Here is a 113,849-nt window from a genome sequence, read left to right on the forward strand (position 1 = left end):
CCACCACCGTGTGCGACACCCCGGGGGTGTTGTCCACGAAGTTGGTGATCAACCAGTTCAGGTTCTGTGCCGCCTGGCTCATCGAACTCAACTAACGCTCCTGCTGGTAAGTGGGGTCGATGTGGTAACTGCCGGTCGCCTGGCTGTTGTTGCCAGCCTGACGGCCCTGCTGGATACCGCGTCGGAGGTTGGTCAGACGGCCGCGGACGTCGTCCGGCGCCCGGGAGACCTGCGGACCCGCCTGCGCCTCGGACTGCTGCTGCGCGGTGCCGGCCACGAGGTTCGCCCGCGGGACCCGGCGGGGCAGCCCCGAGGTCGTGATTCCGCCGGCGGCGGGCTGGCGCACGCGCTCGGCCTGCCGCATCAGCTCGTCGTTCGGCGAGGACTTCCAGCTGACGGTCGGCATGGCGCCGGTCGCCGTCTGGGAGGACTCGGCCGCCTGCTCCTGGCCGCGCTGCGGCAGCTGCTGCTGCGGGGCAGGGGCCGACGGAGCGGACTGCTGCGGCTGCTGGGGTACGGCCGGGACCTGCGCGGGGGGCTGCTGCCCCTCCTCGCGGAACCAGTTCGACTCCAGCGTGTCGAAGATCGGGCTGCGGGCGTCGCCGGCGCTCTGGGCCGGGGGCAGTGCCTCCGGCCGGTGCGCCTGCGGCAGCCGCGGGGCCTCGGACCGCGCGGGCGGTACGGGTGCGTACTCGCCGCCCTGCGGGGCCTGCGGCTGCTGCGGGGCCTGCGGCTGGCGGGCGAACCCGCCGACACCGGGGCCGCCCGGCCGCTGGGGCTGGTAGCCCGGGCGCTCGAACTGGCCGGTGGAGGACGGGTCGATGGGGCCCCGTACGTCCGGACGCTCGAACTGCCCGGTGGTGCTGCCCATGCCGTCGCCCTGGGGCATCGGCGCGTTGAAGTCCGGGCGCGCGAACTCGGCCGTCGAGCCGGGGCCCGAGAGCTCGTCGTGGCCGCGGGCCTGGTCGGAACCCCAGCTGGTGGTCTGCGGGCCGGGCAGCTCCGGACGGGCGCCGGCGGCGCCGCCGCGCGGCGGCAGCTGCTGCCGCGGACCGCCCGGGGCCGCAGCCCCGGGACCGGACTGCTGCTGGGCCTGCTGCGGCTGGGCCTGCTGCTGGGGCTGCTGCGGACGCTCGAAGCCGCTGCCCTGCTGGAAGCCGGAGGCACCGGAGGACGCCGGACGGGCCTGGGGTCCGCCGCCGAAGCCGACGCTGGGCACCGGGCCGCGGGTCGGCAGCGGAGCGCCGGAGCCGAAGGCACCCTGGCCCTGGCCGGCGGTGGTCGGACCGCCCTGCTGGGGACGGGCACCGGGAGCACCGGGACCGCCCTGCGGACCGCCCTGCGGCCGTCCGCCCTGCGGACGCTGGCCGGCACCGTCACGGCCGGGGAGCGCGGCACGCTGACCGCCGCCGACCTGACCGCGCTGCGGGCTCTGGCCCACGGAGGGACGTGCGCCCGGACCGGGCACGGAGGCCTGGGCACCGGGGCCGCCCTGGGCGCCGCCCTGGCCCGGCGTCGGACCCGGCTTCTTGCCGCCCTGGGCGACGTCCACCGGGAGCATGACGAGGGCCGTCGTACCGCCCGAGTCGGAGGGGCGCAGCTGGATGCGGATGCCGTGTCGCAGGGACAGGCGGCCGACCACGAACAGACCCATGCGCCGGGAGACGGAGACGTCCACGGTGGGCGGCGACGCCAGGCGCTCGTTGATCGCGGCGAGGTCCTCCGGGGAGAGACCGATACCGGTGTCGTGGATCTCGACGAGCACGCGGCCGTCGGGCAGTGCGTGACCGGTGACCTTGACCTTGGTCTGCGGGGAGGAGAACGAGGTGGCGTTCTCCAGCAGCTCCGCGAGCACGTGCACGAGGTCGTTGACGACGCGGCCGGCGACGTCGGTGCCGGGCACCGAGGCCAGCTCGACGCGCTCGTACTGCTCCACCTCGGACGCGGCGGCGCGGAGCACGTCGACCAGCGGGACGGGGCGGGTCCACCGGCGGCCCGGCTCCTCGCCCGCGAGGACGAGGAGGTTTTCGCCGTTACGGCGCATGCGGGTCGCGAGGTGGTCGAGCTTGAAGAGGGAGGACAGCTGGTCCGGGTCGGCTTCGCGCGACTCCAGTTCGGAGATGAGCGAGAGCTGACGCTGGATGAGGCCCTGCGAGCGGCGCGAGAGGTTGGTGAACATCGCGTTGACGTTGCCCCGCAGGAGGGCCTGCTCGGCTGCGAGGCGGACGGCCTCACGGTGCACGTCGTCGAAGGCCGCGGCCACCTGGCCGATCTCGTCGCGGGTGTGCAGACCGACCGACTCCACGGACGTGTCCACGTCCTGCGGGTCGGACTCGGACAGCTGCTTGACGAGCTCGGGCAGACGGTCCTGGGCGACGCGCGTCGCGGTGTCCTGCAGGCGGCGCAGCGAGCGGATCATCGAGCGGGCCATGACGAATGCGCCGACGAGGGAGACACCGAGGACGAGGAGGATCAGGGCACCGTTGATGATGGCGTCCTGCTGGGCCTCGTTCTTCAGCTCACGGGCCTTCTGCTCCATCTCCTCAAGCAGGGTCAGCTCGATGACCTTCATCGCCTGGAGCTTGGTGCCGTCCGCGTCGTACCAGTCCAGCCAGGACCGGTTCTTCTCGCGGAGGAAGGCGTCCTGGCTGGCCAGCACGCGGCGTGCGTAGTGGTCGGCGCTGGAGATCTCGGAGTTGCTGTCGCCCAGACCCGCGAGGAGCTCCTCGGTGCGGCCCTGGTAGACGAGCTCGAAGGTGGTCTTCGACTGCTGCTCGCCCTTCTGCGCGGAGAGGGCGTAGAGGCGGTCGTTCTCCTCCAGCTTGCCCTGCTTCTCGTTGGTGTCGGGAAGCGAGGCGGCGATGATCGCGCGCTGGATGGAGGCGTATTCCTTGGCGGCGGAGAATGCGGCCAGGGCACGCGTACGCTTGATCATCTCCGGGTTGGAGGTGGCCTGCGCCATGTCCTGGGAGAGCGAGAGCAGCGAGACGATCATCGCGTTGTACTCGCTGACGGTCTGCTGTGCGCCGTTGACGTACGCCTTGTCGCGGACCGTCTGGATGTTCGCGATCTGACGGCCGATCTGCAGCACGTTGTTGCGGATCGACTTGAGGGTGTCGTCCTTCGCGCCGGTGCTGTCGACCTTGTCGGTCGCGGCGGTGAAGGCCAAGGCGGCGGTGTCGGTCTGCGCGCGGGCACCGTCGACGCTGCTGTTGGTCTTGCCCTTGGAGAGCGTGAGCGGACCCGCGGAGAGGTCGCGCTCCTCCTGGAGCATGGCGGCCAGGTTGGTGGCCTGCCGCGTCATCGTCGTCAGCAGCTGCATGTGCTCGAGCTGCGCGATGTCGTTGAGCGAGTCGTTGATACGGAAGCCACCGAGCGTGGTGGCGGCGACGACCGGCAGGGTCAGCAGCGACACGAGTCGCGTGCTGATGCGCCAGTTCTGCATGGCGAGGCGGGAGCCGGGCCCACTGGGGGCCTTCGGTATCGCCGCGTCCTGCTCAGCCGGCCCGGCCTTGTCCTTGGACTTGGCCTTCAGGCTCTTCACGCGGCCCTTCGCCTTCACCGCTGCGGAAGCGTCGGGGCTCACGCCTTCGACAGCCGGCCCGCGGTTCTGGGCGTGCTGGGGCGAGGAGCCACGGTCGGTCCCGCCGCGCGGCTCCTGCTCCGCCGCAGCGCTGCCATCCCTCTTGAATCGTCCCTGCACTAGCGTCGCAACCTCTGGACCAGGCGCCCCGCCGGATGAGCGGCGGAACGGTGTCGAGTCGTGGGGCACTTTCGGCCCCATGGTGGTCGTCGGTGACCGGCGCGTCTCCCTTTCTCTCCGCCGCTCGGCGCTGAGTCGCGCCACCTGCGCGCCGGACTGAGTCCCGCGGCGGTCCCGCGAATTCCAGCACAGTGGCGGATCTCCAACAAGGTGCGCGTGTCGGCCCGGAGAGTCGGTCACGGCTCGTGACAGATGCACTACACGATGTGCGACCGCATTCGGTTGAAATCGGACTTACGTCATCCAAACAGCGCGGTCGGCAGGGTGTCCCAGTCGAGATGATCAGGAGCGGAATGGCGCATTCAGTGGCGCAATGTCCGTTTCGGTCGGTGTGATCGACTGTCCATTATGGAAGTAATGTCCGGTCGCTGGTGAGCAAACTCACATAGCCGTGGCCATTACTTCCCGGTTCGCCAGGGGATTCGGATGTTTAGCCTTGCCCCTTGAAGGGTTGGGCCAGGGCTGGTGCCCGCGCCGGCCGACATCCGCAGAGCGAACCGAGGACCCCGAACTCCGATGAAGACGACGACGATGTTCCGCAACATAGCCAACCCCCGCCGCACCACCCTCGCGCACCTCAAGGACGCCGAGGAGCTGCAGGCGGCACCGGCCACCCCGGAACACGCCGTCGAGCTGCCGACGCAGACCGCCAACCCCCGGCGCACGGTCCTGATGGACGCGCCGGTCGCCGCCGCGCAGTAAGCCGCCCCGCACGGAACGTGAAGCGCCGCTGCCCGCCGCGTTAGCCTGGGGTCCGCAGACTCCAGCCAGCGGACATACAGAGGGGCAGACGCAACACGTGCGCATCGCCAGGTTCTCGATCGACGGCAATGTCGCGTTCGGCGCGGTCGAGGGCGACGCCGCCCCCGGCAACGAAGCGTCGCTCGTGCTCGACATCATCAAGGGCATCCCGTTCGCGGACTTCGAGCTCTCGGGCACGAAGGTCCCGCTGAGCAAGGTCCGCCTGCTGCCGCCCGTGCTCCCGAACAAGGTCGTGGCCATCGGCCGCAACTACGCGGAGCACGCGGCGGAGCTCGGCCACGCCATCTTCGACGATCAAGGCCGTCCCGACGCCCCCATCACCTTCTTCAAGCCGTCCACCTCCGTGGTCGGCCCGGGCGACCCGATCACCTACCCCTCCTTCTCCCAGGACCTCCATCACGAGGCAGAGCTCGCCGTGGTCATCGGCCGCATGTGCCGCGAGGTTCCCAGGGAGCGCGTCAAGGACGTCATCCTCGGCTACACCTGCGCCAACGACGTCACGGCGCGCGACGTGCAGCAGCGTGAGAAGCAGTGGGCCCGCGCCAAGGGCTTCGACAGCTCCTGCCCCCTCGGCCCCTGGATCGAGACCGACCTGGACCCGGGCGACCTGACCATCCAGTGCACCGTCAACGGCCAGCAGCGCCAGCTGGGCCGCACCAGTGACATGGTCCGCTCCATCGAGGACCTGGTCGTCCACATCACCGAGGCCATGACGCTGCTCCCCGGCGACGTCATCCTCACGGGGACCCCGGCCGGAGTCGGCCCCCTCAACGTCGGCGACGAGGTCGCCGTCACCATCGAAGGCATCGGCACTCTCACCAACAAGGTGATCAAGCGTGGTTAACGGACCTGTCCGCGTACGTTTCTGTCCCTCCCCGACCGGCAACCCCCACGTGGGTCTGGTCCGCACCGCCCTGTTCAACTGGGCGTTCGCGCGCCACCACGGCGGCACGTTCGTCTTCCGTATCGAGGACACCGACGCGGCCCGCGACTCCGAGGAGTCCTACGGCCAGCTGCTCGACTCGCTGCGGTGGCTCGGCTTCACCTGGGACGAGGGCCCCGAGGTCGGCGGTCCGCACGCGCCGTACCGTCAGTCCGAGCGCATGGACATCTACGCGGACGTCGCGAAGAAGCTGCTCGACGGCGGCTACGCGTACCACTGCTACTGCTCCACCGAGGAACTCGACGCCCGCCGCGCGGCCGCCCGCGCCGCCGGCAAGCCCTCCGGCTACGACGGTCACTGCCGCGAGCTCACCCCCGTGCAGATCGAGGCGTACCAGGGCGAGCACCGCCCCGCGATCGTCCGCTTCCGGATGCCCGACGAGCCCATCACCTTCACCGACCTGGTGCGCGGCGAGCTGACCTTCACCCCGGACAACGTGCCGGACTTCGGCATCGTGCGGGCCAACGGCGCTCCGCTCTACACCCTGGTCAACCCGGTGGACGACGCGCTGATGGAGATCACGCACGTCCTGCGCGGCGAGGACCTGCTCTCCTCCACCCCCCGCCAGATCGCCCTCTACAAGGCGCTGACCGAGCTGGGCGTCGCCAAGAGCACCCCCGCCTTCGGCCACCTGCCGTACGTGATGGGCGAAGGCAACAAGAAGCTCTCCAAGCGCGACCCCGAGGCCTCGCTCAACCTGTACCGCGAGCGCGGCTTCCTCCCCGAGGGCCTGCTGAACTACCTCTCGCTCCTCGGCTGGTCCTTCTCCAAGGACCAGGACGTCTTCTCCATCGAGCAGATGGTCGAGAAGTTCGACATCGACGGCGTGAACGCCAACCCGGCGCGCTTCGACCTGAAGAAGGCCGAGTCGATCAACGGCGACCACATCCGCCTGCTCGACCCGAAGGTGTTCGCGGACCGCTGCGCCCCGTGGCTGCAGGCCCCGCACGCCAACTGGGAGCCGGAGGACTTCGACGCCGAGGCCTGGGAGCGCATCGCGCCGTACGCCCAGACGCGCGTGGGCGTACTGTCGGAGATCACCGCCAACGTGGACTTCCTGTTCCGCAAGGAGCCCGTCGAGGACCAGGCCTCCTGGGACAAGGCGATGAAGGGCGAGCCGGCGGCCCTGCTGACCACCGCCCGCGAGAAGCTGGCCGACGCCGACTGGTCGGACCCCGAGTCCCTCAAGCAGGCCGTCCTGACCGCCGGCGAGGCGCACGGCCTCAAGCTCGGCAAGGCCCAGGCGCCGGTCCGCGTGGCCGTCACCGGCCGCACGGTCGGCCTGCCGCTCTTCGAGTCCCTGGAGATCCTGGGCAAGGAGCGCTCGCTGTCCCGCATCGACGCGGCCCTGGCCAAGCTGGCCGGCTGACCCGCGGCAGCACCGTCACGTCCCGCAGGGGGCGGCGCCCGAACCCGGGCCGCCGCCCCCTGCGGCGTTCCCGCCGGCGGGAACGCCGCGACGTACGCCCGTGTCGCCGTCTTCCGTGGCGGACTTCCCTGTCGTGCCCACCCCGGAGGTGCCCGCGGCGTAGGCTCGGGCACATGCCGATCCGCGCCGTGCTGTGGGACATCGACGACACCCTCTTCGACTACACGGGGGCCGACGCGGCCGGGCTCGCGGCGCAGCTGGAGGCCGTCCGGCTCGCGGAGCGGTACGGGACCCCCGGGCAGGCGCTCGCGCGCTGGAGGGAGATCACCGACCGGCACTGGGCGCGCTTCGCCGCCGGGGTGGGCACCTTCCAGGGGCAGCGCCAGGAGCGGGTGCGGGAGTTCCTCGACGAGCCCGGCATGACCGCCGCCGAGGCCGACGCCTGGTTCGACCAGTACGTGGAGCACTACAAGGCCGCCTGGACCCTCTTCCCCGACGTCGTGCCGGCCCTCGACGCCCTCGCCGCCGACTACCGCCACGGCGTGCTCTCCAACTCCTCCACGGCCAACCAGGACCCCAAGCTGCGCCGGCTCGGGCTGCGCGAGCGCTTCGAGGTGCTGGTCTGCGCCGTCGAGCTCGGCGTCAGCAAGCCCGAGGCGGAGGCCTTCCTCGCCGCGTGCGAGGCGCTCGGGCTGCCGCCGCAGGACGTGGCGTACGTGGGGGACCAGCCCGAGATCGACGCGCGTGGGGCCCGCGACGCCGGGCTGCTGGCCGTCTGGATCGACCGGGACGGCCGCAGAGGCCCCGGCCCCGAGGGGGCGCACCGGATCGAAGGCCTTGACCGGCTGCCTGAGCTGCTGGCACGGGATACCCGTTTTGGAGCACGGTCAGGCATCCGGTAATGTTCTTTCTGCGCCGCCGGAGCGGGCCGAAAGGCCGGACGGAGGCGCCACTCGAAAGAAAATCCCCCCAAGGGGTTGACTTTCGGTGGGGTATAGTGTAATTGGCAACACGAGGGTTTCTGGTTCCCTTATTCTAGGTTCGAGTCCTGGTACCCCAGCGCAGTGCAGCAGTAACGCAGTGCTTAGCCCCCGTTGTGTAGCGGCCTAGCACGCCGCCCTCTCAAGGCGGTAGCGCCGGTTCGAATCCGGTCGGGGGTACAGATCCTTCCCGCAAGATCTCCTATGGGTAGCTCCCGGACGTCTTGATGCAGGATCGCTAGGGCCCCCGTTGTGTAGCGGCCTAGCACGCCGCCCTCTCAAGGCGGTAGCGCCGGTTCGAATCCGGTCGGGGGTACTGGTCTGGTATAGACCACATTGGGCTATGGTGTAATTGGCAACACGAAGGTTTCTGGTTCCTTTGTTCTAGGTTCGAGTCCTGGTAGCCCAGCGCAGTACAAGCAAGCCCCCGTTGTGTAGCGGCCTAGCACGCCGCCCTCTCAAGGCGGTAGCGCCGGTTCGAATCCGGTCGGGGGTACGCACAGAAGAGGCCCTCCGCGTTCATCGCGGAGGGCCTCTTCGCCGTTGCCCCGCCCCTGCCGACGCAGGCACCCGCGGACAACGATGACGCAGGCACAAGTGCGGGCCCGGAGGCGCGTGTTCGGACGTGTGCGGCGTCGAACGCGCCCCCGGGCCCGGGGGTGAACAGGTGGGATCGGGGCGTCAGCCGGAGCGGCGCAGCGCCTCCGTGAGGCGGGCGGCCGCGTCGATGACGGCCTGGGCGTGCATCCGGCCCGGGTGGCGGGTCAGGCGCTCGATCGGCCCGGAGACCGATACGGAGGCCACCACCCGGTTCGACGGCCCGCGCACCGGCGCCGAGACGGACGCCACGCCGGGCTCCCGCTCGCCGATCGACTGAGCCCAGCCGCGCCGCCGTACGCCCGAGAGCGCCGTCGCCGTGAAACGCGCGCCCTGCAGGCCCCGGTGGAGCCGCTCGGGCTCCTCCCAGGCCATCAGGATCTGCGCGGCCGAGCCGGCCTTCATCGGCAGGGTCGAGCCCACCGGGACGGTGTCCCGCAGGCCCGACAGCCGTTCCGCCGCCGCCACACAGATGCGCATGTCTCCCTGACGCCGGTAGAGCTGCGCGCTCTCACCCGTCACGTCACGGAGGTGGGTGAGTACCGGTCCCGCCGTGGCCAGCAGGCGGTCCTCGCCGGCCGCGGCGGCGAGCTCCGCCAGCCGCGGTCCGAGGATGAACCGGCCCTGCATGTCCCTCGCCACCATCCGGTGGTGTTCCAGTGCCACGGCAAGGCGATGTGCCGTGGGTCGTGCGAGCCCTGTCGCCGCGACCAGCCCGGCGAGGGTGGCCGGACCGGACTCCAGTGCGCTCAATACCAGAGCTGCCTTGTCGAGAACGCCGACGCCGCTAGAGTTGTCCATGAAACGATATTCGCGTCTCACACTGTGAAACGCAAGTTCAATTTTTCCAAGAACCAGCGAGTCTGTATGTGCGGGTCCACGAACCACTGGGTCCGAGCCGTCGTCCGGGACGTGGGGTACGGGCGTCTGGCGCACGAATCTCTATGAAGCGCCGGCACAACCCGCCGGCCGGAGGGAAAGCGATGGGTAGGACACTCGCGGAGAAGGTCTGGGACGACCATGTCGTCCGGCGCGCCGAAGGCGAGCCCGACCTCCTCTTCATCGATCTGCACCTGCTGCACGAGGTGACCAGCCCGCAGGCCTTCGACGGCCTGCGCCAGGCCGGCCGCAAGGTCCGACGCCTTGACCTCACCATCGCGACCGAGGACCACAACACCCCCACCCTCGACATCGACAAGCCGATCGCGGACCCGGTCTCCCGGGCCCAGCTGGAGACGCTGCGCGCGAACTGCGCCGAGTTCGGTGTCCGCCTGCACTCGCTGGGCGACGTGGAGCAGGGTGTGGTCCACGTCGTGGGACCGCAGCTGGGACTGACCCAGCCCGGCACCACCGTGGTCTGCGGTGACTCGCACACCTCGACGCACGGCGCCTTCGGCGCGCTGGCCTTCGGCATCGGCACGAGCCAGGTCGAGCACGTACTGGCCACCCAGACGCTGCCGCTGGCCCGCCCGAAGACGATGGCGATCACCGTCACCGGCGCGCTGGCCGAAGGCGTCACCGCCAAGGACCTGATCCTGGCGATCATCGCCAAGATCGGCACCGGCGGCGGCCAGGGCTACATCCTGGAGTACCGCGGCGAGGCCATCGAGCGGCTCTCGATGGAAGCCCGCATGACCATCTGCAACATGTCGATCGAGGCCGGCGCCCGCGCGGGCATGATCGCCCCCGACCAGACCACCTTCGACTACCTGCAGGGCCGCGACCACGCCCCCGTGGGCGAGGACTGGGATGCGGCCGTCGCGTACTGGAAGACCCTGCGCACCGACGAGGACGCGGTCTTCGACGCGGAGGTCGTCATCGACGGCGCCGCGCTCTCCCCCTTCGTCACCTGGGGCACCAACCCGGGCCAGGGCGCGCCGCTGTCGGCCGAGGTCCCCGACCCGGCTTCGTACGAGGACGCTTCGGAGCGCCTCGCGGCCGAAAAGGCCCTGGAGTACATGGGGTTGACCGCCGGGCAGCCGCTGCGGGACATCAAGGTCGACACCGTCTTCGTAGGTTCCTGCACCAACGGCCGCATCGAGGACCTGCGCGCCGTCGCCGGGATCATCGAGGGCCGCAAAGTCGCCGACGGTGTACGGATGCTGGTCGTACCGGGCTCGGTCCGCGTCGCCCTCCAGGCCGTGGAAGAGGGCCTGGACAAGGTCTTCAAGGAGGCCGGCGCCGAGTGGCGGCACGCGGGCTGTTCGATGTGCCTGGGCATGAACCCGGACCAACTGGCGCCCGGTGAACGCTCCGCGTCCACCTCCAACCGCAACTTCGAGGGCCGGCAGGGCAAGGGCGGGCGTACGCACCTGGTCTCCCCGCAGGTGGCCGCCGCCACCGCCGTGCTGGGCCATCTGGCCTCGCCCGCCGACCTGTCCGCCGCCGACGCGACCGCCGGAGTCTGAACCATGGAAGCCTTCACCGTCCACACCGGCCGGGCCGTCCCGCTGCGCCGCAGCAACGTCGACACCGACCAGATCATCCCGGCCCACTGGCTCAAGAAGATCACCCGCGACGGCTTCGAGGACGGGCTCTTCGAGGCCTGGCGCAAGGACCCGGAGTTCGTCACGAACCGCCCGGAGCGCGCCGGAGCGACCGTGCTCGTCGCAGGCCCCGACTTCGGTACCGGCTCCTCGCGCGAGCACGCCGTCTGGGCCCTGCAGAACTTCGGCTTCAAGACGGTCATCTCCTCCCGCTTCGCCGACATCTTCCGCGGGAACTCGCTGAAGAACGGCCTGCTGACCGTCGTGCTCCCGCAGGAGACGGTCGACCGGCTGTGGGCGCTGACGGAGGCCGACCCCACCGCCGAGATCACGGTCGACCTGGTCGACCGCCAGGTACGCGCGGAAGGCATCGTGGCCGAGTTCGAACTTGACGACAACGCCCGCTGGCGTCTGCTGGAAGGCCTGGACGACATCTCGCTCACCCTTCAGAACGAAGCGGACATCGCCACCTACGAAAGCGGCCGGCCGGCCTTCAAGCCGCGCACCATTCAGGCCTGATTCCTGCCTGATCAGCGGTTATTCACCCCCGGGTGATCACAACGACAACACTGTGCCCCCCGCCCTCCGGCGGGGGGCACAGCCGTTTGTTGAGGCCCCGTGAGGCGACAACTCGCCCCAGATGGCACAATCTGTGCATGGAACGCGACAGTCAACTCGAGCTCTACGAACTCGTCGCGGACCGGCTGAAAGAAGCACACACACGGGTGCGCTCACTGCAAGTCCCGGAGGGCGTAAGGATGGCGCTGTCCCGGAAGCTGTTGGTCGTCACGGCCGCGGCGAAGCATGATCTCGCCGATGCGGCAAGGCGCCTGGACAGGTTGATGAAGGACCTCGACGAGGGTCGATTCCCTGAAGGCGACTGATGCGAAGGAACTCCGTAACCGCCTCCGGCGTTGCGGCACTAGGGTGATTAGCCCGTTTCGTGTTTGATTTGCGGTATATATCCGCCTAACGTGCGAAATAAGCTTGAACACATTCGTTCTGGCGAAGTCTCCGAAGGGGAAGACGTGAACAAGGCGCAGCTCGTAGAAGCGATTGCCGACAAGCTGGGCGGCCGCCAGCAGGCCGCGGACGCTGTCGACGCGGTACTGGACGCCATCGTCCGCGCTACCGTCGCGGGCGACCGGGTCTCGGTCACGGGCTTCGGCTCGTTCGAGAAGGTCGACCGTCCGGCCCGTTACGCCCGCAACCCGCAGACGGGTGAGCGCGTCCGGGTCAAGAAGACCTCGGTGCCCCGATTCCGTGCCGGCCAGGGCTTCAAGGACCTGGTCAGCGGCACCAAGAAGCTGCCCAAGGGCGGCGAGGTGTCGGTGAAGAAGGCGCCGAAGGGCAGCCTCACCGGCGGTGCCTCCGCGACGGTCAAGAAGGCCGCGGCGAAGAAGGCCACCACCGCGAAGAAGGCCGCGGCGAAGACCACGGTCGCAAAGAAGGCCGCCGTGAAGACCACCGCGACCGCCAAGAAGGCGGCCGTGAAGAGCACCACCACGGCGAAGAAGACCACCGCGGCCGCCAAGAAGGCCACCACCGCCAAGAAGACCACGGCGGCGGCGAAGAAGACCACCGCCGCCGCGAAGAAGACCGCCCCGGCGGCCAAGAAGGTCACCGCAGCGACGAAGGCGCCGGCCAAGAAGACGGCGACCCGCAAGGCCACCGCGAAGAAGACCACCGCCCGCAAGAAGTAAGGGCACGAGTCACACACGCCGGGCCGGCTTCCCCCGCGGGGGAAGCCGGCCCGCGGTGCGTTCCGGGGACCACCGGCCGCCCCGTGGGCGTTCCGGCGGACCGGTTCAGAAGGTCTGCAGCGTGATCAGGGTGATCCGCAGGTCCGCGCCCTTGCCGTCCGTCTCGATCCGGACCCGCTGCCCGGGCCGCAGCAGCCGCAGGCCGCCCGCGTCGAACGCCCGGGCCTCGAAGGACACCGGGGTGCCGTCGTCCAGCAGCACACTGCCGCTGCGGGTCTGGGAGTCGTACGTGTACGCGGTCGCCTGCATACCCGCACTGTATCGGGCCGTGTGACGCCCCACACCGAGGGCGAGCGCCGTGCGCAGGTCCGCCGCCGTGTCCACGTCGCGGCGCACGCTGTCCACGTCCGCCAGTGCGATTTCCACCGCCCCCGAGGCGGAATGCCTGGCCCGCGACGCACCCCCGAAGGAAGGGGCCAATTCCATGCCGGACGCGGCGGAAAGCAAGGTCGTACCGATTCCGGTCGCATCCGCCAGAAATGCCCGCGGAAATACCGATGCGTTTTCGAGCACGCGTAGCAATTCGGAGGGCCGTAGCGCTGGCAGGTCCGCGTTCATCGCCGCGACCGGGGCGGCGGGCCGCGCCTCGCGGGCCGCCCGCGCGCCGTGCGCCAGCGCCGCGTTGAGCCCGGCCGCCGGGACGTCCGGGACGATCCGCGCACCCAGCCCGGCCAGTTCCGCGCCGGCCGCGGCGTCGTCCGTGACGACCACCACATCCGAGACCGCGGTGCAGGCCAGCGCCCCCGCGACGGTGTCCAGGGCGAACGCCAGGGCCAGCCCCGGACGCGAGGCCCCCACGGCCGCCGCGAGCCGGCTCTTGGCCACCGACAGGGGCTTCAGCGGGACCACCAGACTCCAGACGGCGTTCGTGACGGACTCCTTCCCTCCGGTACGCTCCGGCCCCTCCCCGGGCCAAGGCCGGGTCATGGCCCGGTCATGTGTCGGCCCATTGTCGCCCCCGCCTGGCAGCCCGGGGGTCTGCCGGGGTGAGCGGGGCGTACGGTGTTCTCGACAGAGACCGGGCCCGGGGTGACACTTGTCCGGCCGACGACGAGGTGCCCCAGCCGCGACCGGTCCTAGAGGAAGGTGTCCGAGTGTCCCGCCGCAGAATCGGCTTCTGGTACCGCCTGGCGGCGGTCATCGCAAAACCGCCGCTGGTAGTGCTCTTCAAGCGGGACTGGCGGGGGGNCCACCAAAAACCCGCCGCTGGTAGTGCTCTTCAAGCGGGACTGGCGGGGAATGGAGCACATTCCGGCCGAGGGCGGTTTTATCACCGCCGTCAATCACAACTCGTATCTGGACCCGCTCTCCTACGCGCACTTCCAGTACAACACCGGCCGGGTGCCCCGATTGCTCGCCAAGGCCGCCCTCTTCAAGGTCCCCTTTGTCGGGTCGATCCTCCGCGGCAGCGGGCAGATCCCCGTCTACCGGGAGAGCACCAACGCCCTGGACGCATTCCGCGCCGCCGTCGACGCCATCGAGCGCGGCGAATGCGTCGCCTTTTACCCCGAGGGCACCCTGACCCGGGATCCCGACATGTGGCCGATGGCCGGCAAGACCGGCGTCGCCCGCGTCGCGCTGATCACCAGGGCGCCCGTCATTCCGGTGGCCCAGTGGGGTGCGAACCTCGCCATGCCGCCGTACGCCAAGGAGAACAAGGTCCGGCTCCTCCCGCGCAAGACCCTCCAGGTGCTCGCCGGACCGCCCGTGGACCTCTCGGCCTACTACGACCGGGAACCCACCCCGGACGTCCTCAAGGAGGCCACCGAGACCATCATGGCGGCCGTCACCCGCCTCCTGGAGGAGGTACGGGGAGAGACCGCGCCCGAGCAGCCGTACGACCATCGCAACGCCAGGGCGGAACAGCGGCGCAAGGCCGCAGGGGAGGGGAAGAAGTGACACGTCCCATGAAGGCGACCGTCTTCGGAACAGGCTCCTGGGGCACGGCCTTCGCCATCGTGCTCGCCGACGCCGGCTGCGAGGTCACCCTGTGGGGCCGCCGCAGGGAGGTCGTCGACGCCATCAACACCGGCCGGACGAACCCGGACTACTTCCCCGACGTCGAACTCCCGGCGAACATCCGGGCCACCGGCGACCCGGCCGAGGCCGCCGCGGGCGCCGACTTCACCGTCCTGGCCGTCCCCTCGCAGACCCTGCGCGACAACCTCGCCGCCTGGGCCCCGCTGCTGGCCCCCGACACGGTGCTCGTCTCCCTGATGAAGGGCATCGAACTCGGCACCGCCAAGCGGATGAGCGAGGTCATCGAAGAGGTCGCCAAGGTCCCCGCCGAGCGCATCGCGGTCGTCACCGGCCCCAACCTGGCCGCCGAGATCGCCGCGCGCCAGCCCGCGGCCTCCGTCGTCGCCTGCGTGGACGAGGCCGTGGCCCAGCGCCTCCAGGCCGCCTGCCACACCCCGTACTTCCGCCCGTACACCAGCACCGACGTCATCGGCTGCGAGCTCGGCGGCGCCGTCAAGAACGTCATCGGCCTCGCCGTCGGCATCGCGGACGGCATGGGCCTCGGCGACAACACCAAGGGCTCGCTCATCACCCGCGGACTCGCCGAGGCGACCCGCCTGGGCGTGGCCATGGGCGCCGACCCGCTCACCTTCTCCGGCCTCGCGGGCCTCGGCGACCTGGTCGCCACCTGCTCCTCGCCGCTCTCCCGGAACCACACCTTCGGCACCAACCTCGGCCGCGGCATGACGCTGGAGGAGACCATCGCGGTCACCAAGCAGACCGCCGAAGGAGTCAAGTCCTGCCAGTCGGTGGCCGATCTGGCCGGCCGGCACGGGGTGGACATGCCGATCACCGAGACGGTGGTGGACATCGTCCACCACGGCAAGCCGACCCTCGTGGCCCTGAAGGAACTGATGGGCCGCAGCGCCAAACCGGAACGTCGCTGACTCCTTACCGGACGCACGAGCGGGTACGCTCATGCCGATATGAGCAGCGAGAACCTCCCCCAGACCCCTGAGCAGCAGGGCCGTAAGCCCCGCGTGGCCGTCGTGTTCGGCGGCCGCAGCTCGGAACACGCCATCTCGGTCGTCACGGCGGGCGCCGTCCTGCGCTCCATCGACCGGTCCAAGTACGAGGTGCTGCCCATCGGCATCACCACGGACGGCCGGTGGGCGCTGACCGCCGACGAGCCCGCGCGGATGGCCATCGCAGACCGCAGGCTCCCGAGCGTCGAGGAGCTCGCCGAGTCCGAGGACGGCGCCGTCGTCCTCTCGGTCGACCCGGCCAGCCGCCAGGTCGTCTACACCGAGCCGGGCGCCGTCCCGAAGGCCCTGGGCGAGGTCGACGTCGTCTTCCCCGTGCTGCACGGCCCCTACGGCGAGGACGGCACCCTCCAGGGCCTTCTGGAGCTCTCCGGCATCCCGTACGTCGGCTCGGGCGTCCTCGCCTCGGCCGTCGGGCAGGACAAGGACTACATGAAGCGGGTGTTCACGTCCTTCGGGCTGAGCGTCGGCCCGTACGTGACCATCCGTCCCCGTGAGTGGGAGGCCGACCGGGACGCCGCCACGGCCCGGATCCTGGACTTCGCCGCCGAGCACGGCTGGCCGCTCTTCGTGAAGCCCGCCCGGGCCGGCTCCTCGATCGGCATCACCAAGGTCGACGACGCCTCCGGCCTGGAGGCCGCCGTCAAGGAGGCCCGCCGCCACGACCCGAAGATCATCGTGGAGGCGCTGCTGCGTGGCCGCGAGATCGAGTGCGGCGTCCTGGAGTTCGAGGACGGGCCGCGGGCCAGCGTGCCCGCCGAGATCCCGCCGGTGTCCAGCCACGACTTCTACGACTTCGAGGCGAAGTACATCGACTCCGCCTCCGGGATCGTGCCCGCCCCGCTCACCCCGGAGCAGACCGCCGAGGTGCAGCGGCTCGCGATCGAGGCCTTCGAGGCCGCGTCCTGCGAGGGCCTCGTGCGCGCCGACTTCTTCCTCACCGAGGACGGCGAGTTCGTCATCAACGAGATCAACACGATGCCCGGTTTCACGCCGATCTCGATGTACCCGCTGATGTGGGAGAAGACCGGCATCGCGTACCCGGAGCTGGTGGATCGCCTGATCCAGGCGGCCCTGCGCCGTTCCACCGGGCTGCGCTAGCAGCAGGCACACCGCCGCCCGCCGGCCGCCCCGCACGGGGGCGGGCGGCGGGCGGCGGTGTGCCGGAGCTCAGTAGGAGGCGATGCCCGCGGGCACGGTCGCGGCGATCGCCGTGGACAGACCGACGAGCATCCCCGCGTCCGTGGCATGCTCCTTGTCGACCAGGACCTCCGTGTAAGCCAGCCGCATCCCGGTGGTGAAACGGAATCCGCCGTCGCCACGCTTCTCCAGCAGCCAGGACACGCCGTTCACCTCGACGCCCCCCTGGTTCGGATCCAGCATCTCGGGGGGCCTGGGGATACCGCACCGCAGTACGATCGCCGAGCCGCCCCACGAGGCGGTCAGGCCGGACTCCGGTTCGGTCCGGGTCCGTGCCAGGCCGGCCACCGTCTCCGGGAGCTCCTTGTGCAGTGCCGCACAGAACCCCGCGACATTGCCCGGCGGCGTGGGGGGAGGCTCCACCCGGGCCTCAGAACCGCCCGGGGAGCACGCCGCCAGGGCGGCGGGCACGGCCAGGGCGACGGGCACGGCCAGGACACGGAGGGGCCGGTGGTGGAGGGACATCACCGGCCAAGAGTAGACGGGGGCTACAGATGGACCACCGGGCAGGTCAGGGTGCGGGTGATCCCCTCCACCTGCTGGACCTTGGCGACGACCATGCGGCCGAGCTCGTCCACGGTGTCGGCCTGGGCGCGCACGATCACGTCGTACGGACCTGTCACGTCCTCGGCCTGGATCACCCCCGGGATCTGGCCGATGGACTCGGCGACGAACGACGCCTTGCCCACCTCGGTCTGAATGAGGATGTACGCCTGTACCACGGAACCTCCAGGGCGGCCACGAGGATCATTTCCCCTAACCTTCGGGTGAACCCCACACGATGGACAGGGCCGGGGGAAGAAGGGACGCCACGGTACCGCGTCGCCGTGCGCCACGGGGAGACCTGCGGGCCCGGCGCCACGCACAGCGGGGCGTACGGAGAGCAGAAGTTGACGTATCTGTTGACGGTACCCAGAGCTGTGACGGCTCGCGACCGCAAGCGGACTGGGCAAGAAGGGGCACAGGGATGAAGGGCACTGTCGGCGAGCTGGGGGAGTTCGGGCTGATCAGGGAGCTCACCTCACGACTCACCACCACCCCGGCGGTCCGTCTCGGACCCGGCGACGACGCGGCGGTCGTCTCGGCCCCCGACCGGCGGGTCGTGGCGAGCACCGACATCCTGCTGGAGGGCCGGCACTTCCGGCGCGACTGGTCCACGGCCTACGACGTCGGCCGCAAGGCCGCCGCGCAGAACCTCGCGGACATCGCGGCCATGGGGGCGGTGCCGACCGCGCTGCTCCTCGGCCTCGTCGTACCCGCCGAACTCCCGGTCACCTGGCCCACCGAGCTGATGGACGGCATCCGCGACGAGTGCCAGGTCGCCGGCGCGGCCGTGGTCGGCGGGGACGTGGTCCGCGGAGACACCATCACCGTCTCCATCACCGCCCTCGGTGACCTGCGCAACCACGAGCCCGTCCTGCGTTCCGGGGCCCAGCCCGGCGACGTCGTCGCCGTCACCGGCTGGCTCGGCTGGTCCGCGGCCGGCTTCGCCGTGCTCTCGCGCGGCTTCCGCTCCCCGCGGGCGTTCGTGGAGGCCCACCGGCGCCCCGAACCGCCGTACCACGCCGGACCTGCGGCCGCCGGCCTTGGCGCCAGCGCCATGACCGACGTCAGCGACGGCCTGATCGCGGACCTCGGGCACATCGCCGAGGCCAGCAAGGTCCGCATCGACCTCCGCTCGGCCGCCGTCGACATCCCGACCCAGATGCACGACATCGGGCAGGCCGTCGGCGTGGACCCGCTCCAGTGGGTCCTCACCGGGGGAGAGGACCACGCGATCGTGGCGACCTTCCCGCCCGACGTGAAGCTCCCCGCCCGCTGGAAGGTCATCGGCGAGGTGCTCAACCGCTCCGCGCTGCCCCAGGTGACCGTCGACGGCGCGCCCTGGACCAGCACCGGCGGCTGGGACCACTTCGGGGCCGACCCGGCCTCCCAGGACGGCACGCTGTGACCACGGCACCGCCGCTGTGCCTGACCGTCGCCGGATCGGACTCCGGCGGCGGCGCGGGCATCCAGGCCGACCTCAAGACCATGCTGGCCCTCGGCGTCCACGGCATGAGCGTGGTGACCGCTGTGACCGCCCAGAACTCCCTCGGGGTACGGGGAGCCTGGGAGCTGCCCGCCGAGGCCGTCACGGCCCAGTACCGGGCCGTCGTGGACGACATAGGCGTGCACGCCGTGAAGACCGGCATGCTCTCCTCCGCCGCCCTGGTCGAGACCGTGGCCGCGCTGCTGGCCGACACCGCGGCCCCGGCCGTCGTGGACCCCGTCGGCGTCTCCAAGCACGGGGACGCGCTGCTCGCCGCCTCCGCGCTGGACGCCGTACGCGGTGAACTGCTGCCGCGGGCCACCGTGGCCACACCCAACCTCGACGAGGTCGCCCAGCTCACCGGCATCGCCGTGCAGTCCGAGGACGACATGCGGCGGGCCGCCGATGCGATCCTCGGCCACGGCCCCCGCTGGGCGCTCATCAAGGGCGGGCACCTCGCGGCGCACGGCAGCGAGGCCGTGGACCTGCTCACCGACGGCACCGAGGAACGCTGGCTGCGCGCCCCGCGCCACTCCAACCGGCACACCCACGGCACCGGCTGCACCCTCGCCAGCGCGATCGCGGCCGGACTGGCCAAGGGCCTCGCCGTCCCGGAGGCCGTCACGGCCGCCAAGGAGTACGTGACGGGCGGCATCGCCGCCGGCTTCGCACTCGGCGGGGGCATCGGCCCGGTGGATCACGCCTGGCGGCTGCGCTGACCCCGCCCCGCCCGCCGGGATCCCCCGGACAAGGCAAAAGGCCGGTCCACCAGAGGTGGACCGGCCTTCTTGGCAACCGGAAGGGGCTGCGCTACGACGGGCGTCAGCGCGAGACCTTGCCGGCCTTGATGCACGAGGTGCAGGCGTTGAGGCGCTTCGGCGTCCCATTGACCACGGCACGGACGCGCTGGATGTTCGGGTTCCAGCGACGCGAGGTGCGGCGGTGCGAGTGGGAGATGTTGTTGCCGAAGCTCGGCCCCTTGGCGCAAACGTCGCAGTTGGCAGCCACAGGTCACTCCAAAGACTTCAGATGCAATTACAGTGAATCCGGCGCACCGGATCAGAGGTCTGAAGTGGTTTGCCGGGGAAAAGACCCGACTCTCATCGGGCAACCGGAGCAGCATACAACGACTGCGCCCGTCCAAGAAAACTACCATGGCGGCCGGCGACCCCGCCCCGCGGTCCGGACCCCGGGCGCGCGGTCCTTCGTTACCCTGCGGTGAACCCTGGCCCGCACAAGGAGGAACGCCCGGTGCCGCACGAGCCGCAGCCGCAGCCGCAGCCCGCCGACGAGCTCGACGCCGAGGCCGTGCGCACCTGGAGCTCGCTCGCCCTGGCCGCGCTGGGCCGGGCCCGCGAGGACATCGACGCGATCAACGTCTACCCGGTCGCCGACGCGGACACCGGCACCAACCTCTACCTCACCGCCGAGTCGGCCGACCGCGCCCTGGCCGAGGCCTTCGTCAGCGCCGCCGACGCCGCGGGGACCCCCGCACCCACCTCACTGTCCGAGGCCGTACGGGCCTGGGCGCACGGCGCACTCGTCGGCGCCCGCGGGAACTCCGGAACCATCCTCGCCCAGCTGCTGCGCGGAGTGGCCGACGTGCTCGGCGCCGAGCACGAGGGCCGCCGGGCCGGCCCCGGCGGGCTGCTGGCCCACGCCCTCACCCGGGCCGCGGAGGAGGCGTACGCCGCCGTCGCCCACCCCGTGGAGGGCACCATGCTCACCGTCGCGGGCGCCGCCGCGCGGGCCGGCGAAGCGGCCTCGGCGGCCGCCGGCACCGCGGTGGACGTGGCCCGCGCGGCCTACGACGGCGCCCGCGCCGCACTCGCCGACACCCCCGGACAGCTCGCCGTGCTGGGCCGGGCCGGGGTGGTCGACGCCGGCGGCTGCGGGCTGGTCGCCGTTCTGGGCGCCCTCTGGCAGACGCTGTCCGGCCAGGAGCCGGCCGCCGGACCGCTCGCGGGGGCCGGCCGGACGACGACGCCCGCACCGCGGCCGGCCGACCCCTGCGAGCAGGACGAGGACGGGCCCGCGTACGAGGTGATCTACCTGCTGGAGGCCTCGGAGACGGCGGTCGCGGAACTGCGCGCCACCCTCGACGGACTCGGCGACTCCCTGGTCGTGGTCGGCGGCGACGGACTGTGGAACGTCCACGTCCACGTCGACGACCCCGGCGCGGCCGTGGAGGCGGGCGTGGTCGCCGGGCGGCCGTACCGGATACGGATCACGCACTTCGGCGACGAGCGCCGGCGGGGCCGCGCCGAGCGCGCCCAGCGGGCCGTCGTCGCCGTCGTCCCCGGCGAGGGACTGGCGGGCCTGTGCGCCGAGGCGGGCGCGACCACCGTGCTGGTGCGCCCCGGAGAGGTTCCGGCCACCGCCGAACTCCTCGACGCCGTCCGACGCGCCCACGCCCGCGAGGTGGTGCTCCTGCCGGGCGGCGCCGAACTGCGCGCGGCGGCGGCCGCGGCCGCCGAGCAGGCCCGCGCCGAGGGCGTACGCATGGCCGTGATCCCCACCCGCTCCGCGGTCCAGGGCCTGGCCGCGCTCGCCGTGCACGACCCGGACGGCAGCTTCGACGAGGACGTGGTGGCCATGACCGCCGCCGCCGGCGCCACCCGGTACGGGGAACTGGCCGTCGCCGAACGCCAGTCCTTCACCTCGGCCGGCATCTGCCAGGCCGGCGACGTGCTCGGCCTCATCGACGGCGACGTCGCCGTGATCGGCGCGGGCCTGGCCGAGACCGCCGAGGCCGTCCTGGACCGGATGCTGGGCTCCGGCGGCGAACTCGTCACCCTGGTCCTCGGACCCGAGGTGCCGGACGGCGTCGCCGAACACCTGGAGGGCTACGTACAGTCCGGCCACCTGGCGGTGGACACCGTCACCTACCGCGGCGGCCGGTACTCGGCGCCGCTCCTCATCGGGGTGGAATAGCGGCCTTGTCAGCGCCATGGTGTGCAATGGAACACGTGCCCGCGCTCGACGAAGACCTCAAGAAGACGCTCGGACCCGCCACCGCCAAGGTGCTGGCCGAGCAGCTCGGCCTGCACACGGCCCTGGACCTGCTCCACCACTACCCGAGGCGGTACGCCGAGCGCGGCGAGCTGACCTCGCTGGCCGAGCTCGCCGACCAGATCGACGAGCACGTGACCGTCGTCGCACAGGTCGCCGACGCCCGGGTCCTGACCTTCAACGGAGGCCGGGGCAAGCGGCTGGAGGTCACCATCACCGACGGCAGCGGCCGGCTCCAGCTGGTCTTCTTCGGAGCCGGTGTCCACAAGCCCCACAAGGAGCTGCTGCCCGGCAGCCGCGCGATGTTCGCCGGCAAGGTCTCCAGGTTCAACCACAAGCTCCAGCTCGCGCACCCGGCGTACGAACCGCTCGGCGCGGACGCCTCCGACCGGGACGCCGCCACCGCCTTCGCCAACCAGCTGATCCCGATCTACCCGGCCTGCGCGAAGCTGGAGTCCTGGAAGATCGCCAAGTGTGTGGACGCCGTACTGCCCAGCGCCCAGGAGGCGGTGGACCCGCTGCCGCCCGCCCTGCGCGAGGGCCGCGGACTGGTGCCGCTCACCGAAGCCCTGCTGAAGATCCACCGGCCGGCCACCAAGGCCGACATCGAGGACGCCCGACAACGCCTGAAGTGGGACGAGGCCTTCGTCCTCCAGGTCGCCCTGGCCCGCCGCCGCCACGCCGACGCGCAGCTCCCGGCCGTCCCGCGCCGCCCCGCCCCCGGCGGCCTGCTCGACTCCTTCGACGCCGAACTCCCCTTCACCCTCACCGAGGGCCAGCAGAAGGTCTCGAAGGAGATCTTCGACGACCTCGCCACCAGCCACCCCATGCACCGCCTCCTCCAGGGCGAGGTCGGAAGCGGTAAGACCCTGGTGGCCCTGCGGGCCATGCTGGCCGTCGTCGGCTCCGGGGGGCAGGCGGCGATGCTCGCGCCCACCGAGGTGCTCGCCCAGCAGCACCATCGCTCCGTCGTCGAGATGATGGGCGAACTGGCCGAGGGCGGCATGCTCGGCGGCTCCGACCAGGGCACCAAGGTCGTGCTGCTCACCGGGTCGATGGGGATGCCGGCCCGCCGCCAGGCCCTGCTCGACCTGGTCACCGGCGAGGCCGGGATCGTCATCGGCACGCACGCCCTGATCGAGGACAAGGTGCAGTTCCACGACCTCGGCCTGGTCGTCGTCGACGAACAGCACCGGTTCGGCGTGGAACAGCGCGACGCGCTCCGGTCCAAGGGCAAGCAGCCCCCGCACCTGCTGGTGATGACCGCCACCCCGATCCCGCGCACCGTCGCCATGACCGTCTTCGGCGACCTGGAGACCTCCGTCCTCGACCAGCTGCCCGCCGGGCGCTCGCCGATCGCCACCCACGTGGTGCCGGCCAAGGACAAGCCGCACTTCCTCGCCCGGGCCTGGGAGCGGGTCCGCGAGGAGGTCGAGAAGGGCCACCAGGCGTATGTGGTCTGCCCGCGCATCGGCGACGGGGAGGACGACCCCAAGAACGCCAAGAAGAAGGCCGCCGCCGCGGACGACCCCGACAAGCGGCCCCCGCTCGCGGTCCTGGAGGTGGCCGAACAGCTCGCGCGCGGACCGCTCGCCGGGCTGAGCGTCGAGGTGCTGCACGGCCGGATGGACCCGGCCGACAAGGACGACGTCATGCGGCGCTTCACGGCGGGCGAGGTCAAGGTGCTGGTCGCCACCACCGTCATCGAGGTCGGTGTGAACGTCCCGAACTCCACCGTCATGGTGATCATGGACGCGGACCGGTTCGGCGTCTCCCAGCTCCACCAGCTGCGCGGCCGGGTCGGCCGCGGCTCCGCCCCGGGCCTGTGCCTGCTCGTCAGCGAGATGCACGAGGCGAGCCCCGCCCGGGCCCGGCTGGCCGCCGTCGCCGCCACCCTGGACGGCTTCGAGCTCTCCCGGATCGACCTCGAACAGCGCCGCGAGGGCGACGTCCTGGGCCAGGCCCAGTCCGGAGTGCGCTCCTCGCTGCGCATGCTCGCCGTCATCGAGGACGAGGAGGTCATCGCACAGGCCCGGGAGGAGGCCACCCGCGTGGTCGCCGAGGACCCGGCGCTGGAGCGGCTGCCGGGCCTGCGGACCGCCCTGGACGCCCTGCTCGACACCGAGCGCGAGCAGTACCTGGAGAAGGGCTGACCGGCACGACCTATCGTTGGAGTGCCGCGGCGGACCGCCGCGCGCCCCCTACCGCCGTACCGAAGGACCCCAGATGACCCGCGTGATCGCCGGCAGTGCCGGCGGGCGACGGCTGGCCGTGCCCCCCGGCACCGGCACCCGCCCGACCTCGGACCGGATGCGCGAAGGCCTCTTCTCCACCTGGGAGTCGCTGCACGGGGTCGAAGGCGCCCGGGTGCTCGACCTGTACGGCGGCTCCGGCGCCGTCGGCCTGGAGGCCCTCTCCCGGGGTGCGGACCACGCCCTCCTGGTGGAGGCGGACCCCAAGGCCGCCAAGGCGATCCGGGACAACATCAGGACGCTGGGCCTGCCCGGCGCCGAATTCCGGGCCGGCAAGGCCGAGCAGATCGTGGCGGCCCGCGCCGGCGGGGAGCCGTACGACGTCGTCTTCCTGGACCCGCCGTACGCCCTGGACAGCGCCGACCTGCGCGAGATCCTCCTCACACTCCGGTCCAATGGCTGGATCACGGACGACGCGCTCGTCACCGTGGAGCGCAGCACCAGGAGCGGCGCCTTCCCGTGGCCCGAGGGCTTCGAGCCGCTCCGGTCGCGGAAGTACGGCGAGGGCACTCTTTGGTACGGCCGCGCCGCCAACACCTGCGAAGACTCATGAACGAGGGAGTTCAGTTGCGCCGCGCCGTCTGTCCGGGGTCCTTCGACCCCATCCACAACGGACACCTCGACATCATCGGACGCGCCTCCAGGCTGTACGACGTCGTGCACGTGGCCGTCGGGATCAACGAGTCGAAGCAGGGCCTGTTCACCGTCGAGGAGCGGATCGAGCTGATCCGCGAGGCCACGGCCGACTACGGCAACGTCCAGGTCGAGTCCTTCCGCGGACTGCTCGTCGACTTCTGCAAGCAGCGGGACATCCCGGCCATCGTCAAGGGCCTGCGCGCGGTCAGCGACTTCGACTACGAGCTGCAGATGGCCCAGATGAACCTGGGCCTGTCGGGCGTCGAGACGCTGTTCGTCCCGACCATCCCCACCTACAGCTTCCTGTCCTCCTCGCTGGTCAAGGAGGTCGCGGCCTGGGGCGGCGACGTCGCCCACCTGCTGCCGGCGCACGTCCACGCGGCGCTCCTGGAGCGGCTGCGCGACCGCTGACCGCCTGACGATCCGTCAGGCAGTGTCGGGGGCCCGCCCGGTGGCCGTACAGTCGACCCGTCCGTCTCAGGAACCGCCCGAGGCCGAGAGAGTGCGAGCCCCCATGGACGTGCAGAAGAAGCTCGACGAGATCGTCGCGGCCGTCGGCGGCGCCCGCTCCATGCCCATGTCGGCCTCCTGCGTGATCAACCGCGCCGAGCTGCTCGCCCAGCTGGAAGAGGTCCGCCAGGCGCTCCCCGGCTCCCTCGCGCAGGCGCAGGAGCTCATCGGCGGCCGCGAGCAGATGGTCGAGGACGCCCGCCGGGAGGCGGAGCGGATCATCGACGCCGCGCACGGCCAGCGCGGTTCGCTGATCGCCGAGACCGAGATCGCGCGGCGCTCCCAGGCCGAGGCGGACCGGATCCTGGAGGAGGCCCGCCGGGAGGCCGAGCAGATCCGGGCCGAGGCCGACGACTACGTCGACAGCAAGCTCGCGAACTTCGAGGTCGTGCTGACCAAGACGATCGGCTCGGTCGACCGGGGCCGGGAGAAGCTGCTGGGCCGCGGCCCGGGCCTGGACGAGGACGGCTACCCGGACGCGGACGCCCCCGAGCGCAGCCACGACCCCGAGACGCAGCGGCAGCAGGCGGACGCCTACGTGGACACCAAGCTCGCCACCTTCGAGGCGGTGCTCTCCAAGACTCTGGAGGCCGTGGGCCGCGGCCGCCAGAAGCTGCTCGGCCGGGTCCCGACGGACGAGCTGGGCGTGCTCATGGCGGCCCAGGACGCGGACGGCCGGCCCTCCCGCTCGGCGAGCGACGCGGACTTCCTGGCGGGCCTCGCGGAACCGGAGCCCGCGCACGTACAGCCGCCGGTCCCGGCCCGGGCCGAGCCCGTGTACGACGCGTACGGCTACCAGCAGCCCGCCGCCCAGCAGCAGGACGCGTACGGCTACCAGGACCCGTACGGGGGCTACCAGCAGCAGCCGGACCCGTACTCCGGTGCGAGCACCGGCTCCACCGGAGCGGCTTACGCCGCGCACTATGACGCGCAGCAGCCCGACCCGTACGCGGCCTACCAGCAGCCGCAGCAGGCCCCGCACCAGCAGCAGGCGCAGCAGCCCTCGCTCGACGAGACCAGCTTCTTCGACACGAGCATGATCAACCTGGACCAGCTGCGCCAGTACGAACAGGGTCGCTAGGGCCGGATTGGGCTCAGGGCCAAGCGCCGGGTATCCTGGCTCTTCGGTCGCGCGTATGCGTCGCGATCCATGCTGCCCTTCAGCGGCGGAATCTTTGATCTTCAGCGATCTGTGAAAGCAGGAACAGCCCTGAACACCCGCCTCGACCACCGCAACCCCCTCGTGTTCGACACGCACGAGCTGGGCCGGCGTCCTGGTGCCATGCAGCGGCTGTCCCGCGAGATCCCGGCGCCGGCGGACTTCGGTCTCGTCGACGTCATCGGAGTGCCGCAAGGCGCGCCGCTGAAGCTCAACCTCCGCCTCGAGTCGGTCATGGAAGGGGTGCTTGTCACAGGCACCGTCCGTGCATCGGCGGCGGGGGAGTGCGTAAGGTGTCTGGAGGCCGTCGAGCGTGAGCTCAAGGCGGACTTCCAGGAGATGTTCTCGTACCCTGACGCCGACGACCGGGGCCGCGCAAAGGCGGAGCCGGCCGACGACGCCGAGGACGACGAGGACACGCTCTTCCTCGAGGACGGATTGTTCGACCTCGAACCCGTGCTGCGTGATGCGGTGGTGCTCGCACTGCCGATGCAGCCGGTGTGCCGGGAGGACTGTCTGGGACTGTGCCCCGATTGCGGGGTCAGCCTCAACGACGACCCGGACCACCACCACGACGCCGTCGACATCCGGTGGGCGGCATTGCAGGAACTCGTCGTGACCGATCAGGACGACGAGAAGGACAACATGAGCGGCACTGCATCTGACGACGTTCAGAGCGCCGCCGAGAAGCAGGAGAAGTAGCCGTGGCTGTTCCGAAGCGGAAGATGTCGCGCAGCAACACGCGCCACCGCCGGTCGCAGTGGAAGGCTGCGGTCCCCACCCTGGTTTCGTGTGAGCGTTGCCAGGAGCCGAAGCTCCAGCACATCGCGTGCCCGAGCTGCGGCACCTACAACAAGCGCCAGGTCCTCGAGGTCTGAGCGGCTGGTGAGAGGCGCAATGTCTGAGCTGTCCAACGCTGAGAAGCAGGCAGACAGTAACAACGCGGCCTCGTCCCACACGCTTCTGGAAGGGCGGCTCGGGTACCGACTCGAGTCCGCCCTTCTGGTGCGTGCGCTGACCCACCGCTCGTACGCGTACGAGAACGGCGGTCTGCCCACCAACGAACGCCTGGAGTTCCTCGGGGACTCCGTGCTGGGCCTGGTGGTCACGGACACGCTGTACACGACCCACCCGGACCTCCCCGAAGGCCAGCTGGCCAAGCTTCGGGCCGCGGTGGTCAACTCGCGTGCACTGGCGGAGGTCGGGCGCGGCCTCGACCTGGGCTCCTTCATCCGGCTCGGCCGGGGCGAAGAGGGCACGGGCGGCCGGGACAAGGCCTCCATCCTCGCCGACACCCTTGAAGCGGTCATCGGCGCGGTCTACCTCGACCAGGGCCTCGACGCGGCCTCGGAGCTGGTCCACCGGCTCTTCGACCCGCTCATCGAGAAGTCCTCGAACCTCGGGGCCGGCCTGGACTGGAAGACCAGTCTCCAGGAGCTCACGGCGGCCGAAGGTCTTGGCGTACCGGAATACCTGGTCACCGAGACCGGTCCGGACCACGAGAAGACCTTCACCGCTGCCGCCCGCGTCGGTGGTGTCTCGTACGGCACCGGCACCGGCCGCAGCAAGAAGGAAGCGGAACAGCAGGCCGCGGAGTCTGCCTGGCGCGGGATCCGCGCCGCGGCGGACGAGCGGACTGCGGCGGCTGCGGCCGCCGCTCCGGCGCAGGTCCCGGTTTCGGCCGAGGCCGCGGACGGCGGGGTGCCGACGCCCGCCGATCCGGCTCCGGACGCCTGACCTTCCTTCTCGCGTACACCATCGCCCGCCCCCGCAGCGCAGGGGCGGGCGTTGTCGTTCCCGGGCGGCCGGTACGCTCACGGCAGCGTCAGATCCGCCCCCGACGGAGGTAATCCCGTGCCCGAGCTGCCCGAAGTCGAAGTCGTACGGCGGGGGCTGGAGCGCTGGGTGGCCGGACGGACCGTCGAGGCCGTCGAGGTCCTGCACCCGCGTGCGGTGCGGCGCCATCCGGGCGGCGGGGCCGACTTCGCGGCGCGGCTGCGGGGCGAGACCCTCGGGGTGCCGCAGCGCCGCGGCAAGTACCTGTGGCTGCCCCTGGCGGGACGGGACCTGTCGGTGCTCGGGCACCTGGGCATGAGCGGGCAGCTGCTGGTGCAGCCCGAGGGCGCCGCCGACGAGAAGCACCTGCGGATCCGGGTGCGCTTCGAGGACGACGCCGGGACGGAGCTGCGCTTCGTGGACCAGCGGACCTTCGGCGGGCTCTCGCTGCACGAGACCGTCGCCGACAGCGCCGAGGGCCTGCCCGACGTCATCGCGCACATCGCGCGGGACCCCCTGGATCCGCTGTTCGACGAGACGGCCTACCACCTGGCGCTGCGCGCCAAGCGGACCACCGTCAAGCGGGCCCTGCTCGACCAGTCCCTGATCAGCGGGGTCGGCAACATCTACGCCGACGAGGCGCTGTGGCGCGCCAGGCTGCACTACGAGCGCCCCACGGCCAACCTCACGCGCCCCCGGAGCGCGGAACTCCTCGGCCATGTCCGGGACGTCATGAACGCGGCCCTCGCCGTGGGCGGGACGAGCTTCGACAGCCTGTACGTCAACGTGAACGGGGAGTCGGGCTACTTCGATCGGTCACTCGACGCCTACGGGCGTGAGGACGAGCCCTGCCGGCGCTGCGGCACGCCGGTGCGCCGCCGGCCGTGGATGAACAGGTCGAGCTACTTCTGCCCGCGCTGTCAGCGGCCGCCGCGCGTTTCGTCGTAGGTCGCCCGGGCGGTCAGGACCGCCGACATGTTCCCCTCCAGGTGGTGGATCAGGGCGAGGAGCCGGTCCGCGACCTCGATGCCGAGAGGGGTCAGTTCGTAGTCGACGCGCGGCGGGTTGGTGGGCTGCGCCTCGCGGTTGACTATGCCGTCGCGCTCCAGCGCGTGCAGCGTCTGGGAGAGCATCTTCTCGCTCACGCCCTCCACCCGGCGGCGCAGCTCGTTGAACCGGCACGGGCCCTCGCGCAGTGCGCCCACGGTGAGACTGCCCCAGCGGCCGGTGACGTGCTCCAGCGTCTCGCGGGACGGGCAGGCCCGGGCGAAGACGTCGAACGGCTGCTCGGACTCGGACTCGTGGGCTTCGGCTTCGGTACAGGCGGGGGTCTCCATGGAACAAGCGTACTCCCGGGCAGCGCTAACTCGCAGGTTGCGCTTTCTAAAAGTTAGTGGTTCTCTTTTCTCGTCGCAGCACGCCCCGTGCCGCGACGGGAGCCTTTCCGAGGGAGAGATCAGCCTTGTCCGGTAGCACGCACACCCCCGTCGTCTCGATCGCCTACCACTCCGGCTACGGCCACACTGCCGTTGTCGCGGAGGCGGTCCGCAGTGGCGCCGTGGACGCCGGGGCGACCGTCCACCTCATCAAGGTCGACGAGATCGACGACGCGCAGTGGGAGCTGCTCGACGCGTCCGACGCGATCGTCTTCGGCTCCCCGACGTACATGGGCACCGCCTCGGGCGCCTTCCATGTCTTCGCCGAGGCCTCCTCGAAGCGCTGGTTCGGCGACGCCTGGCAGGACAAGATCGCGGCCGGCTTCACCAACTCCGCCTCGAAGAGCGGCGACAAGCTGCACACGCTGCAGTTCTTCCAGGTCCTGGCCGCGCAGCACGGCATGAACTGGGTCAACCTGGGCCTGAAGCCGGGCTGGAACTCCAGCACGGGCTCCGAGAACGACCTCAACCGCCTGGGCTTCTTCTCCGGCGCCGCCGCCCAGTCCAACTCCGACGAGGGTGCGGACGCGGTCCACAAGGCCGACATCGCGACGGCGGAGCACCTGGGCCGCCGCGTGGCCGAGCACACCCGCGTCGTCGTCGCGGGCCGCGCGACCCTGGCGGCCGCCACCGTCTGACGTCTCGCGCCTGCCGCCCGGCGATGCCCGGCGCAACAGGGGAAGGGGCCGGGTCCGCGACCCGGCCCCTTCCGGGCGTTCCACGCCGCGGCCGGCGGCCCGGCCCGCGGCGGGGTGTGTCAGAAGCCGAAGTCCTGGGTCCACCAGGGGCCGCCGGCGGCGAAGTGCGCGCCGACGCCCAGGGTGCGGAACTCACAGTTGAGGATGTTGGCCTTGTGGCCCGGGCTGTTCATCCAGGCCTTCATCACGGCATCGGCGTCGCCCTGGCCGCGGGCGATGTTCTCGCCGCCGAGGCCCGAGAGGCCGGCCTGGGCGGCGCGGTCCCAGGGGGTGTTCCCGTCGGGGTCGTCGTGGCCGAAGAAGCCGCGGGTGGCCATGTCCTTGCTGAAGGCGCCGGCCAGCGCAGCCAGCGGCGGGTTGGCGCGGACCGGCCCGCAGCCCGCCTGGGCGCGCTCCTGGTTCACCAGGGCGACCACGGCGTCCTCCTCCGCGGAGTGCCCGTCCAGGCTCGGCCGGGTCGCGGCGGCGGTGGGGCTCGGCGCCGGGGCCGGCTCGGTGGGTGCCGGGGCCTGGGTCTTCTTCGGCGCCTCGGGGGAGGGGACCGGCGCGGCCGGGGTCTTGCGAACGGGGCTCGGCGCCGCGGGCGGCGTGGCGCTGGGCGATGCCTTCGGCGCCTGGGACGCGGAGGGGGTCGGCGAAGCGGACGGCGTGGGGGAGGCCGACGGTGAAGGGGAGCCCGACGGGGTCGCCGGGGCGGAGGGCGCGCCGGTCGTCGCCGGGGCATGGCCCGACAGGCTAGCGAGGCCGCCCTGCCGCTGGAGCAGCGGGTCGGGGGTGGGGGTGGCCTTGGCCGCGGCCTTCGAGGCGGTGGCGTTCACGGTCGTGTCCGTGCCGCTCACCCCCACATAGGGGAAGGAGCCGCCGACCGGGACCATGCCGGTGGTGACGGCGGCGGTGCCGAGGGCGACGGCGACCGAGACCCCGAGCAGGCCGGTGCGCAGGGCGGTGCCGTGCATGCCGCCGCGGCGCGGCGGGGTGGGGAGCCGGTGACGTCCCATCGGTGTCGTGCCTTCCTGACCGGAGCAAGATCGTCCCTTACTCACCCAAATGGGTGAGTTCGTTGGTGCGCGACTGTACGCCATGGGGCCCCGGGGGCGATGTGACCGAAAAGTGCCCGCCCGGATAGCGTTCGCCCATGAATGAAGATGTCCGCCTGACCGCATGGGTGCGCGGCCGTGTGCAGGGAGTGGGCTTCCGCTGGTTCACCAGGGAGAACGCCCTGGAGATCGGCGGCGTGGTCGGCTTCGCGCTCAACCTCGACGACGGGCGGGTGCAGGTGGTCGCCGAAGGTCAACGTGAGAATTGCCACCGCCTGCTCGACTGGTTGCGGTCCGCCGACACGCCCGGCCGGGTGGACGGGGTGACAGAGATCTGGGGGACACCGCGCGGTGGCTACGACGGATTCGGGATGCGGTGAGCGATCGACTGATCATGAACTCATCACATCTCTGACCGTCCGGACCCGGTCGGAACTGGGCATTCGTCGCCGACGCGTTGCCGAGGCGGACGATCCGTGGAAGGCTCGAGGATGAGGATGATCTCCACGCCCCTTGTGGGGCCCGGGCTGCCCGCCGATACGGGGCGTGATCGTGTTGACCGTCAAACTTTTTGGTGAGACGCTGGAAGCCCCGCGCACCTGAGCTGTTTGGCAGTGCTGGCAGTAGTAAGCGCAGTGACTGACAGTCGCTGCCGGACATCCGCGGGTGCGATTCCCTCACGACCCACACCGCTTCGGTCGGTCACTCAGTGTGGAGGACCATCCATCATGGCAAAGGCGCTTCTCGGTTACGTCGGCGGTTCCGACCCGCGACTCCTCGCCGAGATGCGACGGCTTCAGCAGCGCGTCCAGGACCTCGAGTCCGAGCTCGTACGGATTCAGTCCGAAAATGACGCGCTGAACGCGGCCGCCGCTCAGCACGACGGAGACTCGCTGCTGGACAGCATCGACATCGACGTACCCCAGGCGGAGCCTGCGCTCACCTGATCCGCGCTCACTCGTCGCTCGAATCCAGCCCCGCATGATCTGCAAGGGACGCTCCGGCGTCCCTTCTTTCTTTGGACTCCGCATCAGGGACCACAGGGCCGGGTGGGGGGCCTGATGCCTTTGACGTCGATCGTGCCCTGCACCTTCATGGGTGAAACCGAACGTGAGAGGTAGAGTCCGGCGGCGTGCACCTCAAGTCCCTGACCCTGCGTGGCTTCAAATCCTTCGCCTCCGCCACCACCCTGCGCTTTGAACCCGGCATCACCTGTGTCGTGGGTCCGAACGGCTCGGGCAAGTCCAACGTCGTCGACGCGCTGTCCTGGGTCATGGGCGAACAGGGAGCCAAGTCCCTGCGCGGCGGCAAGATGGAGGACGTCATCTTCGCCGGGACCACCGGACGTCCGCCGCTCGGCCGCGCCGAGGTCTCCCTGACGATCGACAACTCCGACGGCGCGCTGCCCATCGACTACGCCGAAGTCACCATCACCCGGATCATGTTCCGCGGCGGCAGCAGCGAATACCAGATCAACGGTGACACCTGCCGGCTGCTCGACATCCAGGAACTGCTCTCCGACTCCGGTATCGGCCGCGAGATGCACGTCATCGTCGGGCAGGGCCAGCTGGACTCTGTCCTGCACGCCGACCCCATGGGCCGCCGCGCCTTCATCGAGGAGGCGGCCGGCGTACTGAAGCACCGCAAGCGCAAGGAGAAGGCGCTGCGGAAGCTCGACGCGATGCAGGCCAACCTCGCCCGCGTGCAGGACCTGGGCGACGAACTGCGCCGGCAGCTCAAGCCCCTGGGCCGCCAGGCCGCCGTCGCCCGCCGGGCCGCCGTGATCCAGGCCGACCTGCGCGACGCGCGGCTGCGCCTGCTCGCCGACGACCTGGTCGCGCTGCGGCGCGCGCTCGACGCGGAGATCGCGGACGAGGCCGCGCTGAGGGAGCGCAAGGAGGCCGCCGAGGCCCAGCTCGCGGCGGCGCTGCGGCGCGAGGCCGAGCTGGAGGAAGCCGTACGGGAACTCACGCCGAGGCTCCGGCGGGCGCAGCAGACCTGGTACGACCTGTCGCAGCTCGCCGAACGGGTACGGGGCACCGCGTCCCTCGCCGACGCGCGGGTCACGAGCGCGACGGCCCCCGTCGAGGAGGAGCGCAGGGGACGCGATCCCGAGGACATGGAACGGGAGGCGGAGCGGATCCGCGAACAGGAGGCCGAGCTGACGGCCGCCCTGGAAGCGGCCTCCCGCGCCCTGGAGGACACCACCGGGCACCGCGCGGAGCTGGAACGCGAGCTGGCCGACGAGGAACGCCGGCTGCGGGACGCCGCGCGGGCCATCGCCGACCGGCGCGAGGGGCTGGCCCGGCTGACCGGTCGGCTCGGCGCGGCCCGCTCCCGCGCCGGGGCGGCCCAGGCGGAGATCGACCGGCTCGCGCTGGCGCGGGACGAGGCGCAGAGCCGGGCCGAGGCCGCACAGGCCGAGTACGAGGCGCTGGCGGAGGAGGTCGGCGGGCTCGACGACCCGTCGGCGGAGACGGACCACGAGGCCGCGCGGGCCGAGCTCAAGGAGGCCGAGGCCGGGCTGAGCGCCGCACGCGAGGAGCTGGCGGCGGCGGAGCGCTCGCGGGCGGCGGTGGCTGCCCGCCGGGACGCGCTGGCGCTGGGGCTGCGCCGCAAGGACGGTACGAGGGCACTGCTGGCGGCCCGCGAGCGGCTGGCCGGGGTGCTGGGCCCGGCGGCGGAACGGCTGTCGGTGACCCCGGGGTACGAAGCGGCGGTGGCCGCCGCGCTGGGCTCGGCGGCGGACGCGCTGGCGGTGTCCTCCCCGTCGGCGGCGGCCGGGGCGATCCGCCACCTGCGCGACGCGGACGCCGGCCGCGCCACGCTCCTGATCACCCCACCGACCGCCCTCCCGGGCGGGGGCGCGGCCGGCGGCGGGCCGGCGGTGCCGGTGCAAGGGGCTGGGCCTGCCTCTGACCCCGGCGGTCCCGCACACCTGCCCGGCCGGGCTCCGGGGTCTGCGCCCGCGGCCTCCGCGGCCGGCGTGACCTCCGGGGCCGGGGCCGCTCCGGTGGACGAGGTCCGGCCGGGTCCGGGTGCAGGGGCTGTGCCTGCGGCGGGGTCTGGAGGGGGCCCGGGGCAGGGCCTGACGGCGTGGGTGCCCGCGGCGCAGGCTCGCGCCGCGGACACCGGCGGAGCTGCTGCCCCGTCGGGTCAGGGCTCCGGGCCGACGGCCGCCCACGTGGCCGGGGCGGGGCGGTTCGTGCCCGTCGTGGCGCTGGTGGGTGGGGACGACGAGGTGCGGCGGGCGCTGGCGTGGGTGCTGCGCGACCACGTCGTCGTCGGCACGCTCGACGAGGCCGAGGCGCTCGTCGCGCAGCGCCCCGACACCGTGGCGGTGACCGCCCTGGGCGACGTCCTCGGCGCACACCTCGCGCACGGCGGGTCCGCCGGTGCACCCAGCCTGATCGAGGTGCAGGCCGCCGTCGACGAGGCCGCGGCGGAGCTGACCCGGCTGGCCGCGCGGTGCGAGGAGCTCGCCGCCGCTCAGGCCATCGCGCAGACCCGACGGCAGGACGCGGCCGCGCTGGTCGAGGAGCTCGCCGAGCGGCGGCGCGCCGCGGAACAGGCCCGGGCCGGGGTCGCCCAGCAGCTCGGACGCCTCGCCGGGCAGGCGAAGGGCGCCGTCGGGGAGGCCGAGCGCGGCGCCGCCGCCGCGGCCAAGGCCCAGGACGCCCTGGAACAGGCGCTGGCGGAGGTCGAGGAGTGCGCGGAGCGGCTCGCCGTCGCCGAGGAGATGCCGGTGGAGGAGGAGCCGGACAGCTCCCGCCGGGACCGGCTCGCGGCCGACGGGGCCAACGCCCGCCAGACCGAGATGGAGGCCCGGCTCCAGCTGCGGACCCACGAGGAGCGGGTCAAGGGGCTGGCCGGGCGGGCCGACTCCCTCGACCGGGCGGCCCGCGCCGAGCGCGAGGCCCGGGCCCGGGCCGAACGCCGCCGGGCACGGCGGCGCCACGAGGCGGACGTGGCCCGCGCGGTCGCCGACGGAGCCCGCCAGCTCCTCGCCCATGTGGAGGTCTCCCTCCACCGCGCCGACGAGGAGCGCACCCTGGCCGAACGGGCCAAGGGGCTGCGCGAGCGCGAGCTGACCGAGGCACGCAACAAGGGCCGCGACCTGAAGGGCGAGCTCGACAAGCTCACCGACTCCGTCCACCGCGGCGAGGTGCTCGGTGCCGAGCAGCGGCTGCGCATCGAGGCCCTGGAGGCCAAGGCGCTGGAGGAGTTCGGCATGGAGCCGCTCGCGCTCGTCGCCGAGTACGGTCCGGACCAGCCGGTCCCGCCGTCCCCGCCGGCCGACGGCGAGGAGCTGCCGCAGGACCCCGAGCACCCGCGCAACCGGCCCGGACCCTTCGTCCGCGCGCAGCAGGAGAAGCGTTTCAAGGCGGCCGAACGGGCCTACCAGCAGCTCGGCAAGGTCAACCCGCTGGCCCTGGAGGAGTTCGCGGCGCTGGAGGAGCGCCACAAGTTCCTCAGCGAGCAGCTGGAGGACCTCCGAAAGACACGGGCGGACCTCCTTCAAGTGGTGAAGGAGGTCGACGAGCGCGTCGAACAGGTCTTCACCGAGGCCTACCGGGACACCGCCCGAGAATTCGAGGGGGTGTTCTCGCGCTTGTTCCCGGGCGGCGAGGGCAGGTTGGTACTGACCGACCCGGACAACATGCTGACCACCGGGGTGGACGTGGAGGCCCGCCCCCCGGGCAAGAAGGTCAAGCGCCTGTCGCTGCTCTCCGGCGGCGAGCGCTCGCTGACGGCCGTGGCCATGCTGGTGTCGATCTTCAAGGCGCGCCCCAGCCCGTTCTACGTGATGGACGAGGTCGAGGCCGCCCTCGACGACACCAACCTGCAGCGGCTCATCCGGATCATGGAGGAACTCCAGGAGAGCTCACAGCTGATCGTGATCACCCACCAGAAGCGGACGATGGAGGTCGCCGACGCGCTCTACGGCGTCTCCATGCAGGGCGACGGAGTCTCCAAGGTCATCAGCCAACGGCTGCGCTGACGAACCTTCAGTTCAAGAAGTGAATTCATTGGGAGAGCTCTGCGCTGCATAAGAAGTTCATCCCAGGTATTGACTTCAAAAACTGAACGCATAGGCTCGCTCCGCTGTCCCCCGCCTTCGGGTGGTGCCCGATCTTGAACTGTGCGCCACTGTAAGGACGGACGAAACCCCCACGGAGCACACCTTGACCAGCAGCACTGCGCAGACCCCGGCGTCCGGCGGCGGATCCTCGCCCCAGCCCGACCACCTCGGCCACGTCATCTTCATCACGGCGGCCGCTGCCATGGGCGGCTTCCTCTTCGGGTACGACAGCTCCGTCATCAACGGCGCCGTCGTCGCCATCCGCGAACGCTTCGACGTCGGCTCGGAGGCGCTCGCCCAGGTGATCGCCGCCGCGCTGATCGGCTGCGCCATCGGCGCCGCCACCGCGGGCCGGCTCGCCGACCGGATCGGCCGAATCCGCTGTATGCAGATCGCGGCCGTCCTCTTCACCGCCAGCGCCATCGGCTCGGCCCTGCCCTTCGCCCTCTGGGACCTCGCCATGTGGCGTGTGATCGGCGGCTTCGGCATCGGCATGGCCTCCGTCATCGGCCCGGCCTACATCGCCGAAGTCTCCCCGCCCGCCTACCGCGGCCGGCTCGCCTCCTTCCAGCAGGCCGCCATCGTCATCGGCATCGCCGTCTCCCAGCTCGTCAACTGGGGCATCCTCAACCTCGCCGACGGCGACCAGCGCGGCGAGCTCGGCGGCCTGGAGGCCTGGCAGTGGATGCTGGGCGTCATGGTCGTCCCGGCCGTGCTCTACGGCCTGCTGTCCTTCGTCATCCCGGAGTCCCCGCGCTTCCTGGTCTCCGTCGGCCGTACCGCCGAGGCCAAGAAGGTGCTGGCCGAGGTCGAGGGCTCGAAGGCCGACCTGGACGGGCGCGTCCGCGAGATCGAGCACGCGATGCACTCCGAGACCAGGTCCACCTTCAAGGACCTGCTCGGCGGCCGCTTCGGCTTCCTGCCCATCGTCTGGATCGGCATCGGCCTCTCGCTCTTCCAGCAGCTCGTCGGCATCAACGTGATCTTCTACTACAGCTCCTCGCTGTGGCAGTCCGTCGGCATCGACCCGACCAGCTCGTTCCTCTACTCCTTCACCACGTCGATCATCAACATCGTCGGCACGGTGATCGCGATGATCTTCGTCGACCGGATCGGCCGCAAGCCCCTCGCCCTCATCGGTTCGGCGGGCATGGCCATCTCCCTCGGCCTGTGCGCGTGGGCGTTCTCCTTCACCTCCGGCACCGGCGACGACATCACCCTGCCCGACGCCCAGGCCGCGGTGGCCCTGGTCGCCGCGCACACCTTCGTGCTCTTCTTCGCCCTGTCCTGGGGCGTGGTGGTCTGGGTGCTGCTCGGCGAGATGTTCCCCAACCGCATCCGCGCCGCCGCACTCGGCGTCGCCGCCTCCGCCCAGTGGATCGCCAACTGGGTCATCACCGTCTCGTTCCCGTCCCTGTCGGACTGGAGCCTGTCCGGTGCCTACGTGATCTACACCGTCTTCGCACTGCTCTCGATCCCGTTCGTCCTCAAGTGGGTGCCGGAGACCAAGGGCAAGGCGCTGGAGGAGATGGGGTAACCATCCCCGCCACCACCCCTTCTCCTCGGTACTGCCCCGGCTCAGCCCTTGAGCCGGGGCAGTACCTGTTCGCACAGCAGGTGCAGGCTGCGCCAGCCCTCGTCCAGCGGCATCCCGCCGCACAGCGGGTGCAGCACCAGGTTCCCCGCCTCCCCCGCGCCCCGGCCGTACGCGACCGCCTCGTCCGGGGTCAGCACCCGGTAGACGCCCTCCGCACGCAGCTCCGCCACCGAGCGCGCCGCCGACCGTACGGCGCTGCGGATGTCCTTGGACTGCCACGACGCGTACATGCCCGCCTCGTGCAGGAAGTGCCTCCCGTACTCGGCCCACACCCGGTCGGGGTCCTCCGCGATGTGCAGCAGCGGAGTCTCGGCCGCCGGCATCATGCAGAAGCCCTCCGTGCCGTACTCCGCCAGCTTCGCCATGTAGTACGCCTCCAGCTCCGGCAGGTGCGCGCTGGGGAAGAAGGGCAGCCCGAGCCGGGCCGCGCGCCGAGCTGCCGCCTCCGAGCTGCCGCCCACCAGCAGCAGCGGGTGCGGCCGGGTGAAGGGCGCCGGGGTGACCCGTACCGTGCGCCCGCGGAATTCGAAAGGTTCGCCGGTCCACGCCTTCAGCAGGGTCTCCAGCAGCTCGTCCTGGAGCCGGCCGCGCCGGCCCCACTCCACACCGTGCTGCTCGTACTCCTCGGGCCGGTAGCCGATGCCCGCGACGGTGACCAGGCGTCCGCCGCTCAGCAGGTCGAGGACGGCGATGTCCTCGGCGGCCTTCAGCGGGTCGTACAGCGGGCCGATGATCGCCGAGACGGTGACGGCGATCCGGCGGGTCGCACCGAAGACCGCGCCCGCGAAGGCGAAGGGGGAGGGCAGCCAGTTGTTGTCCGTGCCGTGGTGCTCCTCGGTCTGGACGGTGTCGATCCCGCGGTCGTCCGCGTAGCGGGCCATCTCCAGCGCGGCCCTGTAGCGGGCGGAGAGGGACTCGGGCGTGCCGTTCGGGTCGACGAGATTGAACCGGGCCACGGTGATGGGCATGGAGAAGTCCCCCTTCGCCGGATGGGTCGCACTGGCGAAGGGGGACGCTAGCTGACGCGACGTCAGTTGGACAGGGATCCGGCGGGCTCGGGCTCGGGCATCTGCTCCGGCGTGGGAGCCGGACCGGTGGGCGCCGTCCGCGGCAGTACGGCGTACAGCGCGCCGGAGGTCACGATCCCGGCCACCCAGCCGAGGCCGTTCCGGCCGATCCAGGTGTCGGCGAGCGGCCCGCCGAACCAGTCCACCTCGGTGAAGAGCAGCCCCACCACCAGGGCGATCGCCCACGCCGTCATGGCTTGCCAGGCGAAGCCGCCCCTGTACCAGTAGGCGCTGGTCCGCGTGGTGTCCAGCAGCGCGGGCCCGTCGTAGCTCGTGCGGCGCAGCATGTCCACGCCGAAGACGCCGATCCACGCGGAGAAGGCCACCGCCAGCAGGGTCAGGAAGGAGATGAAGGAGCCGAAGAAGCTGGTCGCGACCACCATCAGCAGGAAGCCGAAGACCAGGCTGATGACCGCGTTGACGCTGACCGCCCAGGCCCGCGGGACCTTGATGCCCAGGGTCTGCGCGGTGAAGCCGGCCGAGTACATGGACATCGAGTTGATCAGCAGCATGCCGACGAGCGCGATCAGCAGGTACGGGACCGCGATCCAGGTGGGCAGCAGCTCACCGATGAAGGAGACCGGGTCCTGGGCGGTGGCCAGGTCCGGGGTGCCCACGGCCATGACCGCGCCCATCAGGACCATCGGGAGCACGACGACGCCGGCGCCGCCGATCGTCGCGCCGACCATGCCCTTCGAGGAGGCGGTGCGCGGCAGGTAGCGGGTGAAGTCGGGGCCCGAGGGCACCCAGCTGATGCCGCCGGCCGCGATCGTGCCGATGCCCGCGACCATCATCGCGGTGGAGCCGGCCGGCTTGCCGAGGACGGCTGCCCAGTCCGTCGTGAAGAGCAGGTAGCCGAGGACGAGCAGGCTGAAGCCGCCGAAGAGGTACGTCGACCACGTCGAGCACACCCGCAGCGCGCTGATGCCGAGGCCCGAGACCACGAAGGTGCAGCCCACGAAGAACAGCAGGGTCACCACGATGAGGGTGGTGTTGCTCTTGATCCCGAAGAGCAGGTCGAGCACGGTCAGCACGGCGTAGGCGCCGCTGACCGCGTTGATCGTCTCCCAGCCCCAGCGGGCCACCCAGATCAGCGCGCCCGGGAAGAGGTTGCCGCGCTGCCCGAATACCGCCCGCGAGAGGGCCATGCCGGGAGCCCCGCCGCGCTTGCCCGCGATCGAGATCAGGCCGACGATCCCGTACGAGACCACCGGCGCGGCGACGGCGACGACGAGCACCTGCCAGATGTTCAGCCCGTTGAAGATCACCAGCCCCGCGCCCATGGTCAGCAGCAGCACGCTGATGTTGGCGGCGACCCAGGTGGGCACCAGCTCGCGGACCCTGCCGCCGCGCTCGTCGTCCGGGACGGGCTCCAGACCGCGGGTCTCTATCGCGGTGTCGTTTCCGCCGTCGGCGGGCTCGGCAGGCATGCGGCTGCTCCCTGGGAGGTGTGAGGGGAAGTCGCTCATCATCGTAGATCTGCCGCTAAAACCACAAACAGAGGCTTACGTCCTGGTCGGAGCGCCCGGGTTCCCGGCTCCGAGGCGGCCGTGGCCGATACTGGGGGGGTTATGGACATCCTCATCCTTGCTGTAGTCATCGCCCTGGTCGCGGTCGGCGTGATCAGCGGGCTCGTGGTCAGCAGCCGCAAGAAGAAGCAGCTGCCGCCCCCGGCACCGCCGAGCACGCCGACCATCACTGCCCCGCCTGCCGAGCCGCAGGTGGGGGAGGACGCCGTAGAGACGGCGGAAGAGCCGCGCCGCACGATCGAGGAGGTCGGACTCCCGGAGGCCGAGGCCCCCGTCGAAGCGCCGACCGCCGAGCCGGAGGCCCCGGCCGCGCCCGCGATCGAGGTGCCCGAGCCCACCGCCGGCCGACTGGTCCGGCTGCGCGCCCGCCTCGCCCGGTCGCAGAACTCCCTCGGCAAGGGGCTGCTCACGCTGCTCTCGCGCGAGCACCTCGACGAGGACACGTGGGAGGAGGTCGAGGAGACCCTCCTCGTCGCCGACGTCGGCGTCGTGCCCACCCAGGAACTCGTCGAGCGGCTCCGCGAGCGGGTCAAGGTCCTCGGTACCCGCACCCCGGCGGACCTGCGCGCCCTGCTCAAGGAAGAGCTGCTGACGCTGGTCGGCACCGACTTCGACCGCGCCGTGAAGACGGAGAGCGGCGAGGACACCCCGGGCGTGATCATGGTCGTCGGTGTCAACGGCACCGGCAAGACCACCACCACCGGCAAGCTGGCCCGGGTGCTCGTCGCCGACGGCCGCAGCGTGGTGCTCGGCGCCGCCGACACCTTCCGCGCCGCCGCCGCCGACCAGCTGCAGACCTGGGGCGAGCGCGTCGGCGCCCGTACCGTGCGCGGCCCGGAGGGCGGCGACCCGGCCTCGATCGCCTACGACGCGGTCAAGGAGGGCATCGCCGAGGGCGCCGACGTCGTGCTCATCGACACCGCCGGCCGCCTCCACACCAAGACCGGCCTGATGGACGAGCTCGGCAAGGTCAAGCGCGTCGTCGAGAAGCACGGCCCGCTGGACGAGATCCTGCTGGTCCTGGACGCCACCACCGGGCAGAACGGCCTGACCCAGGCGCGGGTCTTCGCGGAGGTGGTGGACATCACCGGCATCGTGCTGACCAAGCTCGACGGCACGGCCAAGGGCGGCATCGTCGTCGCCGTCCAGCGCGAACTGGGTGTCCCGGTCAAGCTCGTCGGTCTCGGTGAGGGCGCGGACGACCTGGCCCCGTTCGAGCCCGAGGCCTTCGTGGACGCCCTGATCGGCGACTGAGCGCGGCCTTCCGTACGCACCGGTGCCCCCGCCTTCCGTGAGGAACGCGGGGGCACCGGTGCGTACGGGACCCTCAGCGGCGGAACCGGTGGCAGATGTACGCCAGCGTGCCCAGCAGCAGCCGGGCCTGCGGCGGGCCCCCGGCGCAGTCGAGGGCGGGCGGCCGCAGCCAGCCGGTCCGGCCGAGCCCGGCCCGGTCGGAGGGCGGGGCCGTCACGAAAGCCCCCGGGCCCAGGGCACGCAGGTCCAGGTCGGCGTCGTCCCAGCCCATCCGGTACAGCAGCTGCGGCAGCTCCGCAGCCGCGCCGGGGGCCACGAAGAACTGCGCCCGGCCGTCCGCGGTGACGATGACCGGGCCGAGCGGCAGGCCCATCCGCTCCAGCCGCACCAGGGCGCGCCGTCCGGCCTCCTCGGACACCTCGATGACGTCGAAGGCGCGGCCCACCGGGAGCAGGATCGCGGCCCCCGGACAGCCGGCCCAGGCCTCGGTGACCTCGTCGAGGGTGGCGCCGGCCGGGACCGTCGGGGCGAAGGGCAGGGGGTGCGCTCCGGGCGCGGCGCACCGGCCGTCCCCGCAGGAGCAGTCGCGGGAGGGCGCCGCGGCGCGCGCCCCGGGGACCACGTCCCAGCCCCACAAGCCGGTGTACTCCGCCACCGCCGTGCACTCCGAGGTCCGGCCGCGGCGCCGGGTACCGGAACGGAACTCCTTGGTGCCGCGGCTGCCGCCGATCGTGAAGCCCATGCCCATGCCCATGCCCCCTCCAACGGGTCGGACGCGCCGGTGGTTACGACGCCTGTGGTGAGGACGTCAGAGTGCCCGCCGCCGGCGACCGCGCGACGTTCCGCCGCGCGGTCGCCGGGGGAGTGTCCGCCGCACCCGCCCGGCGCACTCCTCGCCGCGCGCGCCCCGAGCGCACTCCAGTCCAACCGCTCCGTTTCACCTTCGTGTCAAGTGAATCGCGCCTGGCCGGTGGCTAGTTCATTCGAAGGGGTGGCGAATGGTGGCGTTTCCGCGAACGACCTCGCCGAAGGGGTGATCGTAGGATTACTTTCGGTGCACGAACCCCGAGGCGGGCCCGTGCGTGGTTATGCCGGAGGCAATGCGTGAAGGACCTGTGAAGGTCCGTGGAGACGCTCGGCGTCCCGGCCAGGGTTTCGTAAGGAAGAGGCTGAGCGGATGGGGGCGTTCCAGTGAGCGGCAACGGCGCAAGCGGAACGATCGAGGATGCTGCTGCGCGGAACGACCAGCTGACCTCGTGGTTCGTCCGCAGCGGCTGGTCGAAGGGCGAACTGGCCCGACAGGTCAACCGCAGGGCCCGGCAGATGGGCGCCCACCACATCAGCACGGACACCTCCCGGGTGCGCCGCTGGCTGGACGGCGAACAGCCCCGCGGGCCCGTCCCGCGCATCCTGTCCGAGCTGTTCTCCGAGCGCTTCGGCTCCGTCGTCGCCATCGAACAGCTCGGCCTGCGCACCGCCCACCAGACCCCCTCGGTCTCCGGGGTGGACCTCCCCTGGGCGGGCCCGCAGACCGTCGAACTGCTCGGCGAGTTCTCCCGCAGCGACCTGATGCTGGCGCGCCGCGGCTTCCTCGGGACCTCCCTCGCGCTCTCCGCCGGTCCCGCCCTCATCGAGCCCATGCAGCGCTGGCTCGTCCCGGCCCCGGCCGCCGACCCGGGACCGCGCGGGGCGGGGCCGACGGGGGCCCTCGGCGGCCACCGCCCGCCCCGGCTCTCCGAACCGGAACTCGACCTCCTCGACGCCACCACGGTGATGTTCCGCCAGTGGGACGCCCAGTGCGGCGGCGGCCTGCGCCGCAAGGCCGTCGTGGGCCAGCTCCACGAGGTGACCGACCTGCTCCAGGAGAACCACCCCGCCCCCGTCATGAAGCGGCTGTTCAAGGTCGCCGCAGAACTCGCCGAGCTGGCCGGCTGGATGAGCTACGACATCGGCCTGCACCCCACCGCGCAGAAGTACTTCGTCCTCGCCCTGCACGCTGCCAAGGAGGCCGGGGACAAGCCCCTGGGCTCGTACATCCTGTCCAACATGAGCCGCCAGATGATCCACCTGGGCCGGCCCGAGGACGCCCTCGAACTCATCCACCTCGCGCAGTACGGCAGCCGCGACTGCGCCGGCCCGCGCACCCAGGCCATGCTGTATGCGATGGAGGCCCGCGCCTACGCCAACATGGGCCAGCCCAGCCGCTGCAAGCGGGCCGTGCGGATGGCCGAGGACACCTTCTCCGACGTGGGCTTCGCGGACGAGCCGGAGCCCGACTGGATCCGCTTCTTCTCCGAGGCCGAGCTGAACGGCGAGAACTCCCACTCCTACCGGGATCTGGCCTATGTCGCCGGGCGCAGCCCCATGTACGCCTCCCTCGCCGAACCCGTCATGGAACGCGCCGTCGAGCTCTTCGAGAAGGACCCGGAGCACCAGCGCTCCTACGCCCTCAACCTCATCGGCATGGCCACCGTCCACCTGCTCCAGCGCGAGCCCGAGCAGGCCGCGGCCCTCGTCGACCGGGCCCTCGACGTGGCGGGAAAGGTGCGCTCCGAACGGGTGAACACCCGCCTCCGCAAGACCGTCGACAGCGCCGCCCGTGAATACGGCGACGTCGCCGAGGTGGTCCGGCTCACCGACCACCTCGCCTCACGGCTCCCCGAAGCCGCGGAGGCCGTCTGACGGCCCGAGCGGCCGCCCCCCAAGGCTCCGGCCGCGGCAGTCACCCCGTGAAGCCCGATCAGGCTCCCCCAGCCAGGACGTCCGGGTCACTGCCGCGGCCGGTCACCCCTTTGCGCCTAAGCTGGCGCCGCTCTCGCGGAGTGGGTTGCCCGTCGTCGTGGTGGCTCAACTGATGGTTGCCGTGTTCATCGCCGCGTAACAGCACAGACCTCTTCGTCACGGCCGCGAAACATCGGGCGGCGCCGCCGGAAACCGGCCTGCGCGAATCTCATGGCCAATAACCGGCCAGTTCCTTCTGCCGCCGCTCAGGTTTTCACGATCGCCCGCACGCGAACGTACCGACGACGAGGAGACGCCGATGGCATCAGCCATCACGACCCTCGCTGCAGACGCCCCGACGCTGTCTGCCGCGAACACCGGGTTCATGCTCATCTGCTCCGCCCTGGTCATGCTGATGACCCCGGGACTCGCCTTCTTCTACGGAGGCATGGTCCGCGTCAAGAGCAGCCTCAACATGCTGATGATGAGCTTCATCAGCCTCGGGATCGTCACGATCCTCTGGGTGCTCTACGGCTTCAGCCTCGCCTTCGGCACCGACTCCGGCTCCCTCATCGGCTGGAACTCCGACTACGTGGGCCTCAGCGGCATCGGGATCACCGAGCTCTGGGACGGCTACACCATCCCGGTCTACGTCTTCGCCGTCTTCCAGCTGATGTTCGCCGTCATCACCCCGGCCCTGATCAGCGGCGCCCTCGCCGACCGCGTCAAGTTCAGCGCCTGGATCCTCTTCACCGCCCTCTGGGTCACCGTCGTCTACTTCCCCGTCGCCCACTGGGTCTGGGGCGCCGGCGGCTGGCTCTTCGAGATGGGCGTCATCGACTTCGCCGGCGGCACCGCCGTCCACATCAACGCGGGCGCCGCCGCCCTCGGCGTCATCCTCGTGATCGGCAAGCGCGTCGGCTTCAAGAAGGACCCGATGCGCCCGCACAGCCTGCCCCTCGTGATGCTGGGCGCCGGTCTCCTCTGGTTCGGCTGGTTCGGCTTCAACGCCGGCTCCTGGCTGGGTAACGACGACGGCGTCGGCGCGGTCATGTTCGTCAACACCCAGATCGCCACCGCAGCCGCCATGCTCGCCTGGCTCGCCTACGAGAAGCTGCGCCACGGCTCCTTCACCACCCTGGGTGCCGCCTCCGGCGCGGTCGCCGGCCTCGTCGCCATCACCCCCGCGGGCGGTGCGGTCAGCCCGCTCGGCGCAATCGCCGTCGGCGCCATCGCCGGTGTGCTGTGCGCCATGGCCGTGGGCCTCAAGTACAAGTTCGGCTACGACGACTCCCTCGACGTCGTCGGCGTCCACCTCGTCGGCGGTGTCGCCGGCTCCCTGCTCGTCGGCCTCTTCGCCACCGGCGGGGTCCAGTCCGACGTCGCCGGCCTCTTCTACGGCGGCGGCCTGGAGCAGCTCGGCAAGCAGGCGATCGGCGTCTTCTCCGTCCTCGCCTACTCTCTGGTGGCATCCGCGGTGCTCGCCCTCCTCCTCGACAAGACGATCGGGATGCGGGTCCCCGAGGACGACGAGGTCACCGGCATCGACCAGAGCGAGCACGCCGAGACCGCCTACGACTTCAGCGGAGCCGGCGGCGGAGCGGCCGCGCGGAGCACCGCCGCCCCCACCCCCTCCGCCGCGAGCAAGAAGGTTGACGCATGAAGCTGATCACCGCGATCGTCAAGCCGCACAAGCTGGACGAGATCAAGGAAGCACTCCAGGCCTTCGGAGTGCAGGGCCTCACGGTCAGCGAGGCCAGCGGCTACGGCCGTCAGCGCGGTCACACCGAGGTCTACCGGGGCGCCGAGTACCAGGTCGACCTCGTCCCCAAGATCCGCATCGAGGTGCTGGTCGAGGACTCCGACGCCGAGGAACTCATCCGGGTCGTCGTGAGCGCCGCTTCCACCGGCAAGATCGGTGACGGCAAGGTGTGGAGCGTCCCCGTGGACTCGGTCGTCCGGGTCCGCACCGGCGAGCGCGGCGCGGACGCGCTGTAGCGAGGGGAGTTCCCGGGTGACGAGCGTCGAGAACACCACGGACCACACGGCCGACCCGGGACCCAGCGGATACGCCGCGGCCCGGCTGCGACTCCTCCAGGAGGAGTCGCGGTCCGGGCCCTCGCGGCGTTCCGCCCTGGCCGGGCTGACCGACGCATGGCTGAACGCCCTCTTCGCCGCCGCCGCACGGGAGACAGGCGTCCGCGGCGCCACCCTCGTGGCCGTGGGCGGCTACGGCAGGGCCGAACTCTCCCCGCGCAGCGACCTCGACCTCCTGCTGCTGCACGACGGCAAGGCCGAGCCCGCGGCGCTCGGCGCACTGGCCGACCGCCTCTGGTACCCGGTGTGGGACCTCGGCGTCGCCCTCGACCACTCCGTACGCACCCCCGCCGAGGCCCGCCGGACGGCCGCCGAGGACCTCAAGGTCCACCTGGGCCTGCTGGACGCCCGCACCGTCGCGGGCGACGCCGGTCTCCTCGCCGGCCTGCGGACCGCCGTGCTGGCCGACTGGCGCAACCAGGCCCCCAAACGCCTCCCGGAGCTGCACTCCCTGTGCCGCGAGCGCGCCGAGCGGGCCGGGGAACTGCGCTTCCTGCTCGAACCCGACCTCAAGGAGGCCCGCGGCGGCCTCCGGGACGTCACCGCGCTGCGGGCCGTCGCCGCCTCCTGGCTCGCGGACGCCCCGCGCGAAGGCCTCGCCGAGGCCCGGCGGCGGCTCCTGGACGCGCGCGACGCCCTCCACCTGGTCACCGGCCGCGCCACCGACCGGCTCTCGCTCCAGGAGCAGGACCAGGTCGCGGCGCAGCTCGGGCTGCTCGACGCCGATGCACTGCTGCGCGAGGTGTACGAGGCCGGGCGCGTGGTCGCGTACGCCGGCGACGTGACCTGGCGCGAGGTCGGACGGGTGCTGCGGGCCCGCGCCGCCCGGCCCAGGCTGCGCGGGCTGCTCGGCGGCCGCGGCACCACCGCCGCCCCCCGGGCACCCCTCGCCGAAGGCGTGGTGGAGTCCGACGGGGAGGCCGTCCTGGCCCTGGCCGCCCGCCCGGACCGCGACGCCGTCCTGGCCCTGCGCCTGGCCGCTGCGGCCGCGCAGGCCGGACTGCCCGTGTCACCACACGCCGTACGCCGACTCGCCCAGCAGGGGAAGGCACTGCCGGTGCCCTGGCCGGCCGAGGCCCGGGAACAGCTGCTCACGCTCCTCGGCGCGGGCGAGCCGACCGTGGCCGTCTGGGAGGCCATGGAGGCGGAAGGACTGATCACCCGGCTGCTCCCCGACTGGGAGCGGGTGCGCTGCCGCCCGCAGCGCAACCCCGTCCACACCTGGACCGTGGACCGGCACCTCATCGAGACGGCCGTGCGGGCCGCGGCCCTCACCCGCCGGGTCGGCCGCCCCGACCTGCTGCTGATGGCCGCGCTCCTGCACGACATCGGCAAGGGCTGGCCGGGCGACCACTCCGTGGCCGGGGAGACCATCGCCCGGGACGTCGCCGCACGGGTCGGCTTCGACGCCCGGGACGCCGCCGTGCTGGGCGCGCTCGTACGGCACCACCTGCTCCTGATCGACACCGCGACCCGGCGGGACCTGGACGACCCGGCCACCGTCCGCTCGGTCGCCGAGGCCGTCGGATCGGTGGGCACCCTGGAGATACTGCACGCCCTGACCGAGGCGGACGCCCTGGCCACCGGGCCGGCCGCCTGGAGTGCCTGGCGCGGCTCGCTCGTCGCCGACCTCGTCGCCCGCGTCGCCGCCCTGCTGCGCGGAGCGGCCCCCGCCGAACGGGAACCGGAGATCCCGAGCGCCGAGCAGGAACGCCTCGCGGTGGAGGCACTGCGCACCGGCGAGCCGGTCCTGGCGCTCCACACCCGCCAGGAGGAGGACGCGGTTGGCGTGGAGCTGGTCCTGGCCGTCCCCGACCAGCCGGGCGTCCTCCCGGCCGCGGCCGGGGTGCTGGCCCTGCACCGGCTCACCGTACGGGCGGCGGACCTGCGCTCCGTGGAGCTCCCGGACCGCCTCGGCGAGGTTCTCGTGCTGCGCTGGCGGGTGGCCGCCGAGTACGGGGCGCTGCCCGAGGCCGCACGGCTGCGCACCGACCTCGTGCGCGCCCTGGACGGCTCGCTGGACGTCCCGGCGAAGCTCGCGGACCGGGAGGCGGCCTACCCGCGTCGGCGCGGGGTCGTCCCGCCGCCGCCCCGGGTCACCGTCGTGCCCGACGTCTCCTCACTGGCCACGGTGCTGGAGGTACGGGCACCCGACGCCGTCGGCCTGCTGCACCGGATCGGCCGGGCCCTGGAGACGGCGGGCGTCAGGGTGCGCAGCGCCCACGTCTCCACGCTGGGCGCCAACGCCGTGGACACCCTGTACGTGACCACCCCGGAGGGCAAACCCCTGGACACCGCGGAGGCGGCCGCTCTGGCGGCGGCGGTGGAGTCGGCCCTCGCGTAGCCGGGTACGGCGCCGCTGCGCGGGGCTCCGCCCCCGGACCCCGAGCAGCGGCGGAACCGTACAGGGAGCAGGCAGGTCCCCGGACGGGGGAAGGGCCCGATACCCTGGGGGACGACCACAACGCCCCCGACCCGAGGAATCGCGACCACCGTGTTCGATACGCTCTCCGACCGCTTGGCGAATACCTTCAAGGGCCTGCGCGGCAAAGGCCGGCTGTCCGAGGCTGACATCGACGCGGCGGCCCGGGAAATCCGTATCGCGCTCCTCGAGGCCGACGTCGCCCTCCCCGTCGTCCGCTCCTTCATCGCGAACGTCAAGGAACGCGCGCGCGGCGAAGAGGTCAGCAAGGCGCTGAACCCGGGCCAGCAGGTCCTGAAGATCGTCAACGAGGAGCTCGTCACCATCCTCGGTGGCGAGACCCGGCGGCTGCGCTTCGCCAAGACCGCCCCCACCGTGATCATGCTCGCCGGCCTCCAGGGCGCCGGTAAGACCACCCTCGCCGGAAAGCTCGGTCTCTGGCTGAAGGGGCAGGGCCACGCCCCGCTCCTCGTCGCGTGCGACCTCCAGCGCCCGAACGCCGTCAACCAGCTCTCCGTCGTCGCCGACCGCGCGGGCGTGGCCTTCTACGGCCCCCAGCCCGGCAACGGCGTCGGCGACCCGGTCCAGGTCGCGAAGGACTCCGTCGAGTACGCGCGCACCAAGCAGTTCGACATCGTCATCGTCGACACCGCCGGCCGCCTCGGCATCGACGCCGAGCTGATGCAGCAGGCCGCGGACATCCGCGACGCCGTCAGCCCGGACGAGATCCTCTTCGTCGTCGACGCCATGATCGGCCAGGACGCGGTCAACACCGCCGAGGCCTTCCGCGACGGCGTCGGCTTCGACGGCGTGGTGCTCTCCAAGCTCGACGGCGACGCCCGCGGTGGTGCCGCGCTCTCCATCGCTCACGTCACCGGCAAGCAGATCATGTTCGCCTCGAACGGCGAGAAGCTCGACGACTTCGACGCCTTCCACCCCGACCGCATGGCGGGCCGGATCCTCGACATGGGTGACATGCTCACCCTCATCGAGCAGGCCGAGAAGACCTTCTCGCAGGCCGAGGCCGAGAAGATGGCGGCCAAGCTCGCCAAGGGCCCCAAGGAATTCACGCTCGACGACTTCCTCGCCCAGATGGAGCAGGTCCGCAAGATGGGCTCCATCTCCAAGCTGCTCGGCATGCTGCCCGGCATGGGGCAGATCAAGGACCAGATCAACAACATCGACGAGCGTGACGTCGACCGCACCGCCGCGATCATCAAGTCGATGACCCCGGCCGAGCGCCAGGACCCGACGATCATCAACGGCTCGCGCCGCGCCCGTATCGCCAAGGGCTCCGGCACCGAGGTCAGCGCCGTCAAGTCGCTGGTCGAGCGGTTCTTCGACGCCCGCAAGATGATGTCCCGCATGGCCCAGGGCGGCGGCATGCCCGGCATGCCGGGCATCCCCGGGATGGGCGGCGGCCCCGGCCGGCAGAAGAAGCAGGTCAAGCAGGCCAAGGGCAAGCGCAAGAGCGGCAACCCGATGAAGCGCAAGCAGGAGGAGGCCGCTGCCGCGGCCCGCCGCGAGCAGGGCCCGCAGACGGCCGACCCGGCGGCCGCGTCCAACCCGTTCGGCCTCCCCGCCGGCGGCCAGGGCGGTCAGGACTTCGACCTGCCGGACGAGTTCAAGAAGTTCATGAAGTAGCGGGCGGACCGCCGCGACGAAGGGCCCCACCGGGCACGGGCACCGGCCCGCACGGCCGGGGCCCTTCGTCGCGCCGTTACACGGCGGCGGTTACGCCACCCGGGCGATCACATACCGGAAGATGTTCGGCAGCCACACGGTGCCGTCGGGTCGCTCGAAGGGATGAAGCGCCTCCGCGAGTTCCTTCTCCGCCAGCGAGGCATCGGACGCGCCGTCGTACAGCCCCGTCGAGAGCAGCCCCCGCACCGCGCTGTCCACGTCCGCGTAGCCGAACGGGCAGAAGACCCGCCCTGATCCGTCCGGCCGCAGCCCGGCGCCCTCCACGAGGGCGTCCAGATCCCGCGGCGCGGGCCCGCCGCCCAGCACCGAGGGCACCGTGCAGCGCTCCGCCGGCCCCCAGCCGGCGAGCACCACGGCGCCGCCGCGTCTCACGGCCGGCAGGGCCGCGGCCAGGGCGGCCGGGGTGGGGGAGAAGGCCAGCAGGGCGTCGTAGGGGCGGGCCGCCCCGGACGCCGCCGGCGGCTCCGCCAGTACCTCCAGCAGCCGCTCACGGGCCAGTGCCCGCCGGGCCGGGTCCCCCTCCACGCCCGTGGCCGCGGCTCCCCGCGCGGCCGCCAGCAGCAGGGGCAGGCCGGCCCCGCAGTCGAGGCCCAGCAGCCGGTCGCCCGGCCCGACCTCCAGCCGGTCGTAGACCGCCTCGTACAGCGGTACCAGCATCCGTTCCTGGATTTCCGCCCAGTCCCGGGCGACGAGCGTCGCGGTCGGCGTCGGTGTCATCGAATGAGCGCTCCTGATTCCGTGTCGCCCCCCAGCCCCCGTTGCCAGAGAACTCCCCATTCGCCCCCGCGTCCAGAGGAGCGCGGCACCCGATTCACGCATCCTGTGCCGGGCGCCGTACGATTCGCGGCATGGCAAAGGCACCCGTTCTCACCCCGCAGGCGGAGGATTTCCCCCGCTGGTACCAGGATCTGATCAACAAGGCCGAGCTGGCCGACAACGGTCCGGTCCGCGGCACCATGGTCATCCGACCGTACGGCTACGGCCTGTGGGAGCGGATGCAGCAGGAGATGGACGCCCGCATCAAGGACCAGGGCGCCCAGAACGCGTACTTCCCCCTCTTCATCCCGCAGTCGTACCTGACGAAGGAAGCCGAGCACGTCGAGGGCTTCGCCCCCGAGCTCGCGGTCGTCACGCACGGCGGCGGCAAGGAGCTGGAGGAGCCGGTCGTCGTCCGGCCCACGTCCGAGACGATCATCAACGACTACTTCTCCAAGTGGGTCCAGAGCTACCGCGACCTGCCCCTGCTGATCAACCAGTGGGCCAACGTGGTCCGCTGGGAGATGCGTCCCCGCGTCTTCCTCCGCACGAGCGAGTTCCTCTGGCAGGAGGGCCACACCGCCCACGCCACCTACGAGGACGCCCGCGACTACGCCGCCCGCATCCACCGCGATGTCTACGGCGACTTCATGACGAACGTGCTCGGCATCGACGTCGTGCTCGGCCGCAAGACCGCCAAGGAGCGCTTCGCCGGCGCCATCAACACCCTCACCCTCGAGGGCATGATGGGCGACGGCAAGGCCCTGCAGATGGGCACCAGCCACGAGCTCGGCACCAACTTCGCCAAGGCCTTCAACACGCAGTACCTGTCGAAGGAGGGCAAGCAGGAGCTCGTCTGGCAGACCTCGTGGGGCGTCTCGACCCGCATGGTGGGCGGTCTGATCATGTCCCACGGTGACGACAACGGCCTGCGCGTCCCGCCGCGTCTCGCGCACGTCCAGGTCGTCGTCATGGCGATCAAGGGTGACGAGGCCGTCGCCAAGGTCCGCGAGCTGGGCGACCGGCTGAAGGCCGCCGGCATCCGCGTCCAGGTCGACGACCGCGTCGACACCCCCTTCGGCCGCCGCGCCGTGGACTGGGAGCTCAAGGGCGTTCCGGTCCGCATCGAGATCGGCCCCCGCGACCTGGAGGCCGGCACCGCGATGCTGGCCCGCCGGATCCCGGGCGGCAAGACCCCGGTCCAGATCGACGCGCTCGTCGACCTGCTGCCCAAGGTGCTGGACGAGGACCAGGCGCAGCTGCTGCGCGAGTCCCGCGAGCGCCGCGAGGCCCGTACGTCCGACGTCGCGACCATCGAGGAGGCCGCCGAGGCCGCCGTCGCCGGCGGCTGGGCCCGGATCCCGTGGGCCGACCTCGGTCCGGAGGGTGAGGCGAAGCTGGCCGAGCAGGCCGTTTCCGTGCGCTGCCTGGTGGCCGAGGACGGGTCCGTCCCGGACGCCGACGACGCTCCCGGTACCCTCGCGATCGTGGCGCGCTCGTACTGATCTCGCCGTCGAAGCCTTCCGGGCCCCGGCGTGCGGCTGGTGCCGCGCGCCGGGGCCGGTGCTTTTTTGGTCGACGTTACGTACCGACTCCTCCTGAGTTCGGCGCACCCGTCCTCGTCGGGACGCATCAGACTGAACTGACTGGTACGTGCAAAAAATTTGGAATGGCCCGGAATCGGAACACCCGGGCACCTCGGCTCGTTGTCACGACGTGAGCACGACACCACCTGTTCTCGCCGCAGAGCTGGCGCAGGCGTGGGCCGACATTCAGCGGTACCACCCCGAGCTGCCCGACCTTGCCGCGCCCGAGTCCCTGATCGGAGAGTCCTCGTCCGCCTGTGGCGCCGAGCTCTCCTTCGAGCGTCTGCTGCACGAGGCAGTCCACGGCATCGCGGCCGCCCGCGGTGTCCGTGACACCTCCCGCGCAGGCCGCTACCACAACCGCAGATTCCTCGCGATCGCCGAGGAGATGGGGCTGGACCACTCCGACGAGCCGCACGCCAGCAGCGGCTTCTCGCTGGTCACGCTCAATCCGGAGGCGAAGCGGCGCTACCGCCCCACCATGGAGCGGCTGCAGCGCGCGCTGAAGGCGCACACGGCCGCCACCGCCGCCGACACCAAGCGCTCCTTCCGCGGGCCCGCCGCCCGGCACGGTTCCTCGGGCGGCGGCGTGCGCGTCAAGGCGGTCTGCGACTGCGGGCGCAACGTACGGGTCGTCCCCTCCGTGCTCGCTCAGGCGCCGATCGTGTGCGGCGGCTGCATGAAGCCCTTCCGGATTCCCGAAGTCGCCATCGCGGCGGCCTCCTGACCGCGCTCCCGCCCGCCGCCGGGACCACCGTCCCGCGGCGCGGAGGCCGCCGGGCCCCCGCCCCCACCGGGGCGGCCGCCGCCGGCGCACGCGCGGAGACGTGAGCGGGCCGCCGGCGGCAGTCCGTCCTGCCCACCCGGCCGAAGACGCCGCAGGCGTATGGCACAATGACTAGCTGTACTCGACAGTCGCACAGGACCCCTCTCTCCTCCGGCTGACGCGTCCATCGGGCACCCGAGTACCGCAACCCCACGTGGCATCTCATGTGCCCAACCACGTCAAGTTCAGGAGACACCACTCCAGTGGCAGTCAAGATCAAGCTCAAGCGCCTCGGTAAGATCCGCTCTCCCCACTACCGCATCGTCGTCGCCGACGCCCGCACCCGTCGGGACGGCCGCGCGATCGAGGAGATCGGCATCTACCAGCCGACCTACAACCCGTCGCGCATCGAGGTCAACGGTGAGCGCGCCCAGTACTGGCTCTCCGTCGGCGCCCAGCCGACCGAGGCCGTCCTCGCCATCCTGAAGCTCACCGGTGACTGGCAGGCGCACAAGGGCCTCCCGGCCCCCGCGCCGCTGCTGCAGCCGGCCACGAAGGAAGACAAGCGTCGCTCCTTCGACGAGTTCGCCAAGGCCCTCGAGGGCATCGGCGAGGGCAAGGGCGAGGCCATCACGCAGAAGAAGAAGGCCGACAAGAAGGCGGACGAGGCCGAGGCCGCCGCCGAGTCGACCGAGGCCTGAGCATGCTCGAGGAGGCTCTTGAGCACCTCGTAAAGGGCATTGTGGACAACCCCGACGAAGTGCAGGTCGCCTCGCGCAACCTGCGCCGCGGGCAGGTGCTCGAGGTCCGGGTCCACCCGGACGACCTCGGCAAGGTGATCGGCCGCAACGGCCGCACCGCACGTGCCCTGCGTACCGTCGTGGGCGCCATCGGCGGCCGGGGGATCCGCGTCGACCTCGTCGACGTGGACCAGGTCCGCTGAGCAGTTGAAACACCGGCACGGGCCGGGGAGGGCATACGTGCCCGCCCCGGCCCGTCGTCGTCTGAACAGGAGAGGCACAGACAGTGGAGCTGGTAGTCGCGCGGATCGGCCGCGCCCACGGCATCAAGGGTGAGGTCACCGTCGAGGTGCGCACGGACGAGCCGGAACTGCGGCTCAGCCCCGGTGCCGTGCTGCGCACCGAACCGGCTGCGGCGGGCCCGCTGACCATCGAGACGGGCCGGGTGCACAGCGGCCGGCTGATGCTGCGCTTCGCGGGCGTCAAGGACCGCACCGCAGCGGAGTCGCTCCGCAACATCCTCCTCATCGCCGACGTGGACCCGGCGGAGCTGCCCGAGGAGGAGGACGAGTACTACGACCACCAGCTGATGGACCTGGACGTGGTGCTCGAGGACGGCACCGAGATCGGCCGGATCACCGAGATCTCCCACCTGCCCTCGCAGGACCTCTTCATCGTCGAGCGCCCCGACGGCACCGAGGTGATGATCCCCTTCGTCGAGGAGATCGTCGCCGAGATCGACCTGGAGGAGCAGCGCTGCGTCATCACCCCGCCGCCCGGGCTGATCGACGACCGCGCCGAGATCGCCTCCGCCCGTGACGCCGAGGCCGCGAACTCCGAGGCCATGCGCTCCGAGGCCGCGAGCTCCGAGGGCGACGCCTGATGCGGCTCGACGTCGTCACGATCTTCCCCGAGTACCTGGAACCGCTGAACGTCTCCCTCGTCGGCAAGGCCCGCGCCCGCGGCCAGCTCGACGTGCACGTCCACGACCTGCGGGACTGGACCCACGACCGGCACAACACGGTCGACGACACCCCGTACGGCGGCGGCCCCGGCATGGTCATGAAGACCGGGCCGTGGGGCGAGGCGCTGGACGAGACGCTGGCCGATGGCTACGAGGCCGGCGCGCACGGCCCGGTCATCGTGGTCCCCACGCCCAGCGGCCGTCCGTTCACCCAGGAACTCGCCGTCGAGCTCTCCGAGCGGCCGTGGCTGATCTTCACGCCCGCCCGCTACGAGGGCATCGACCGCCGGGTCATGGACGAGTACGCCACCCGCATGCCGGTGTACGAGGTCTCCATCGGCGACTACGTCCTGGCCGGCGGCGAGGCGGCCGTCCTGGTCGTCACCGAGGCCGTGGCGCGGCTGCTGCCCGGAGTGCTCGGCAATGCCGAGTCCCACCGGGACGACTCCTTCGCGCCCGGCGAGATGGCGAACCTGCTGGAGGGGCCCGTCTACACCAAGCCGCCCGTGTGGCGCGGCCGGGACATCCCCGACGTCCTCCTCAGCGGCCACCACGGCAGGATCGCCCGCTGGCGCCGGGACGAGGCCTTCCGCAGGACCGCGAGCAACCGCCCCGACCTGATCGAGCGCTGCGAGGCCTCCGGCTTCGACAAGAAGGACCGCGAGATCCTCTCCATCCTGGGCTGGCAGCCGTCCCCGGACGGCCGATTTTGGCGCAGGCCGCAGGCCGTGGAAGAATAGGCGGCTGCTGTGTGCTCGCCGGACGCCCCTGCCACAGGGGGACCGTCGGCCGCCGAGTGGCACGGCTCCCGAATTCTCTACGGAAACCCGCACTGGCGACCTGTGGCGTCATGCGAAGAAAGCAGACGAAGAACATGTCTCACCTGCTCGATGGCGTCAACGCCGCCGCGCTCCGCTCGGACGTCCCGGCCTTCCGCCCGGGTGACACGATCAACGTGCACGTCCGCGTGATCGAGGGCAACCGCTCCCGTATCCAGCAGTTCAAGGGTGTCGTCATCCGCCGCCAGGGCGCCGGTGTCTCCGAGACCTTCACCGTTCGCAAGGTCTCCTTCAGCGTCGGCGTGGAGCGTACCTTCCCGGTCCACTCCCCGATCTTCGAGAAGATCGAGCTCGTCACCCGCGGTGACGTCCGCCGTGCGAAGCTGTACTACCTCCGTGAGCTCCGCGGCAAGGCCGCGAAGATCAAGGAGAAGCGCGACAAGTAAGGTCGCCACCGGTGTCCGGGGATGGCCGGATAGGCTCGCCCCCGATGGACACCGAAGCACCTCACACGCAGCGCGGTCACTCTTCCCCCCGCGAGGGGGAGGGGTGGCCGCGTTCTGCGTTCTCCCGGACGACCGACGGGGCCGGGCCCGGACGGCGGCAGCCGACCTGGCGCCGGGCCGGAGTGCTCGGCGTGATCTGCACGGTCTTCCTGCTGCTGCTCAGCAATTTCGTGGTTCAGCCCTTCCTGATCCCGAGCCGTTCCATGGAGCCCACGTTCCAGGTCGGGGACCGGGTACTGGTGAACAAGCTGGCGTACCGTTTCGGTGATCAGCCGCGCCGCGGGGACGTCGTGGTCTTCGACGGCACGGGATCCTTCGTACGGGAGCGGCCGGACGGCAGCCCGGTCGGCGCCCTGGTGCAGGGCGCCGCCTCGGCGCTGGGGCTCGCGGAGCCCTCCGACACCGACTTCGTGAAACGGGTGGTGGGCGTGGGTGGTGACGACGTGGTCTGCTGCGACGCGGGCGGCCGGGTCTCGGTCAACGGCGTTCCGCTGGACGAGCCGTACCTGTACCCCGGGGACGCGCCCTCGACGGTGCCCTTCCGGATCGTCGTGCCGCTGGGGACCCTGTGGGTGATGGGCGATCATCGTTCCCAGTCCCGGGACTCGCGGGACCACCTCGGGGAACCGGGCGGGGGGATGGTGCCGGTGGAGAAGGTGATCGGGCGGGCCGACTGGATCGGCTGGCCGGTTTCGCGCTGGGGTGCCGTCGGCGGCGGCCATGGGTAGCCGCGGACGGCCGAAGGGCCGACGGGAGCGGGAAGCGGAGCCCAGCGGACGCGCGAGGGCCCGGCGGGAACGCGAGCCGGAGCCGGACTTCGGCGGTACGCCGAGGGACCGGTGGGAGCCCGAGCCGGAGCCGGACTTCGGCGGTACGCCGAGGGACCGGTGGGAGCCCGAGCCGGAACCGGAGCCGCGCGGGAGGCCGCGGGGCCGACGGGAGCGCGAGCCCGAACCGGAGCCGCGCGGCAGGACCCGGGGCCGGCGGGAGCCGGAGCCGGAACCGGTCGCGGCGGAGGGGGGCCGGGCCCATCGGCGCCGGCTCGCCCGCAAGGTCCGGCGGCGCCGCCGCACGCGCCGGGCCGGCGAGCTGCCCCTGCTCGTGGTGGTGGCGCTGTGCATAGCCCTGCTCCTCAAGACCTTCCTGGTGCAGGCCTTCTTCATTCCGTCGGGCTCGATGGAACAGACCATACGGATCGGCGACCGGGTCCTCGTGGACAAGCTGACCCCGTGGTTCGGCTCCAAGATCGAGCGCGGCGACATCGTCGTGTTCAAGGACCCCGGCGGCTGGCTCAGGGGCGAGGCGGCCCGGCCCCCCAAGGACCCGATCGTGGTCAAGCAGATCAAGCAGGCCCTGACCTTCATCGGCCTGCTGCCCTCGGCCGACGAACAGGACCTGATCAAGCGCGTCATCGGCGTCGGCGGGGACACCGTCAAGTGCTGCGACGCCCGGGGCCGGGTCACCGTCAACGGCTCGCCGCTCGACGAGCCGTACGTCAAGCCGGGCAACACCCCCTCCGACATCCCTTTCGAAGTGGAGGTGCCGGCCGGGAGGATCTTCGTGATGGGTGACCACCGAGCGAATTCGGCCGATTCCCGCTTCCATCTCGACGAGGCCTTCGAGGGCACGATCGACGAGAAAGGCGTCGTGGGGGAGGCCGTGGTGATCGCCTGGCCCTTCGGGCACTGGACCCGTCTGGAGCAGCCCGCGACCTTCCGCATGGTGCCGGACCAGGCACGCCGTGAGGGACGCGGCCGCAGGCGACGCCGGACGGGCACACCGTTCGCATAGTGTGTCCTCGGTCTCCCGAGCCTTAGGGAACTCCCGCTCGTTAAGGGAGGGGAGGGCCCGTGTCCGGTTCGGCGCGGGCGGTGATCGTGAGTGAGGAGTGGATGTGGGGGACGTGGCGGTAGGCGCACGGTCCGGACGCGACGAAGGCGAGGAGCGGCCGGACGACGCCGTCGCGCGAGAGGCCGAGGAGGACGGCGCTCTGGAGACGCCGCACCGCTCCTTCTGGAAGGAGCTCCCGCTCCTCATCGGCATCGCCCTGCTGCTGGCCCTGCTGATCAAGACCTTCCTGGTCCAGGCGTTCTCGATCCCCTCCGACTCCATGCAGGACACCCTGCAGCGGGGGGACCGGGTGCTGGTCGACAAGCTCACGCCGTGGTTCGGCTCCGAGCCGGAGCGGGGCGAGGTCGTGGTCTTCCACGACCCGGCGAACTGGCTCTCGGGCGAGCCCACGCCGGAGCCGAACATCGCCCAGAAGGTGCTCAGCTGGATCGGCCTGATGCCCTCCGCCGAGGAGAAGGACCTGATCAAGCGGACCATCGCCATCGGTGGTGACACGGTCGAGTGCAAGAAGGGCGGACCGGTCGTCGTCAACGGCAAGGCGCTCGACGAGCCGTACATCTACCCCGGCAACACCGCGTGCGACGACGCTCCGTTCGGCCCGCTCAAGGTGCCCCAGGGCAAGATCTGGGTGATGGGCGACCACCGGCAGAACTCCCAGGACTCCCGCTACCACATGCAGGACTCCACCGGGGGCTTCGTGCCGGTCGACAAGGTCGTCGGGCGGGCCGTCGTGATCGCGTGGCCGGTCACCCGCTGGTCCACCCTGCCGATCCCGGACACCTTCGACCAGCCGGGCATCGGCAACCAGGCCGCGGCCACCGCGCTCGGCCTCGGGGCCGCCGGACTGGCGCCGGTCGGGCTGGGCCCGGCCGCGCTGGGGCTCACCGGAGCGGTCCCGCTCGTGATGTGGCGCCGCCGGAGGCTGACCAGCGGCCGTACCGACGGGTAGGGTGCCGCCCAGGTCGACGATCCCGATGTGGGGGCGCTGGAATGGGCGGAACTGAAGCGATACGCAGTGGCAAGGATGGCCGCGGTGGTCTCGGCAACGTGTTGTCGGGGATCGTCGTGGCCATCGGCTTTGCGCTCTTCCTCGGCGGCTTCGTGTGGGGGGCGTTCGTCTACCGGCCCTACACGGTCCCGACCGACTCGATGATGCCGACGGTGCGGCCGGGCGACCGGGTGCTCGCGCAGCGCATCGACGGTGGTGAGGTGCGCCGTGGGGACGTCGTCATCTTTACTGATTCCATGTGGAGCGACCTGCCCATGGTCAAGCGGGTCGTCGGCGTCGGCGGCGACACCGTCAAGTGCTGCGGCGCGGGCGGCGAGCTGACCGTGAACGGCACACCGCTGGACGAGCCCTACGCAGACACCAGCCGGCCGGACTCGGGCCTGGCCATGCCGCCGGGGCAGGCCCCGCCTCCCGGGACCCCCTTCGAGGTGACGGTCCCCGAGGAGAACCTCTTCCTGCTGGGCGACCGCCGTGCCGCCTCGCTGGACTCGCGCGCCCACCTCCAGGAGGCCGGGCAGGGCACCGTACCCCGGTCTGCCGTCAGCGCCCGCGTCGACGCCCTGGCCTGGCCGTCCGTGACGATGCTGGAGCGGCCGGGGACGTACGCGGCCCTGCCCGGCGGGATCTCGGGGCACGGGCCGCTGAAGCTCCAGATGACGGCCGTGGTCGCCGGGGCCGCGCTGGTGGTGCTGGGGGCCGCCTACGGGCCCCTCGTACGGATCCTGGGCCGCGGGCGACGGGAGCGGGCCGGTGTCTCCTGAACCGGCGGGCGGGCACGGCCCGCGGCAGGTGTCCCGGGTGATCCTGCTGGACCCGGCGGACCGGATCCTGCTCCTGCACGGTTTCGAACCGGCCGACCCCTCGGACGACTGGTGGTTCACCCCCGGCGGCGGGCTGGAGGGGACCGAGACCCGCGAGCAGGCCGCGCTGCGCGAGCTGGCGGAGGAGACCGGGATCACCGAGGTGGAGCTGGGTCCCGTGCTCTGGCACCGGTTCTGCTCCTTCCCCTTCGACGGCCGGCGCTGGGAGCAGGACGAGTGGTACTTCCTGGCCCGGACCAGCCGCACCACGACCTGCCTGGGCGGCCTGACCGAGCTGGAGCGGCGCAGCGTCACCGGAGCCAGGTGGTGGACCTCCGAGGAACTTCTCACGGCACGTGAGACGGTGTACCCGACCAGACTCGCCGAGCTGCTCCGCACGCTGCTCGACGACGGTCCTCCGGGTGCGCCGGTGGTCCTGGCCCCGGAAATCGTCTAGGGCCGCGCGGCGCTGGCGCACAATAGGGGGACGCACGGCTGAAGGGGAACATGCCATGAGTGCCGAGGACCTCGAAAAGTACGAGACCGAGATGGAGCTGAAGCTCTATCGGGAGTACCGCGACGTCGTCGGGCTGTTCAAGTATGTGATCGAGACCGAACGCCGTTTCTACCTCACCAACGACTACGAGATGCAGGTGCACTCCGTCCAGGGCGAGGTGTTCTTCGAGGTCTCCATGGCCGACGCCTGGGTCTGGGACATGTACCGGCCGGCCCGCTTCGTGAAGCAGGTACGGGTGCTGACCTTCAAGGACGTGAACATCGAGGAGCTCAACAAGAGCGACCTCGAACTGCCCGGGAGCTGAGCCGCCTCACCCGGAAGGGTGACGGCTCCGTCCACAACGGCCCGGTTGTCCACCAAGATCCACACGGTGGGCGGGGACGCGGGACCGTCGGTGCCGGAGGTGGTGCCGGATGGACGCGAAGAGCGTGGCACGACAGGCATTGGGGCGGTACGGCGAGGAGCTCGCGGCACGACGGCTGACCGAGGCCGGGATGACCGTCCTCGCAAGGAACTGGCGGTGCCGGGCCGGGGAGATCGACATCGTCGCGCGCGACGGGGACGCCCTCGTCGTGTGCGAGGTCAAGACGCGGCGCGCGGGTGACTTCGAGCATCCGATGGCGGCCGTGCGGGCCGCGAAGGCGGACCGGCTGAGGCGGCTCGCCGGACGCTGGCTCGCCGACCACGGCGGACCACCGCCGGGCGGGGTCCGTATCGACCTCGTCGGTGTCCTGCTGCCGCGGCGCGGCGCGCCCCTGGTGGAACACGTCAGGGGGGTGGCCTGATGGGGTTCGCGCGAGCCTGCTCCGTGGCCCTGATCGGCGTCGACGGCGTGGTGGTCGAGGTCCAGGCCGACCTGGAGCCCGGGGTCGCGGCCTTCACGCTGGTGGGGCTGCCGGACAAGACCCTCGTCGAGAGCCGGGACCGGGTGCGTGCGGCCGTGGTGAACTCCGGGGCGGCCTGGCCGCAGAAGAAGCTCACGGTCGGGCTGAGCCCGGCGTCCGTGCCGAAGGCCGGCGCCGGCTTCGACCTGGCCGTGGCGATCGCGGTGCTCGGGGCCGCCGAGGTGGTCGATCCGGGGGCCATCGCCGACCTCGTGCTGATCGGCGAGCTGGGGCTGGACGGGCGGGTGCGTCCGGTCCGGGGGATCCTGCCCGCCGTCCTCGCCGCGGCGGAGGCCGGCCACCGTCAGGTGGTCGTGCCGCAGCAGTGCGCCGCGGAGGCCGCGCTCGTGCCGGACGTCTCGGTGCTCGGCGTGCGCAGCCTGCGCCAGTTGATCGCCGTCCTGACCGACGGGGAGGTGCCCGAGGAGGAACCGCCGGACCCGCCCGGCCGCCCGGACCCGATACTGGCCGGACTGCTCGTGCCCGGAGCGGGCCTGGGCACCGGTCTCGCGCCGGGCCGCCCCGGCGGGGACTGCGCCGACTTCCCCGACCTCGCCGATGTGACGGGGCAGCACACGGCGCGCCGCGCCCTGGAAGTGGCGGCCGCGGGCGGCCACCACCTGTTCCTGAGCGGACCGCCGGGCGCGGGCAAGACGATGCTGGCGGAGCGGCTGCCCTGGATCCTGCCGCCGCTCACCCGCCACGACTCCGTGGAGGTCACGGCCGTCCACTCGGTCGCGGGAATCCTGCCGCCCGGCGAACCCCTGGTCTCCAGGCCCCCGTACTGCGCCCCGCACCACTCGGCGACCATGCAGTCCCTGGTGGGCGGCGGGACCGGGGTGCCCCGGCCCGGAGCGGTCTCCCTGGCTCATCGAGGCATCCTCTTCCTGGACGAGGCCGCCGAGTTCCACAGCCGGGCGCTGGACGCGCTGCGCCAGCCCCTCGAATCGGGGCATGTGGTCATCGCCCGCGCCGCCGGCGTGGTGCGGCTGCCCGCCAGGTTCCTGATGGTCCTCGCGGCGAATCCCTGCCCCTGCGGGCGGCACACCCTGCACGGGTCGGGATGCGAATGCCCGCCCTCGGTGATCCGGCGTTACCAGGCCCGGCTGTCGGGGCCGTTGCTCGACCGGGTGGACCTGAGGGTGCAGGTCGAGCCCGTGACGCGCGGCGACCTGCTGGGGCGGGGCGGCCGGGGGGAGTCCACCGCGGTGGTCGCCGGCCGGGTGCGCGCGGCCCGCGAGCGCGCCGGGGTCCGGTTCGCGGGCACCCCGTGGCGACTCAACTCCGAGGTCCCGGGACAGGAGTTGAGGACCCGTTGGCAGGCGGCCCCGGGCGCTCTGGCGCAGGCCGAGCGGGAGCTGGAGCGGGGACTGCTCACGGCGCGCGGCCTGGACCGGGTCCTGCGGGTCGCCTGGACCGTCGCCGACCTGCGGGGCCGGGACCGGCCCGAGGCGCTGGACGTGGCCGTGGCATTGGAGCTGCGGACCGGTATCGCCCGCGGGGCCATGTCGATGACGGGGGCCGGGACATGACCGGCGCGGGGGAGGAGGAGCTGCTGGCGCGGGCGGCGCTGACCCGGGTGCTGGAGCCGGGGGACGCGCACGGCGGGCGCTGGCTCCGGGAGCATGGCGCCACCGGGCTGCTGAGGCTGCTGACCGACCCGGAGGCGCCATGGCTGCCGCCGCCCGGGGTGGGGCCCGAGCGGCTCGCCGCGTACCGCAGACGTGCGGCGCTGGCCGATCCCCGGCGGGACCTGGAGCTCGCCGCCGGGTCGGGAGGCCGGTTCGTGCACCCCGGTTCGGCGGAGTGGCCGACGCAGCTGGACGACCTCGGCGACGAACGGCCCGTCGGGCTGTGGCTGCGGGGCCGGCCGAACCTGCGTACCTGGGCGCTGCGTTCGGTTGCCGTGGTCGGTGCCAGGGCCTGCACCCCGTACGGCGCGCACATGGCGCAGACCCTGGCCGCCGGGCTCGCCGAGCGGGGCTGGGTCGTGGTCTCCGGCGCCGCCTTCGGCATCGACGGCGCCGCGCACCGCGGGGCCCTCGCACCCGGCGGTGCGACCGCGGCGGTGCTCGCCTGCGGGGTGGACGTCGCCTATCCCCGCGGACACGCCGGACTGCTCGGCCGGATCGCCGGTCAGGGGCTTGTCCTCGGGGAGCTGCCGCCGGGCAGCCATCCCACGCCCAGCCGGTTCGTCCTGCGCAACCGGGTCATCGCGGCCCTCACCCGCGGCACCGTCGTGGTGGAGGCCGCCCACCGCAGCGGCTCGCTGGTGACCGCCCGGCGGGCGCAGCGGCTCGGGCGGTTCACGATGGGTGTCCCTGGGCCCGCCACCAGCGGGCTCTCGGCCGGTGTGCACGAACTGCTGAGGGGCGAGGCAGTGCTGGTCACCGATGCCGCGGAGGTGGTCGAACTCGTCGGCGCCATGGGGGAGCTGGCGCCCGAGCGGCGCGGCCCGGTGCTCGCCCGCGACCTCCTGGACCCGGAGACCGCCCGCGTGCTCGAAGCCCTGCCTGCCGGACGCCCGGCCACCGCGGCCGAGGTGGCACTCGCCGCGGGCACCGGCACCGATGAAGTCATCGGCAGACTGTACGAACTTCACTCTCTGGGGTTCGTCGAACGGCAGGGCGACGGCTGGCGGTTGGGCGGAGATACGGCTGGAGAGGGCACACAAACCCGGCCTACCCGGCGAGGCGGTCGTTGACCTGGGGACTTCCGGTGAAAGAGTGAAACCGATGAGAGACGCGGTCTTCCCGGTGACAGTCGCCGGGACCGTGCGCCAGGCGCCGGTCCCGGGTCGCCCGCGCGAGCCGGGGCGCCCCTCGGCCCCCGCGCCATCCCGTACTCTTCGCGCACCGCGACACTTCCGTCACGCTACGCTCCCAAGGAATCCGGCTCCGGCAAAGGCGACGCATGCCCCAGCACACCTCAGGGTCCGACCGCGCTGCGGTGCCCCCCGCTGCCCGCGGCAGCGTGCGGTCCACCGCGCCCTCGTCCCTGGAGGGGCTGTGGCGCTCGTACAAGGACTCGGGTGACGAACGGCTGCGGGAGCAGCTGATCCTGCACTACTCACCCCTGGTGAAGTACGTGGCCGGCCGCGTCAGCGTGGGCCTGCCGCCCAACGTGGAGCAGGCCGACTTCGTCTCCTCCGGGGTCTTCGGGCTCATCGACGCGATCGAGAAGTTCGACATCGACCGGTCGATCAAGTTCGAGACGTACGCGATCACCCGGATCCGCGGCGCGATGATCGACGAACTGCGGGCGCTGGACTGGATCCCCCGCTCGGTCCGGCAGAAGGCGCGGGCCGTGGAGCGGGCCTACGCCACGCTGGAGGCCCAGCTGCGGCGCACCCCGACGGAGACCGAGGTCGCCGGGGAGATGGGGATCGGCGTGGAGGACCTCCACAGCGTCTTCAGCCAGTTGTCGCTCGCGAACGTGGTCGCCCTGGAGGAGCTGCTGCACGTCGGCGGGGAGGGCGGCGACCGCCTCTCGCTGATGGACACGCTGGAGGACACCGCCGCCGACAACCCGGTGGAGGTGGCGGAGGACCGTGAACTGCGGCGGCTGCTCGCGCGGGCCATCAACACCCTGCCCGAGCGGGAGAAGACCGTGGTCACCCTCTACTACTACGAGGGCCTCACCCTGGCCGAGATCGGCAACGTGCTGGGCGTCACCGAGAGCCGGGTCAGCCAGATCCACACCAAGTCCGTGCTGCAACTGCGCGCAAAGTTGGCAGATGTCGGGCGGTGAGCTTGCGGTACCTCCGTAGAGTGGACGTGTGCCCAGGATTCGAGCGGCCTCCGTGGCCGAGCACCGGTCGATGCAGCGCGGCGCCCTCTTGGACGCCGCGCGCTCCCTGCTGTCCGAAGGCGGGACGGAAGCGCTGACCTTCCCCGCCCTGGCGGAGCGGACCGGACTCGCCCGGTCCTCCGTGTACGAGTACTTCCGCTCCCGCGCGGCCGTGGTCGAAGAGCTGTGCGCCGTGGACTTCCCCGTGTGGGCCGCCGAGATCGAGGCGGCGATGGAGCGGGCCGATTCGCCCGAGGGCAAGATCGAGGCCTATGTGCGCAGCCAGCTGGGCCTGGTGGGCGACCGGCGGCACCGGGCGGTCGTGGCGATCTCCGCCGGCGAGCTGGACGCCGGAGCGCGCGAGAAGATCCGCGCCGCGCACGGCGGCCTGATCGCGATGATCGTCGACGCGCTGGCCGCCCTCGGACAGGAGCAGCCGCGGCTGGCCGCGATGCTGCTCCAGGGGGTCGTGGACGCCGCCGTGCGCCGCATCGAGCTCGGCGCGGCGGAGGACCCCGAGGTCATCACGGAGACGGCCCTGGCCATCGCCCTGCGGGGGGTCCGGGGCTGAGCCCCGCATCCCCGCCCGCCGCAGCCCCCTCCCGCGCGCCGGCCGGGCCGGGAGGATCCGGCAGCAGCCGCGGGGTGGGCCGCGCCAGGAGCGTCAGCGGGTTCAGGTACGCCTCACCCGCCAGCAGTCCCCAGTGCAGGCACGGCCCCGGGCAGTGGGACCCCTCCGTGAGCACCGCCACCACCTGGCCCGCCGAGACCTCCTCGCCCTCCGTGACCAGCGGCCGGACCGGTTCGTAGGTGGTGCGCAGGCCGTTCGGCAGGGCGAGGGAGAGGACCCCGCGCCCCGCGACCTGCCCGGCGTGGTGGACCCGGCCGGCGGCGACCGCCCGCAGCTCCGCGCCCACCGGGGCGGCCAGGTCCACCCCGCGGTGGCCGGCCGCGTACGGCGTCGGCGGAGGATCCCACCAGCGCGTCACCGACAGCGGCGCGGGGAGCGGGCGGACCGCGGGCAGGGCCGGCCGGGACGGGTGGGCCGGGAGGGCCGGCTGAGCGGCGAGGGCCGCCTGGGACAGGGCCAGGAGCAGGCTGAGCAGAAGTGTCGTCATGCACCGAAGGGTCCCGCGCACCCCCGCTGCGGCGGGCCGGCCTGTGGACGGACCGGGCGCTGTGGACAACGGCGTCACCCGGCATACCGCCGGGTCCCGTACACTTCTTGTGGCGATCCGGGTCACCGGGTCGACTTCGCACGCCCCGGCACCAGCCCGAAACGGCCAGGTGACAGCGTCTCTCGGTCCCCTTCAAGGGGGCAGGGCGCGGTGGGGCGTCAGGAACCAAACCGAGAAACCAAGGAGATGGCCATGGCCGTCGTCACGATGCGGGAGCTGCTGGAAAGCGGCGTCCACTTCGGTCACCAGACCCGCCGCTGGAACCCGAAGATGAAGCGCTTCATCTTCACGGAGCGCAACGGCATCTACATCATCGACCTGCTGCAGTCGCTGTCGTACATCGACCGCGCCTACGAGTTCGTGAAGGAGACCGTCGCGCACGGTGGCTCCATCATGTTCGTCGGTACCAAGAAGCAGGCCCAGGAGGCCATCGCCGAGCAGGCGACGCGCGTTGGTATGCCGTACGTCAACCAGCGCTGGCTGGGTGGCATGCTCACCAACTTCTCCACCGTCTACAAGCGCCTCCAGCGTCTGAAGGAGCTTGAGGCGATCGACTTCGAGGACGTCGCCGCCTCGGGTCTCACCAAGAAGGAGCTCCTGGTCCTCTCCCGCGAGAAGGCCAAGCTGGAGAAGACCCTCGGTGGTATCCGCGAGATGTCGAAGGTTCCCAGCGCCGTCTGGATCGTCGACACCAAGAAGGAGCACATCGCCGTCGGTGAGGCGCGCAAGCTGCACATCCCGGTCGTCGCGATCCTCGACACCAACTGCGACCCCGACGAGGTCGACTACAAGATCCCGGGCAACGACGACGCGATCCGTTCCGTCACCCTGCTCACCCGCGTGATCGCCGACGCCGTCGCCGAGGGCCTCATCGCCCGCTCCGGCGCTGCGACCGGTGACTCGAAGCCGGGCGAGAAGGCCGCCGCCGAGCCGCTCGCCGAGTGGGAGCGCGACCTGCTCGAGGGTGACAAGAAGGCCGACGAGGCTGCCCCGGCCGCCGCCGAGGCCCCCGCCGCCGAGGCCCCCGCCGCAGAGGCTCCGGCCGCCGAGGCCCCGGCCGCCGAGCAGGCCTGACCCACTGAGAGCGCCCGGCGTTCACGCGCCGGGCACTCGCAGCACGGACGATGACGGCGGGGGAGCCGCGCCTGGGGCGCGGCGCCTCCGCCGTTCACCCGTAGATCTACGACTTCGAGAGAGAATCACAGACTCATGGCGAACTACACCGCCGCTGACGTCAAGAAGCTCCGCGAGCTCACCGGCGCCGGCATGCTGGACTGCAAGAACGCGCTCGTGGACGCCGACGGCGACGTCGACAAGGCCCAGGAAGCCCTCCGCATCAAGGGCCAGAAGGGCGTCGCCAAGCGCGAGGGCCGTTCTGCCGAGAACGGTGCCGTCGTCTCCCTCATCGCCGACGACAACACCTCCGGTGTCATCGTCGAGCTGAAGTGCGAGACCGACTTCGTCGCCAAGGGCGAGAAGTTCCTGGCCGTCGCCAACGAGCTGGCCGCGCACGTCGCCGCCACCTCCCCGGCCGACATCGAGGCGCTGCTCGCGTCCGAGATCAAGCCCGGTCAGACCGTCACCGCCTTCGTCGACGAGGCCAACGCCAACCTCGGCGAGAAGATCGTCCTGGACCGCTTCGCGCAGTTCACCGGCGGCTACGTGACCGCGTACATGCACCGCACGATGCCCGACCTGCCGTTCCAGATCGGCGTCCTGGTCGAGCTCGACAAGGAGAACGCCGAGGTCGCCCGCGGCGTCGCGCAGCACATCGCCGCGTTCGCCCCGCAGTGGCTGTCCGCCGAGGACGTCCCGGCCGAGAAGGTCGAGTCCGAGCGCCGCATCGCCGAAGAGGTCACCCGCGCGGAGGGCAAGCCCGAGGCTGCCATCGCGAAGATCGTCGAGGGTCGCGTCAACGGCTTCTTCAAGGACGCCACGCTGCTCGGCCAGGCCTACGCCCTGGACAACAAGAAGTCCGTCCAGAAGGTTCTGGACGAGGCCGGTGTCACCCTGAAGCGCTTCACCCGCATCAAGGTCGGCATCTGAGTCCGTCCGTACGCGACGGACACCGGACCCCGGTAGGGTCTGAGGCAGTCGTCCGCGCTTGCGCGAGGCGACCGCAGATCTGACGAGGAGGCCATTGCCGTAGAGGGAACCGCGAGGACCCACCGGCAATGGCCTTCTTCGTATGTGCACGAGGAGATCTCCATGAATCAGGGCGTGGACCCCCACACCTCATCCGACGACAAGAGCGACCAGTTCAAGAAGGGCCGCCGCTTCATGCTGAAGCTGTCGGGCGAGGCCTTCTCCGGTGGCGGAGGACTGGGCGTCGACCCCGACGTCGTCCACGCCATCGCGCGAGAGATCGCCGCGGTGGTCCGCGACGGCGCGGAGATCGCCGTCGTGATCGGCGGCGGCAACTTCTTCCGCGGCGCCGAGCTCCAGCAGCGCGGCATGGACCGGGCACGGTCCGACTACATGGGCATGCTCGGCACGGTCATGAACTGCCTCGCCCTCCAGGACTTCCTGGAGAAGGAGGGCATCGACTCCCGCGTGCAGACGGCCATCACCATGGGTCAGGTCGCGGAGCCGTACATCCCGCTGCGCGCCGTGCGCCACCTGGAGAAGGGCCGCGTCGTCATCTTCGGCGCGGGCATGGGCATGCCCTACTTCTCCACCGACACCACGGCCGCCCAGCGCGCCCTGGAGATCGACGCCGAGGCCCTCCTCATGGGCAAGAACGGTGTCGACGGGGTCTACGACTCCGACCCGAAGAAGAACCCGGACGCGGTGAAGTTCGACGCGCTGGAGTACGGCGAGGTGCTCTCGCGCGACCTCAAGGTCGCCGACGCCACGGCGATCACCCTCTGCCGCGACAACAAGCTGCCGATCCTCGTCTTCGAGCTGCTCGCCGAGGGCAATATCGCCCGTGCCGTCAAGGGTGAGAAGATCGGCACGCTGGTCAGCGACGAGGAAACCCGGGCCTGAGCAGTTCGCTGCCGGTCCGGGCGCCCCGGACCGGCCCGCCCGCCCGCCTGAACCATCCATTCAAGACATGCAGGAGCACGTGGTGATCGAAGAAATCCTCCTCGAGGCCGAGGAGAAGATGGAGAAGGCCGTCGTCGTCGCGAAGGAGGACTTCGCCGCGATCCGCACCGGCCGTGCGCACCCGGCGATGTTCAACAAGATCGTCGCCGACTACTACGGCGCCATCACGCCCATCAACCAGCTCGCCTCCTTCGCGGTCCCCGAGCCGCGCATGGCCATCGTGACGCCGTTCGACGCGTCCGCGCTGCGCAACATCGAGCAGGCCATCCGCGACTCCGACCTCGGTGTCAACCCGAGCAACGACGGCCGCATCATCCGCGTGACCTTCCCCGAGCTGACCGGGGAGCGCCGCAAGGAGTACATCAAGGTCGCCAAGAACAAGGCCGAGGACTCCAAGGTCTCCATCCGCTCCGTCCGCCGCAAGGCCAAGGACGCCCTCGACAAGCTCGTCAAGGACAAGGAAGCGGGCGAGGACGAGGTCCGTCGCGCGGAGAAGGAGCTCGACGACACCACCGCGAAGTACGTCGCGCAGGTGGACGAGCTCCTCAAGCACAAGGAAGCCGAGCTCCTCGAAGTCTGATGAACGACTCTTCCTGGCAGCCGGAGCCGGTTCCGGCGGGTCCCGCATACGATGCGCAGGTGGGCCCGCACACTCGGCCCATGCCCATCGTGCCCGATGCCGCCGGCCGTGACTTCGACGACCGGGAAGCACGCGATCGGGGGGCCGCCTCGCACGGCGGCTCCCCCTTCCGCGCCGATACGCCGCCGCAGGAGCCCATGCCCAGCCCCCCGCCTCCGCATGCAGAGCACCCGCAGGACTCCTCCCCTCCGCCGCCGAAGAAGCGCGCGGGGCGGGACCTGCGCGCCGCGATAGGGGTCGGCGTCGGTCTCGGCGCGGTGATCTTCGCCTCGCTCCTGATCGTCAAGGCGGTCTTCGTCGGCGTCGTCGTCGTCGCGGTCGTCGTCGGCCTGTGGGAGCTCACCTCCCGGCTGCAGGAGAAGAAGGGCATCAAGGCCCCTCTGGTCCCGCTCGCGGTCGGTGGCGCGGCCATGGTCATCGCCGGATACGTCCGGGGGGCCGAGGGCGCCTGGGTGGCCATGGCACTGACCGTGCTGGCCGTCCTGGTGTGGCGGATGACCGAGCCGCCCGAGGACTATCTCAAGGACGTCACGGCGGGTGCCTTCGCGGCGTTCTACGTGCCTTTCCTGGCCACCTTCGTCGCGATGCTGCTCACCCCCGACGACGGGCCGCAGCGCGTGATCACCTTCCTGCTCCTGACCGTGGTCAGCGACACCGGGGCCTACGCGGTCGGCTGGCGCTTCGGGAAGACCAAGCTCGCACCGCGCATCAGCCCCGGCAAGACCCGCGAGGGCCTCTTCGGCGCGGTGGCCTTCGCCATGGTCGCCGGCGCGCTCTGCATGGAGTTCCTGATCGACGGCGGTGCCTGGTGGCAGGGCCTGCTGCTGGGCCTCGCGGTCGCGGTCAGCGCCACCCTGGGCGACCTGGGCGAGTCGATGATCAAGCGGGACCTGGGCATCAAGGACATGGGCACCCTGCTGCCGGGGCACGGCGGCATCATGGACCGGCTGGACTCGCTGCTGCCCACCGCTCCGGTGGTGTGGCTGCTGCTGGCTGCCTTCGTCGGCACCGGCTGACCGGTCCCGGTCGGGTTATCCTGGAGGGCGCGCCGCGGGTACGCGGCGCGCCTTTTCCGTCCAGCGGCTTCAGCCGCGGACCGGCCCTGCACGCGCGGGGTGACCCCCACCTCGTCGTACTGAGGAGTACCTCATGGCCCCCCGTCCCGCTCCGGGTGAGCTCACCTTCGTCGCTCCCCGCGGGGCCAAGAAGCCGCCCCGGCACCTCGCCGACATGACCCCGGCCGAGCGCCGCGAAGCGGTCGCCGCGATCGGTGAGAAGCCCTTCCGGGCCAAGCAGCTCTCCCAGCACTACTTCGCCCGCTACGCGCACGACCCGGCGCAGTGGTCGGACATCCCCGCGGGCTCCCGCGAGAAGCTCCAGCAGGAGCTCCTGCCGGACCTGATGAACGTCATCCGGCACATCAGCTGCGACAACGACACCACACGCAAGACCCTGTGGAAGCTGCACGACGGCACGCTGGTCGAGTCCGTGCTGATGCGCTACCCCGACCGGGTCACCATGTGCATCTCCTCGCAGGCCGGCTGCGGCATGAACTGCCCGTTCTGCGCCACCGGCCAGGCGGGTCTCGACCGCAACCTCTCCACCGCCGAGATCGTGCACCAGATCGTCGACGGCATGCGAGCCCTGCGCGACGGCGAGGTCCCCGGTGGTCCGGCACGGCTGTCGAACATCGTCTTCATGGGCATGGGCGAGCCGCTCGCCAACTACAACCGCGTCGTCGGCGCCATCCGCCGGCTCACCGACCCGGAGCCCGACGGCCTGGGCCTGTCCCAGCGCGGCATCACCGTCTCCACCGTCGGCCTGGTCCCGGCCATGCTGCGCTTCGCCGACGAGGGCTTCAAGTGCCGTCTCGCCGTCTCGCTGCACGCCCCGGACGACGAACTGCGCGACACCCTGGTCCCGGTGAACACCCGCTGGAAGGTCCGCGAGGTCCTCGACGCCGCCTGGGAGTACGCCGAGAAGTCCGGCCGACGCGTCTCGATCGAGTACGCCCTGATCCGCGACATCAACGACCAGGCCTGGCGGGGCGACCTCCTGGGCCGGCTGCTCAAGGGCAAGCGCGTACACGTCAACCTGATCCCGCTGAACCCGACGCCCGGCTCGAAGTGGACCGCCTCGCGGCCCGAGGACGAGAAGGCCTTCGTCGAGGCGATCGCCCGCCACGGTGTGCCCGTGACCGTACGGGATACCCGCGGCCAGGAGATCGACGGCGCGTGCGGCCAGCTCGCGGCCTCGGAGCGCTAGCTTCCGCTTCCGGCCGGCCTCATTCGGCCACGGGGTACCCTGTGGCCGAACCAATTGCATATTCCGACAGGGGAGCGCCACAGCGCTGAGAGTGCGGTATCCGTCATCCGCAGACCCTCTGAACCTCGCCCCGGTCATTCGGGGTAGGAAGTTCGGTCACCACTCAAGCTGTTGCGCCCTGCCCGGCGTCCGCTCCCACAGAGCGCCGGGCAGGGCCGCGTCTTCTCCTGGTCATCCCAGGAGGAATCACCAGTGAGCACCACAAAGAAGATCGCGGGCGCCGCGCTCGCGGCCGCGCTGGGCGTCACCACGCTCAGCGCCTGCGGCGGCGGCGACGCCAAGGACAAGACCGCGGGCACCAGCGACGCCCCGAAGTCCAAGACGGTCACGCTCGTCTCCCACGACTCCTTCAACGTGACCGACGCGATCCTCAAGGAGTTCGAGCAGCAGAGCGGCTACACCGTCAAGGTGCTGAAGTCCGGTGACGCGGGCGCCGCCCTGAACCAGGAGATCCTCACCAAGGGCTCCCCCCGCGGTGACGTCTTCTTCGGCGTCGACAACACCCTGCTCTCCCGCGCCCTCGACAACGGCATCTTCACCCCGTACGAGGCCAAGGGCCTGGGCGGCGTGAAGCCCGAGTACGTGCTCGACCAGGAGCACCGGGTCACCCCGGTCGACTCCGGCGACATCTGCGTCAACTACGACAAGGCCTACTTCGCGGACAAGAAGATCGCCCCGCCGCAGACGCTGGACGACCTGGTCAAGCCCGAGTACAAGAACCTGCTGGTGGTCGAGAACGCCGCGACCTCCTCTCCCGGCCTCGGCTTCATGCTCGCTTCCGTCGGCAAGTACGGCGAGGAGGGCTGGAAGGACTACTGGAGCAAGCTGAAGGCCAACGGCGTCGAGGTCGTCGACGGCTGGGAGCAGGCCTACAACGAGCGCTTCTCCGGCTCCGCCGGCGGCAAGAAGGCCAAGGGCGACCGCCCGCTGGTCGTCTCCTATGCCTCCAGCCCGCCGGTCGAGGTCCTCTACGGCGAGCCGCAGCCGGCCGAGGCCCCGACGGGCGTCTCCACCGGCACCTGCTTCCGCCAGGTCGAGTTCGCGGGCCTGCTGAAGGGCGCGAAGAACGAGGACGGCGGCAAGGCCCTCGTGGACTTCATGATCAGCAAGAAGTTCCAGGAGGACATGCCCCTCCAGATGTTCGTGAACCCCGTGACCAAGGACGCCGCGCTGCCGGAGCTGTTCACCAAGCACGGAGTGGTGGTCGAGAAGCCCGAGAACGTCGCGCCGGAGACCATCGCCAAGAACCGTGAGCAGTGGGTCAAGGCATGGACCGCGCTCGTCGTGAAGTAAGCGGTACGAAGGAGCCGGGCGCGGCGTCGCACGACGCCGCCCCGGTCCCCGGACCGGGGAGGACGTCCGGACAGGGCGAGAGCGGGCGCGCCACCGCCGTCCGCCTCGCCCTGATGGCCGTCCCCCTCGCCTTCTTCGGGCTGTTCTTCGCCTACCCCGTCACCGCGATCGTCGGCCGCGGCCTCAAGACCGACACCGGCTGGCAGTTCGGCCGGTTCGGCGAGGTCCTGGCCCGGCCCGACATCGCCGACGTGCTGTGGTTCACCACCTGGCAGGCGCTCGCCTCCACCGTGCTCACGCTGCTGATCGCGCTCCCCGGCGCCTACGTCTTCGCACGCTTCGAGTTCCCCGGCAAGCAGCTGCTGCGGGCCGTGGTGACCGTCCCCTTCGTGCTCCCGACCGTGGTCGTCGGCACCGCTTTCCTCGCCCTGCTCGGGCGCGGCGGACTGCTGGACGAACGGGCCGGCGTCCGGCTGGACACCACCGTCTGGGCGATCCTGCTGGCCCACGTCTTCTTCAACTACGCCGTCATCGTCCGCACGGTCGGCGGGCTGTGGGCCCAGCTCGACCCGCGCCAGGAGGAAGCCGCGCGGGTGCTGGGTGCCGGCCGGTTCGCCGCCTGGCGGCGGGTGACGCTGCCCGCCCTGGCCCCGGCCGTCGCCGCGGCCTCCCTGATGGTGTTCCTCTTCACCTTCAGCTCCTTCGGCGTCGTACTGATCCTGGGCGGACCGGCCTACTCCACCCTGGAGGTGGAGGTCTACCGGCAGACCGCGCAGCTCCTGGACCTGTCCACGGCCGCCGTGCTGACGATGGTGCAGTTCGCCGCGATCGGCGCGATCCTCGCCCTGCACGCCTGGACCGTCCGCCGGCGCGAGACCGCACTGCACCTCGTCGACCCGGGCCGCACCACGCACCGGCCGCGCGGCTGGGCGCAGCGCACCCTGCTGGGCGCGGTCCTGCTGACCATCGGGCTGCTGATCGTGGCGCCGCTGGCCGTGCTCGTCGAGCGGTCCTTCGACGCCCCCGGCGGCTACGGCCTCGGCTTCTACCGGGCCCTGCAGGACGCCGGCACCGGCGGCGGGACCTTCCTGGTGCCGCCGGTGGAGGCGATCTGGAACTCCTTGCAGTACGCGCTCGCCGCCACTGCGATCGCCCTGCTCATCGGGGGACTCGCGGCCGCGGCGCTGACCCGGCGCGGGGGCCGCTTCGTCCGCGGCTTCGACGCGATGCTGATGCTCCCGCTGGGGGTGTCCGCCGTGACGGTCGGCTTCGGCTTCCTGATCACCCTGGACGAGCCGCCGCTGGACCTGCGGACCTCGTGGATCCTGGTGCCGCTGGCCCAGGCCCTGGTGGGCGTGCCCTTCGTCGTTCGGACCATGCTGCCGGTGCTGCGCGCGGTGGACGGGAGGCTGCGGGAGGCGGCCGCCGTGCTCGGCGCGTCACCGCTGCGCGCCTGGCGGGAGGTGGACCTGCCGCTGGTGCGGCGGGCGCTGCTGATCGCGGCCGGGTTCGCCTTCGCCGTGTCGCTCGGCGAGTTCGGCGCGACCGTCTTCATCGCGCGGCCGGACCGGCCGACGCTCCCGGTGGCCGTGGCGCGGCTGCTGGGGCGGGCCGGCGAGCTGAACTACGGGCAGGCGATGGCCCTGAGCACGATCCTGATGCTGGTGTGCGCGGTGTCCCTGCTGCTGCTGGAGCGACTGCGGCCCGACAAGACCTCCGGAGAGTTCTGATGACACTGCTTCAGCTGGAAGGGGTGTCGGTCCGCTTCGGCGAGCGCGCGGTCGTCGACTCCGTCGACCTGGCGGTGGCCGAGCACGAGACCGTCTGCGTCCTGGGCCCGAGCGGCAGCGGCAAGTCCACGCTGCTGCGGGTCGTCGCGGGGCTCCAGCAGGTGTCCGGCGGGCGGGTGCTGCTGGACGGCGCCGACCAGGCCGCCGTCCCCGTGCACCGGCGGGGTGTGGGCCTGATGTTCCAGGACCACCAGCTCTTCCCGCACCGCGACGTCGGCGCGAACGTCTCCTTCGGGCTCCGGATGCGCGGCGGCGGCCGCGGCGCGGTGCTCGGCGCGCGGCGCGGATCGTACGCCGACCGGGTCGCCGAGCTCCTCGAACTGGTCGGGCTCCCCGGGGCGCAGGGCCGCGCCGTGGCCTCCCTGTCCGGGGGCGAGCAGCAGCGGGTGGCGCTGGCCCGGGCGCTGGCGCCCTCGCCGCGGCTGCTGATGCTCGACGAACCGCTCGGACAGCTGGACCGCGGGCTGCGGGAGCGGCTCGTCGTCGAACTGCGCGGGCTGTTCTCGCGGCTGGGGACGACGGTCCTGGCCGTCACGCACGACCAGGGGGAGGCCTTCGCACTGGCCGACCGGGTCGTGGTGATGCGCGACGGCCGGATCGCGCAGGCCGGAACCCCGCTGGAGGTGTGGCAGCGGCCCGCCTCGGAGTTCGTGGCGCGCTTCCTCGGCTTCGAGAACGTGGTCCCGGCGACCGTGGCGGGCCCGGTCGCAGCCACCGCCTGGGGCAGGGTCCCGGTCCCCGCCGGCTCCCCCGAGGGGGAGCAGCGGCTGCTGGTCCGCCCGGCGGGAGTCGTGCTCTGCGAGACCGGCCTGCCGTGCGAGGTGGTGTCCCGGACCTTCCGCGGCACGCACGTCGCCCTGCTCCTGCGCCCCGAGAACGGCCCGGTACTGGAGGCCGAATGCGGCCTGGCGGGGGCTCCGGCCGTCGGCGAGAAGGTCGCCGTGACCTTCAGCCCCGCCGAGGTCGTGGTCCTGCCACCGCAAGCTTAGGCACCTAGGCAGCCTTCGGCAGGACCCCGTCGCAGGCGATCGGCAGGTGCCGGGGGCCGCGCAGCACCGCGTTCTGACGATACGGCGGCGGGTCCTCCAGCAGCCGGGGGTTCACCAGCCGGCGGGCCAGCTCGCTCAGCGCCAGCTGCGCCTCCTGCCGGGCCAGCGGTGCCCCGAAGCAGCTGTGGATGCCGCTGCCGAGCCCGAGGTGCTGGATGTCCTTGCGGTCCGGGTCGAAGCGGTCCGGGTTCTCGAACCGCTTCGGGTCGCGGTTCCCGGAGGCCAGAACCAGCCACAGGGAGGCGCCCTTGGGGATGGCGACCCCCGCGACCTCGATGTCGGAGAGCGTGGTGCGCTGCGGCAGCAGCTGCACGGGCGGCTCGTAGCGCAGCAGCTCCTCCACGATCGGGACGGACAGGCCGGGCTCCTCGCGCAGCCGCTGCAGGACGTCCGGGTGACGCAGCAGGGTCAGCATGCCGTTGGTGATGAGGTTGACCGTGGTCTCGTGGCCCGCGATCAGCAGCAGTGCGGAGGTGCTCAGCGCCTCCATGGTGGTCATCGCCCCGTCCGGGCCGTCCGCGGTTGCCAGCTGGGACAGCATGTCGTCACCGGGGTTCTTGCGCCGCTCCTCGATCAGGCCGGCCAGGTACATGCCCAGCTCCATACGGGCGTCCGTGGTGCCCTTGCCGCGCTGGGCGGGATCCGCGTCCGGGTCGGGGTCCAGGCTGGCGGCGAGGGTCTCCGCCCAGACGTGGAAGCGCGGTTCGTCCTCGTGGGGCACCCCGAGCAGCCGGCAGATCACCGTGACCGGGAACGGGTACGCGAACTGGTCGACCAGGTCGACCCGGTCGAGGTCGCCGGAGGTGGCGATGCCGTCGATGAGCCCGTCGACCAGCCCGTGGAGCTCGTCGCGCATGTCATGCACCCGGTGCGGAGTGTGCGGCGGCCCGAACGGCCGGTTCGTCATGCGCCGCAGACGGTCGTGGTCCGGCGGGTCGAGCTTGAGGAAGGAGGGCGGCAGGGCCGCCCCCTCGTCGTCGGCGGACTCGCCCAGCGGATCGTCGCCGGTCGCCTTCAGGTTGCGCGAGTCGGAGCTGATCCGGGGATCGTGCAGCAGGCTGTGGATCTCGTAGTACGTGCTCACGACGTACGGGCCCGTCCCGTCGTGGGACACCGGGGTCTTGCGGAGCTCCTCGTACAGCGGGTACGGATTCGCCCGGTTCGCGTAGTCGATGATCTCCCGCAGGAGGGCTTGTGTCATGACGGGTCCTCGTGATCCTCGGGGGCGGTCGCGGCGCGGTCAGCGCCCGGGGGTGAAGGTCATCTTCCGGTCGGCCGGCGAGTAGCCGCTGAGGGTGATGGTCGGGCCGTGGGTCGGCACCGAGGGGTCGGGGAAGTCCGCCGGCACCGGCTTGTTCCCCTCCGGCCTGCGGTCCACCGTGGAGTACGGCGGCGGGAAGGGCGCGGTGCTCTCGATCTGGTGCTCGTAGAACGGCAGCCACCGGCAGTTGTCGAAGGTCACCGCTGCGATCACCCGCCCCTGGTAGCCGTAGACGGCCGCGAACCGGCGCTCGGACAGCGAGCCCTGCGTGACGATGATCTCGGTCCCCATCGGCGGCACCCCGACCGACTTGATGTTCACGCCGAACTGCGAGGACCAGAAGGCCGGCACCCACAGGTGGGGGCGGCGGTCCGCGCTCTCGCTGAGCATGTTGTGCGCGGCGGTGTCGGCCTGTGCGACGGCGTTGCCCCAGTGTTCCAGGGACAGGAACTGGTAGCCGAACAGGGCGTGCGGGGAGCGGGCCACGTCACCCGCCACGAAGATGTCGTCGGTGACGATGCCCCGGACGTCGAAGGCCCGGCAGCCCGCGTCGCAGGCGATGCCCCGGGGCCCGGCGCCCAGTCCGGAGCCGGCGAGCCACTCGGTGTTGCGCTGCGCGCCGAGGGAGACCACCACCACGTCGGCCTCCACGCTGGAGCCGTCGGAGAGATGGGCGGCGCGGACCCGGCCGGCCGGATCGCCCTCCAGGGCGGTGACCATGACGCCGGTGCGCAGGTCGACATCGTGCTCCCGGTGCATCTCGGCCGCGACCCGGCCGATCACTGCGCCGAGCGCGCCGACCAGCGGAGCCTCGCCCCGCTCGGCGACGGTCACGTTCAGGCCGCGTTCCCGGCAGGCGGAGGCGATCTCGGACCCGGTGAACCCGGCTCCGATGACGAGCACCCGGCGGGGACCGGCGGCGAGGGCGCGTTGCAGTCCTTCGCCGTCGTCGCGGGTGCGCAGTACGAAGACCCCTTCGAGCTCGGCCTCCTCCGGGTTGGGCCAGGGCCGGGCCCGGACGCCGGTGGCGATCAGCAGCCGGTCGTACTCGACCTCGTCGCCGTTGCCGAGCCGGACCGTGCGGGCGGCCATGTCCAGACCCGTCGCGGGGACCCCGAGGCGCCAGTCGGCGTCGATCGCCCGGCGGCGGGGGAGCGCCGTGTGGTCCGCCACCGCGTTGCCGAGGAGGACCTGCTTGGACAGCGGGGGCCGGTCGTACGGCTCGTAGGGTTCGTCGCCGATCATCGTGAGCGAACCGGTGAACCCCTTGTCGCGCATGGTCTCGGCGGCCCGCAGACCCGCGAGCGAAGCGCCGACGACGACGATGCGGCCTTCACGCTTGAGCTGCTCCAGGGATCCGTCGCGGGTGCGTTCACCGGTCACCGGGTGCCTCCGGAACCGGCCCCGGCAGCGGCGCCCTGGGACACCACGTCTGCCATGTCCTCGTCGGTGAGTTCGAGGAGGATCGCGCCGACGGGGCAGGCTGCCACGGCACGGACGACGTCCTCGCGCTGCTCGGCAGCCGCCTCCGGGTTGTAGAGGAGCGACTCGTCGCCGTGCATGGCGAAGACGTCGGGAGCGAGGAAAGCGCACTGGGCGTATCCCTGGCAGCGGTTGAGGTCGACGACAAGCCTCATGACGGATCTGCCTTTCCCTCGGCTGTTGATCCCCGTCGCCCCCCGGGTACCCCCGGTTCCTCCCCTGTCCACCAGCATGCACGCGCTGCCCGGAGGCCGCCTGCCGGAGCATGGACCGCCAGGTCAGGAGGGGTTCAGGGCGGGCCGGAGCGGTCCGTGGGCACCGCCCTGCGCCGGACACGCAGGATGTAGAGGCTGATCACCAGGGCCCAGACCGGGAACAGCAGCTCGGACCAGGGCACACCGGCGCCCACCACGATCAGGATCAGGCCTACGACGGTGCCCAGCGCGGCCAGCGGCCGGGGGAAGACGCCGAGCATCCGCCCGATCATCGAGGTCGCGAGGACGAAGACCGCGGCCATGCGCATGGCGTACGTCGCGAGCAGGGTGTAGGCGTAGTGGCGGCCGAAGCCGGAAGGGGTCTGCTCGTTCAGTACGGTGCCGGCCGCCGCGGCGGCCCCGAACAGGGTGGCCACGAAGACGAAGCCGCTGCCGAGGAACACGGTGGCGACGAACCGGTCCTCGGCGTCACCGGTGTGCGCGCGCAGGGCGCCCATGAACCAGAGGAAGAAGATCCCGGCGAAGGGCACGATCTGCAGGGCCAGCTGGACCGCCCACCGGCGGTCCTGGTCGATGGTCGCGTCGGCGGCCTCACCGGCCGGGACGGAGATCCGCATCAGGACGATCGCCGCACCGAGCAGCAGGGCGAAGGCGACTCCGGCCATACCGGCGGCGCGGGGTGTCTTCAGCCGATCGGTCGTGGGCTCCATGGGCCCCTCGCTCTCTCCCCCCGGTCCAGCAAGCGACAGCCGTCGCCGCGTCACCAGCGGGGGACGGCCGACCGGGTGAGGGAGCCGGGACGCCCCGGCCCGGCTCCGGCCGGCCGGACCGTCAGCCGACCGGCTCGGGTACCGGCGCGGGTGCCTCCTCCACCGCGCCCTCGTGCTTGCCGTACCAGGCGACGGCCACCGCGCCGGTCACCGCCATGACGAAACCGAGGACCGCCAGCCAGGCAAGGCCCGGGCGGGACGCGTCGCCCAGCCAGAGCACGCCGATCGCGCCGGGGAGCACCGTCTCGCCGACGACGAGGGCCGCGGTGGCTCCGTTGACCGAGCCGATCTGCAGGGCGACGGTGTGCAGGTACATACCGCCGAAGCCGGCCAGCAGGATGGCGTAGAGGGCCGGGTCGGTGAGCAGGGTGCCGAGGTCGAACGGGTCGACACCGTTCAGGATCCGCACGCCCACGCCGAGCGCGCCGAAGCCCAGACCGGACAGCAGACCCGCCAGGATCGCGGCCCCGCCGCCGAGGAGGCGGACGGCCACGGTGCCGCCGACCATGAGCAGCGCGGTGATCCCCAGCAGCCACCAGTGGGTGGACATCGGCGCGTGGTGGCCGCCCTCGTGGCCGGCCGCCGTCGCCAGCAGGACGAGCGCGGTGCAGACGACACCGATGGAGGCCCATTCCTTGCGGGTCAGCCTGATGCCGAGCATCTTCACACTCAGCACGGCCGTGATCACCAGGTTGGCACTGATGACCGTCTGGGAGAGGAAGAGGGGAAGGAGGCGGGCGGCCAGGGCGCCGAGCCCGAAGCCGACGAAGTCCAGGATCGTGCCGACGATGAACTCCCACGTCATCGCCGCCTTCGCGGTGGACGCCAGGTTGGGGCCGCCGTGGGCGGTCACCCCGGCCGCCGCCGGGGACATCCGGGCGGCGCGGCGCGATCCGACGGCTTGCAGCACGGATCCCGTGCCGTAGCAGATGGATGCCGCGACAGCGGTCAGCAGGCCTATGAGCACCGATGGGCTCCGTTCACGTCTGGCAGGTTTTGCGGTACCTCTGCCAGACGTGGGAATCGGCCCGGAAGTTGCCTCCGGAGGTCAGCTCATCGAAGCGAGGACGCCGGGGACCTCGTCCACCGAGTCGACGAGCGCGATCCGCGACTCCATCGCCCGGCCCCGGGCCAGCGCCGTGAGCAGGGGCCAGGCCGGGAGGTGCTCGGTCCAGTGGGTGCGGCCGACCAGGACCATCGGCGCCGGCCCGCCCCGGGATCCGTAGTAGTTGGGCGTCGCGTTGTCGAATATCTCCTGCACGGTGCCGGCCGCGCCCGGCAGGTACACCACGCCCGCGGTGGACCGGGCCAGGAGCCCGTCCTCCCGGGTGGCGTTGGCGAAGTACTTCGCGATGTGCGCGGCGAAGGCGTTCGGCGGTTCGTGACCGTAGAACCAGGTGGGGATGCCGACGGAGTCGCCGCCGCCGGGCCAGCGGTCCCGTACGGCGAAGGCCGCGCGCGCCCAGTCGGACACCGACGGCTCGAAGGACGGGGCCTTGGCCAGCAGTTCCAGAGCCTCGGCGAGGGCCTCGTCGGGGGCGGGCGCCAGGTAGGCGCCGAGGTTGGCGGCCTCCATCGCGCCGGGGCCGCCGCCTGTGGCCACGGTCAGCCCGGACCGGGTCAGGGCCCGGCCGAGTTCTGCCGCACCGCGGTAGTCCGCGCTGCCCCGGGACATGGCGTGGCCGCCCATCACGCCCACCACGCGGGCCGTGGCGAGGTGCTCGTCGAGGGCGTCGGAGATCGTGTCGTCGTGGACGGAGCGCAGCATCGAGGAGAAGACGTCGCGGTCGGCCGCGGTCTCCCGGAACCAGTCGTACGTCTCGGCGTCCGAGGTGGCCTCGTAGCCGCCGGGCAGCCCCTCGAAGAGCTCCTCCGGCGTGTAGAGCAGCCCCCGGTAGGGGTTGAAGGGCAGGTCGGGGACGGGCGGGAAGACCAGCGCGCCGTCCGCACGCACCTTCGCCGAGGCATCGGGCTCCATCGCGCAGCCCAGGAAGACGGCCGCCGAGGTGTCGGCGGCCAGCAGCGCGAAGGTCCGCTCCAGCAGGTTGACCGACTGGATCCGGTAGCCGCTGAGTGAGCCGCGTGCCACGACGTGGTCGAATTCGGCGAGCGTCTCGATCTCGATGTCTGCGTTGACCATTCGGCCCAGCCTAAGGGCTGGGCACCTCAGCGGGTCAGCGCCAGCGACGTCAGCTGTGCCACACCCCAGCTGAGCGGTACGCACACGGCCACGAGCGCGGTGGCCCGCAGACCCGCCGCCGTACGCAGGACCTTTGCGGGAGCGGCCAGATCGAGCATCGCCCCGCGGCCGGCGGCCCCGGTGCGGCGGCTCTCCACGGCGGATGTGAGAAGGGTCGCGGCGGCGCACAGCGCCACGAGGGCGGCGGCCGGCCAGGCCAGCGGACCGAGCGGTACGTGCAGCCCGCCCCGGTCGCGCAGGGCCAGGGCGGTCAGGGCCCCGGCGGCTACGGAGCACAGCACGCCCAGCGACGGCCCGATCCGGGAGGCCTGCGCCTGGAGGGACCGTCCGGCCAGCAGCCGCAGGGCGCCCGGGCGCACGGCCTGGACCAGGGTCCCGCAGGCGTAGGCCAGGCCCGGTCCGGCGAGGGCGAGCCCGACGGCGGTCAGCGTCCAGCCGGCGAGGACCCCGCCGCCCCGGCCGGCGTAGGCCTCGGTGGCGAGCCCGCAGGCGGTCAGCGAGATCCCCCAGGGCAGGGCGGTCTGCGGAGCCAGCGGTCGGTGCGGACGCAGCGCGAGGACGGTGGCGGCCGACGCGGTCAGCGGTACGAGCGCCAGCAGGGTCAGGGCGGCCGCCACGGGCAGCGGCTGCTCGGCGTGGAGCAGCCGGGCGCCGGAGCCGTCGAACGGCAGGCCGGAGAGGTCCCCGCGCAGGTGGAGGAAGACGGCCAGGGCCAGGGCGCTGCCCAGGGTGCAGGCGACGGCCGTGGAGATCGCGGCGACCAGGGCCAGGCGTACGGGTCCCAGCCCGGCGGCGTCCAGCCCCTCGCGGGGTCGGGTCGCGGGGTCGGCGCGGGCGACGGCGACGGCGAAGTGGACCGTCGCGGCCAGCGGGACCAGGGCCCACAGCAGGCGAGGGAACGATCCGGCGGGCCGGGCAACGGCTCCGGCGAGTACGTACAGCAGCAGGAACCCGGTCCCGGCCGAGGCGGCGGCGACGAGCAGCCGCCGCATCTGGACGAGGGGCCGGGAGCCGCGGCCTAGGCGGAGAGCGAGCACGCGGCCTGGCCCTCCGGGGTGTCGGGGAGCGGGGAGACGGCGCCGGTCCCCGCGAGCCGGCCGTCGACGAGGGTCAGGCGGCGGTCCGCGACGGCCGCGGAGTCCTCGTCGTCGGTGGCCAGCAGCACGGTGATCTCGTGCGAGCGGGCCGCGGTGGTCAGCGTCCGCAGCAGCAGGGCCCGGTCGGCCCGGTGCAGCGGGGCCGTGGGCTCGTCGGCGTAGATCACCGAGGGGACGGTGACCAGGGCCCGGGCCAGGGCCACGCGCTGGCACTCGGCGCGGGTCAGGGCCGCGGGGCGCTTGCGGGCGAAGGAGCCGATGTCGAGGCGGTCGAGCCACTCGCAGGCGGCGTGCTTGGCGGCGCGGTGGGAGGCGCCGGCGAGGAGCAGCGGCAGCGCGGCGTTCTCCCAGGCCTTCAGCTCGGGCAGCAGCTGCGGTTCGGGGCCGATCCAGCCGAAGCGGTCGCGGCGCAGCCGCTCGCGGGACAGGTCGCCCATGGTGTGCACGGGGACGCTGTTGAACCAGACCTCGCCCTCGGTGGGGCGCAGCTGCCCGGACAGGCAGCGGAGCAGGGTGGTCTTGCCGCTGCCGCGGGGCCCGGTCAGGGCCAGGATCTCGCCCTGGCGGACTCCGAGGGAGACGTCGACGAGGGCGGGGGCACCGTCGTGCGCGTAGTGAAGGGACCGCGCCCAGAGCACGTCGTTGTCCGGCGGGGCATTCTCCGGTGGGACCACCATGGCGTACACCTCCGTCCGAGGGAACGAAACGGAGCCCTTCCGGTCACTGGCGCCGCACTGAGATGTAAAGAGATGAACCGCTTGGATGCCGACAGCACACGGCCCGGACCCCCGCGTTCTCACTCGAACGGAGGATCCGGGCCGTGTGTTCGGACGATTGCAGCCGCGGACCGTTTACAGCCCGGTCACAGCTTGGTCCACGCCTCGGTGAGCACGGAGCGCAGGATGCCCTCGATCTCGTCGAAGGTGCCCTGGTCCGCGGTCAGCGGCGGCGCGAGCTGGATGACCGGGTCGCCGCGGTCGTCGGCCCGGCAGTACAGGCCGTTCTCGAAGAGCGCCTTGGAGAGGAAGCCGTAGAGCACGCGCTCGGTCTCCTCGTCCGTGAAGGACTCCTTGGTGACCTTGTCCTTGACGAGCTCGATGCCGTAGAAGTAGCCGTTTCCGCGGACGTCGCCGACGATCGGCAGGTCGTGGAGCTTCTGCAGCGTCTGGAGGAAGGCGCCCTCGTTGTCCAGCACGTGCTGGTTGAGGCCCTCCTTGTCGAAGATGTCGAGATTGGCGAGGGCCACCGCGGAGGACACGGGGTGTCCGCCGAAGGTGTAGCCGTGCAGGAAGGTGTTGTCGCCCTTGTAGAACGGCTCCGCGAGGCGGTCCGAGACGATGCAGGCGCCGATCGGGGAGTAGCCCGAGGTCATGCCCTTGGCGCAGGTGATCATGTCCGGCACGTAGCCGAACTTGTCACAGGCGAACATCGTGCCGAGGCGGCCGAAGGCGCAGATGGTCTCGTCGGAGACGAGGAGCACGTCGTACTCGTCGCAGATCTCGCGGACCCGCTGGAAGTAGCCGGGCGGCGGCGGGAAGCAGCCACCGGCGTTCTGCACGGGCTCCAGGAAGACGGCGGCGACGGTGTCGGCGCCCTCGAAGAGGATCTGCTGCTCGATCTGGTCGGCGCACCAGCGGCCGAAGGCCTCGGGGTCGTCGCCGTAGATCGGGGCGCGGTAGATGTTGGTGTTCGGCACCTTGTGCGCGCCGGGCACCAGCGGCTCGAAGGGAGCCTTGAGGGCCGGCAGGCCCGTGATGGACAGGGCGCCCTGCGGGGTGCCGTGGTAGGCGACCGCACGCGAGATGACCTTGTACTTCGTGGGCTTGCCCTGCAGCTTGTAGAACTGCTTGGCGAGCTTCCAGGCGGTCTCGACGGCCTCGCCGCCGCCGGTGGTGAAGAAGACCTTGTTCAGGTCGCCCGGGGCGTAGTTCGCCAGGCGCTCGGCGAGCTCCACCGCCATCGGGTGGGCGTAGGACCAGACGGGGAAGAAGGCCAGCTCCTGCGCCTGCTTGTAGGCGACCTCGGCCAGTTCCTTTCGGCCGTGACCGGCGTTGACCACGAACAGGCCGGCGAGACCGTCGAGGTAGCGCTTGCCCTTGTCGTCGAAGATGTACGTACCCTCACCGCGGACGATGGTGGGGACGGGGGAGTTCTCGTAGGACGACATGCGGGTGAAGTGCATCCACAAGTGGTCGTACGCGGTCTTGGAGAGGTCCTGGGTCACGGTTATCGGGTTCCCCACATGTAGGTCTGCTTCTTCAGCTTCAGGTAAACGAAGCTTTCGGTAGATCGCACGCCGGGGAGCGTGCGGATCTTCTTGTTGATCGTTTCCAGCAGGTGGTCGTCGTCCTCGCAGACGATTTCCACCATCAGGTCGAACGAGCCGGCGGTCATCACCACGTACTCGCACTCGGCCATCGCGGTCAGTGCGTCCGCCACCGGGTCGAGGTCTCCCTCGACGTTGATGCCGACCATGGCCTGACGGCGCAGGCCCACGGTGAGCGGGTCGGTGACGGCGACGATCTGCATGACGCCCTGGTCGAGCAGCTTCTGCACGCGTTGGCGCACAGCCGCCTCCGACAGGCCGACGGCCTTGCCGATCGATGCATAGGGACGGCGACCGTCCTCCTGCAGTTGCTCGATGATCGCCAGGGACACAGCATCGACCGAAGGGGACGGTTGTCTGTTCCTGGAATCTGCGCTTCGACTGACCACGAGCCCACTGTGCACGAGGAGTCGTCTGTTCCGCAAGACGGAATCGATGAAATCCGTTGTTTGGCGACTCGGATCGCACTGATTTCGTAGGTGGTGCCCTTCGGGCCTGTCGAAAGCCTCTGCCGAGGGGCTAGGCTTGGTATTCGTCTCAATCGTTGGACATGTGATCAGGAGTGTGGCTGTAGTGACCACCGAACTGCGTCGTCTGCGCAACTACATCGGCGGGGAGTTCAAGGACGCCGCCGACGGGCGCACCACCGAGGTGGTCAACCCGGCCACCGGCGAGGTGTACGCGACGGCCCCGCTCTCGGGCCAGGCCGATGTCGACGCCGCCATGGCCGCCGCCGCGGCCGCGTTCCCGGGCTGGCGCGACACCACCCCCGCCGAGCGCCAGAAGGCGCTGCTGAAGATCGCGGACGCCTTCGAGGCGCGTGCGGACGAGCTCGTCGCCGCGGAGTCGGAGAACACCGGCAAGCCGCTGGGCCTCACGGCCAGCGAGGAGCTGCCGCCGATGGTGGACCAGATCCGCTTCTTCGCGGGTGCGGCGCGTCTGCTCGAGGGCCGCTCGGCCGGTGAGTACATGGACGGGATGACCTCGATCATCCGCCGTGAGCCGGTCGGCGTCTGCGCCCAGGTCGCGCCGTGGAACTACCCGATGATGATGGCCGTGTGGAAGTTCGCTCCGGCCATCGCGGCGGGCAACACCGTCGTGCTCAAGCCCTCCGACACCACCCCGGCCTCCACCGTCCTGATGGCGGAGATCATCGACTCGGTCCTGCCCAAGGGCGTCTTCAACGTCGTCTGCGGCGACCGCGAGACCGGCAAGGCCATGGTCGAGCACTCGACCCCGGCGATGGCCTCCATCACCGGCTCCGTGCGCGCGGGCATGCAGGTCGCCGAGAGCGCCTCCAAGGACGTCAAGCGCGTCCACCTGGAGCTCGGCGGCAAGGCCCCGGTCGTCGTCTTCGAGGACGCCGACATCCCGAAGGCCGTCGAGGACATCGCGGTCGCCGGCTACTTCAACGCCGGCCAGGACTGCACCGCCGCCACCCGCGTGCTGGTGCACGAGTCGATCCACGACGAGTTCGTGGCCGCGCTCGCCAAGGCCGCCGCCGACACCAAGACCGGCGCACCGGACGACGAGGACGTGCTGTACGGCCCGCTGAACAACCCCAACCAGCTTCAGCAGGTCGCGGGCTTCATCGAGCGGCTTCCCGCCCACGCCAAGGTCGAGGCGGGCGGCCACCGGGTCGGCGAGAAGGGCTACTTCTACGCCCCGACCGTGGTCTCCGGCCTCAAGCAGGACGACGAGATCATCCAGAACGAGGTCTTCGGCCCCGTCATCACCGTCCAGTCCTTCACGGACGAGTCCCAGGCCCTGGAGTACGCCAACGGCGTCGAGTTCGCCCTCGCCTCCTCCGTCTGGACCAAGGACCACGGCCGCGCGATGCGCATGTCCAAGAACCTCGACTTCGGCTGCGTGTGGATCAACACCCACATCCCGCTCGTCGCCGAGATGCCCCACGGCGGCTTCAAGAAGTCCGGCTACGGCAAGGACCTCTCCGCCTACGGCTTCGAGGACTACACGCGCATCAAGCACGTGATGACCTCGCTCGACGGCTGATCGGCCGCATCGATCACAGCAGGGCCCTGAAGGGGCGGGCAGTAGACAACATGTCTATTGCCCGTCCCTTCCGCGTTCGCCGAGGCTGTGGCCATGCCTCAACTCGCCTTCTCCCGCCGTGCCGTGCTCGCCGGACTCGGTGCCGCGGGCCTGTCGGCCGCCCTCGCCGGATGCGGCGTTCCCCCCGCCTTCGTTCCCGAGGAGGGGCGGGTGGGCCCCGACCGCTCGGACCGTGACCGCACCGTCGCCTTCTCCAACTGGCCGCTCTACATCGACACCGACGAGGAGGACGAGGAGCGCCGCCCGACCCTGGAGGCCTTCTCCGGGCGGACCGGCATCGAGGTCCGCTACACCGAGGAGATCAACGACAACGACGAGTTCTTCGGCAAGGTCGGCCCGGCGCTGATGAACCGCCAGGAGACCGGCCACGACCTGGTCGTGGTCAGCGACTGGATGGCCGCCCGCTTCGTCCGTCTGGGCTGGGCGCAGAAGATGGACCGCTCCGCGCAGCCCAACGTCGCCGGTCACCTCGACCCGCAGCTGCGTTCCCCCGCCTTCGACGAGGGCCGGCTGCACACCGTGCCCTGGCAGTCCGGTATCACGGGCATCGCCTACAACCGCAGGGCTCTGGGCCGGGAGATCAGGTCCGTCCGGGACCTGTGGCACCCAGGTCTGGCGGGCAGGGTCACGCTCTTCTCCGGGCTCGACGAATCCTTCGCCCTGCTGATGCAGGGCAACGGGGTCGACGTCACGCGCTGGACCGAATCCGACTTCCACCGGGTGTGCGACCACGTGGAGAGCCTGGTGCGGAAGAAGCACATCCGCCGCTTCACCGGCAACGACTACACCTCCGATCTCAGCAAGGGCGACGTCCTCGCCTGCCAGGCCTACTCCGGGGACGCCATCCAACTGCAGGCCGACAACCCGGACATCGAGTTCGTGGTCCCCGAGGAAGGGGGCGAACTGTGGGCCGAGAGCCTGCTCGTCCCCAACCTGGCCCGGCACAAGGCCAATGCCGAGGCCCTCGTCGACCACTACTACGACCCGGAGGTGGCCGCGCAGCTCGCCGCCTCCGTCAACTACGTCTGTCCTGTCCCCGCCGCCCGGGAGGTCCTGGCGGGCTCCGAGGACAAGGAGACCGCCGAACTCGCCGAGAATCCGCTGATATTCCCCGACGACGGCATGCGGCGGCGGCTCGCCGTGGCCCGGGACATCTCCTCGGCCGAGCGGCGCTCCCTCGCCAGGCGGTGGAACGCCATCGTCGGCCTCTGATCACAGTCCGGACACGGAACTGAACGCGTTCAATCTATTGGCTGAACGTGTTCAGAAATCGGAGTAGGCTTCCTTCCATGAGCGAGAGAAGCGCCCTTGAGCGGCGGATCCGTGCCTGGTTGATCCTCTTCGTCGTATGCCTGGTCCTCAGCGGCCTCACGGCCTTCCCGCTGGTCAGCGAGCTCCGCTGGGCCAACGCCCTGATCGACAACATATGGCTGCGGCGCGTGGGCGACGGGCTGGACCGGGCCGATGCCGAATACCCCTTCCTCCTCTACGGAACCGACTGGCTCGCCTTCGCCCACCTCGTGATCGCCGTCTTCTTCTACGGCGTCTACCGCGACCCCGTCCGCAACATCTGGATCATCGAAGCCGGCATGATCGCCTGCGCCGGAGTGATCCCCCTGGCACTGATCTGCGGCCCCATCCGCGGCATCCCCTTCTGGTGGAGCGTCATCGACATCTCGTTCGGCGTCTTCGGGGTGATCCCCCTGCTGATCCTGCGCCGCATGATCAAGCGGCTGGAGACCGAGGCGGCCGCTACGTCGTGAAGGCCGCCATGACGATGCCGAGGGCCACCCGGTTCATGTCCTGGCCCTTGGCATCCGTCGCGTTCACCGAGTAGACGAGGGTGCGCGAGAGGTCCCGGGTCGCCCCGATCGCGGTGTTGTAGCCGTGCCGCCCACCCGTCTTGCCCCAGGCCACCGTGCCGTCCGGCAGGACCAGCCTGGACAGGCCCGCCGTCATCACCGCAGGCTTGCCGCTCACCCGGTCCCGCACGTCCGGCACCGTGAACATCTCCTCCAGCCGGTCCTTCGGCACCACCCGGCCACCGAAGAGGGCCACCGTGAACCGCTCCAGGTCCGCGGTCGTCGAGATGATGTCGCCCGCCGCCCACCGGTCCGACGAGTTCCACTCGGTGACGTCACGCAGCTCGCGCGAGCCGTCCGCCTGCGGTATCGCCTGGTACCCCCGGTTGTGCGGGCCATGAATCCTCGTCCCGTTCCGCCCCGGGAACGATGTCCCGTGCAGCCCCAGCGGCTTCAGGATCTGCGCGCCGACGGCCTCCTCGTACCGCATGCCCGTCACCTTCTCGATCAGCACTCCGAGCACCGTGTAGTTGATGTTCAGGTAGTGCTGTGCGGTGCCGGGCACGAACTCCCGCTCCTTCGCGACCGCGTCGGCGATCTGCTCATGCGGATCGGTCACGTCGAACCGGTGCTCCCACTGCGCCTCGAAGGAGTCACCGGGACCGCCGGCCGCCGGAATGCCGCTGGTGTGATTCAGTAACTGCCGCACCGTGACCGCCCCGTAGCGGGCGGGGACGGTCCCGGGCAGATGGCGCCGGACCGGCCCGTCGAGATCCAGCCGGCCCTCCGCAGCAAGTTGCAGGACGACCGCCGCAGTGAACGTCTTGGTCACCGATCCCGCCCGGAACCGGCCCCGCTCGACGGCATCGCGCCCCGTGCGGATGTCCGCCACCCCCGAACTGCCCTGCCAGCGGCCGGCCGTGCCGCCCACCCGGACCAGCGCGGCCGTCGCGTCCCGGTGCTGCGGACCGAGCCCGGCGATCGCCGCCTCCAGCGCCGCCGCGTTCGGCGGTGTCGAAACCGACGGTGCCATCCACTCCGAAGAGACGGAGCCCGGCGGCGACGCCGCGTGGGCGACGGCCGGTCCCGAAGCGATCCCGACGACCAGCGCCGCGGCGACCAGTGTGCGCATCCTTGCGTTCATGACGTGTGCTCCCCCTGTGATCACCCGGGGACCTCCGCCCCGATGACCTCAATGCTCCTGCTCACAGGGGTGGTTGCGGATCACCAATGAGAGGGGTCTTCACCGGTACGACAACTCACCGGTGCGAGGGAGGCGACACGCCGTCCCCTCACTCCCCGGAGGGAGTGCCCGCCGCGATCAGACCCGTCTCGTACGCGCAGATCACCGCCTGGATCCGGTCCCGCAACCCCAGCTTGGCCAGCACGTTCCCCACATGCGACTTCACCGTGTGCCCGCTCACCACCAGCGCCGCCGCGATCTCCGCGTTCGACAGCCTCCGCCCCAGGTGCAGCAGCGTCTCCCGCTCCCGCGCGGTCAGCACCTCCAGCCGCTCCGCGGGAAGCGCGGGCGTCCGTACCGTCGCCGCCGTGTACTCCTCGATCAGCCGGCGCGCCACCGAGGGCGCCAGCAGGGACTCGCCCGCAGCCACCACCCGTACCGCGTGCACCAGGTCGTCCCGCCGCACGTCCTTCAGCAGGAACCCGCTCGCCCCCGCGTGCAGCGCCTCGTACACGTACTCGTCCGAGTCGAAGGTCGTCAGCATCACCGTCCGGCACGTACCGCCCGCCGAGATCGCCCGGCACGCCTCGATCCCGTCCAGCACCGGCATCCGGACGTCCAGCAGCGCCACGTCCGGGACCAGCCGCTCCACGGCCGCGACCGCCGCCGCACCGTCCCCGGCTTCCGCCACCACCTCGATGTCCTCCTGGGCATCGAGGATCATCGCGAACCCGCTGCGCACCAGCTCCTGGTCGTCGGCCACCACCACACGGATCGTCAACTCCCCACCTCCAGCGGCGAGGTTACAAGCACCGCCCGCACCTCGAACCCGGAGCCGTCGCGCCGCGGACCGCACCGTGCCGTCCCGCCGTGGGCGGCCGCCCGCTCCCTGATCCCGATCAGCCCGTGCCCGCCGCCGCTCCCGCCGCCACTTCCGTCACCGCCCGCCGGTCCCCGCCCGTCGTCCGTCACGGTGATCTCCAGCTCCCCGCCCCCGTGGTGCAGCCGTACGCCCACCCGCCGGGCCCGCGCGTGCTTCACCACGTTCGTCAGCGCCTCCTGCACGATGCGGTACGCGGCGGTGTCCACCGCCGGCGGCAGCCCCCCGACCTCGCCCGTCTCCTCGTACGTGATCTCCGGCCCGCCCCGCCGCACCCGTTCCAGCAGGGCCGGCAGCTCGGCCACCCCGGGCTGCGGCTCGCGCGGCGCCGGGCCGTCCGCCTCGCGGAGCACCCCCAGCATCGTGCGCAGCTGCGCCATCGCCTCCCGGCCGGTGTCCGAGATCGCCTCGAAGGCCGCCTCGGCCCGCTCCAGCTGCTCCGCCCGGTCCTCGACGGCCGCGGTGTAGGCCTGCCGGGTGAACTGCAGCCGGCCCAGCGCGTAGGCGGCGCCCGCGCAGAACAGGGTGAAGGACAGCTCCCTGGCCGTGCCCGTCCCCAGCCCCACGGACGCGGCGACGGCCACCACCAATCCCGCGCCGACCACGGCCCGCACCCGGCCGGGACACTGCAGCGCGACCGTGTAGAAGGCCATCAGCCCGGCGTAGGGCAGCGGCTGGCCCGGCCCGTCCATCGCCACCTTGTACACGCCGCCGATCAGCAGGATCGCCACCAGGACCAGCACGGGCCGGCGCCGGCGCCACACCAGCGGCAGCACTCCCAGCGTGGTGACCGCGTACGAGGCCCAGGTCACCGGGGGCAGGCCGGATTCCCGCGGCAGCACGAACGGCATCGTGACGGCCAGCTGCACCAGCACGGTCAGCCCCAGGTCCACGACCCACGGACGGGCCCCGCGCAGCCGCCGGACCGGACGGCCCAGCGCGGGTATCACCGGCGGAACTCGGCCCGTACGGCCGTCAGCGCGTCCACCCGGTTCGTGGTGATCGCGTCGACCCCGGCTGCCATGAGCCCCTTCATCGTCCGCCTGGTGTCGGCGGTCCACGCCGACACCAGCAGGCCGTCCCGGTGCAGCGCGTCCACCAGCTCCCGGCTCACCAGCCCGAAGCGGTAGTTGAGCCAGCGGGGCGCCACCGCGTCGATCAGGACTCGCCGGGGCGGTGACAGCGTGGTCCAGGTCAGCGCGATCTCCGCGCCGGGATCGGCCGCGCGGAGTGCCAGCATCGAGCCCGGTCCCGCACAGTAGAACGTGCGCTCACGGGCGCCGCACTCCCGGACCAGGCCCACGACGGTGCCGACCGCCTCCGGCGTGGCACCCGGCAGGTCGAGCATCAGCCGGCCGTCCCCGGCCTCCATCAGCGCGTCCCGCAACGTCGGAACGGCGCCGTGCGTCAGCTCCTTCAGCTGTGCGGCCGAAATCTCGTCGAGCCGCACGTCGTGGTCCCACAGCCGCTGCAGCGACTCGTCGTGGAGGAGGACCGGCACCCCGTCACGGGTCAGCCGCACGTCGACCTCGACCGCGTCCGCCCCGCGGGCGAAGGCGGAGCGGATCGAGGGCAGGGTGTTCTCACGGACACGGTAGGGATCGCCGCGGTGGCCGACGGCTGTCAGGGTGCGCATGCCCCCATTCTCGGGGGGACTTCAGCGCGCGAGCCATTGCTCGGTGTACGTGTCGATCTCCGCGTTGAGCTTCGCCTTGCCGTCCGGATCCAGGAAGGAGGCCTCGACGGCGTTCTTCGCGAGCTGCGCGAGCCCGCGCTCGTCGAGGCCGAGGAGGCGGGCGGCCACCGCGTACTCGTTGTTGAGGTCGGAGCCGAACATCGGCGGGTCGTCGCTGTTGATGGTGACGAGCACGCCTGCCGCGACCATCTCCTTGACCGGGTGCCGGTCGAGGTCGGTCACCGCGCGGGTGGCGATGTTCGAGGTCGGGCAGACCTCCAGCGCGATGCGGTGCTCGGCGAGGTACGCGAGCAGCTCCGGGTCCTGGACGGAGCTCGTGCCGTGGCCGATGCGCTCGGCGCCCAGCTCGCGGATGGCGTCCCAGACGGTCTCCGGACCCGTGGTCTCGCCCGCGTGCGGGACACTGCGCAGGCCGGCGGCCCGGGCGGCGTCGAAGTACGGCTTGAACTGCGGGCGCGGGACGCCGATCTCGGGTCCGCCCAGGCCGAAGGAGACCAGGCCCTCGGGGCGCAGGTCCACGGCGAGCCGCGCGGTCTCGGCGGCGGCCTCCAGACCGGCCTCGCCGGGAATGTCGAAGCACCAGCGCAGGATGACGCCGAGTTCCTGCTCGGCGGCCTTGCGGGCGTCCTCGATGGCCTCCATGAAGGCCTTCTCGTCGATGCCGCGGCGGGTGGAGGAGTAGGGCGTGATGGTCAGCTCGGCGTAGCGGATGTTCTGCCGGGCCATGTCACGGGCGACCTCGAAGGTCAGCAGCCGTACGTCCTCGGGGGTGCGGACGAGGTCGACGACCGACAGATAGACCTCGATGAAGTGGGCGAAGTCCGTGAAGGTGAAGTAGTCGGCGAGGGCCTCGGCGTCCGTGGGGACCTTGGAGTCGGGGTGCCGGGCCGCGAGCTCGGCCACGATGCGCGGGGAGGCGGAGCCGACGTGGTGGACGTGGAGTTCGGCCTTGGGCAGCCCCGCGATGAAGGGATGCAGGTCGGTCATGGGGGTGCCTCCGGATGACGGGGTGCGGGCGGGTCGCCCTCATCGTAGGCACGGCCGTGACTGTCGGTGGCAGCGCTTAGCATGGCTGTACGAGAGGGGGGCTCCGTATGACCGACAGCAGTTCCGAGCCGCGGGACCCGTGGGCGCCGCCGGAGCGGCCGGCGGTGGACCTGGGCAAAACGCGGGGGGCGACGCGCGGCACGCCGGGCGTGTCGGGTCCGGCGTCCGTGCACGACCAGCCGACGCTCGCCGGGATGCCGGGCGACCAGGCGACTCCCGCCGCCCCGACAGGGCCCGCGCCGGGCACCGCCACTCCCGTGTCGCCCGCGCCCGTACCCGGACCGGCCTCTGCGGCGTACGGCTATCCGACGGCGCAGCCCGGCTACGGGTATCCGGGCGATGCCGGATACCCCGGATACCCCGGATACCCCGGGTACCCCGCCCAGCAGGGGTACCCGTTCCCCGGCGCGTATCCGCCGTACGGGCGCCGGCCCAGCAACGGCTTCGGCGTCACCTCGCTCGTCCTCGGCATCCTCGCCGTGGTCGGCTGCGTCACCAGCTTCATAGCGGTCGCCCTCGGGATCGGCGCCGTCGTCTTCGGCGCCCTGGGGAAGGGCAAGGCCAACCGCGGCGAGGCCGACAACGGCGGGGCGGCCCTGGCCGGCATCATCCTGGGCGCGATCGGCATCGCGCTGGGCCTGCTGATGCTGGTCGCCATGTTCGCCGCCCCGTTCCTCGACGACGACGGGGACGACCGCCCGCGCCACGAGAGCCCGTATTCGGACTCACGGCTTCACGAACGGGTCTGAAGCCACGGCCAGTCGGCGTTCCGGCCGGCCTCGATCAGCGACACCATCCGGAACGCCGCGTCCGTGAGCCCGCCGAAGGTGTGCCGGTTCGCGGTACCGGAGGGCGCGTGCCCCACCCGGTAGCCGGCCAGGTTCCAGGTGTACACGGGCACCTCGGACGGTACGAGCTCCGCCGGATCCCCGCTGTAGCCGTAGGACGCGGCCTGCTCGTCCGTCACGATCAGCACCCGGTCGTGGTCCCGGTAGTGCTTCTTCACGGCCTGGGCCGTGTAGGTGCCCCCGAGGTCCCCGAACCGTTCGAGCACCTTCAGCACGGACTCGCCCCGGGTACAGGGGACCGCCTCGCTGGTCGTGCCGAACTGCACGAGGTCGGCCCGCTCCGCCCGCAGTGCCAGCGCCGCCCCGAAGACGGCCGCGGCATCGGCCCGGTTGAGCCGGGAACGGTCCGACAGCGGGGACCACATCGAACCGGAGCGGTCGACGAGCACCAGCGTGCGGCCGGGCAGCGCCGGTACGTTCGCCAGCGAGTGGCCGAGCGCCTGCTCCAGCGGGTACGCCCAGCGCAGCGAGGGCGCGTGCCGGTACGCGGCCAGGTAGCGGAAGGGGAACTGCCGGGACCGGGCGACGACCTCCGGGTCGGATATCTTCGCCGCGACCTGCGCGGCCACCGCGTCCGAGACCCCGGCCTCGTCGAAGTTGCGCAGGTTGCGCAGCAGCGCCATCGCCCCCATGGACGGGATGACCGCCTCCCAGGCGGCCGCGTCCAGCGGCCCCTGCAGCCAGCCGGCCAGCGCCTCCCAGGTCATGCCCGCCGCGGCGAGCCGCTCCGCGCCGTCCGGGGCGAGCACCACACCGCGCCGCTCGGAGACCGGCAGCTCCATCAGCGCCCGGTGCGCCGCGAGGGTGCGGTTGCCCGCGGGGACCTGCGCGCTCTGCGGGTTGTGCCTGCGGTCCAGGGCGTAGCGGAACAGCTCGCCCTGCCAGGGCCTGTCCGGGTCGGGGGAGGCGTGCACGAGGTTGAGGACATCACCGAAGCGGTAGGCCCTGGAGTCGGTGTCGTACTTCAGCAGCGAGGCGGCGGAGTAGAGCCGGCGCACGGCGTCGGCGATCCCGCGCTTGACGGGCTTGGGCACGTTCCGCCCGTATGTGGCCGTCCAGTAGGCCAGCAGCTCACCGGGCTCGTCCGCGCGCCGCAGCACGGAGTCCACGACCCGGCGGTTCGACGGGCCGTCGGTGTCGGTCGCGGTGTCCGTGGCGCCCGCGTCGAGCCTGGCCTTCACGTACTCCGCGGCGCCGACGAGGGAGGCGGTGCGCATGTTCGCGTCCTGGCGCAGCCAGCCCAGCAGGCCGGCCGTCCATGCCGGATCCTCGACCGCGAGGGTGCGCACGAGCGCGGCGAAGCGGTCGTCGCGCGCCTCGCCGCTCTCGTAGGCGGTGCGCTGCGTCACGAAGTTGGCGACGGCCAGCAGGAACAGCTCGGAGCGCGGATCGCGCAGGTGGCCCGGGCCGCCCTCGGCGGTGCGGGCGCTTGCAGTGGAGCGCACCGGCGAAGTGGGCGCGGCGGGCGCGGGCTTGACGAGCGCGCGCAGGTTGAAGCGAGCCATGAGAATCCCCCCGAATTCGATGGAAGCGGGGGAGGCGTTGCGTGGGGGATGTCCGAGATCGGGAGTCGGCGGCGGACTTGTGTCAGCTGCTCTGAGCTTCTGAGCTACCGGCCTGAGCCGGGCGGGACTTGAACCCGCGACCCGCTGATGGGAAGAAGTAACCGTCGCCTTCGCACCGGGCATCCTCCACGCGCCTCCCGAGATCAAGGTGGCGGCGGCCTGGGTTTCTCTGCAAAAGAAGGAGCCGCAGCCTGCGCACCGGGAGGTGCGTGACAAAAGGTGTCCAGAGAACAAGGCCGGCGAAACCACATGGTGCTCTACCGACTGAGCTACACCGGCCTGAAGCCGGTGACGGGACTCGAACCCGCGGCCACCCGATCTGGAGTCGAAGTAGGTCTCGCCTTCGCACCTGGACGAGGAACACGTTAGGCGGCGCCCTTCCGGCTCCGCCAGCCAATTACGCCCGGCCCGGACCGTCCCCGCCGTCAGCGGCCTCGCCGCCTTCGCGCAGCCGCTCCCGGGCCTCCATCAGGGCGAAACCCAGCAGGTTCAGCCCGCGCCAGCGCGCCGGGTCCAGGGCGCGCTCGTCGTCGGCCGCCAGTCCGATGCCCCAGATCCGGTCCATCGGGCTCGCCTCCACCAGCACCCGCTCCCCGGTGCCCAGCAGGTAGGACCGCAGCGCCGGGTCCGAGCCGAACTTGTGCACGCTGCCCTCCACGACCAGGGCGAAGCGCTCCCGCTCCCATGTCGCGTTGTCGAAGCCGCGCACGAGCCGGCCGACCTTCTTCGCCTCGGCCGGGCTCTTCGCCGCCACTGCGGCGCGCTCGGCCTCGGGGTCCGCGAACAGCCGGGCCTTCCCGGCCATCATCCAGTGCTCGGCCGTCGCATAACGGACGTCACCGACAGTGAAGGCGGAGGGCCACCACTGGCTCAGGCAGCTCGGCCCGAGCCTGCCGTCGGGCTGCGGCCGGTGCCCCCAGAACGGCAGGTACTTCACCCGCTCACCGCGGCTGACCTGCTTGATCAGGTCGTCGATCATCTCCATGCACGCGAGTCTGACACCCGCCACTGACACTTCGTACGGGATTTTCGGCGTGCCTCGACACATGGTCGACCGATTCCGTCGCGTAATCAAAAGGCAACAACGGAATCACTTGGCCGAGGGCATCACCTCTGTCAGGATCGGCACTCAATTCGAGCTGTAACTCGAACTGTAGCTACGGAGAGCGTGAGAGCGTGATGGGCAACCGCTTCCAGGTCAAGGACCGCTTCGCAGAGGGCGCGCAGTACATCGACGGGCAACTCCGGGCCGGAACCTCCGGACGGTCACACGCCGTGGTCGACCCGGCCACCGGCGAGGAGGTCCTGACCTACGAGCTCGCGGGCACCGCGGACGTCGACGAGGCCGTCGCGGCCGCCCGGCGCGCCTTCCCCGCCTGGTCCGGTGCCACCCCCGGGGAGCGTTCGGACGCCCTGCACCGGCTGGCCGCCGTACTGGCCGAGCAGGCCGAGGACTTCGCGTACGCCGAATCCCTCCAGTGCGGCAAGCCGATCAAGCTGTCCACGGAGTTCGACGTACCGGGCACCATCGACAACACCGCCTTCTTCGCGGGCGCCGCCCGGCACCTCCAGGGGCAGGCCGCCGCGGAGTACTCGGGCGACCACACCTCGTACGTGCGCCGCGAGGCCATCGGGGTCGTCGGCTCCATCGCCCCCTGGAACTACCCGCTGCAGATGGCCGCCTGGAAGATCCTCCCGGCGATCGCGGCGGGCAACACCATCGTGCTCAAGCCCGCCGAGCTCACCCCGCTGACCTCCCTGATGTTCGCGCAGGCGGCCAAGGAGGCGGGCCTGCCCGACGGTGTGATCAACATCGTCACCGGTGCCGGCCGTGACGCCGGAGAGCACCTGGTGGGCCACCCCGACGTGGTGATGACCTCCTTCACCGGCTCCACCGCCGTCGGCAAGCGGGTCGCGGAGATCGCCACCGCCACCGTGAAGCGCCTGCACCTGGAGCTCGGCGGCAAGGCCCCCTTCCTCGTCTTCGACGACGCCGACCTGGAGGCCGCCGCGCACGGCGCCGTCGCCGCCTCCCTGATCAACACCGGCCAGGACTGCACCGCCGCGACCCGCGCCTACGTACAGCGGCCCCTGCACGACGCCTTCGTCGCCCGGGTCGCCGAGCTGATGGAGACCGTCCGCCTGGGCGACCCCTTCGCCCCCGGCACCGACCTCGGCCCACTGGTCTCGCACGCCCAGCGCGACCGCGTCGCCGGCTTCGTCGAGCGCGCCCGCGGCTACGCCACCGTCGTCACCGGCGGCGCGATCCCGGGCGGCGAGCTCGCCGACGGGGCGTACTACCGGCCCACCCTCATCACCGGGGCCGCCCAGGACAGCGAGGTGGTCCAGTCGGAGATCTTCGGCCCCGTCCTCGTGGTGCTGCCCTTCGACAGCGACGACGAGGGCATCGCGCTGGCCAACGACACCCCGTACGGGCTCGCCGCCTCCGCCTGGAGCCGCGGCCTCTACCGGGCGAACCGTGCCACCCGTGAGATCAAGGCGGGCTGCGTGTGGGTCAACGACCACATCCCGATCATCAGCGAGATGCCCCACGGGGGCTACAAGGCCAGCGGCTTCGGAAAGGACATGTCCGCCTACTCCTTCGAGGAGTACACGCAGATCAAGCACGTGATGTACGACAACACCGCGGTGGCCGCGAAGGACTGGCACCGCACGATCTTCGGGGACAGATAGCCGATCACCGCCTGACCAGCGGCACACCTCCCGAAAGGCCACAGCGCATGGAGCAGTTCGAGCCCGACCGCCTCTCCGCGGCGCAACTCGCCGCGATGCGGCGCAGCCTCACCAGCGGGCGCGGCGCCCTCACCCGCCGCTCGCTGCTGCGCGCCTCCGGAGTCGGAGCGCTCACCCTCGGAGGCCTGTCCACCCTCGCCGGGTGCGGCATCCCTCCCGCCAAGCGGGAGGGCGGCACGGCCGCGGCCTCCGACGACCACTCGGACCGGGAGAAGGAGATCAACTTCTCCAACTGGACCGAGTACATGGACACCAGTGAGGACGAGAAGTCCCGGCCCACGCTGGAGGAGTTCACCAAGCGGACCGGAATCAAGGTCGAGTACACCGAGGACATCAACGACAACGTCGAGTTCTTCGGCAAGGTCAAACCGCAGCTGGCGGCCGGCCAGGACACCGGCCGCGACCTGATCGTCGTCACCGACTGGCTCGCCGCGCGCATCATCCGCCTGGGCTGGGCCCAGAAGCTCGACCCCGCGCACCTGCCGCACGCCTACGCCAACCTCTCCCCGCAGTTCCGCAGCCCCGACTGGGACCCGGGCCGCGCGTACAGCTACCCCTGGACCGGCATATCCACCGTCATCGCCTACAACGAGAAGGCGACGGAGGGCAGGAAGGTCGACTCCGTCACCCAGATGCTCGACGACCCCTCTCTCAAGGGCCGGGTCGGCTTCCTGACGGAGATGCGCGACAGCGTCGGCATGACCATGCTCGACCAGGGCAAGAACCCCGCCTCCTTCACGGACGCGGACTTCGACGAGGCGATCGGCCGGCTCCAGAAGGGTGTGGACAAGAACCAGATCCGGCGCTTCACGGGCAACGACTACACCTCGGACCTCGACAAGGGCGACCTCGCCGCCTGCCTCGCCTGGGCGGGCGACGTCATCCAGCTCCAGGCCGACAACCCGGACATCAAGTTCGCCATCCCCGCAGCCGGCTACATCACCTCCAGCGACAACCTGCTGGTGCCCGCCAAGGCGCGGCACAAGGCCAACGCGGAACGGCTCATCGACTACTACTACGAGCTCCCGGTCGCCGCGCAGCTCGCCGCCTACATCAGCTACGTCTGCCCCGTCGAGGGCGTGGGCGAAGAGCTCGCGAAGATCGATCCCGAGCTCGCGGAGAACACCCTGATCGTCCCGGACAAGGCGATGACCGCCAAGTCCCACGCCTTCCGCTCCCTCAGCAGCGAGGAGGAGACGGCGTACGAGGAGAAGTTCGCCAAGCTCATCGGAGCCTGACGCCGGCCCGGTGCGCCGGCGGCCGCCCCGCGGCGGCCTTCCCCCTTGACCTCTTCGCCCACCCAACCCCGGGACCTCTCCATGACTGACAAGACCGAAGGCGGCGACGTCCGCCTCTCCGGGATCAGCAAGCACTACGGCACCTTCACCGCCGTGCACCCGCTGGACCTCACCGTCCCCCAGGGCTCCTTCTTCGCCCTGCTCGGTGCCTCCGGCTGCGGCAAGACCACCACCCTGCGCATGATCGCGGGCCTGGAGGAGCCCTCCACCGGCACGGTCCACCTCGGCGACCGGGAGGTCACCCACCTGCCGCCGTACAAGCGCCCGGTCAACACGGTCTTCCAGAGCTACGCGCTCTTCCCGCACCTGAGCATCTTCGAGAACATCGCCTTCGGCCTGCGCCGCCGGGGCATCAAGTCGGTCAAGAAGCAGGTCGACGAGATGCTGGAGATGGTCCAGCTCGGCCAGTTCGCCCAGCGCAAGCCGCACCAGCTCTCCGGCGGCCAGCAGCAGCGCGTCGCCGTCGCCCGAGCCCTGATCAACCACCCGCAGGTGCTGCTCCTCGACGAGCCCCTCGGCGCCCTCGACCTAAAGCTGCGCCGCCAGATGCAGCTGGAGCTCAAGCGGATCCAGACCGAGGTCGGCATCACCTTCGTGCACGTCACGCACGACCAGGAGGAGGCCATGACCATGGCCGACACGGTGGCCGTGATGAACGGCGGCCGCGTCGAGCAGCTGGGCGCTCCCGCCGAGCTCTACGAGAACCCGCGGACCACCTTCGTCGCCAACTTCCTCGGCACCTCCAACCTCATCGAGGCATCGGTGGAGTCCGCCGGATCCGACGTCGTCGTCTCGGCCTCCGGCACCACCCTGCGGCTGCCCGCCACCCGGTGTTCGACCACGCCCCGGGCCGGCGGGAAGCTGCTCGTCGGTGTCCGCCCGGAGAAGGTGTCCCTCGTCCCGGCCGAGGAGGAGAGCGCCATCGCGGCCGGCCGTAACAAGATCACCGGCCGGATAGCCGCCTCCTCCTTCATCGGGGTGTCCACCCAGTTCGTCGTCGACAGCCCGGTCTGCGCCGAGCTGGAGGTCTACGTCCAGAACATCGAGCGCGACGCCCGCCTGGTCCCGGGCGCCGAGGTGGTCTTGCACTGGAACCCGGAGCACACCTTCGGACTCGACGCGGCCCAGGACATGGAAGCGGGCATCGAGACGGTCGAGGAGAGCGCGTGACCGCCACCGCCGCGCCGCCCCAGGCGCCCGCCCCCGCCGGACCCCCGGTCCACAAGCCGTCGACGCGCAAGCGGCTGGTCCCGTACTGGCTGCTGCTGCCCGGCATCCTGTGGCTGCTGGTCTTCTTCGTGCTGCCGATGGTCTACCAGGCCTCCACATCGGTGCAGACCGGTTCCCTCGAAGAGGGCTTCGAGGTCACCTGGCACTTCCGGACCTACTGGGACGCCTTCACCGAGTACCTGCCGCAGTTCCTGCGCTCCCTGCTCTACGCCGGCACCGCCACCGCGCTGTGCCTGCTGCTCGGGTACCCGCTGGCCTACCTGATCGCCTTCAAGGCGGGCCGCTGGCGGGGCCTGCTCCTGGTCCTGGTCATCGCGCCTTTCTTCACCAGCTTCCTGATCCGCACGCTGGCCTGGAAGACGATCCTGGCCGACGGCGGCCCGGTGGTCGGCGCCCTCAACGCGGTCGGCTTCCTCGACGTCACCAGCTGGCTCGGCATGACCGAGGGGGACCGGGTGCTGGCCACGCCGCTCGCGGTCGTCTGCGGCCTGACGTACAACTTCCTCCCCTTCATGATCCTGCCGCTGTACTCCTCGCTGGAGCGCATCGACACCCGTCTCCACGAGGCGGCCGGGGACCTGTACGCCCGCCCCGCCACGGTCTTCCGGAAGGTCACCTTCCCGCTCTCCATGCCGGGTGTGGTCTCCGGGACCCTGCTCACCTTCATCCCGGCGAGCGGCGACTACGTCAACGCCGAGCTGCTCGGCTCCACGGACACCCGGATGATCGGCAACGTCATCCAGTCGCAGTACCTGCGGATCCTCGACTACCCGACGGCGGCCGCGCTGTCCTTCATTCTCATGGCCATCGTGCTGATCATGGTCACCATCTACATCCGCCGAGCGGGGACGGAGGACCTGGTCTGATGCGCACACCCCTCACCTGGCTGCGGCGCAACCTGGTCGTGATCGCCGGCCTCGGCACGCTCGCGTACATGATCCTGCCGAACGTCGTCGTCACCGTCTTCTCCTTCAACAACCCCTCCGGGCGCTTCAACTACGCCTGGCAGGAGTTCTCCCTCGACGCGTGGAAGGACCCCTGCGGCGTCGCCGACCTGTGCGGGTCCCTCGGGCTCTCCCTCCAGATCGCCCTGTGGTCCACGCTCGTGGCGACCGCCCTCGGCACCGCCATAGCCTTCGCGCTCGTGCGCTACCGGTTCAGGGCGCGCGGCGCGGTCAACTCGCTGATCTTCCTGCCCATGGCCATGCCGGAGATCGTGATGGCGGCCTCGCTGCTCGCGCTCTTCCTGAACATGGGCATCCAGCTGGGCTTCTGGACGATCCTGATCGCCCACATCATGTTCTGCCTCAGCTTCGTCGTCGCCGCCGTCAAGGCCCGCGTCCTGTCCATGGACCCGCGGCTGGAGGAGGCCGCCCGGGATCTCTACGCGGGCCCGGTGCAGACCTTCGTACGGGTGACCCTGCCCATCGCGGCACCGGGTATCGCGGCGGGTGCGCTGCTCTCCTTCGCGCTCTCGTTCGACGACTTCATCATCACCAACTTCAACTCGGGCAACACCGTCACCTTCCCCATGTTCGTGTGGGGATCGGCCCAGCGCGGTACGCCCGTGCAGATCAACGTCATCGGTACGGCGATGTTCGTCATCGCGGTGCTGGTGGTCCTCGCCGGCCAGTTCGCCGGCAACCGCCGCAAGAAGGCACAACCGAAGTAGTTCCGTAGTTTCCCGTAGGGAGTTGGAAGACATGGCCCCAGTCGCCATGCGTAGTGTTGCGAAATCCCTTTCCGAAGCGAAGCCGGTCTCGTACTGGCTGGACGACCCCGGCAAGCCCGCGCCGCAGCCGGCGCTCACCTCGGACGAGCGCTGCGACCTGCTGGTCATCGGCGCCGGCTACAGCGGCCTGTGGACCGCGCTGCTCGCCAAGGAGCGCGACCCCGAGCGGGATGTCGTACTGATCGAGAGCAAGGAGGCGGGCTGGGCCGCCTCCGGCCGCAACGGCGGCTTCTGCGCGGCCTCCCTCACCCACGGCCTGAGCAACGGGCTCGCCCGCTGGCCCGGCGAACTGGCGAAGCTGGAGGAGCTGGGCGCCCGCAACCTCGACGCCATCGAGGAGGCCGTCGCCCGCTACGGCATCGACTGCGACTTCGAGCGGACCGGCGAGATCGACGTCGCCACCGAACCGCACCAGGTCGAGGAGCTGCGCGAACTCCACGAGGAGGCCAAGCGCCTGGGCCTGGCCGGCGGCTCCGAATGGCTCGACGGCGACGCCGTGCGCGCCGAGGTCGACTCCCCGACCTTCCTCGCGGGCCTCTGGGACCGCGACGGCGTCGCCATGCTCAACCCGGCGAAGCTGGCCTGGGGCCTGAAGCAGGCGTGCCTGGACCTCGGGGTGCGGATCTACGAGCACACCCGCGGCCTGAAGCTCGCCCCGGCGGGCCGCGGGATGACCGTGCAGACGCCCTACGGCACGATCCTCGCCCGCCGGGTGGCCCTGGGCACCAACATCTTCCCGTCGCTGGTCCGGCGGATCCGGCCGTTCACCGTCCCGGTCTACGACTACGCGCTGATGAGCGAGCCGCTGGACGAGGCGCAGCTGGCCTCGATCGGCTGGAAGCGGCGGCAGGGCCTGGGCGACAGCGCCAACCAGTTCCACTACTTCCGGATCACCAGGGACAACCGGATCCTGTGGGGCGGCTACGACGCGATCTACCCCTACCGCGGCAGGCTCGACTCCGAGTACGACCACCGCCCCGAGACCTACCTCCGGCTCGCGGAGCACTTCTTCACCGCCTTCCCGCAGCTGGAGGGGCTGAAGTTCAGCCACGCGTGGGGCGGTGCGATCGACACCTGCTCGCGCTTCTCCGCCTTCTTCGGCACGGCGCACTCCGGCAAGGTGGCGTACGCGACCGGGTACACCGGCCTCGGCGTGGGGGCCACCCGCTTCGGCGCGGACGTGATGCTGGACCTGCTCGACGGGCTCTCCACCGAGCGCACCCGGCTGGAGATGGTGAAGTCCAAGCCGATGCCGTTCCCGCCCGAGCCGTTCGCCTGGACCGGGATCGCGCTCACCAAGTGGTCCCTGGCCCGCGCCGACGCCCGGGGCGGGCACCGGAACCTGTGGCTCAGGACGCTGGACCGGTTCGGCCTCGGTTTCGACAGCTGAGCCGGCCGCGCGCCCCGGCGCGCACCGCCCCCTTCGCCGTGTGACCTGATTCACCCACACGGGGTGGGGAAACCCGCGTCATGGCCGCGCCCGGCCCCGCTCTCTGCGGGTGAGAACCCCTCACCTACAGGGAACGGAGGCCGGGCGATGACGACCCCGGGGGAAAAGGCCGCGGTGGACTGGCTGGTATCGGCGGCGCCCGATCCCGGTGCCTGCCGGCGGGAGTGGGAGCACGACCCCCTCGGGGTCGCCCTGCTGCCCGCGGGGCGGCTCTGGGACGTGCTGGTCCTGCCGGGGGAGCTGGGGCGGGCCACGCTCGACGTGCTGGATCCGCTCACCGACCGGCCCGGCCCGGTGCTCGCCGACTTCGGTGCGTCGCGGCTGGGCTTCTTCGTGCCCCCGGGCACCGCCTCCCACTGGATCGGCACGGGCGTACGGGGGGCCGGGCGCGGGGCGTGGATCGTGGTCCCGTACCCCGGCCGGGCGACCGGGGGAGTGCGCTGGGAGGTGCTCCCGGACGGGGAGGGGACCCTGACGGACCCGGTCCTGCTGGAGCTCGCGATGCACGAGGCGGCCGCCTGCGCGGCGGTGGGGAGGGTCCGCAGCCCTTGACAGGAGACGAAGAAGACCGACGGCCGGACGTACCGGACCCGCGGTACCTGGCCCGGCCTGCGCGGCCTGATGACCTGGTCGATCAACTGGGACCGCTTCGGGGGCCGGGAGTTCAGCCGGAACTTCGACGCGTACTACGGCAGGACGGCCTGAAGGACCGCCTGACCGCCAGCAGCAGCGGCGTGCACAACAGCAGGCTGGCCAGCACGTCCAGCGGCCAGTGGAAGCCCCGCAGCACCAGCCCGACGGCCGTCGCCCCCGTGAGCACGAGGGCGGCGGCCGCCGGCCACCCCCGGCCCAGGTATGGCCGCACGAGCAGGGCCGCGCCCGCGTACGCCACGAAGGCCGTCGCCGTGTGGCCCGAGGGGAAGTAGCCGGCGGCCCACGGCTCCAGGGGGCCGGGGCGGGCGGTCCACTCCTTCAGCGGGACGACGAGGGCCGGCACCAGGGCCATGGCCAGCACTGCTGCGGCCGCGCCGCGGCGCTCGCCGCGCAGGGCGGCGTACCCGGCGGCGAGGAGCAGCACGGGCAGCGCGACCGGGATGTTCCCGAGATCGGAGAGGGACTCGGTGACCGCGTCGGGGACGGTGCGCACGAGCGCGGCGCTCAGCCGGGCGTCCCAGGACAGCAGCGGGCCCCGCACCAGGACCTGCCAGGTGATCAGGGCGAAGAGGAGTGCGCAGAGCGCGGAGGCGGCGAACGCGCCGGGAAGGGTGGCCGGCCGTCCCGGAACAGGGGGGATGGTTCCGGGACGGCCGCCCGGACCGGGTTGCCGCACGCCCCGGGGGGTTTGGGGCGGCCGGCTGTCCGATCGGTGAGGAGTGTGCGCGAACGCATGCCCGGTACGGCGCTGGGGAAGCCCGGTACCGGTATCGCCCCCGGTTTCCCGGGAGCGGGCTGTTTCACTCATCTGCAGAAACCGTACGGCAGTGGAAGGGGGACCGACAGCAGGAACGCGCTCCCGCCATCGGCCCCCCACACCTTCTTCACAGTGCCCGCCCGTTACCGTCGGTAGGTGGGCAGCGCGCTGCGCTCGGACGTTCTAGACGTCGAGCACGTGGTCGTGTCGACCGTGGCTGTCGAGGCTCAGATGTCCGTGCCGATGGCCGCGAACGCGGCCTCGATCAGGTCCAGGCCCTCGTTCAGCAGGTGCTCGCCGATGACGATCGGCGGGAGGAAGCGGAGCACGTTGCCGTAGGTGCCGCAGGTGAGGACGAGGAGGCCCTCGGCGTGGCAGGCCTTGGCGAGCGCGCCGGCCGCCTCCGGGAACGGGGTCTTGGACTCCGGGTCCTTGACCAGCTCGATCGCGATCATGGCGCCGCGGCCGCGGATGTCGCCGATGATGTCGTACTTCTCCTGCATGGCCGACAGGCGGGCCTTCATGATGGACTCGATCTTCTTCGCCTTGGCGTTGAGGTCGAGCTCCTTCATGGTCTCGATGGAGCCGAGCGCACCCGCGCACGCCACCGGGTTGCCGCCGTAGGTGCCGCCCAGGCCGCCCGCGTGGGCGGAGTCCATGATCTCGGCGCGGCCGGTCACGGCGGCGAGCGGCAGACCGCCCGCGATGCCCTTGGCGGTGGTGATCAGGTCCGGGACGATGCCTTCGTCCTCGCACGCGAACCACTGGCCGGTGCGGCAGAAGCCGGACTGGATCTCGTCGGCGACGAAGACGATGCCGTTCTCGTTGGCGAACTTCACGATCGCCGGGAGGAAGCCCTTGGCCGGCTCGATGAAGCCGCCCTCGCCGAGGACCGGCTCGATGATGATCGCGGCGACGTTCTCGGCGCCGATCTGCTTGGTGATCTGGTCGATCGCCTGGGCGGCGGCCTCGGGGCCGCAGTTCTCGGCACCGGTGGGCCAGCGGTAGCCGTAGGCGACCGGGACGCGGTAGACCTCGGGGGCGAACGGACCGAAGCCGTGCTTGTACGGCATGTTCTTCGCGGTCAGCGCCATGGTGAGGTTCGTGCGGCCGTGGTAGCCGTGGTCGAAGACGACGACGGCCTGGCGCTTGGTGTACGAACGGGCGATCTTGACGGCGTTCTCGACGGCCTCGGCGCCGGAGTTGAACAGGGCCGACTTCTTGGCGTGGTCGCCCGGGGTCAGCTCGGCGAGGGCCTCGCAGACCTCGACGTAGCCCTCGTACGGGGTGACCATGAAGCAGGTGTGGGTGAAGTCGGCGAGCTGCGCGGAGGCGCGGCGCACGACGGCCTCGGCGGAGGCGCCGACCGAGGTCACGGCGATGCCGGAGCCGAAGTCGATCAGCTGGTTGCCGTCGACGTCCTCGATGATGCCGCCGCCCGCGCGGGCCGTGAAGACGGGCAGCACGGAGCCCACGCCGCCGGCCACGGTCTGCAGGCGGCGCGCCTGCAGCTCCTGCGACTTGGGGCCGGGGATCGCGGTGACGATCTTGCGCTCCTGCGGGACAGCAGTCATAGAGGGCTCCTGGGGGGTGTTTTCGGACGCACTTGTGTCTTTGTCCGCAGGCTAGGCCCGGGAGCGGGGGTCCTGCATGCTCCGTTCGGTAGTGATCTCAGCGTGTCCTTGTCCGCGACGGCCATAGGAAGGATCCGGAGCGTGTCTCGTGGATCAGGACCGGGTACGGGCGCAGAGCGCCCCCGAGCCCTGGGCCGGGCACTAGATTGAGCGCCGCAGGGCAAGGGATGGGCAGGGGGCAGGGGTTCATGGACACCGAGGGAACGTACGACGGACAGGCGACCCAAGCGGGTCACGTACCTAGGCCTGCCACATCGCCTGAACACCCTCCGAAACCCCTTCACGCACCTGCCAGCGCCCCCGGACAGCTGCCGCCCCTCGCCGCATGGATCAGCGCGCCGCGCCCGGCCGCCGATCCGGGCATCTGGCGCTACGGCCACACCCCGCGGGCGGCGGCGGAGCCCGAGCGGACCCCCGACCGGGCCCTGGCGAGCGGCGCGCTCATCTCCTTCCTGGGCTGCGTACTCGTGTGGTCCCTCATGCGCAACACCTACATCCCCTTCTGGGACACACCGCTGAAGTTGTTCACCCCGAACAGCTGGTGGGCGGCGAACGGCGAACCCGTCGCGAAGACGGGTGGTGTGCAGGCCAAGCCGATCTACGAGCTGCTCTTCGTCGCGGCGCTCCTCTACGGCTTCGGGAGGCTGGGCAACTGGCGGACCGTCTGGACGCGCCTGGTCGTCGCGCGGGGCCCCGTCGTCCAGGCCCTCGCGGCAGTTCCCCTGGCCTGGGTGACGATCCTCCTCGTGCACAACTACCAGCTGCCGCTGCGGCAGCTCGCGGAAGGGTTCCTCACCTTCGACGGCGATCCGGTGGCCAACCGGGCCCTCGTGGACACCACCCGGACCGTGATCGACGTGGTGCTCGTCCTCGCCTTCGCCCTCCTCGGCGGTGTCGTGGGCCTGGTCCGCCGCCTGGTGGGTGCCGGCGGCGCGAAGGGACCGGCCACCACCGACCGGCCGCCCATGGCGGGCCCCGAGGCCGGCGGGCTCGAAGACCCCGTGCGGTGGCCGCAGTTGCGGGCGGCCGGGCTGGGGGAGGTGGCCGATCGGCTGGAGGGGGAGGCCGGGGGCGGGCGGATGAACGATGTCGACTACGCCCGGATCCGGCGGGCGTGGGACTCCGTCCGCGTCGATCCCTCTCGCATGCGTGCCTTCGCCGACTCCGTCCGCGACAAGGGCGCCGGGGCCTGCGTGCACCCCTCCGGGGACCGGGACCTGCCCGTGCGGGCCGCCCGGCACGACCTGCTGGCCCGGCAGGTGCTCCTCGGCACCGTCGAGGACGGCGTCCGCAACCCCTACGCCCGCCGCGGCACCTCCCTCGCGCTCGACCCCGACGTGCTCGGCACCTCCCTGCTCGCCGTCGGCCCCTCCGGCACCGGCAAGACGCAGCGCCTGGTGCGGCCCGTCGTGGAGTCCCTCGCCCTCCAGGCCCTCGCCGGCCAGGCCGCCGTCGTCGCCGTCGGCGCCGCCGGGGCCCAGCTCGGGCCCGACGCCGCCTACGACGTCGTCGTCCGCATCGGCGACCCCGGCTCCGTCTACGACCTCGACCTCTACGGCGGGAGCACCGACCCCGACGAGGCCGCGACCCTGCTCGCCGAGGCCTTCGTCGGAGACGTTCCCGGCATCGACGTCCGCCGGGCAGCGACCGCCCTCGCCCAGCTCCTCGGGCCGTTCCGGACCGCGTACGGCCGTTTCCCCGCCGTGCCCGAGCTGCGCGAGCTGCTCGACCAGGTCCCCGCCGCCTTCGACGCCCTGCGCCGCGAGCTCGCCGCCGACGGCGCCGCGCACCACACGATGCTGCGCGAGCTCGACGCCCGCACCCGCCAGCACGGGGCGCACGGCGACCCCGGACCGGCCCTCGCCGACCGGGTGGCCCTGCTGGACCGGCCCGCGTTCGCCGGCTTCTTCGACACCACCGGCCAGGGCCGGCCCTTCTCGCTGCGCGCCCTGGAGCACCCGATCAGGGTCCGCGTCGACCTCCCCGAGCGGGGGCACGCCGACGCCTCCCGGATGCTGGCCCGGCTGCTGCTCGCCCAGTTCAACGCCGCCGCGGCCGCCCGCGCCGACCGCTCCCTCTTCGCCTTCCTCGCCTTCGACGACGCCTCGCACACCCTGACCCCGGAGACCGTGCGCGGCGTCCAGCGACTGCGCTCGGCACACGCGGGCGTCCTGCTCACCCTGCGCACGCTGGACGACGTACCGGAGGCGCTGCGTACGCCGCTGCTCGGGGCGGTCGGCTGCCGGATGGCCTTCTCCGGGGTTACCACCTGGGACGGCAAGCGCTTCGCCGAGGCCTGGGGCACCGAGTGGGTGGAGACGCGCGACGTCACCCAGCGCACCGTCTTCGCCGACCAGCCGCTGACCCGCGCGATCCACGCCTTCCGCAAGCTCGTCACCGGCAAGGCGGTCACCACGGACGCGGTGACCGTGCGGCAGGTGGAACGGGAGCGGTGGTCAGCCTCGGACCTGGCACACGCCGTGCCCCCCGGGCACGCCGTGCTCTCGCTCACCTCCGTGAAGGGGGAGCGGGCGGCCCCGCTGCTGGTCCGGCTGGCCGGAACGGCCTGAACCGCGCCCCCGACCCGTACGAGGTGGCAGAATCGAGGGGAGTCGTTCGTACGACACGGCGAAAAGCGTCGGGGGCTCCTCCACCGCTCCCTCCCGCGTCCCCGCAGTCCCCTCCCGCTCCGAAGGCCCCTGGTAACCGATGCCGCTGACCCTCGCCTCACTCGTCCAGCACTCGGCGCTCAAGCTCAGCGTCCGGGCGGGCGAGAGCCGCCTGGACACCCCCGTGCGCTGGGCCCACGTCAGCGAGCTCGCCGACCCCGTCCCCTATATGGAGGGCGGGGAGCTGCTGCTGATCACCGCGATGAAGCTGGACGCCGACGACCCGCAGGAGATGCGGGCCTACGTACGGCGCCTGGCCGCCGCCGGAGTGGTCGGCATCGGCTTCGCGATCGGCGTCAACTACGAGGCGGTCCCCGAGGCACTGGTCGAGGCGGCCCGGACCGAGGACATGCCGCTGCTGGAGGTGCCGCGCCGGACGCCCTTCCTCGCGATCAGCAAGGCCGTCTCCGCGGCACTCGCGGCGGACCAGTACCGGGCGGTCACCGCCGGGTTCGAGGCCCAGCGCGAGCTGACGCGCGCCGCGCTCTCCGCCGACGGGCCCGCCGAACTGCTGGCGAAGCTCGCGGCGCACGTGCACGGCTGGGCCGCGCTCTACGACACCTCCGGCGCGGTCGTGGCGGCCGCCCCCGACTGGGCCGCGCGCCGCGCCGCCCGGCTGACCCCCGACGTGGAGCGGCTGCGCGAGCGGCCCGCGCCGGCGAGCGCCGTGGTCGGAGGGTCCGAGGACCGCGTCGAACTCCAGTCCCTGGGCACCGGCCGACGGGCGCGCGGCGCGCTCGCCGTCGGCACCGGCGCCCCGCTGGGCACCGCCGAGCGGTACGCCGTCCACTCCGCGGTGGCGCTGCTGACGCTCACCACCGAGCGGTCGCGGTCGCTGCACGACGCCGAGTCCCGGCTGGGCGCGGCGGTGCTGCGGATGCTGCTGGCGGACGAGCCGGACCACGCCCGGGCCGTGGCCGGCGACCTGTACGGGTCCCTGCTGGACGCGCCGTTCCGGCTCGTCGTGGCCGAGCCGGCGCTGGCGGGCACGGCGCAGCCCGAGGGACTGGCGCTGCTCGCCGACACGGTGGAGTCGGCGGCGGCCCGTACCGGGGAGGCGCTGCTGGTGGTCCCGGAGCCGGGACGGCTCGTGGTCCTCGCCTCCGACGCCGGGTCGGCCGTACAGGCGTGCACGGACCACGCGGAGACCCTGGAGGCCCGGCGCGGCCGGGACGCGGCCGGCCCGGAGCCGGACGAGCTGGTCATCGGGCTGTCCGCGCCCTCCGGCCCCGGCGGGGTCGCCGCGGCCCTCAAGCAGGCCGACCAGGCGCTCGCCGTGGCCCGCCGGCGCGGGCGCCCGATGGTGGAGCACGAGGACATGGCGGCGGGCTCGGTCCTGCCGCTGCTGGCCGACGACGCGGTACGGGCCTTCGCGGACGGCACCCTGCGGGCGCTGCGGGAGCACGACGCGACGGGACGCGGGGACCTGGTGGCCTCGCTGCAGGCCTGGCTCTCCCGGCACGGCCAGTGGGACGCGGCCGCGGCCGACCTCGGCGTGCACCGGCACACCCTGCGCTACCGGATGAAGCGGGTCGAGGAGATCCTCGGCCGCTCCCTGGAGGACCCGGACGTCCGCATGGAACTGTGGCTCGCCCTCAAGGCCACCTCCACCACTCCCGGCTAAGGGGTGGCCGACGGGCGACAGTGACAAAGCGGCGCGACTGCGACGGCGCGTACTACACCCCGGATAAACGCCGAATCCCCCGCGGAGTCCTACGGTGGAGGGGTCAGGACCCACCGCACACTTTTCGAAGGGCCGGGATTCGCATGACTTCCACCCACGCCTTCTGGCTCGCCGGCCGCCAGGCCACCGGCGAGGACAGCTTCGACGTCCACTCTCCGTGGGACGGCCGACTGGTCGCCGCGGTCAGCGTGCCCACCGACGCGCAGGTCGAAGAGGCCGTGGCCGCGGCGTACGCCGTGACGGCGGAGTTCTCCGCGACCCCCGCCCACGTACGGGCCGCGGCCCTGGACCACGTGTCCAAGCGGCTCGTCGAGCGCACCGAGGAGATCGCCCAGCTGATCTCCGCCGAGAACGGCAAGCCCGTCAAGTGGGCCCGCGGTGAGGTCGG

Annotated in this window: 104 protein-coding genes, 5 tRNA genes and 5 pseudogenes (1 of these 114 running past the window's edge); 81 read left to right on the forward strand and 33 right to left on the reverse strand. The window is 71.7% G+C overall.

Translation table 11 applies throughout. From position 1 onward, the window contains the following. Both AAT21_RS38755 and AAT21_RS09790 read right to left on the reverse strand, forming a co-directional pair. Nucleotides 1-91 (reverse strand): annotated as a pseudogene (locus tag AAT21_RS38755) (roadblock/LC7 domain-containing protein); the annotation flags it as partial. Beyond that, nucleotides 92-3,703 (reverse strand): sensor histidine kinase, encoded by a 3,612-nt coding sequence (locus AAT21_RS09790; protein ID WP_046776287.1) that lies wholly within the window; start codon nt 3,701-3,703, stop codon nt 92-94. A 576-nt stretch (nt 3,704-4,279) separates the two neighbouring features. On the opposite strand from AAT21_RS09790, the gene AAT21_RS09795 reads away from it, so the two are divergent. From AAT21_RS09795 to AAT21_RS09835, 9 genes are all read left to right on the forward strand, one after another. Further along, on the forward strand, nt 4,280-4,465 hold the full coding sequence (locus AAT21_RS09795; protein ID WP_046776288.1) for a hypothetical protein: 186 nt from the start codon (nt 4,280-4,282) through the stop codon (nt 4,463-4,465). Nucleotides 4,466-4,562: 97 nt separating this feature from the next. Further along, on the forward strand, nt 4,563-5,369 hold the full coding sequence (locus tag AAT21_RS09800; protein WP_046776289.1) for a fumarylacetoacetate hydrolase family protein: 807 nt from the start codon (nt 4,563-4,565) through the stop codon (nt 5,367-5,369). Next, complete coding sequence (gene gltX, locus AAT21_RS09805; RefSeq protein WP_079025540.1) at nt 5,362-6,837, forward strand: glutamate--tRNA ligase; 1,476 nt, start codon at nt 5,362-5,364, stop codon at nt 6,835-6,837. The genes AAT21_RS09800 and gltX overlap by 8 nt, the downstream gene beginning before the upstream one ends. A gap of 173 nt (nt 6,838-7,010) precedes the next feature. Further along, on the forward strand, nt 7,011-7,739 hold the full coding sequence (locus tag AAT21_RS09810; RefSeq protein WP_046776291.1) for an HAD family hydrolase: 729 nt from the start codon (nt 7,011-7,013) through the stop codon (nt 7,737-7,739). Nucleotides 7,740-7,825: 86 nt separating this feature from the next. Then, nucleotides 7,826-7,897 (forward strand) — tRNA-Gln (locus tag AAT21_RS09815). A gap of 27 nt (nt 7,898-7,924) precedes the next feature. Next, nucleotides 7,925-7,997 (forward strand) — tRNA-Glu (locus AAT21_RS09820). Nucleotides 7,998-8,060: 63 nt separating this feature from the next. Continuing rightward, nucleotides 8,061-8,133: transfer RNA gene (locus AAT21_RS09825), tRNA-Glu, on the forward strand. Between the two features lie 21 nt (nt 8,134-8,154). Continuing rightward, nucleotides 8,155-8,226: transfer RNA gene (locus AAT21_RS09830), tRNA-Gln, on the forward strand. 14 nt (nt 8,227-8,240) lie between these two features. Next, nucleotides 8,241-8,313, forward strand: a tRNA-Glu gene (locus AAT21_RS09835). Between the two features lie 185 nt (nt 8,314-8,498). On the opposite strand, the gene ndgR is transcribed toward AAT21_RS09835, so the two are convergent. Next, nucleotides 8,499-9,215, reverse strand: a complete 717-nt coding sequence (ndgR, locus tag AAT21_RS09840; protein WP_007266782.1) for an IclR family transcriptional regulator NdgR — start codon at nt 9,213-9,215, stop codon at nt 8,499-8,501. Between the two features lie 182 nt (nt 9,216-9,397). On the opposite strand from ndgR, the gene leuC reads away from it, so the two are divergent. From leuC to AAT21_RS09860, 4 genes are all read left to right on the forward strand, one after another. Next, nucleotides 9,398-10,822, forward strand: a complete 1,425-nt coding sequence (leuC, locus tag AAT21_RS09845; RefSeq protein WP_046776292.1) for a 3-isopropylmalate dehydratase large subunit — start codon at nt 9,398-9,400, stop codon at nt 10,820-10,822. Nucleotides 10,823-10,825: 3 nt separating this feature from the next. Beyond that, nucleotides 10,826-11,419 carry a 3-isopropylmalate dehydratase small subunit gene (gene leuD, locus AAT21_RS09850; protein WP_046776293.1) on the forward strand — a complete coding sequence of 198 codons (594 nt, stop codon included), beginning with the start codon at nt 10,826-10,828 and terminating at the stop codon, nt 11,417-11,419. Nucleotides 11,420-11,556: 137 nt separating this feature from the next. Continuing rightward, nucleotides 11,557-11,784: an SCO5555 family protein gene (locus AAT21_RS09855; RefSeq protein WP_030009267.1), complete on the forward strand. Its 228-nt coding sequence runs from the start codon at nt 11,557-11,559 to the stop codon at nt 11,782-11,784. A gap of 144 nt (nt 11,785-11,928) precedes the next feature. Next, nucleotides 11,929-12,603, forward strand: coding sequence for an HU family DNA-binding protein (locus tag AAT21_RS09860; RefSeq protein WP_046776294.1), 675 nt, complete (start codon nt 11,929-11,931; stop codon nt 12,601-12,603). A gap of 306 nt (nt 12,604-12,909) precedes the next feature. Here AAT21_RS09860 and cofC read toward each other — a convergent pair. Next, nucleotides 12,910-13,590: pseudogene (cofC, locus tag AAT21_RS09865) on the reverse strand (2-phospho-L-lactate guanylyltransferase); the annotation flags it as partial. Between the two features lie 167 nt (nt 13,591-13,757). Between cofC and AAT21_RS38760 the strand changes: the two are divergent. The 4 genes and pseudogenes from AAT21_RS38760 to AAT21_RS09880 all read left to right on the forward strand — a co-directional run. Then, a pseudogene (locus AAT21_RS38760) lies at nt 13,758-13,851 on the forward strand (1-acyl-sn-glycerol-3-phosphate acyltransferase); the annotation flags it as partial. A gap of 1 nt (nt 13,852) precedes the next feature. Further along, nucleotides 13,853-14,562 (forward strand): annotated as a pseudogene (locus AAT21_RS09870) (lysophospholipid acyltransferase family protein); the annotation flags it as partial. Then, nucleotides 14,559-15,569, forward strand: coding sequence for an NAD(P)H-dependent glycerol-3-phosphate dehydrogenase (locus AAT21_RS09875; RefSeq protein ID WP_046776296.1), 1,011 nt, complete (start codon nt 14,559-14,561; stop codon nt 15,567-15,569). The pseudogene AAT21_RS09870 and the gene AAT21_RS09875, both read left to right, overlap by 4 nt. A gap of 39 nt (nt 15,570-15,608) precedes the next feature. Then, a complete protein-coding gene (locus tag AAT21_RS09880; protein WP_046776297.1) occupies nt 15,609-16,766 on the forward strand; it encodes a D-alanine--D-alanine ligase family protein in 1,158 nt (385 codons plus the stop codon). A 69-nt stretch (nt 16,767-16,835) separates the two neighbouring features. Here AAT21_RS09880 and AAT21_RS09885 read toward each other — a convergent pair whose 3' ends face one another. Further along, the gene (locus AAT21_RS09885; protein ID WP_046776298.1) at nt 16,836-17,330 is read right to left on the reverse strand and encodes a DUF3515 domain-containing protein; all 495 of its coding nucleotides are present in this window, start codon (nt 17,328-17,330) and stop codon (nt 16,836-16,838) included. Between the two features lie 23 nt (nt 17,331-17,353). Next, nucleotides 17,354-17,587 (reverse strand): Lrp/AsnC family transcriptional regulator, encoded by a 234-nt coding sequence (locus tag AAT21_RS09890; RefSeq protein ID WP_030028650.1) that lies wholly within the window; start codon nt 17,585-17,587, stop codon nt 17,354-17,356. 245 nt (nt 17,588-17,832) lie between these two features. On the opposite strand from AAT21_RS09890, the gene AAT21_RS09895 reads away from it, so the two are divergent. After that, nucleotides 17,833-18,816 (forward strand): thiamine-phosphate kinase, encoded by a 984-nt coding sequence (locus AAT21_RS09895; RefSeq protein ID WP_046776299.1) that lies wholly within the window; start codon nt 17,833-17,835, stop codon nt 18,814-18,816. Continuing rightward, nucleotides 18,813-19,613 (forward strand): bifunctional hydroxymethylpyrimidine kinase/phosphomethylpyrimidine kinase, encoded by an 801-nt coding sequence (gene thiD / locus AAT21_RS09900; RefSeq protein WP_046776300.1) that lies wholly within the window; start codon nt 18,813-18,815, stop codon nt 19,611-19,613. Before AAT21_RS09895 ends, thiD begins: the two co-directional genes overlap by 4 nt. 103 nt (nt 19,614-19,716) lie before the next feature. Here the strand turns inward: thiD and rpmB are convergent, their stop codons facing one another. Next, the gene (gene rpmB, locus AAT21_RS09905) at nt 19,717-19,902 is read right to left on the reverse strand and encodes a 50S ribosomal protein L28 (RefSeq protein ID WP_007266795.1); all 186 of its coding nucleotides are present in this window, start codon (nt 19,900-19,902) and stop codon (nt 19,717-19,719) included. Nucleotides 19,903-20,145: 243 nt separating this feature from the next. Here rpmB and AAT21_RS09910 point away from each other — a divergent pair, with 243 nt between their 5' ends. The 9 genes from AAT21_RS09910 (at nt 20,146) to mutM (ending at nt 29,187) form a co-directional block, all read left to right on the forward strand. Then, complete coding sequence (locus AAT21_RS09910) at nt 20,146-21,828, forward strand: DAK2 domain-containing protein (protein ID WP_046776301.1); 1,683 nt, start codon at nt 20,146-20,148, stop codon at nt 21,826-21,828. A 26-nt stretch (nt 21,829-21,854) separates the two neighbouring features. Next, nucleotides 21,855-24,059 carry an ATP-dependent DNA helicase RecG gene (recG, locus tag AAT21_RS09915; RefSeq protein ID WP_063838081.1) on the forward strand — a complete coding sequence of 735 codons (2,205 nt, stop codon included), beginning with the start codon at nt 21,855-21,857 and terminating at the stop codon, nt 24,057-24,059. Nucleotides 24,060-24,132: 73 nt separating this feature from the next. Next, nucleotides 24,133-24,711, forward strand: coding sequence for a 16S rRNA (guanine(966)-N(2))-methyltransferase RsmD (gene rsmD / locus AAT21_RS09920; protein ID WP_046776302.1), 579 nt, complete (start codon nt 24,133-24,135; stop codon nt 24,709-24,711). A 14-nt stretch (nt 24,712-24,725) separates the two neighbouring features. Further along, nucleotides 24,726-25,205: a pantetheine-phosphate adenylyltransferase gene (gene coaD / locus AAT21_RS09925; protein WP_030958522.1), complete on the forward strand. Its 480-nt coding sequence runs from the start codon at nt 24,726-24,728 to the stop codon at nt 25,203-25,205. 103 nt (nt 25,206-25,308) lie between these two features. After that, entirely contained in the window at nt 25,309-26,385 is a 1,077-nt protein-coding gene (locus AAT21_RS09930) for an ATP synthase F0 subunit B (RefSeq protein ID WP_046776303.1), read from the forward strand. Between the two features lie 69 nt (nt 26,386-26,454). After that, nucleotides 26,455-27,165: a YceD family protein gene (locus tag AAT21_RS09935; protein WP_046776304.1), complete on the forward strand. Its 711-nt coding sequence runs from the start codon at nt 26,455-26,457 to the stop codon at nt 27,163-27,165. A gap of 2 nt (nt 27,166-27,167) precedes the next feature. Next, nucleotides 27,168-27,341 (forward strand): 50S ribosomal protein L32, encoded by a 174-nt coding sequence (gene rpmF, locus AAT21_RS09940; protein WP_003965982.1) that lies wholly within the window; start codon nt 27,168-27,170, stop codon nt 27,339-27,341. Nucleotides 27,342-27,360: 19 nt separating this feature from the next. After that, nucleotides 27,361-28,200, forward strand: coding sequence for a ribonuclease III (rnc, locus tag AAT21_RS09945; RefSeq protein WP_046776305.1), 840 nt, complete (start codon nt 27,361-27,363; stop codon nt 28,198-28,200). Between the two features lie 117 nt (nt 28,201-28,317). After that, nucleotides 28,318-29,187, forward strand: coding sequence for a bifunctional DNA-formamidopyrimidine glycosylase/DNA-(apurinic or apyrimidinic site) lyase (gene mutM, locus AAT21_RS09950; protein ID WP_046776306.1), 870 nt, complete (start codon nt 28,318-28,320; stop codon nt 29,185-29,187). Here mutM and AAT21_RS09955 read toward each other — a convergent pair. Continuing rightward, complete coding sequence (locus AAT21_RS09955) at nt 29,160-29,576, reverse strand: winged helix-turn-helix transcriptional regulator (RefSeq protein ID WP_046776307.1); 417 nt, start codon at nt 29,574-29,576, stop codon at nt 29,160-29,162. The two genes, mutM and AAT21_RS09955, sit on opposite strands and share 28 nt — an antisense overlap. 125 nt (nt 29,577-29,701) lie before the next feature. On the opposite strand from AAT21_RS09955, the gene AAT21_RS09960 reads away from it, so the two are divergent. Continuing rightward, the gene (locus tag AAT21_RS09960) at nt 29,702-30,313 is read left to right on the forward strand and encodes a flavodoxin family protein (RefSeq protein WP_046776308.1); all 612 of its coding nucleotides are present in this window, start codon (nt 29,702-29,704) and stop codon (nt 30,311-30,313) included. Nucleotides 30,314-30,432: 119 nt separating this feature from the next. Here AAT21_RS09960 and AAT21_RS09965 read toward each other — a convergent pair whose 3' ends face one another. Then, the gene (locus AAT21_RS09965) at nt 30,433-31,371 is read right to left on the reverse strand and encodes a CAP domain-containing protein (RefSeq protein ID WP_046776309.1); all 939 of its coding nucleotides are present in this window, start codon (nt 31,369-31,371) and stop codon (nt 30,433-30,435) included. 137 nt (nt 31,372-31,508) lie between these two features. Here AAT21_RS09965 and AAT21_RS09970 point away from each other — a divergent pair, with 137 nt between their 5' ends. The 4 genes from AAT21_RS09970 (at nt 31,509) to AAT21_RS09985 (ending at nt 38,030) form a co-directional block, all read left to right on the forward strand. Next, nucleotides 31,509-31,790, forward strand: a complete 282-nt coding sequence (locus AAT21_RS09970) for an acylphosphatase (RefSeq protein WP_030708499.1) — start codon at nt 31,509-31,511, stop codon at nt 31,788-31,790. Nucleotides 31,791-32,138: 348 nt separating this feature from the next. Then, on the forward strand, nt 32,139-32,357 hold the full coding sequence (locus AAT21_RS09975) for a hypothetical protein (protein WP_030032603.1): 219 nt from the start codon (nt 32,139-32,141) through the stop codon (nt 32,355-32,357). A 185-nt stretch (nt 32,358-32,542) separates the two neighbouring features. Next, nucleotides 32,543-36,412 (forward strand): AAA family ATPase, encoded by a 3,870-nt coding sequence (locus AAT21_RS09980; RefSeq protein WP_046776310.1) that lies wholly within the window; start codon nt 32,543-32,545, stop codon nt 36,410-36,412. Between the two features lie 184 nt (nt 36,413-36,596). Then, the gene (locus AAT21_RS09985) at nt 36,597-38,030 is read left to right on the forward strand and encodes a sugar porter family MFS transporter (RefSeq protein WP_046776311.1); all 1,434 of its coding nucleotides are present in this window, start codon (nt 36,597-36,599) and stop codon (nt 38,028-38,030) included. A gap of 41 nt (nt 38,031-38,071) precedes the next feature. Here the strand turns inward: AAT21_RS09985 and AAT21_RS09990 are convergent, their stop codons facing one another. Beyond that, nucleotides 38,072-39,058 (reverse strand): LLM class flavin-dependent oxidoreductase, encoded by a 987-nt coding sequence (locus AAT21_RS09990; protein WP_046776312.1) that lies wholly within the window; start codon nt 39,056-39,058, stop codon nt 38,072-38,074. Nucleotides 39,059-39,120: 62 nt separating this feature from the next. Next, entirely contained in the window at nt 39,121-40,587 is a 1,467-nt protein-coding gene (locus AAT21_RS09995; protein ID WP_046776313.1) for a purine-cytosine permease family protein, read from the reverse strand. 141 nt (nt 40,588-40,728) lie between these two features. On the opposite strand from AAT21_RS09995, the gene ftsY reads away from it, so the two are divergent. Continuing rightward, the gene (ftsY, locus tag AAT21_RS10000) at nt 40,729-41,940 is read left to right on the forward strand and encodes a signal recognition particle-docking protein FtsY (protein ID WP_046776314.1); all 1,212 of its coding nucleotides are present in this window, start codon (nt 40,729-40,731) and stop codon (nt 41,938-41,940) included. A gap of 73 nt (nt 41,941-42,013) precedes the next feature. On the opposite strand, the gene AAT21_RS10005 is transcribed toward ftsY, so the two are convergent. Next, entirely contained in the window at nt 42,014-42,682 is a 669-nt protein-coding gene (locus tag AAT21_RS10005; RefSeq protein WP_046777215.1) for a bifunctional DNA primase/polymerase, read from the reverse strand. 449 nt (nt 42,683-43,131) lie between these two features. On the opposite strand from AAT21_RS10005, the gene nsdA reads away from it, so the two are divergent. From nsdA to ffh, 5 genes are all read left to right on the forward strand, one after another. Continuing rightward, nucleotides 43,132-44,622, forward strand: coding sequence for a transcriptional repressor NsdA (nsdA, locus tag AAT21_RS10010; protein WP_046776315.1), 1,491 nt, complete (start codon nt 43,132-43,134; stop codon nt 44,620-44,622). Between the two features lie 358 nt (nt 44,623-44,980). Beyond that, nucleotides 44,981-46,324 carry an ammonium transporter gene (locus AAT21_RS10015; protein ID WP_046776316.1) on the forward strand — a complete coding sequence of 448 codons (1,344 nt, stop codon included), beginning with the start codon at nt 44,981-44,983 and terminating at the stop codon, nt 46,322-46,324. Next, nucleotides 46,321-46,659, forward strand: coding sequence for a P-II family nitrogen regulator (locus tag AAT21_RS10020; protein ID WP_030844530.1), 339 nt, complete (start codon nt 46,321-46,323; stop codon nt 46,657-46,659). The genes AAT21_RS10015 and AAT21_RS10020 overlap by 4 nt, the downstream gene beginning before the upstream one ends. A gap of 16 nt (nt 46,660-46,675) precedes the next feature. Continuing rightward, complete coding sequence (locus AAT21_RS10025) at nt 46,676-49,102, forward strand: [protein-PII] uridylyltransferase (protein WP_046776317.1); 2,427 nt, start codon at nt 46,676-46,678, stop codon at nt 49,100-49,102. Between the two features lie 150 nt (nt 49,103-49,252). Continuing rightward, nucleotides 49,253-50,824 carry a signal recognition particle protein gene (gene ffh / locus AAT21_RS10030; protein WP_046776318.1) on the forward strand — a complete coding sequence of 524 codons (1,572 nt, stop codon included), beginning with the start codon at nt 49,253-49,255 and terminating at the stop codon, nt 50,822-50,824. Nucleotides 50,825-50,914: 90 nt separating this feature from the next. Here ffh and AAT21_RS10035 read toward each other — a convergent pair whose 3' ends face one another. Next, nucleotides 50,915-51,601, reverse strand: a complete 687-nt coding sequence (locus AAT21_RS10035) for a methyltransferase type 11 (protein ID WP_046776319.1) — start codon at nt 51,599-51,601, stop codon at nt 50,915-50,917. A 131-nt stretch (nt 51,602-51,732) separates the two neighbouring features. Here AAT21_RS10035 and proS point away from each other — a divergent pair, with 131 nt between their 5' ends. From proS to AAT21_RS10125, 18 genes are all read left to right on the forward strand, one after another. Next, entirely contained in the window at nt 51,733-53,145 is a 1,413-nt protein-coding gene (proS, locus tag AAT21_RS10040) for a proline--tRNA ligase (protein ID WP_046776320.1), read from the forward strand. A gap of 211 nt (nt 53,146-53,356) precedes the next feature. Continuing rightward, a complete protein-coding gene (locus tag AAT21_RS10045) occupies nt 53,357-53,953 on the forward strand; it encodes a hypothetical protein (RefSeq protein WP_031148710.1) in 597 nt (198 codons plus the stop codon). 302 nt (nt 53,954-54,255) lie between these two features. Beyond that, nucleotides 54,256-54,693, forward strand: coding sequence for a 30S ribosomal protein S16 (gene rpsP, locus AAT21_RS10050; RefSeq protein WP_030031059.1), 438 nt, complete (start codon nt 54,256-54,258; stop codon nt 54,691-54,693). Nucleotides 54,694-54,695: 2 nt separating this feature from the next. After that, nucleotides 54,696-54,935, forward strand: a complete 240-nt coding sequence (locus tag AAT21_RS10055; RefSeq protein ID WP_030011889.1) for an RNA-binding protein — start codon at nt 54,696-54,698, stop codon at nt 54,933-54,935. Nucleotides 54,936-55,018: 83 nt separating this feature from the next. Next, nucleotides 55,019-55,615, forward strand: coding sequence for a ribosome maturation factor RimM (rimM, locus tag AAT21_RS10060; protein WP_046776321.1), 597 nt, complete (start codon nt 55,019-55,021; stop codon nt 55,613-55,615). Beyond that, nucleotides 55,615-56,436, forward strand: a complete 822-nt coding sequence (trmD, locus tag AAT21_RS10065) for a tRNA (guanosine(37)-N1)-methyltransferase TrmD (protein ID WP_046776322.1) — start codon at nt 55,615-55,617, stop codon at nt 56,434-56,436. Before rimM ends, trmD begins: the two co-directional genes overlap by 1 nt. Nucleotides 56,437-56,570: 134 nt before the next feature. After that, nucleotides 56,571-56,921, forward strand: a complete 351-nt coding sequence (rplS, locus tag AAT21_RS10070; RefSeq protein WP_030823745.1) for a 50S ribosomal protein L19 — start codon at nt 56,571-56,573, stop codon at nt 56,919-56,921. Nucleotides 56,922-56,965: 44 nt separating this feature from the next. Further along, a complete protein-coding gene (gene lepB / locus AAT21_RS10075; protein WP_046776323.1) occupies nt 56,966-57,709 on the forward strand; it encodes a signal peptidase I in 744 nt (247 codons plus the stop codon). Continuing rightward, the gene (lepB, locus tag AAT21_RS10080; RefSeq protein WP_046777216.1) at nt 57,702-58,772 is read left to right on the forward strand and encodes a signal peptidase I; all 1,071 of its coding nucleotides are present in this window, start codon (nt 57,702-57,704) and stop codon (nt 58,770-58,772) included. Before lepB (AAT21_RS10075) ends, lepB (AAT21_RS10080) begins: the two co-directional genes overlap by 8 nt. Nucleotides 58,773-58,884: 112 nt before the next feature. Beyond that, on the forward strand, nt 58,885-59,781 hold the full coding sequence (lepB, locus tag AAT21_RS10085) for a signal peptidase I (protein WP_046777217.1): 897 nt from the start codon (nt 58,885-58,887) through the stop codon (nt 59,779-59,781). A 41-nt stretch (nt 59,782-59,822) separates the two neighbouring features. Next, on the forward strand, nt 59,823-60,602 hold the full coding sequence (gene lepB / locus AAT21_RS10090) for a signal peptidase I (RefSeq protein WP_046776324.1): 780 nt from the start codon (nt 59,823-59,825) through the stop codon (nt 60,600-60,602). Next, the gene (locus AAT21_RS10095; RefSeq protein WP_046776325.1) at nt 60,592-61,098 is read left to right on the forward strand and encodes an NUDIX hydrolase; all 507 of its coding nucleotides are present in this window, start codon (nt 60,592-60,594) and stop codon (nt 61,096-61,098) included. Before lepB (AAT21_RS10090) ends, AAT21_RS10095 begins: the two co-directional genes overlap by 11 nt. A gap of 55 nt (nt 61,099-61,153) precedes the next feature. Beyond that, a complete protein-coding gene (locus tag AAT21_RS10100) occupies nt 61,154-61,462 on the forward strand; it encodes a DUF2469 domain-containing protein (protein WP_005311352.1) in 309 nt (102 codons plus the stop codon). Nucleotides 61,463-61,571: 109 nt separating this feature from the next. Further along, entirely contained in the window at nt 61,572-61,943 is a 372-nt protein-coding gene (locus tag AAT21_RS10105; RefSeq protein ID WP_046776326.1) for a YraN family protein, read from the forward strand. Then, nucleotides 61,943-63,574 carry a YifB family Mg chelatase-like AAA ATPase gene (locus AAT21_RS10110; protein WP_046776327.1) on the forward strand — a complete coding sequence of 544 codons (1,632 nt, stop codon included), beginning with the start codon at nt 61,943-61,945 and terminating at the stop codon, nt 63,572-63,574. The genes AAT21_RS10105 and AAT21_RS10110 overlap by 1 nt, the downstream gene beginning before the upstream one ends. After that, nucleotides 63,571-64,746 carry a DNA-processing protein DprA gene (dprA, locus tag AAT21_RS10115; RefSeq protein ID WP_046776328.1) on the forward strand — a complete coding sequence of 392 codons (1,176 nt, stop codon included), beginning with the start codon at nt 63,571-63,573 and terminating at the stop codon, nt 64,744-64,746. The genes AAT21_RS10110 and dprA overlap by 4 nt, the downstream gene beginning before the upstream one ends. 209 nt (nt 64,747-64,955) lie before the next feature. Beyond that, on the forward strand, nt 64,956-65,792 hold the full coding sequence (gene whiG, locus AAT21_RS10120; RefSeq protein WP_046776329.1) for an RNA polymerase sigma factor WhiG: 837 nt from the start codon (nt 64,956-64,958) through the stop codon (nt 65,790-65,792). A 52-nt stretch (nt 65,793-65,844) separates the two neighbouring features. Then, on the forward strand, nt 65,845-66,402 hold the full coding sequence (locus AAT21_RS10125) for a TetR/AcrR family transcriptional regulator (RefSeq protein ID WP_046776330.1): 558 nt from the start codon (nt 65,845-65,847) through the stop codon (nt 66,400-66,402). Here the strand turns inward: AAT21_RS10125 and AAT21_RS10130 are convergent. Further along, a complete protein-coding gene (locus tag AAT21_RS10130; RefSeq protein WP_052757703.1) occupies nt 66,356-66,949 on the reverse strand; it encodes a M23 family metallopeptidase in 594 nt (197 codons plus the stop codon). The two genes, AAT21_RS10125 and AAT21_RS10130, sit on opposite strands and share 47 nt — an antisense overlap. A gap of 252 nt (nt 66,950-67,201) precedes the next feature. On the opposite strand from AAT21_RS10130, the gene rpsB reads away from it, so the two are divergent. From rpsB to AAT21_RS10175, 9 genes are all read left to right on the forward strand, one after another. Beyond that, nucleotides 67,202-68,083, forward strand: coding sequence for a 30S ribosomal protein S2 (gene rpsB / locus AAT21_RS10135; RefSeq protein WP_030958567.1), 882 nt, complete (start codon nt 67,202-67,204; stop codon nt 68,081-68,083). A 135-nt stretch (nt 68,084-68,218) separates the two neighbouring features. Next, the gene (gene tsf, locus AAT21_RS10140) at nt 68,219-69,055 is read left to right on the forward strand and encodes a translation elongation factor Ts (protein WP_030650996.1); all 837 of its coding nucleotides are present in this window, start codon (nt 68,219-68,221) and stop codon (nt 69,053-69,055) included. A gap of 162 nt (nt 69,056-69,217) precedes the next feature. After that, entirely contained in the window at nt 69,218-69,997 is a 780-nt protein-coding gene (gene pyrH, locus AAT21_RS10145) for a UMP kinase (protein ID WP_046777219.1), read from the forward strand. Between the two features lie 82 nt (nt 69,998-70,079). Continuing rightward, the gene (frr, locus tag AAT21_RS10150) at nt 70,080-70,637 is read left to right on the forward strand and encodes a ribosome recycling factor (RefSeq protein WP_030028670.1); all 558 of its coding nucleotides are present in this window, start codon (nt 70,080-70,082) and stop codon (nt 70,635-70,637) included. Further along, nucleotides 70,637-71,713, forward strand: a complete 1,077-nt coding sequence (locus tag AAT21_RS10155) for a phosphatidate cytidylyltransferase (protein WP_046776331.1) — start codon at nt 70,637-70,639, stop codon at nt 71,711-71,713. The genes frr and AAT21_RS10155 overlap by 1 nt, the downstream gene beginning before the upstream one ends. A gap of 133 nt (nt 71,714-71,846) precedes the next feature. Then, a complete protein-coding gene (gene rlmN, locus AAT21_RS10160) occupies nt 71,847-72,962 on the forward strand; it encodes a dual-specificity RNA methyltransferase RlmN (protein ID WP_046776332.1) in 1,116 nt (371 codons plus the stop codon). 252 nt (nt 72,963-73,214) lie between these two features. Beyond that, nucleotides 73,215-74,315, forward strand: coding sequence for a thiamine ABC transporter substrate-binding protein (locus AAT21_RS10165; protein ID WP_046776333.1), 1,101 nt, complete (start codon nt 73,215-73,217; stop codon nt 74,313-74,315). Nucleotides 74,316-74,428: 113 nt separating this feature from the next. After that, entirely contained in the window at nt 74,429-76,045 is a 1,617-nt protein-coding gene (locus AAT21_RS10170) for an ABC transporter permease (RefSeq protein ID WP_046776334.1), read from the forward strand. Then, nucleotides 76,045-77,094, forward strand: a complete 1,050-nt coding sequence (locus AAT21_RS10175) for an ABC transporter ATP-binding protein (RefSeq protein WP_200904363.1) — start codon at nt 76,045-76,047, stop codon at nt 77,092-77,094. The genes AAT21_RS10170 and AAT21_RS10175 overlap by 1 nt, the downstream gene beginning before the upstream one ends. A 4-nt stretch (nt 77,095-77,098) precedes the next feature. Here AAT21_RS10175 and AAT21_RS10180 read toward each other — a convergent pair whose 3' ends face one another. The 10 genes from AAT21_RS10180 to AAT21_RS10225 all read right to left on the reverse strand — a co-directional run bounded on the left by AAT21_RS10180 (nt 77,099) and on the right by AAT21_RS10225 (nt 86,909). Then, the gene (locus tag AAT21_RS10180) at nt 77,099-78,355 is read right to left on the reverse strand and encodes a cytochrome P450 (RefSeq protein WP_046776335.1); all 1,257 of its coding nucleotides are present in this window, start codon (nt 78,353-78,355) and stop codon (nt 77,099-77,101) included. Between the two features lie 39 nt (nt 78,356-78,394). Further along, nucleotides 78,395-79,798: an NAD(P)/FAD-dependent oxidoreductase gene (locus tag AAT21_RS10185; protein WP_046776336.1), complete on the reverse strand. Its 1,404-nt coding sequence runs from the start codon at nt 79,796-79,798 to the stop codon at nt 78,395-78,397. Continuing rightward, the gene (locus tag AAT21_RS10190) at nt 79,795-80,052 is read right to left on the reverse strand and encodes a ferredoxin (protein ID WP_046776337.1); all 258 of its coding nucleotides are present in this window, start codon (nt 80,050-80,052) and stop codon (nt 79,795-79,797) included. Before AAT21_RS10190 ends, AAT21_RS10185 begins: the two co-directional genes overlap by 4 nt. Nucleotides 80,053-80,186: 134 nt before the next feature. Further along, the gene (locus tag AAT21_RS10195) at nt 80,187-80,822 is read right to left on the reverse strand and encodes a hypothetical protein (protein WP_046776338.1); all 636 of its coding nucleotides are present in this window, start codon (nt 80,820-80,822) and stop codon (nt 80,187-80,189) included. A gap of 121 nt (nt 80,823-80,943) precedes the next feature. Then, nucleotides 80,944-81,849: a DMT family protein gene (locus AAT21_RS10200; RefSeq protein ID WP_046776339.1), complete on the reverse strand. Its 906-nt coding sequence runs from the start codon at nt 81,847-81,849 to the stop codon at nt 80,944-80,946. 81 nt (nt 81,850-81,930) lie between these two features. Then, on the reverse strand, nt 81,931-83,022 hold the full coding sequence (locus AAT21_RS10205; protein WP_046776340.1) for an LOG family protein: 1,092 nt from the start codon (nt 83,020-83,022) through the stop codon (nt 81,931-81,933). 26 nt (nt 83,023-83,048) lie between these two features. Further along, a complete protein-coding gene (locus AAT21_RS10210; protein ID WP_046776341.1) occupies nt 83,049-84,119 on the reverse strand; it encodes a hypothetical protein in 1,071 nt (356 codons plus the stop codon). Then, on the reverse strand, nt 84,101-84,856 hold the full coding sequence (locus tag AAT21_RS10215; protein WP_046776342.1) for an ABC transporter ATP-binding protein: 756 nt from the start codon (nt 84,854-84,856) through the stop codon (nt 84,101-84,103). Before AAT21_RS10215 ends, AAT21_RS10210 begins: the two co-directional genes overlap by 19 nt. Before the next feature lie 185 nt (nt 84,857-85,041). Next, the gene (locus AAT21_RS10220; RefSeq protein ID WP_200904364.1) at nt 85,042-86,421 is read right to left on the reverse strand and encodes an aspartate aminotransferase family protein; all 1,380 of its coding nucleotides are present in this window, start codon (nt 86,419-86,421) and stop codon (nt 85,042-85,044) included. Continuing rightward, a complete protein-coding gene (locus tag AAT21_RS10225; RefSeq protein ID WP_030651035.1) occupies nt 86,406-86,909 on the reverse strand; it encodes an Lrp/AsnC family transcriptional regulator in 504 nt (167 codons plus the stop codon). Before AAT21_RS10225 ends, AAT21_RS10220 begins: the two co-directional genes overlap by 16 nt. 169 nt (nt 86,910-87,078) lie before the next feature. On the opposite strand from AAT21_RS10225, the gene AAT21_RS10230 reads away from it, so the two are divergent. The 3 genes from AAT21_RS10230 to AAT21_RS10240 all read left to right on the forward strand — a co-directional run bounded on the left by AAT21_RS10230 (nt 87,079) and on the right by AAT21_RS10240 (nt 90,341). Beyond that, nucleotides 87,079-88,518 (forward strand): gamma-aminobutyraldehyde dehydrogenase, encoded by a 1,440-nt coding sequence (locus tag AAT21_RS10230; protein ID WP_046776344.1) that lies wholly within the window; start codon nt 87,079-87,081, stop codon nt 88,516-88,518. A 93-nt stretch (nt 88,519-88,611) separates the two neighbouring features. Then, on the forward strand, nt 88,612-89,790 hold the full coding sequence (locus tag AAT21_RS10235) for a polyamine ABC transporter substrate-binding protein (protein ID WP_046776345.1): 1,179 nt from the start codon (nt 88,612-88,614) through the stop codon (nt 89,788-89,790). 77 nt (nt 89,791-89,867) lie between these two features. After that, the gene (locus AAT21_RS10240) at nt 89,868-90,341 is read left to right on the forward strand and encodes a hypothetical protein (RefSeq protein WP_046776346.1); all 474 of its coding nucleotides are present in this window, start codon (nt 89,868-89,870) and stop codon (nt 90,339-90,341) included. Here AAT21_RS10240 and AAT21_RS10245 read toward each other — a convergent pair. The 5 genes from AAT21_RS10245 to AAT21_RS10265 all read right to left on the reverse strand — a co-directional run bounded on the left by AAT21_RS10245 (nt 90,331) and on the right by AAT21_RS10265 (nt 95,126). Then, nucleotides 90,331-91,524 (reverse strand): serine hydrolase domain-containing protein, encoded by a 1,194-nt coding sequence (locus AAT21_RS10245; protein WP_046776347.1) that lies wholly within the window; start codon nt 91,522-91,524, stop codon nt 90,331-90,333. The two genes, AAT21_RS10240 and AAT21_RS10245, sit on opposite strands and share 11 nt — an antisense overlap. Before the next feature lie 148 nt (nt 91,525-91,672). After that, the gene (locus AAT21_RS10250) at nt 91,673-92,344 is read right to left on the reverse strand and encodes a response regulator (RefSeq protein WP_046776348.1); all 672 of its coding nucleotides are present in this window, start codon (nt 92,342-92,344) and stop codon (nt 91,673-91,675) included. Next, complete coding sequence (locus AAT21_RS10255) at nt 92,341-93,393, reverse strand: sensor histidine kinase (protein WP_046776349.1); 1,053 nt, start codon at nt 93,391-93,393, stop codon at nt 92,341-92,343. Before AAT21_RS10255 ends, AAT21_RS10250 begins: the two co-directional genes overlap by 4 nt. After that, nucleotides 93,390-94,079, reverse strand: a complete 690-nt coding sequence (locus AAT21_RS10260) for a glycerophosphodiester phosphodiesterase (RefSeq protein WP_046776350.1) — start codon at nt 94,077-94,079, stop codon at nt 93,390-93,392. The genes AAT21_RS10255 and AAT21_RS10260 overlap by 4 nt, the downstream gene beginning before the upstream one ends. A 21-nt stretch (nt 94,080-94,100) precedes the next feature. Beyond that, nucleotides 94,101-95,126 carry an adenosine deaminase gene (locus tag AAT21_RS10265; RefSeq protein ID WP_046776351.1) on the reverse strand — a complete coding sequence of 342 codons (1,026 nt, stop codon included), beginning with the start codon at nt 95,124-95,126 and terminating at the stop codon, nt 94,101-94,103. A 107-nt stretch (nt 95,127-95,233) separates the two neighbouring features. Here AAT21_RS10265 and AAT21_RS39815 point away from each other — a divergent pair, with 107 nt between their 5' ends. Further along, the gene (locus tag AAT21_RS39815) at nt 95,234-95,935 is read left to right on the forward strand and encodes a DUF4190 domain-containing protein (protein WP_046776352.1); all 702 of its coding nucleotides are present in this window, start codon (nt 95,234-95,236) and stop codon (nt 95,933-95,935) included. Here AAT21_RS39815 and AAT21_RS10275 read toward each other — a convergent pair. Further along, nucleotides 95,920-97,539: a TROVE domain-containing protein gene (locus AAT21_RS10275; protein ID WP_046776353.1), complete on the reverse strand. Its 1,620-nt coding sequence runs from the start codon at nt 97,537-97,539 to the stop codon at nt 95,920-95,922. The genes AAT21_RS39815 and AAT21_RS10275 overlap by 16 nt on opposite strands. Before the next feature lie 457 nt (nt 97,540-97,996). Next, a complete protein-coding gene (locus AAT21_RS10280) occupies nt 97,997-98,584 on the reverse strand; it encodes an NADAR family protein (protein ID WP_046776354.1) in 588 nt (195 codons plus the stop codon). A 194-nt stretch (nt 98,585-98,778) separates the two neighbouring features. Between AAT21_RS10280 and AAT21_RS10285 the strand changes: the two genes are divergently transcribed. From AAT21_RS10285 to AAT21_RS38770, 8 genes and pseudogenes are all read left to right on the forward strand, one after another. After that, nucleotides 98,779-100,293: a gamma-aminobutyraldehyde dehydrogenase gene (locus tag AAT21_RS10285; RefSeq protein WP_046776355.1), complete on the forward strand. Its 1,515-nt coding sequence runs from the start codon at nt 98,779-98,781 to the stop codon at nt 100,291-100,293. 47 nt (nt 100,294-100,340) lie between these two features. Continuing rightward, the gene (locus tag AAT21_RS10290) at nt 100,341-101,591 is read left to right on the forward strand and encodes a polyamine ABC transporter substrate-binding protein (protein ID WP_046776356.1); all 1,251 of its coding nucleotides are present in this window, start codon (nt 100,341-100,343) and stop codon (nt 101,589-101,591) included. Nucleotides 101,592-101,672: 81 nt separating this feature from the next. Next, entirely contained in the window at nt 101,673-102,821 is a 1,149-nt protein-coding gene (locus tag AAT21_RS10295) for an ABC transporter ATP-binding protein (RefSeq protein ID WP_046776357.1), read from the forward strand. Next, entirely contained in the window at nt 102,818-103,747 is a 930-nt protein-coding gene (locus AAT21_RS10300; protein WP_046776358.1) for an ABC transporter permease, read from the forward strand. The genes AAT21_RS10295 and AAT21_RS10300 overlap by 4 nt, the downstream gene beginning before the upstream one ends. Then, nucleotides 103,747-104,553 carry an ABC transporter permease gene (locus tag AAT21_RS10305; RefSeq protein WP_046776359.1) on the forward strand — a complete coding sequence of 269 codons (807 nt, stop codon included), beginning with the start codon at nt 103,747-103,749 and terminating at the stop codon, nt 104,551-104,553. The genes AAT21_RS10300 and AAT21_RS10305 overlap by 1 nt, the downstream gene beginning before the upstream one ends. Nucleotides 104,554-104,584: 31 nt before the next feature. Next, complete coding sequence (locus AAT21_RS10310; protein ID WP_046776360.1) at nt 104,585-106,003, forward strand: NAD(P)/FAD-dependent oxidoreductase; 1,419 nt, start codon at nt 104,585-104,587, stop codon at nt 106,001-106,003. A gap of 147 nt (nt 106,004-106,150) precedes the next feature. Beyond that, nucleotides 106,151-106,615 (forward strand): hypothetical protein, encoded by a 465-nt coding sequence (locus AAT21_RS10315; protein ID WP_046776361.1) that lies wholly within the window; start codon nt 106,151-106,153, stop codon nt 106,613-106,615. 6 nt (nt 106,616-106,621) lie between these two features. Beyond that, nucleotides 106,622-106,768 (forward strand): annotated as a pseudogene (locus AAT21_RS38770) (chitinase); the annotation flags it as partial. Here the strand turns inward: AAT21_RS38770 and AAT21_RS10320 are convergent. After that, on the reverse strand, nt 106,728-107,525 hold the full coding sequence (locus tag AAT21_RS10320; RefSeq protein ID WP_046776362.1) for a phosphatase PAP2 family protein: 798 nt from the start codon (nt 107,523-107,525) through the stop codon (nt 106,728-106,730). The pseudogene AAT21_RS38770 and the gene AAT21_RS10320 sit on opposite strands and share 41 nt — an antisense overlap. Before the next feature lie 176 nt (nt 107,526-107,701). Further along, nucleotides 107,702-109,048, reverse strand: coding sequence for a 4-aminobutyrate--2-oxoglutarate transaminase (gene gabT, locus AAT21_RS10325; protein ID WP_030958620.1), 1,347 nt, complete (start codon nt 109,046-109,048; stop codon nt 107,702-107,704). Between the two features lie 248 nt (nt 109,049-109,296). Between gabT and AAT21_RS10330 the strand changes: the two genes are divergently transcribed. From AAT21_RS10330 to AAT21_RS10340, 3 genes are all read left to right on the forward strand, one after another. Then, a complete protein-coding gene (locus AAT21_RS10330; RefSeq protein ID WP_046776363.1) occupies nt 109,297-111,678 on the forward strand; it encodes a hypothetical protein in 2,382 nt (793 codons plus the stop codon). A 139-nt stretch (nt 111,679-111,817) separates the two neighbouring features. Continuing rightward, the gene (locus AAT21_RS10335) at nt 111,818-113,401 is read left to right on the forward strand and encodes a PucR family transcriptional regulator (protein WP_046776364.1); all 1,584 of its coding nucleotides are present in this window, start codon (nt 111,818-111,820) and stop codon (nt 113,399-113,401) included. Between the two features lie 143 nt (nt 113,402-113,544). After that, nucleotides 113,545-113,849, forward strand: partial view of an aldehyde dehydrogenase family protein gene (locus tag AAT21_RS10340; protein WP_046776365.1) — the 5' end (the start) only. Its footprint extends 1,141 nt past the window's final position; only the first 305 of its 1,446 coding nucleotides appear in the window; the start codon lies at nt 113,545-113,547; its stop codon lies off the right edge, out of view.

Source organism: Streptomyces yangpuensis, from assembly GCF_001005295.1.
In the GTDB taxonomy this organism is placed as follows: Bacteria; Actinomycetota; Actinomycetes; order Streptomycetales; family Streptomycetaceae; genus Streptomyces; species Streptomyces yangpuensis.

Coding starts and splice junctions, on each gene's coding strand:
- AAT21_RS09795 (WP_046776288.1), top strand. CDS start 4,280: ATGAAGACGACGACGATGTTCCGCAACATAGCCAACCCCCGCCGCACC.
- AAT21_RS09810 (WP_046776291.1), top strand. CDS start 7,011: ATGCCGATCCGCGCCGTGCTGTGGGACATCGACGACACCCTCTTCGAC.
- ndgR (WP_007266782.1), bottom strand. CDS start 9,215: ATGGACAACTCTAGCGGCGTCGGCGTTCTCGACAAGGCAGCTCTGGTA.
- leuC (WP_046776292.1), top strand. CDS start 9,398: ATGGGTAGGACACTCGCGGAGAAGGTCTGGGACGACCATGTCGTCCGG.
- leuD (WP_046776293.1), top strand. CDS start 10,826: ATGGAAGCCTTCACCGTCCACACCGGCCGGGCCGTCCCGCTGCGCCGC.
- AAT21_RS09855 (WP_030009267.1), top strand. CDS start 11,557: ATGGAACGCGACAGTCAACTCGAGCTCTACGAACTCGTCGCGGACCGG.
- AAT21_RS09880 (WP_046776297.1), top strand. CDS start 15,609: ATGAGCAGCGAGAACCTCCCCCAGACCCCTGAGCAGCAGGGCCGTAAG.
- AAT21_RS09885 (WP_046776298.1), bottom strand. CDS start 17,330: ATGTCCCTCCACCACCGGCCCCTCCGTGTCCTGGCCGTGCCCGTCGCC.
- AAT21_RS09895 (WP_046776299.1), top strand. CDS start 17,833: ATGAAGGGCACTGTCGGCGAGCTGGGGGAGTTCGGGCTGATCAGGGAG.
- recG (WP_063838081.1), top strand. CDS start 21,855: ATGGAACACGTGCCCGCGCTCGACGAAGACCTCAAGAAGACGCTCGGA.
- rsmD (WP_046776302.1), top strand. CDS start 24,133: ATGACCCGCGTGATCGCCGGCAGTGCCGGCGGGCGACGGCTGGCCGTG.
- AAT21_RS09930 (WP_046776303.1), top strand. CDS start 25,309: ATGGACGTGCAGAAGAAGCTCGACGAGATCGTCGCGGCCGTCGGCGGC.
- AAT21_RS09935 (WP_046776304.1), top strand. CDS start 26,455: ATGCTGCCCTTCAGCGGCGGAATCTTTGATCTTCAGCGATCTGTGAAA.
- rnc (WP_046776305.1), top strand. CDS start 27,361: ATGTCTGAGCTGTCCAACGCTGAGAAGCAGGCAGACAGTAACAACGCG.
- AAT21_RS09955 (WP_046776307.1), bottom strand. CDS start 29,576: ATGGAGACCCCCGCCTGTACCGAAGCCGAAGCCCACGAGTCCGAGTCC.
- AAT21_RS09965 (WP_046776309.1), bottom strand. CDS start 31,371: ATGGGACGTCACCGGCTCCCCACCCCGCCGCGCCGCGGCGGCATGCAC.
- AAT21_RS09970 (WP_030708499.1), top strand. CDS start 31,509: ATGAATGAAGATGTCCGCCTGACCGCATGGGTGCGCGGCCGTGTGCAG.
- AAT21_RS09975 (WP_030032603.1), top strand. CDS start 32,139: ATGGCAAAGGCGCTTCTCGGTTACGTCGGCGGTTCCGACCCGCGACTC.
- AAT21_RS09990 (WP_046776312.1), bottom strand. CDS start 39,058: ATGCCCATCACCGTGGCCCGGTTCAATCTCGTCGACCCGAACGGCACG.
- AAT21_RS09995 (WP_046776313.1), bottom strand. CDS start 40,587: ATGCCTGCCGAGCCCGCCGACGGCGGAAACGACACCGCGATAGAGACC.
- ftsY (WP_046776314.1), top strand. CDS start 40,729: ATGGACATCCTCATCCTTGCTGTAGTCATCGCCCTGGTCGCGGTCGGC.
- AAT21_RS10005 (WP_046777215.1), bottom strand. CDS start 42,682: ATGGGCTTCACGATCGGCGGCAGCCGCGGCACCAAGGAGTTCCGTTCC.
- AAT21_RS10015 (WP_046776316.1), top strand. CDS start 44,981: ATGGCATCAGCCATCACGACCCTCGCTGCAGACGCCCCGACGCTGTCT.
- AAT21_RS10020 (WP_030844530.1), top strand. CDS start 46,321: ATGAAGCTGATCACCGCGATCGTCAAGCCGCACAAGCTGGACGAGATC.
- AAT21_RS10035 (WP_046776319.1), bottom strand. CDS start 51,601: ATGACACCGACGCCGACCGCGACGCTCGTCGCCCGGGACTGGGCGGAA.
- proS (WP_046776320.1), top strand. CDS start 51,733: ATGGCAAAGGCACCCGTTCTCACCCCGCAGGCGGAGGATTTCCCCCGC.
- AAT21_RS10055 (WP_030011889.1), top strand. CDS start 54,696: ATGCTCGAGGAGGCTCTTGAGCACCTCGTAAAGGGCATTGTGGACAAC.
- trmD (WP_046776322.1), top strand. CDS start 55,615: ATGCGGCTCGACGTCGTCACGATCTTCCCCGAGTACCTGGAACCGCTG.
- rplS (WP_030823745.1), top strand. CDS start 56,571: ATGTCTCACCTGCTCGATGGCGTCAACGCCGCCGCGCTCCGCTCGGAC.
- lepB (WP_046776323.1), top strand. CDS start 56,966: ATGGACACCGAAGCACCTCACACGCAGCGCGGTCACTCTTCCCCCCGC.
- lepB (WP_046777216.1), top strand. CDS start 57,702: ATGGGTAGCCGCGGACGGCCGAAGGGCCGACGGGAGCGGGAAGCGGAG.
- lepB (WP_046776324.1), top strand. CDS start 59,823: ATGGGCGGAACTGAAGCGATACGCAGTGGCAAGGATGGCCGCGGTGGT.
- AAT21_RS10100 (WP_005311352.1), top strand. CDS start 61,154: ATGAGTGCCGAGGACCTCGAAAAGTACGAGACCGAGATGGAGCTGAAG.
- AAT21_RS10105 (WP_046776326.1), top strand. CDS start 61,572: ATGGACGCGAAGAGCGTGGCACGACAGGCATTGGGGCGGTACGGCGAG.
- AAT21_RS10110 (WP_046776327.1), top strand. CDS start 61,943: ATGGGGTTCGCGCGAGCCTGCTCCGTGGCCCTGATCGGCGTCGACGGC.
- dprA (WP_046776328.1), top strand. CDS start 63,571: ATGACCGGCGCGGGGGAGGAGGAGCTGCTGGCGCGGGCGGCGCTGACC.
- whiG (WP_046776329.1), top strand. CDS start 64,956: ATGCCCCAGCACACCTCAGGGTCCGACCGCGCTGCGGTGCCCCCCGCT.
- AAT21_RS10130 (WP_052757703.1), bottom strand. CDS start 66,949: ATGACGACACTTCTGCTCAGCCTGCTCCTGGCCCTGTCCCAGGCGGCC.
- rpsB (WP_030958567.1), top strand. CDS start 67,202: ATGGCCGTCGTCACGATGCGGGAGCTGCTGGAAAGCGGCGTCCACTTC.
- tsf (WP_030650996.1), top strand. CDS start 68,219: ATGGCGAACTACACCGCCGCTGACGTCAAGAAGCTCCGCGAGCTCACC.
- pyrH (WP_046777219.1), top strand. CDS start 69,218: ATGAATCAGGGCGTGGACCCCCACACCTCATCCGACGACAAGAGCGAC.
- AAT21_RS10155 (WP_046776331.1), top strand. CDS start 70,637: ATGAACGACTCTTCCTGGCAGCCGGAGCCGGTTCCGGCGGGTCCCGCA.
- rlmN (WP_046776332.1), top strand. CDS start 71,847: ATGGCCCCCCGTCCCGCTCCGGGTGAGCTCACCTTCGTCGCTCCCCGC.
- AAT21_RS10170 (WP_046776334.1), top strand. CDS start 74,429: ATGGCCGTCCCCCTCGCCTTCTTCGGGCTGTTCTTCGCCTACCCCGTC.
- AAT21_RS10175 (WP_200904363.1), top strand. CDS start 76,045: ATGACACTGCTTCAGCTGGAAGGGGTGTCGGTCCGCTTCGGCGAGCGC.
- AAT21_RS10180 (WP_046776335.1), bottom strand. CDS start 78,355: ATGACACAAGCCCTCCTGCGGGAGATCATCGACTACGCGAACCGGGCG.
- AAT21_RS10190 (WP_046776337.1), bottom strand. CDS start 80,052: ATGAGGCTTGTCGTCGACCTCAACCGCTGCCAGGGATACGCCCAGTGC.
- AAT21_RS10195 (WP_046776338.1), bottom strand. CDS start 80,822: ATGGAGCCCACGACCGATCGGCTGAAGACACCCCGCGCCGCCGGTATG.
- AAT21_RS10205 (WP_046776340.1), bottom strand. CDS start 83,022: ATGGTCAACGCAGACATCGAGATCGAGACGCTCGCCGAATTCGACCAC.
- AAT21_RS10215 (WP_046776342.1), bottom strand. CDS start 84,856: ATGGTGGTCCCACCGGAGAATGCCCCGCCGGACAACGACGTGCTCTGG.
- AAT21_RS10235 (WP_046776345.1), top strand. CDS start 88,612: ATGCCTCAACTCGCCTTCTCCCGCCGTGCCGTGCTCGCCGGACTCGGT.
- AAT21_RS10240 (WP_046776346.1), top strand. CDS start 89,868: ATGAGCGAGAGAAGCGCCCTTGAGCGGCGGATCCGTGCCTGGTTGATC.
- AAT21_RS10245 (WP_046776347.1), bottom strand. CDS start 91,524: ATGAACGCAAGGATGCGCACACTGGTCGCCGCGGCGCTGGTCGTCGGG.
- AAT21_RS10260 (WP_046776350.1), bottom strand. CDS start 94,079: ATGCGCACCCTGACAGCCGTCGGCCACCGCGGCGATCCCTACCGTGTC.
- AAT21_RS10265 (WP_046776351.1), bottom strand. CDS start 95,126: ATGACCGACCTGCATCCCTTCATCGCGGGGCTGCCCAAGGCCGAACTC.
- AAT21_RS39815 (WP_046776352.1), top strand. CDS start 95,234: ATGACCGACAGCAGTTCCGAGCCGCGGGACCCGTGGGCGCCGCCGGAG.
- AAT21_RS10275 (WP_046776353.1), bottom strand. CDS start 97,539: ATGGCTCGCTTCAACCTGCGCGCGCTCGTCAAGCCCGCGCCCGCCGCG.
- AAT21_RS10280 (WP_046776354.1), bottom strand. CDS start 98,584: ATGGAGATGATCGACGACCTGATCAAGCAGGTCAGCCGCGGTGAGCGG.
- AAT21_RS10285 (WP_046776355.1), top strand. CDS start 98,779: ATGGGCAACCGCTTCCAGGTCAAGGACCGCTTCGCAGAGGGCGCGCAG.
- AAT21_RS10290 (WP_046776356.1), top strand. CDS start 100,341: ATGGAGCAGTTCGAGCCCGACCGCCTCTCCGCGGCGCAACTCGCCGCG.
- AAT21_RS10295 (WP_046776357.1), top strand. CDS start 101,673: ATGACTGACAAGACCGAAGGCGGCGACGTCCGCCTCTCCGGGATCAGC.
- AAT21_RS10305 (WP_046776359.1), top strand. CDS start 103,747: ATGCGCACACCCCTCACCTGGCTGCGGCGCAACCTGGTCGTGATCGCC.
- AAT21_RS10310 (WP_046776360.1), top strand. CDS start 104,585: ATGGCCCCAGTCGCCATGCGTAGTGTTGCGAAATCCCTTTCCGAAGCG.
- AAT21_RS10315 (WP_046776361.1), top strand. CDS start 106,151: ATGACGACCCCGGGGGAAAAGGCCGCGGTGGACTGGCTGGTATCGGCG.
- AAT21_RS10320 (WP_046776362.1), bottom strand. CDS start 107,525: ATGAGTGAAACAGCCCGCTCCCGGGAAACCGGGGGCGATACCGGTACC.
- gabT (WP_030958620.1), bottom strand. CDS start 109,048: ATGACTGCTGTCCCGCAGGAGCGCAAGATCGTCACCGCGATCCCCGGC.
- AAT21_RS10330 (WP_046776363.1), top strand. CDS start 109,297: ATGGACACCGAGGGAACGTACGACGGACAGGCGACCCAAGCGGGTCAC.
- AAT21_RS10335 (WP_046776364.1), top strand. CDS start 111,818: ATGCCGCTGACCCTCGCCTCACTCGTCCAGCACTCGGCGCTCAAGCTC.